The organism is Vibrio sp. Y58_MX_L22 (assembly GCF_024181865.1).
Taxonomy (GTDB): domain Bacteria; phylum Pseudomonadota; class Gammaproteobacteria; order Enterobacterales; family Vibrionaceae; genus Vibrio; species Vibrio alginolyticus.
The window spans coordinates 403,701-519,043 of the sequence record NZ_JAMZAN010000003.1 but is presented as its reverse complement, the minus strand read 5'-3'; the positions used below and the strand labels follow the sequence as shown (position 1 = coordinate 519,043).

Here is a 115,343-nt window from a genome sequence, read left to right as displayed (position 1 = left end):
TGTGAGCTATCGCCAAGTGTTGTACGCCGCATTCCAAGATGTCGAAAATGCCTTGTCGGCACGCGAGAAATTGAAGTATCAGGCGGCGCGTTTACAAGAACAATATGATGCCGCAAGTGCCGCTGAGTCCATTTATGCTGCGCGGTATCAGTATGGTTCGACGTCGATCATGGACTATTTGAATGCACAAGAAGGCACCAGAAACGCGCAAGCTTCTTTGTTGGAGAACCGTTACAACCAGTTTCTCACTCAGGTTACGCTTTACCAGTCTTTAGGAGGAACCGACGTTGCGCCGTTGTAATTAGGGGTCAGCTCACACTAGCGAAGCGCCATGCAACAAAGCCTTTTTTGAAGGTATTACTGGTCCCATCAATGGGACCAGTAATAAAAGCTTAAGTTACTTGGCGAACTTCTTGAAAGGTGCATCAACCGGGGTGTCAGCTAGGTGATTGGTGTAGTTACTCATCACTTTTTGCGCTAGACCAAGTACAATTTCAAGCAGTTGCTGCTGTCCGTAACCCGCCGCAAAGAATTTCTCTATCTGAGACTCTTCCACTACACCACGTTGACGCACCATTTGAAGCGTTGTTTCTCGTAGTGTTTCAAGTTTTTCGTCTGCCAATGGTGTTTGGTTGACGAGGGCATCAACAATCTCCTGATCCACTTTCATTGACGCCGCGATCGCACTATGAGCAGGAACGCAGTAGTGACAACCATGTTCAACGTTGATGGTTTGCCATACGACGGTCAATTCTTCTGCGTTAAATGATGTTTGTTGAAATAGCTCATGCACAACTTGATAACCCTCAAGCAAGGTTGGCGCTTCAGCCATAACAGCATGAAGATTTGGTAGCATGCCAAACGCTTTGACTGAATTTTCAATCAGGTGCTTTGATCCTTCGGGTGCGTTTTCTGCGGTATACAGTTTAAATTCTGCCATGTTTAAATCTCCTGTAATTGGATATGAGCGGATTAGACAAGAACAGGATAGTTGATTTTGAGCGGTCGCTCAATATAAAATTGAGCGTATGTTCAAAATTGATAATTGCTCATGGCGAATACAAAGAAATTCCAACGTGATGAAGTGGTGAAAGCCGCCTCGGATCTATTCTGGAAGAAAGGTTTTCATGCAACATCTACACGTGATTTACAAGATAGCGTGAATCTGCGTCCTGGAAGTATCTATGCGACGTTTGGGTCAAAAGAGGGGCTATATTGTGAAGCGCTAAAAATGTATGTTGCGAACTTACAAGCCCTGTTTGAGTTGCATTTAGCTCAGAACACAACGGTTCTAGATGCAATAGAAGCTTTCGCGATTGATGTGGTTATCAATCAGCGAGACTCCAATCCCAGTGAAGTGTGCATGTTAGTCAAATCAGCAAGTGAATTTGCTGAGGATTTTAATGCGCTGCGCAATCAAACAAACAGCTTAGCAAACCAATTTGAATCTTTTCTTGCAAAGCTGTTTGAGCGAGCAATCGAGAATGGCGAAATTGAAGCCCAGGATACATTGCTTCTTGCTCAGTTGTTCCAGGTTCAGTTTACGGGTATACGAGCCTACTCATACCGTAGTGATGATGTAACCTTAAAGACGTTGATCTCTATTATGGTGGACAGCTTCCGCGGTAACGTATCAAAAACAGAAAGCTGAATGAGGCTGCTCAAAGTCAACGTCTCTAAATCAACGGCTTGAAGTAAGCGAGCTCAAATAAACCCGTTATCGGGGTTCGATATCGATAAAAAATGACCACGAAGCATCGTGGTCATTTTTATGCAGATTAACTTGCAATGAACAACAACGGCTTATTAAAAGCGAAACTCTTCTAAGTTATTGCTGCTTTCTAACATTTTTTCAGCCACATAACGATGCGTTGCTGTGGTTGGGTGAGTCACATCCCAGAACACGAACTTATCTGCGCCAGATGCTGCACATTCAGAACGTAATGAGTGAGTGTACATGTAGTCAACAGAGGATGAACGGTTGATGTCTAAGCAAGGGTCGCTTGCATTTACGAAACCGTGTTCTTCTGGTGCCGAGGTTAACTTCTCAAACAGTGCGTGTGTATCAAACAATGCGATGTTGTAGCCTTGGGCTTTGTAGTACATCGCTTGTGCTTTGATGAACTCGTTCATTTTCAATACTTTCGCACGAATCGTTTCAATTTCTTCCTGTGTTGAGTATTTGAACTGTGGTGCTTTGGTTGCATCAGGCAGTGTCATCAACATGAAGTTCTTCGCGCCAGCGTCTGTTAAACGAATCAGAGCTTCAGCGTAATCCGCTTTTACTTCCGGCACGCTACGGTTGTAGTTCATGAAATCATTTAAACCAAACTCTAACGTAAACAATGTGTTAGCAGGGTTGTAGTTCTTCGCCAGCTTTGTGTAGGTTAAGTAAGAAGAAACTTGTTCGCCGACACCAGTTAGCGCGATGTATTGGTTTTCACCTGCTGCGCCACCAACTGCCCAGTTGTATAGCGGTAAGTTTTTGGCTTTAGCAACGTATTCCGTCCAAACAAAACCGTTTGAGAAGTGACCCAAGAACCAGCTATTCGGGTTAGGAAAGCGCCATTGGGACGCGTTAAAGATGTTGCCTGTATCAGACAAGCTATCGCCTAAAGCCACTACTTTGTTTATCTGATCTGGTTGCATTGCAGCATCATTGCTCCAGATCGTGTGGTTATAAGAATAACGATTGTCGGCAGCAAAAAATGTAATGTCTGCGTTCTCGTTCGCTAGATCTAGTGTTTCTTCACAACGCTGACGAATTACGTTTTGTGAGGTATTGGTGTAGAACATGTTTTTAAATGAAACAGAGCTCCACCAATAACCATCGATAGTGAAGTCACTACCATCTTGGTTTTTTGCCCATTTCCAATCGGTAGCCGCATCGTCCTTAGAGTGGCTCGTACGATACCAGCATCGAACGTACGTATAAGTTTGATTTTCTTGCGCGCTAACCACTTCAGCCGCAGAAACCATTGCCGGTGATAAAGTTGGCTCCTCTGCAATGGCGGAGGCAAGCGGAAGTAATGCAGTTAATAGTGTGATTGTTTTTTTCATCATTCACTCTTCTTGTAATGGTTATTGTTCCGAATGCGTGAATACGCTCGGCTATAACAGTATTTAGATGAGAATTTTTCTCACTAAACCTTCTAATTCTGAGTAAATGCTCAAGACAGTCAACAACTAAATATTCAATATTTCAGTTTTGGCACCACGGTCAAAAAATCCATTCAGCATAGCAATCGATTAAATGGGTGATATTTAGAATAATTACTCACTAACATTAATTTAACATTCACTTTTTGTTAATTAAGTAATTGCTTTATAAGGTTTTGTTGATGATTTTTAATGTTAACTTAAAGTGTTTATTGAATGATCTTTTGTACAAATTTGTATATTCATGAAACAAATTGTTTGGCATTTTTGCTCTGTAAACTATAGCTGAAGCTCTCATGCAAACATCATGATGATGACTTTTCATGAGAATATAGTGAATAAAAATTAGCTCAAATAAGGAATAGGGCAAATGCACTACACAACAAGTAAAAAACAAGGCTTATTTTCGTTGTCTGCCGTAGCAATAGCACTGACCACTTCGATGTCAGCGTTTGCGGCTCCACCAATGGGATTTGATGAATCTAAGTTACCGACGAAGTACATCGTCAAATTCAAAGAAGATGCAGTCAGCCGTTCTTCAATGGGGGGTAACTCATTCTGGGGGCCGCGAATCGCGCAGGAGTCTGTTCTAGAACAGGTGAAGGCACGTAAGGTGGAAAAACTGGGTAATCGCGCCATTTACAGCGTTGAATTGGATGGCGATGACTTAGAGCCGCTTCGCAACCGTAGTGATGTGGAATACGTGGAAGTCGATCCACCTCGCTATTTGCTCAGCGAAACGACCCCATGGGGATATGAAGCGGTTAATGCTCAACTGCTAGCTGACTTCAATGCGGGTAATCGCACTGTATGTATTATCGATTCAGGGTACGACATTTCGCACAACGACCTAAGCGGTAACCGCGTTGCTGGTACTAACGATAGTGGTACGGGATCATGGAGTGATCCGGGTAACAACAATGCCCACGGTACTCACGTCGCGGGTACGATTGCTGCGATTGCCAACACCGAAGGTGTAAAGGGTGTGATGCCAAACCAGAATGTTAATTTGCACATCGTGAAAGTATTTAACGAATCGGGTTGGGGTTACTCATCTGGGCTTGTTAAAGCAATCCAGACCTGTGCCGATAATGGTGCTAACGTTGTGAACATGAGCCTTGGTGGTAGTCAATCAAGCCGAACTGAGCAAAATGCACTGCAAAGTATTTACGATCAAGGCGTTCTATTGATCGCCGCTGCGGGTAATGATGGCAATACAGCGCACAGCTATCCAGCTTCTTATGACTCAGTGATGTCTGTTGCGGCTGTTGATAATCAAAATGATCATGCGGCGTTCTCACAATCTACTAATCAAGTTGAGATCTCAGGCCCGGGTGTGGCGATCTTATCAACGGTTACGGTAGGTGAAGGTAAACTTTCTGATATTACCTTGAATGGTGTAAGCCAGTTTGATCGTGGGATTGTTCCTCACAATCGTTTGATCAATAACGGTTCTTCGTATGTTCCGGATCCAATCGCGGGTTCAGTAACGGCAACGCTAGATAGCTGTGATGTATCTGGCGGTAACGTTAACTGTGGCGACATGTCAGGCAAAATCTGTCTTACTGAGCGTATTGGTAATCAATCTTCAGGTACGTACCCAGAGGTGGATGCAGTTCGAGCATGTTACAACGCGGGCGCAAGCGCGGCGATTGTATACAGCAACGCGGCATTGGCTGGGTTACAAAACCCATTCTTAGTTGACCAAAACAACGCTTATCGCATGGTGTCGGTGACAGTTGATCGTGCATTTGGTCAAGAGCTATTGGGTTACGTAGGCCAAGAGATCACGGTTGCAACTACATCAGGTGAAGACTACGAGTACTACAACGGCACTTCGATGGCGACTCCGCACGTAACGGGCGTAGCTGGCTTGGTGTGGAGTTACCACCCAACGTGTACCGCAGCGCAAGTACGTAACGCGTTGATCAAAACCGCGACAGACATTGATGTTGCAGGTCGAGATAACCGCACAGGTCACGGCCTAGTGAATGCGGAAGCGGCGAAGCTGTTCTTGGATGCGGGCTGTAATGGTCCTGACGGTGGCGGTAGCTCTGCAGATTCTAGCTACTCAAACACTAACCCTGTTGCGATTCCTGACAACAAAACCTCTGGTGCCATCAGCGCACTGAATGTCGATCGCACTGGCGACTCAGGTACTGTAAGCATTGACGTAGATATTAGCCATACTTACATCGGTGACCTACGAGTGACTCTGACTTCACCGACAGGTGGACAAGTCGTGCTTCACGATAATACTGGCGGCAGCGCTAACGATATCAAAACCACTTTCCAAGTTGATTTCTCTGGTTTTGAATCACAAGGTTCTTGGGAACTTAAAGCCGTCGACAGTGCCAGAAGAGACACAGGTACAATCAACAGTTGGTCTCTGACATTTCAATAAGGAGTGACTATGAAGAAGCTGACCTTACTTTCCGTAACGGCGGGGAGTTTGACCGCGCTATTGGCGATTGGCATGAGCGCCACCAGCCTTGCCAACAACCAAGGCTTTCCTCTTGTGGATGAGCGTCCAACAAGTGCAGAGCAACAACCGGCTCGCTATTTTGTGAAATATCACAAAGGGAAAGAAAGCGAAGTGAGAGCGCTTCTTCGTCACAACAACCTTGAAGTGGTCGATGCTTTGGTGAAACAGCAAGTGTTGGTGGTGACCGGCTCTCAAGAAGATGTCGATAAGCTTTCCACCAGCGATGCGGTTGAGTACACCGAGCAAGAACCAACGAGAAAGTTGCTGTCCCAATAAGATAGCCTCAATAAGAAAAACGCCCCTCACGTGAGGGGCGTTTTTTTTGAGTGTTTTCTACGGCTAAAGCCTCTCAGAGATGAATGCCGACGAGCCTAATTCCGTATTCATCAGAGAGAAAACTTAGCGAACAATCAAACCAAGTAGGATACCTACCGCGCCGAAGTCAGCATCACTGAATGTTGTGTTTGCAAAGCCAAGATCACCCAGTACTGGCATTAGGAATACAGGTAGGAAAGTAATCAGTAGACCTTGTGCAAACGCGCCTAGAATTGCGCCGCGACGACCACCTGTTGCGTTACCAAATACACCTGCCGCAGCACCCACAAAGAAGTGTGGAACGACACCTGGGATAATCACAGTAAGACCCATCACGTACAGCAGGAACATGCCCACTAGACCGGCTGCAAAGCTCGATAGGAAGCCCACCAATACCGCGTTTGGCGCGTATGGGAACACAACCGGACAATCCAGTGCAGGTTTTGCGTTTGGAACCAGTTTGTCTGAGATGCCTTTAAATGCAGGAACGATTTCAGCGATAACCATACGTACACCTTGCAGGATGACGTACACACCACCGGCGAAAGTGATGGATTGCATTAGCGCAAACATAGACCAATGTTTACCACCACTGACTTCACGGACAAAATCGCCGCCAGCGAACAAACACGTCACCATAAAGATGATGCCCATTGTGAACGAGATAGCCACTGGCGTATCGCGTAAGAACAACAAGCTCTTAGGGACATTCATCTCTTCTGTTGAGTGCTCTTTGTTACCAAACTTGCTGCCAATGAAACCAGCTAGGACGTAAGAAAGCGTTGAGAAGTGACCAATAGCAACATCGTCTGAGCCTGTTACTTGCTTCATGTATTTGTGCGCAATTGCAGGGAAGAACACCATTACAGAACCCACAACCACAGAGCCAAGAGCGATCAGTGGAACACCTTTCATGCCGCTAGATGCCAGAATCGCCGCCACCATCATCGACATAAATAGCGTGTGGTGACCTGTTAGGAAGATGAATTTCCACGGCGTGAAACGAGCGATCAGAATGTTCACCAACATACCGAAGAACATGATCATCGCCATCTCTTTACCAAACGCTTCTTGCGCGATAGAGACGATAGCTTCGTTGTTTGGAACCACGCCTGTAATGCCAAATGCGTGTTGGAAAATCGTCGCAAAGTCGCCTAGCGAGCTCACAACTAAGCCTGCACCTGCGCCAAGCACGATGAAACCAAGAATGGTTTTTACCGTGCCTTTAATGCACTCGGTGACTGGTTTTTTCTGGGCAATTAAGCCGATTAGAGCGATGAGACCGACCAGAACCGCTGGCTCTGATAGGACATCGTTCATTAAGAAACTGAAGAATTCCATAACGCCACCTTATAGAGCGCCAAGCTCTTGAAGTGCCACAGATAAACGCTCTTTCATTGCGACTTTGTCGACCATGTTATCAAGCGCTACGATACGTTGCTCAACGCCAAGTGCTTCCAACTGTTCTGCAATGTCTTTTGTGCCGATGAAAATGTCGCAACTTGTGCCTTTTGCTGAGCCAAGATCGATGTGATCCACAGCGGCATCGACATTCAATTCTTTTACGATGCTTTTGATGCTCATTTCCATCATTAGGCTAGTACCAAGACCGTGACCGCAAACAACCATAATTTTCATAATTCAGACCTTTTCTTTTTTATAGGGGGTATACCCATTTGTGAATGGGGTATGTCAGGAGTAAAACTTAGTATTTGTCGATGATCGCAAGAACATCTTCTTTGCTTTGAGCGTTGCAGATGGCCTCTACATGCTCTTCATTCATAAACAATTCCGCCAGTTTCGAAATCGCATCAACGTGGCTATTACTGTCCGTTGCCGCTAGCGTGACCAGCATTTTTACTGGGTCATTTTCTTCAGAGTTAAAATTGACGCCGTTTTGGATCACCGTGATCGCCAGTGACAAACGGTTAACGCCATCTTCAGGGCGAGCGTGTGGCATCGCCATGCCCGGACCTACCACGTAGTAAGGGCCAAGCTCTTCGTGCGAGCGGTAAATTGCTTCAGCGTAACTTGGTTCTATCGCGCCATTTTCAATCAAAGCTTCACAAGATTTGCTGATCGCATCTTTCCAGTCGGTTGCGTCAGAATGGATGCGAATGACATCAGAGGTAATCAGTTCACGTAGCATTGGAATGTTTCCGATTTGTTGTTTTGTTGCTGCGTACTTTATCGATCAATTTGCCAGAAAAACCTGAGAGTGATCACAAATGATAGCGCTATCTGATAGCGCTATCATTAATTGTGATAGCGCTATCATTTTTATCAGGCATCGAAGTTTCATGTGCTGGTGTTCGAGTTCTAATGCGCTAATATCAAAACCATTAAAGCGCTGTGATAAGATGTTGCAGCTGAAATTAGAGAACATTAAATAAAAACAATGAGCGAACCTCGCAAACGAAGAAGTACCGGCAACGTCACTTTGGCTGATGTCGCCAAACAAGCAGGCGTAGGCACGATGACGGTGTCGCGAGCATTACGAACGCCAGAGCTGGTATCCGATAAGCTGAGAGAAAAAATTCAACAAGTGGTTGATGAGCTCGGCTATATCCCGAACAAAGCCGCAGGGGCACTCGCATCTGCAGAAAGTTATTCCATCGCTCTAATCATTCCGTCACTGTTTGAAAAAGCATGCGCGCATTTCTTACCAAGCTTCCAACAGGCGTTAAACAAAGCGGGCTATCAATTATTACTGGGTTACAGCGACTACTCGATTGAGCAAGAAGAAAAGTTGCTTTCGACCTTTTTAGAGAGCCGTCCTGCGGGCGTTGTACTGTTTGGAAGTGAGCATAGTCAGCGAACGCATCAACTGTTAGAGGCATCAAATACGCCAGTGTTAGAGATTGCCGAACTGAGCTCAAAGGCCAGTTATCTCAACATTGGCGTGGATCACTTCGAAGTGGGTAAGGCCTGTACCAGACACCTGATTGAACAAGGTTTTAAGAACGTTGGTTTTATTGGGGCGCGCGGGAATCACTCAACGTTGCAACGCCAGTTACACGGTTGGCAAAGTGCGATGATTGAAAACTATCTCACCCCAGATCATTTTCTGACGACTCATGAAGCGCCATCTTCACAATTGGGTGCGGAAGGATTGGCGAAGTTATTGCTGCGCGATTCAAGCTTGAATGCTTTGGTGTGTAGCCATGAGGAGATAGCAATTGGTGCGCTCTTTGAGTGCCATCGCCGCGTTCTCAAAGTCCCGACCGACATTGCCATTATTTGCCTTGAAGGTTCTTCTATGGGGGAGCACGCTTACCCAAGTTTGACATCGGCAGAATTTGATTACGAGCGCATGGGCACCAAGGCGGCAGAAAAACTGTTACATGCCATCAAAGGTGAGCCAGAAGAACGGCCGACCAGTATGGGCTTTAAGCTAAAGCGTCGAGCAAGTACCGCGATTAATTGACCCCTCCGCTTTCCATAAATACAAAAAGCCTCTCAATATGGAGAGGCTTTTTACATTCTGAATTCACGAGCGAAAACTACGGACGTTCGCCCATGGCTAGGCGTTGTTCGATATCTACGATCACCTCTGGCAGATCGGAGATGGTGTCGATTAAGTAGTGAGGTGCACTCTTGATAAACTTCGCGCGTGCTTTTTCACGAGCTTTCTCTAAGGTTGCTTCGTCTGCGGCTTGGTATTCTTCAAATGTCAGACCCGCTTCGTTACCAGAAAGCAGCAGACCCACCGTCCACATGCCCGCATTGTGACCTTCAAAGATGCCTGGTGCTGAATCGTCCACTTTGACGCATGCTTTAACGTCGGTTACACCAAGCTCAATCACGTTTTTCAGTGCCATAAACGGCGCAGGGCGACCACCTTGGGGCAGATCGTCTGTCGCGACAACATAATCTGGTTGGTAGCCGTAATCCGCTGCAACTGGAATCAATACGTCCATCACCTCACGCGGGTAACCAGAACAAGAACCGATCTTAATGCCTTTGTCTTTCAGACCGTTCACAACTTCAATTGCATTGAGAATTGGTTCTGCGTGGTCAGCCACTTTTGCTTTTTGCAGAGGCATAAATGCTGCGTAAATTGCGTCGATGTCTTCGCTGGTCATTGAGCGCCCAAACTTCTCATTCCAACGTTTATCAACCGAAGGGATGCGACCCACAGCTTGGATGTGGTCCCATTTACCAAGCCCCATTGGTTCACGCGCTTCTTCAAGATCGATTTCGAAATCAAATCCTTGCTTGAACGCTTCCACAAAGATACTGGTTGGTGCAAAAGAGCCGAAATCGACGATAGTGCCAGCCCAGTCAAAGATCACTGCTTGAATTGGTGAGTTGCTCATGTTCAATCCTTTTTCTTGCTTGCCAGAGCGCTTGCCTACACGTTGAAACGGCGCTCTGGATAAATTGGTGTTTGTTGAGGTCAGTTGACCTTAAAAGTAGTTAAAGTCTTCACACACTTTGGCGATCGCTTCTTCGAAGATCGCCAACGCTTCTGTCAGCTGTTCTCGAGTGATGATCAGCGGTGGGCTGAGTTGAATCACGTTACCTTGCGATACCTTGAAGCTCACGCCATTGTTGAGGCATTGGTACAACACAGCTTCCGCTTCGTCATACGCAAGCGCTTTGCTTTCGTGGTCAGTAACCAGTTCAATGCCCCACAACATGCCGATGCCACGTACATCACCAATCACTGGGTATTTGGCTTTCATCTCCAGCAGCTTTTCACGCATGAACTGGCTGTCGGCTTTGGCTTTATCTAGCAAGCCGTCTTGCTCAATGGCTTCCATGGTTGCCAGTGCTGCAGCACAACCGATAGGGCTTTTCTCATGAGTGTAATGACCCATTGAGATTTGCTCGGCGGTGTTGTATTTGTCTTTGGTTACCATGGCTGCAATAGGCACTAAGCCACCACCCAAACCTTTACCGATGCAGAGCATATCTGGCTCGATGTCGTAGGCTTGGTAGGTAAACCATTCACCGCTGCGACCCATGCCGTTAGGGATGTCGTCGATGATCAGCATGACATTGTGTTTGTCACAGATTTCTCGAATGCGTTTCCAGTAGGCTTTGCTTGGCACTTGTACATCCGTGTTGCGAACCGCTTCTGCGATAAACGCGCCCACGCCACCTTCTTTCTCAATCACGTACTCAAGGTAGTCGGCGTAATGTACGTCGCTGCCGTCCGCTACTGGAAAAGCGCCTCGGTAAGACACCGCTGGTGGGATGCGTTCAACGCCTGCCATTAATGGTCCCATGCCTTGGCGGAAACACGCTTCGCCGCCCACAGAGATGGCATCCAACGATGCGCCGTGGAAAGAATCCCACAGAGACACCACCTTGTAGTTGCCCGTGATGTGGCGTGCTAGTTTAAGAGCCATACCAACCGCAGATGTGCCACCCGGAGCAAACAGCACGCGGTTCAATTCACCGCCACAGATTTGGGTGAGCTTTTCGGCACATTCAATCGCGGTCTCGTTGGTAAAACGACGTGGTGAAAACGGCAGTTGAGCAATTTGCTCTTGCACGCGTTTAATCACATGCGGATGACCGTAGCCCAGCTGATGGACGTTATTGCCATGGAAGTCCATGTACTTTTTGCCGGTAGCATCTTGGATGTAGATGCCTTCTGCTGCTTCCAAGGTATCTAAGCAAGGTGTCGACATGGCTTGATGAAGAAATACCTCTGAATCACGCTTTAACAAGGCTTGCGTGCGTTCGTCATCCATCGATGCATTCCAAGCTTGGCGCGCTGGTGTCGTGTTGACATCGCCTTCGCTACGGAAATGGGTCGGTTTGATATTCTGAGTCATAACGCTCTCTCAATCAGAAGGTTGCTTTACGCAACTTGCCAGTACATTGCTTTTTCAATCGCACCGATTAAGCGCTCGATATCTGCTGGGTAAACTTCGCCAATGTTGCCGATACGGAAGCAATCTGCGTTCGACACCTTACCCGGATAAATCACGAAGCCTTGCTCTTTCAAACGCGTGTAGAACGCTTTGAATTGATAATCACTGTGAGTTGGAGAGTAGAAAGAGGTGATGATTGGCGAATGAAGGTCATCACTCAGTAGTGGCTCAAACCCCAAAGAACGCATACCTGCAACCAGTGTTTTCTGGTTAGTTTGGTAACGGTTATGACGAGCTTCAATGCCGCCTTCTTGTTCCAGCTCTAACAATGCTTGATAGAAAGCGCGAACCGTGTGTGTAGGAGACGTAAAACGCCATTTACCGTGGTTCACTTCCATGCAGTGCCACTGGTCGTAAAGATCAAGGCTCAAAGAGCGAGCCTGACCTTGGCACTTTTCGAGCTCAGTTTGTTTCGCAATCACAAAGCCAAAACCCGGTACGCCTTGGATACATTTGTTCGCTGAGCTGATCATAAAATCGATGCCTAGCTCAGCGATATCGATAGGAATACCACCAAAGCTCGACATGGCATCGAGAATCACCACTTTACCGTGCGCTTTTGCAGCAGAGGCAAATGCCTCAATTGGATTCAGCATACCAGTAGTTGTTTCACAATGGACAATCGCGACGTGGGTGATAGTAGGATCCGATGCCAATGCAGTTTCCACCTCGTTCAAGTGTGGCTGTGATGTTTCGCCTGGGGAAACTACATGGCATGGAATATTTAGGTAATCAGCGATCTGAGCGATACGTGCACCGTAAGCGCCGTTGTCGACAACCAACAATTTTCCATTTTTGCCAATGGCGCTGCCAATCGTTGCTTCTACTGATGCGGTGCCGCTACCTTGCATTAGTACGCTGGTGTAGCCGTCTTGCTCCGTCGCCAGTTTTACAAGCTTAGTGCGGATCACTTCTACAATGTCTTTGTTGTATTCATCATCCCAAGTACACCAGTCTTTTAGCATGGCTTCACGTACTGTTTCAGAAGTAGATAGAGGACCTGGAGTCAGTAGTAGGTATTCGTTTTTCATCTCGATTTCCATCAGAATAATTTTATTGGTCTACACCAGAAATTAAGTTCACTCTAACAAGGATGAAAAAGGGTCGTAAATAGCCATTCAGTGAATTTCATAAAACTTTCATATCCAAAATTTCACCGATTAGTTGGTCGCCTATTTATCGATAATTTTCTCAAAACTGCCATTTAATGGTCATGATTTCGTCACAAAGGCTCAGTAGGGTGTATGCCGTCAACTGGTACAGACCAAATGAAAACTTAGCCAAATTAACTGGAGAAAATGATGAAAAACCGTTTGATGAAAGGATCGCTGGCTGCACTTGTCTCTCTGCTAGCTACGAATGCAATGGCAGCACAGGAAGTCACGGTTTACACCGCTTTCGAAACTGACATTCTTGCTAAATACAAGTCTGCGTTTGAGAAAGATAACCCAGATATCAAGATTAAGTGGGTTCGCGATTCAACCGGCATCATGACGGCGAAATTGCTGGCAGAAAAGAACAACCCTCAAGCGGAAGTGGTTTGGGGTCTTGCTGGCTCGTCAATGGCACTGCTTAAAGATGAAGGTCTTCTTAAGCCTTACACACCAAAAGGTTTGGAGGAGCTGCACGCGAACCTAAACGACCCTCAATCAAACCAAGCTTGGTTCGGTAACGATGCGTTCTTCAACGCAGTTTGTTTTAACGAAGCGGTAGCGAAACAACTTAACCTGCCTAAACCAACGTCTTGGGAAGACCTAACGAAGCCGGTTTACAAAGGTCACATTGCAATGCCGAACCCAGCGTCTTCAGGCACTGGCTACATGCAGGTTTCTGCTTGGCTACAAAACATGGGTGAAGATCAGGCATGGAACTACATGCGTGACTTAGACAAGAACATTGCACACTACACGCACTCGGGTTCTAAGCCATGTGTTCAAGCGGGTATGGGTGAAGTGGCTATCGGTATCTCGATGGCGAGCCGCGGCGCGAAGCTGAAAACACAAGGTGCACCACTAGCGGTTATCACACCAAAAGGTATCGGCTGGGAATCAGAAGCTGTTGGTCTAGTAAAAGAGTCGGATGCAGCGAAACGTGTTGTCGACTGGTCAATCTCTAAAGCGGCAAACGAGCTTTACGTAGAAATGTACCCAGTGGTTGCACATAAAGAAGTGAAAGCGACAGTATCTAACTTCCCGAATGTTCAAGAGAACATGGCGAAGATGGACTTCGCGCAAATGGGCAGTAAGCGTGCAGAGATTCTAGCGGCTTGGTCTGAAAAGTTTGACGCGAAATCAGAGCCAAAGTCTTAATTGAATTTGCTTTGAGTTGAATACTGAAATCCACCTCGGTTGAGGTGGATTTTTTGTTTTCTCTGTTATTTCAAAGTTTGCTGAAAGTAGATTCCTAGTCTCACCTAGGTTCGCTGGAATGACGAACTTAAGAAAGTCGGGAATCTCTAATTACCACTTAAACAAACCTTATCTCCCTTCATCTATTTGTCATCTTCTGGCTATAAATTTGTCATTGGAACGTAACACTCCAAAATTAAAGTTGGTATATACCATTTGGAGCGTGTGCTATGTCAACTAACCAACATTACCTAAATATTGAAAATGTAGTGAAGCAATTCGGACAGTTCACTGCATTAAAGAAAATCTCGCTAGCGATTGAAAAGGGCGAGTTCGTTTGTTTTCTTGGCCCTTCTGGCTGCGGTAAAACCACTCTATTACGTGCCATTGCAGGTTTAGACTTGCCAACGTCTGGTGCGATTTTTCAAAACGGTCAAGAGACCACATTCCTACCACCAGAGAAGCGCGATTTCGGCATCGTATTCCAATCTTACGCGCTGTTTCCGAACCTAACTGTGCAAGAGAACATTGCGGTGGGTTTGAAGAACCAAGGCATGTCGACCAAAGAAGCGTTAGAGAAGGTGGACTACTGGCTAGAAACCATTGGTCTTCCAACCTCTGGCGAGAAATTTCCTAACCAACTTTCTGGTGGTCAGCAGCAGCGTGTTGCTTTGGCTCGTGCATTGGCGTTGTCACCGGGTTTACTGTTACTTGATGAGCCGCTGTCAGCGCTAGATGCAAAAGTACGTGTTCACTTACGTGACGAGATTTGTAAGCTGCAACGTAAGCTGGGCATCACCACCATCATGGTTACGCACGATCAGGACGAAGCATTGTCGATGGCGGATCGCATTGTGGTGATGAACCATGGCGTGATTGAGCAAGTCGGCACACCTCAAGAGATCTACCAACAACCAGCTACGCGCTTTGTCGCTGAGTTTGTCGGCAGCATGAACTTTATAGAAACTTCAGTCGCAACAGACTCCCAAGTGCGCATTGCTGAAACCTTGATGCCAGCGCCAAGCTTGACTAATCGTAAGATCCAACGTGGTGACCGCTTCGACCTTGCGGTGCGTCCTGAAAGCATCAAGTTCGTTGAAAACTACAACAACTCTTTACCTGTGCGAGTTACGGCAACCGAGTTTCTGGGGGCGTTTTTCCGCATTGATTGCGTATTGCAAAACGACAGCTCAACGAAAACCATCGTAGTGGATGTGCCTGTGGAAACGGTTCAAAAACTCAATATCAAGGCGGGCGATGTACGTTACATCCAGTTTGCTGAAGAAGGGCTGCATGGTTACGCCGTGCCCTCGGTTGATAAAGCGCTAGCAGCGTAGGTGTAAACATGGATACGAAGACAATGACGATGAATAGCCTGACCACACAAGACAAAGCAAAATCCTTACTCGGACGTGTCAGCCGCGATAACCTTGTGTTGTTTGGTTTGCTCGCTGGTTTGTCGACCATGATGGTGCTGTTCATCTTAATGCCGCTTTGGGCAATGTTGACCAAGAGTGTGCAAAATGCCAATGGCGAATTTGTCGGATTGGCAAACTTTGCGACGTACTTTTCTTCTTCAAGCTTGTGGGTGTCGGTGGGAAACACCTTCACTTTGGGCGTGATTGTGACCTCGGTAGTGGGTGTGCTTGCGTTTGGTTATGCCTACGCGCTGACTCGCTCATGCATGCCGTTTAAAGGTTTGTTTCAAATCCTAGGTACTGCGCCAATTCTTGCGCCTTCGTTGTTGCCGGCGATCAGTTTGATCTTCCTTTTCGGTAATCAAGGCATTGCCAAAGAGATGCTGTTAGGAAACTCGATTTACGGCGTGATTGGTATCTCGATGGGTTTGATTTTCTGGACGTTCCCTCATGCATTGATGATCTTAACCACTTCGCTGCGCACTTCTGATGCCCGCTTGTATGAAGCAGCCCGCGCACTTAAAACTTCACCCATCAAAACCTTCTTTATGGTGACGTTACCTGCGGCGAAATACGGTTTGATCAGTACGCTTATCGTCGTCTTTACGCTGGTTATCACGGACTTTGGTGTGCCGAAAGTGATTGGTGGCAGCTATAACGTTCTGGCGACTGACATCTTCAAGCAAGTTGTGGGACAGCAAAACTTTGCCATGGGTGCGGTGACCAGCATTATGCTGCTATTTCCTGCGGTAATGGCATTCGGCGCAGACCGCTGGGTACAGAAAAAGCAAAAGAGCTTATTTGACACTCGCTCGGTGCCATATCAGCCAGAACCCAACAAAGCGCGCGACAGCATTTGTTTGGTTTACTGCAGCATCATTTCTATCGCAGTGTTGGCGGTTTTGGGTATGGCGGTGTATGGCTCGTTAGTTACGTTCTGGCCTTGGAACAAAGCGCTGACGCTAAACAACTACAACTTTGCTGAAATGAGCACCTACGGTTGGAGCCCATTCTTCAACTCGCTAACACTTGCAGGTTGGACGGCGGTTATTGGTACAGCCATTATCTTTGTCGGTGCTTACTGCATTGAGAAAGGGCGTGCGTTTGGTCCAATTCGTCAGGTGATGCAAATGCTTAGCGTGGTGCCAATGGCGGTTCCGGGTATGGTGCTTGGCTTGGGTTACATCTTTTACTTCAATGACGCGAACAATCCTCTGAATGTGCTTTATGGCACCATGGCGTTCTTGGTGATTAACACGGTAGTGCATTACTACACAGTGGGTCACATGACCGCCCTGACAGCGCTAAAGCAGTTGCCATCGGAGATTGAAGCCACAGCGGCATCGGTGAAGCTTCCTCAATACAAGTTGTTCTTTAAAGTGACATTACCTGTATGTTTACCTGCGATTTTGGACATTGCGACTTACTTGTTTGTTAATGCATTGACCACCACTTCTGCGGTAGTATTCCTTTACTCAACTGATACGATTCCGGCTTCGGTCTCGATTCTGAATATGGACGATGCAGGTCAAACTGGCGCTGCAGCAGCGATGGCTGTGATGATCATGATGGCTGCCGCGATTGCGAAGATTGTTCAGATGACTTTGGGTAAATTGTTAGAAAATCGCACACAAGCTTGGCGCAAAAGATAAGGACACTTCGTGCAATACGTAAAAATTAAAGATTCGATTGTTGAACAGATTGAAGCGGGCATGCTATCGCCGCGTCAAAAACTGCCAGCAGAGCGTAAGTTGGCGGAGTCGTTCGATACTACACGCGTCACTCTGCGTGAAGCTTTATCACTGCTAGAAGCGGAAGGTCGAATCTATCGCGAAGATCGCCGAGGTTGGTTTATCTCACCTGAGCCATTGCGTTACGACCCAACGCAAACGCTGAACTTCCCGAACATGGCGAAAGCGCAAAATCGTGTGCCAAAAACGGAGTTGGTTGCAGCAAAAGGAACGTTGGCAAACAAACAAGCCGCGCGTTTGCTAGACTTGCAGCCTTTCTCGGATGTGTATCGAGTCGACCGTGTGCGATACCTTGAAGACAGACCTGTGGTATTCGTAACAAACTACATTCGTCCAGAGCTGTTTCCGAATCTGTTGGACTACGATTTATCAAATTCACTGACGGACATTTACCGCGAGCATTATGGCGTGACGTATCAAAAGATTCGCTACCGCATTTCAACGAGCACTTTGTTGGGTGAAATGGCTCAGGCACTGCGCGCGACAGCTGGCACTCCCGCGATGGTGGTGGAGCGCATCAACTATAACCAGCACGGTGAGTTGATTGATTGCGATATCGAGTATTGGCGACACGATGCCATCAGCATTGAATCTCTGGCGGAACTCAATCGTTAAGTGGATTTTCTCATTATCTAAGGCTCCATCTCGGAGCCTTTACTTTATTCAGACAGGAACATTGAAATGGATTTGTTGGCGATTGGTCTCGTCGTTTTTTCTGCTGTTCTCCATGCGGGCTGGAATATCCTTGGTAAAAGCAACTCAGGCTCTGGACTCGCGTTTACTATGGCGGCCAGCTTCTCTGCCTGTGCCATTCTTACCCCTTATTTGATTTGGTATTTGGCGACCATTGGCTGGACATCATTACCGAGTGAATTTTGGGGATTGCTGTTCATTAGCGGCATTTCACAAATGGTTTATTTGGTCGGTTTGATTGTCGCTTATAAGCACGCTGATGTGGGGGTGGTTTATCCAATTGCTCGCGCACTGCCTGTGATGATGGTCGGCGCAATCAGTGTGGCATTAGGGCATGAATTATCCAGTCAGCAGTGGCTTGGATTCTTGCTGATAACCCTTGGTTGTATGCTGGTACCACTGACGAACTTTCGTCAGATGACGCTGAGCTCTTATTTGAATGTCGGTGTGTTCTGGGCATTAATTGCCGCAATAGGTACAACGGGTTACTCCGTGGTTGATAAAGAAGCGCTGAGTTTACTCACAGGACAAGCATCTGAGATCTTGAATGATCAGTACAGTGCAATCTTCTATTTGGGCGTGCAGTTTTGGGCAATTGGTATTCCTGCCCTTGTGTGGTGCTTGGTTACAGGCAAGCCAGATGAGATTAAGACTGCGTGGCAGATCCGCAAAACAGCCAGCATGGCGGGGGTAATGATGGCATCCACCTACGGTTTGGTTCTGTTTGCGATGACCATGACAGACAACGTGAGCTTGGTCGTAGCACTAAGGCAAATCAGCATTGTGTTTGGATTGTTTATGGGGATTTGGTTTCTGTCTGAGAAATGGTATCTCACCCGAGGGCTTGGCGTTACTTCTATCGTGGCGGGGATCATTCTCGCGCTTGCGTATTGACCTATATTCACGAAAAAAGGCAGCGAATGAGCCTCTCGCTGCCTTTTGTATTAACGTGTAAGCCTTGTTTAAAAACGCAGTTGCGCACCAAACATCACGCCGCTAGAGTCAAAATCGCTGTTTTTTGAGTACACATATTCTGCATTCAAACCAAAGTGTTTATAGCTCCAGCCGATACCGCCAACCGCTTCACCTCCGACACTTGAGTGTTCGATGTTCTTGCTCTGACCGTTCACTTTATAAGTGTATTCGAGAGTGTAGAGAGTGACACCTGCCTTGCCGTACAGTTCGAAACCTGAACCCAGAGGATAGCTAGCATAGCCACTCAAGCGAGGTCCGGAGAAGCTCGTATCGGTGACTTCTGAAATCGGACTCACGAGTATCGAGCCGATACCGTCAAACGCGCCTTTATAACCTGCTTCGATACCAAAGTTATGTGTTGGCATGTAGCGGTAATATATTTCACCTAAGAACATGTCGCCTGATTCTTTGCTTGTCGGAGCATCGTAGTTCACATCGCCATAGCCAATGTTTGTACCTATGATGTGCACACTGGTTTCTGCATTGGTTGACAAAGAAAAAGCCGACAGCACTAAAGCAGTAATGAATGAATAACGCATGAACGCTTCTCCTTAGCTTTTAGCTTGCTCGCCTTTTAATATTTGTTCGAAAGTGACCTTGGTGTTGTCTAGCCATTCATAACGGCGACGATACATCGAACGCTTAGAGCGCGACATGCCTTCGATATCTCGACGGGGTGCATTTACATCAATTGAGTAAAAATGACGATTGTATTCGGTGCCGCCCAATTCTTGCCAGAGTGCATCGTAATCCGTTTTTATTCGCCCTTTGCTGTAACGTTTAGCTGCGTAAGTATGGGACTGCGTTTTCACCGCTAGAATCGTATTTACTTCCCAAATTTGTGCGAGCAAAGTGAGCAAGCTCACCATCAAGCTTTTTGGTCTCTGTCCGTAAAGCTTACGAGTTAGCTTTTTAATTTTCGCGTTGTTTTCTTCACTGCTTCGCGGTCCTTGTAAGCCGCCAATCATAATGCTGCGTCCAGATTCGATGTGACCTAGCGTAAAAGAGAGCGTGTAGAAGTTGCCATCTTCAGCGCTGTGCAGCACTAGGCTCATGTCGCCTTCTTTTTGATAACGTGCTTCGTATACTAATCTCACCGAGTACAGTATTTCGTCAATTTCAAAAGAGGCTAATGTTAGGCCTTTCGAGTCTGTGTAGATTTCTTCGATTGTTTGTTTAGAAAACAGTTCTGAAATAGTTTTATAGTGATCAACTACCAAGTTAGAACGATCGAACGCTGAGTTGTTTTTGATGATATACGGACGAAACGGTTTCTCTAAAAACCGATGCGTACGTGTACAAAGCAACTCTAACAATGACGATTCAATATTGTCTGAAAGGTGCTTAAATGCACGTTTGTAATAAAGCGCACGTAAGATGAACTTAGCTCTGTAGGTCCAAATTGGCTTGTAGACATCAGCATAATCATCTGAGTAAATCGATTTGCTATGGTAAAAAATGGATTTGTTCGCGGTCATTTTCACTCCAGATTAACTTGTGCTCAATAGCGACAATTAAGAACCGACGGACGAGCAGCGAAGAACCCGAAAAGGAGGAATGCAAAGCACGACTGAAAAGAGGTGGTTTTTGCTGTGTCCGACGTTTGTGTAAGGTTTTGAACACTGTTCTTTTGCTGGAATTCTAAGAGAAAATTGACCTTAGGTATTGTATGGTTTGGTAAGGAAGTGTCAGGTTGAAACCCATTGTTCAAAAGAAAGAAAATGCGAATGTAGGCTGAATATGACGTTGAGTTGCTAAGTTAATGTGAAATAAGTTGAACGAAAATTGAACATTATTTGAAATTGTTTTGACGTGTTTTAGGTCTCTATACGTACCTTATAAGTATCGAGCCAATTTTGGCCCGATGTAAAGGTAAGTAAGGAGAGGTTTATGAAACGCTTAACAACTTTAGCAAGTACGATTGCTCTGATTGCTGCACCTTCTATGGCTCTTGCTGGTGGTTATCAGTGGACAAACGATACCGAAACTATCCATGGCGACGTAATGGATAGCAAACAAGCGGCTTATGAAATGGGCCGAGACATGATCCAAAGCTACCAAAATAAATCATCTGGACAACTCCGTGATGAGTTTACGAGCCTTACAACGTATGTTGATCGCCAATCGTTTTCTATCACTGACTCAAAAGTCATGGTAAATGAGTTCTTGCAAAGTGACGGGCAAGTTGTTTACCAGCCTATTCTCAATGTTCAATACGAGTACCGCATGCGTGATACCGGTAAATATTAACCAGTAAGACGGACTCGAATTGTTTACCACTAATATTTTTGCTGTTTGTTTTGGGGAGCCACGAGCTCCCCATTTTGTTTTTGTTGGAAGCGAAAATTCGCACACTCTCAGTGCAACATTTTCTATCGCTCAGCGTTAGATTTTCTTGCTCGTTGATTGTCATCATCGTTTGTAAAGTGTTTGCGGAAATGGATGTAACGCACTAACGAGGATACCCGATGACACATCATTCATATTGGTTCAAGCAGGCAATTGAAGCTGAGCAACCAGAAACGCCACAACCGTTACAGCAGAACATTAATACTGACGTTGCGATTGTTGGTGGCGGATACACCGGACTTTGGACCGCGATTATGATTAAGCAGCAATCTCCGGAAAAAAAGGTAGTCGTGATTGAAAAAGGCCTTTGTGGCAGTGGTGCATCGGGCGCAAACGGCGGTTGTATGCTGACTTGGTCTACCAAGTTTCCGACATTGAAACGGTTATTCGGTGAAGAACATGCTGCTTGGTTAGTAAAAGAGTCGGAGCAAGCAGTGCTAGAGATTGACGACTTTTGTCAGCAGCACAACATTGATGCGCACTTATCGTTGAAAGGGGTTTATTACACTGCAACCAATCAGGCTCAAACTGGGGGAATGCAGCCAGTTGTGGACGAGTTAAAGCGATTAGAAGTGAACAGTTGGCGTCGTTGCTCGGTGGAGGAACTGCGTGCCAATGCGGGTTCACCTCGACATATAGAAGGCTTTCACTCTCCAGTTGCAGCCAGCGCTCAACCTGCATTATTAGTGAGGGGGTTACGCCGTGTTGCTATTGATCTGGGTGTAGAAGTTTATGAGAACACGCCGATGACGCGTCTAGATTATGGAAAACCTGCCACTGTCTGTACACCTAAAGGAAATGTTCAAGCGCAGCAGGTGGTATTGGCATTAAATGCATGGATGGTGGAGCAGTTTAAACAGTTCAAAAACAGTATCGTGGTGGTCTCTTCCGACATGGTGATCACCAAGCCGCTTGGTGACGCACTACCTCTATCTGGTTGGCAGGCAGGTTCTAGCGTGTTGGATTCACGTATCTTCGTCCACTATTACCGAGATACGCCAGATGGCCGTTTGATGTTGGGGAAAGGCGGCAATCAGTTTTCTTTCAATAACCAAGTCGACGCAATGTTTAACAAGCCAACACGCTACCAAGGTCTACTGCGCAAGTCGTTCGATAAGTTGTTTCCTCATTTGAGAGGAGAGGAGTTTGCTTATTCATGGACGGGGGGCTCTGATCGTTCTGCTACTGGTTTCCCTTTTTTCGGCGAGCTAGATAAACAGAGCAATATCTTTTACGGATTTGGTTATTCAGGCAATGGTGTAGCGCAGACTCGAATGGGCGGAAAGATCTTATCTTCATTGATATTGGGAATCGATAACGAGTGGACGAACAGTGGTTTAGCCAAAGGACCGTTGGGGTATTTCCCACCAGAACCGCTTCGCTGGACCGGGGCTATGATAGTGCGCAACGCGGTACGTCGAAAAGAGGAAGCAGAAGATAACGAGAAAACGCCGTTTATCTGGGATAAGTGGCTAGCAAAACTCGCGGGACCAGCAGGCAAAGCGGATAAGCTTGACTAAACTGAAGACTTTAGCCACAAACGAGACAGTTTGCAGTGAAAGTCATTGGGGCGCGATGAAGCCTTGTGTTAGCCTCTGTCTTTCAAGCTCAGATTTAAAAGGTGAGTCATAAAATGAAAGTATTCAGCAACTTCGATAGCGGCAGCATTCACGTAGTGAAAGCGGACGACAAAAACGACATCCAACTCAAAATTCCTAACGACAATATGTCGGAATTCTACCAGTGGTTCCACTTCCGTCTTGAGACAGAAGCCGAGCAATCACACACCATCAAATTGCTTGATTTGGCTAAATCGGCTTATCCAGAAGGATGGCAAGGTTACGATGTGGTTGCGTCTTACGATCGTGAAGAATGGTTCCGAGTACCGGCAGAGTTCGATGGCGACACGCTGACTTTCACTGTAATCCCTGAGCGCAGCTCAATTTACTTCGCGTACTTTGCGCCATACACGTACGATCGTCATTTAGACTTGTTACACATGGCACAAAGCGCGCACCACTGCCAACTTGAAACACTAGGCCACACATTAGACGGCAACGACATGAGCTTGCTTACTTTCGGTGAGCCAGAAGAAGGTAAAAAGAAAATCTGGATGATTGCACGTCAGCACCCAGGTGAGACGATGGCAGAATGGTTCATGGAAGGTATGATCCAACGTCTGTTAGATGAAAACGACACGGTTGCGCGTGCATTGCTTGAAAAAGCGGTGCTTTACGTCGTACCAAACATGAACCCAGACGGTGGTATTCGCGGTCACTTGCGTACCAACGCAGTAGGTGTAAACCTAAATCGTGAATGGCAAACGCCATCAATGGAAAAGAGCCCAGAAGTCTACCTTGTGCGTCAGCGCATGCTGGAAACGGGTGTTGACATGTTTTTAGATATTCATGGCGATGAAGCGATTCCGTATAACTTCGTCGCTGGCTCAGAAGGTATTCCTTCTTACGATGAAAATCTTGCCGCTTTAGAGACATCATTTAAGCAAGCGTTACTGACTATTACGCCAGAGTTCCAAGATGAGATTGGTTACGATAAAGATGAGCCTGGTAAAGCGAATTTGACGGTCGGTTCAAATTGGGTTGCAGAGCAGTTCAAATGCTTGTCTTACACAATCGAAATGCCATTTAAAGATAACAACAATCACCCAGATCCACTTTATGGTTGGTCTCCTGAGCGTAGTGTCTTGTTTGGGCAAGATGTATTAGCTGCAACGTTAACCGTAGCGGATAAAATTTAGCTCGACGAGTTAACGCTTTTTCATTATTTCGAAAACAGCTCATTTAAATGAGCTGTTTTTTTGTGCTCTCCAGCTCCACGCTCCCCTGTAAAAATTTGTTGCCATTCACAAGCTTAAATGATGATTCTTAAATTTGAGAAAGTGGCTTTTTATGGTGATTTGTGTCACAGAAAGTTGGCTTCTTTGTGATATTCTCCGCAACGAATTGACTATGGCTAAACCAACGCAACGAACTTTATTTTTCGGTTGGGTATGCGGATGAAGCTCATGAATAGATGGTCTTGAGGTTACCTTTTTCCGTTTTACGTCATTGGCGTTTGAATATCATTTTTGATTCTTTCCTACGCTATTTAGCTATTTCTATTCGAAGAAAAGAGAAAGTTACGGCTTCATATTTTACGGCAGTATGCTGCCGCGATGTGTTGCTTTGTGTACAAGAAAAAGGAAAAGAATAATGAAAAAAATCGCTATAGCAGTGGCTACTGTACTTGCTGGTGGTGTGATCTCAAACGTTGCACTTGCTGACACTTACATGGGCGGTAAAATAGGTTACAACTCTCTAAACGATGCGTGTTACCTAAACGAACCTTGTGACGACGACAGTTTTGCAGCATCTATGCACTTAGGCTACAGCTTCAACAAGTACGTTGCAGCAGAGTATGGTGTTGATTACCTTGGTGACTTCACTGCAAACTTCAAAAAGCCAGGCCTAAACACCGTTGATGGTGATCTTTGGGCGTTGACGCTTGCTCCTAAATTTAACCTACCGCTAACGGATTCTTGGAATCTATTCGCGAAAGTTGGTGCTGCATACATGATGGCTGGTGACGAGAAAGATTTCGTACCAACTGGCTCTCTGGGTGCTGAATACCAAATCAACTACAACTGGAGCCTACGTGCTGAATACCAACGCTACCAAGATATGTCTGATGATGTAATTGAAGACATGGATTCAGATTTCTTCGGTATCGGTTTCAACTACAAGTTTGGTTCTGAGCCAGTCGTTCAAGAAAAAGCCGTTGAAGAGGTGGTAGAAGCACGTCCTGCAACACGCATTGTAGATCACGTTTACCCTGCTCAAACAACAGCGACAGTACAATTCGACTTAGAAAGTGCAGAAGTGAAAGACACGTCGAACCTTTCTGGTACCGTTGATTTGATGAATACTTACCCACAAGCTCAAGTTGAGATCACGGGTTACAGCGATACGACAGGTTCTGCTGCTTACAACAAACAACTCACAGAAAAACGTGCGAAAGCCGTTGCTGACGAGTTCCAAGCAAAAGGTATTGCGGCTGAGCGTATGACAGTGAAAGGCATGGGTGAAGCTAACCCAGTGGCAAGCAACGAGACACGTCAAGGTCGTCAAATGAACCGTCGTGTTGAAGTGGTTGTTCCTGCGTTTGAATACCAAACAACTGAAAAAGCAGAATAATTCCTGCTTAAGATAAAGTTCCAAAAGCCAGCGTGTATCACGCTGGCTTTTTTGATCCCGCTTAACAAACTAAGTAGTTGTGTAGAAACATAGTTATATCGGGACGCTTTGACATATGCTCAACATACGTAAACTCAGCACCTTCATCAATTTGTCATCACCAGTTCATAGCATGACAGCTAAATGTCTGGGAGAATGATATGCAAAGTTTACCGCCGCTCAATTTGCTCCGAGCTTTTGAAGCCACGGCGCGACTACAGAGTTTTACAAAAGCCGCAGAGGAGCTAAATGTGACTCGTGCGGCCGTAAGCCAACAGGTGAAATCGCTAGAGTCACAGCTCAATGCGACGTTATTCGAGCGCAAGGGCACGCACCTTACGCTGACCTGCTCAGCACAAGAATACTGGCCTGTGGTTAATCATGTGCTTCAAACATTATCGACCACGACGCAGCATTTATTTACTCGTCCCAAGAATACGCAAGTTAACTTACATGTCGCTCACAGCTTTTGCTCTCAGTGGTTAATGCCAAGGTTGGCTGATTTTCAGCGACAATTCCCAGACATTTCCTTTAAAATCTCGACCACTGCTAATACGGTTCCAAACGCCAGTGCGATTGCGGATATCGAAATTATTAACGGAGATGGAGATTGGCAAGAGCAAGAAGCCATACGATTAACACAAGAAAACTGGATCGTTGTCGCAAGCCCGGGCTTTATGCATTTAAACCCGATAAATGACCTCTTGCAGTTAACTAAAGCGCCTAAAATCTGTACTAGCGGTTATCATGAATCTTGGCAAGAGTGGCTTATGCACCAAGGTTATCAAGGGAAGGTGAGCAAAGTCGTCGCCGAGTTTGAACACTCATTGCTTGCTATTCATGCTGCGATGAATCAACTTGGCGTGTTGCTGGTAAGAGACTTTCTTGTTGAGGATGAGCTGCAACAGGGCGTATTAGTCCAGGCTGGAAATTGGAATATGCCAAGTTCTGGTGCACATTATATGATGGTTCGAGCATCCGAAAAATCACACGTAAACACCTTTGCTCAATGGTTAATACAGAGTCTTTAATGTTCGTTCAGCGAGTGAGTAGAGCGCATGTGTGGTTTGGCTATTATTAGCAGTAGCAAGTCTTCAGTCTAGGACTGAGCGACATGCTTAATGACATCTAATAACCACTGATTTACCGGAGCTTGCTGTTGAGAGCGACGACAGCTCATCACGTAGCGAACATCAAGCTCTAGCCCAGCAGGAAGCGCGATACTCCGGCAACCCTTAGGAACATGCCCACTCATCGTTATGCCAAAATGATTCGTTTGCAGAAGCACTTTTTGAATCATCGCTGGATGCTCAATTTCCACTTTAGGTGTGGTTCTAAAACCCATATGTTTGAGCCTTTCCAACACTGGGTATCGGTAGTCGTTCCATCCCGGCGTTTTAAAAAGTATAAAAGGGTATTCTTCTAGTTCTTGGGAGTTTTGAGCGGGATGATCTTGTCGAACAAAAAATACCGCTTTTCCTCGCCCTAGTTCGGTCTGAACAATTGACTGTGGCAGATCTTCATCAAAGTAATGAATCGCAATGGCGTTTTCACCGTCAATTAATCGTTTTTTTGCTTCGCTACCCCAGCGTAAACATGAGAATGTTGCGTTTGGGGCGTGCTTTAGTAACTCCAAGTAAAACTTGTCACCAAAGTACTCCCAAAACAATGTGTTGGCATAAATAGTGATTGAACCGTCAAAATGAGCTGGTGAAAAATGCTGTGGTTTGATGGAATCAATACTGTTGATTATTTGCTCAAAATGCGCAATGTTCGCTTCCACAAAAGCTGTTGGTTCAAAGCCATTTTTGGTCTGAACGAATAGCGGATCATTGAGCTGAGTTTTCATCTTTGTCAGATTTTTGCTGATTGCTCCTGACGTTTTACCGAGTGATTCTGCGACTAACCGGACGTTACGTAACTCATACATCCGTTTTAATACCAAAATATTTTGAATATCCAGATTAACGCTCATACATTGTCTCGCTTGGCTTTTGTCGACAAATCATATCGCTGAATTTCTTAAGAAAAGACAACGCTCGGTCAATTTAAGTTGCTGCCTTATCCCTGATTTATTGAAGGTAACGATAAGTTATTCTTGGTTACACCAGTTTATTAGCATGGATTTCCATTTGGTAAATAATGGCTTTCCTCGTATGAGCGCGTTTCTGTTGTTACAGTTTTTCCACCGAAAGAAAGTTAGAACGATAATAGAGGTGATGTATGAAAAAACTAATCGCACTTGTTTTGATGATTTGCTCAACAAACGTAGCATTTGCTGGCGATGGGTCATACACGGGCACGATTGATATGACGATGGCAACGAAAAATCAGGTTGACGTAGAGCGTGCAGATTCTCAATTGACGCTGAAGGGTCGCAATGAAATGGCCTATGGCGGTGTAACAATCCATTCGGATGCTGCAACTCAAAAAATTGAACTTCGTGGTCGACGTGATTAATCGAATAGTTTTTTGTTAAGAAAATGCCGCGAAGAACGCGGCACTTCTATATGTAATATCATCAGGTCACAATTACCGGATAAGCGTATGGTGAGAAGCTAAGCACAATGACCACTTGCCATTATTCGCATGGCGGTGCCATATGAATGACAGCTAAGCCCCCCAAAGAGGTTTCACGGTATTTTTTATTCATATCTTTACCAGTCTGATACATGGTTTCGATAACTTTATCTAACGAAATTAAGCATTTACTTGTGCGCTTTAATGCCATACGCGATGCATTAATCGCTTTCATTGCTCCCATGGCATTTCTTTCAATACAAGGTACTTGAACCAAGCCGCCAATCGGGTCACAAGTCATACCCAATGAATGCTCCATCGCAATTTCCGCAGCAATACAAATCTGCTCGTTACTGCCCCCTCTTAGCGCTGTTAAGCCAGCGGCAGCCATGGATGAAGAAACCCCAACTTCTCCCTGACACCCCACTTCTGCACCAGAAATTGACGCGTTAGTTTTATATAAGATGCCGATAGCGCCGGCGACTGCGAGAAAGTCTTTTAGCTGTTTAACATCGAGCTCTTTGATGAAGCGATGGTAGTACATCAATACCGCCGGAATCACCCCTGCTGCGCCATTCGTTGGAGAAGTAACGACTTGCCCTCCTGCTGCATTTTCTTCACTAACCGCAAAGGCGAAGAGATTGATCCAATCCATGATCTCCATCGGATCGTTTTCAACTGCAGCGTTGGCTTCGAGCTTTTTCAAAAGGTTTGGTGCTCGACGAGTGACATTTAGACCACCTTCCAAAATCCCTTCCGTATCGAAGCCACGTTGCATGCAGAGCGACATCACTTTCCAAATTTGCTCTGCTCTTTGGTTAATTTCTTCGTCTGAGCGAAAGGCGAGTTCGTTTTGGAGGATCATGCCTCCCAAGCTGAAACCGTTCGTCTCGGCTTTTTCCAGCATCTCATCTGCGGATGTAAACGGAAATGGTACTGCGACCTCATCTTGTTGCGTGCCGTTCTCTAGTTCGTCGGCGGTGGCGATGAATCCGCCCCCAATGGAGTAATAAATTTCAAACGCTACTTGATCTCCAGCTGCGTCTAATGCCGTAATCGTCATGCCATTTTCATGCAGGGGAAGGTTGTCGCTATGAAAGACGATGTCATGGTCGTAGCTAAACTCAATCTGGTGTGTACCGGCGAGCATGAGCGTATTATTGTCTATGGTATTTTGTAGCGCACTTTTGGCACTGCTCATTTTGATGGTATCAGGTTTATTTCCCATCAAACCAAGGACCGTTGCTCGGTCTGTATGGTGCCCTCTACCTGTCAGTGACAATGAGCCATAAAGGTCCACTTGCACCCGATGCACTTTCGCCATAGAGTCGCTAACTAGCTGAGTGAAATGGAATCCGGCAAGCATAGGACCATTAGTGTGGGAGCTGGATGGCCCGACACCAATTTTAAATATATCGAAAATCGACAGCATAATTGACTTCCTTTAGCAGTGAACCTTTATAAAGGTCTCTAGAACAGTGTTGTTAACTAGATGTTAAAGCTTGTGGGTCGGGAGTGAAAGAAGATTTTTGTAACACTGCCAACTAAGCGCGAGATTTTAAAATGAAGTTAGACAACATCGTCATCGTTTTAGGTAAACGTCTCGTCAATAACAGGTTGACCTCTGAGGGCATAACAAGAGTCGAAGCTTTGTCTTGTAGGACTGCATCACTACCGACAGAGCGAACGGCGATTATTTTTTGTGGCGGAGTAACGCAAGGACAAAGTGTTTCTGAAGCAGAGGCGATGTACGCGTATTTTAGAACCCTAAACGCAGACTCTGTGAATCCGTTCCCTGAACGTCATATACTCTTAGAAACGGAGTCGTTGAACACGTTTCAAAACATGCGTTATGTTTCCCAAGTTTTGTGCAAAAGTGGGTTGTTCGAGTTATGGTCGGGGCATCCGGTTGAGGTTATCTTGCTGTCTAATGACTACCACCTCGAACGAATCATTGATATCCAGAATTTGATGGATGAGCAAGGCTTATTACGAGTACTTAAATCCGATTGCGAATCCATGGGGGTGACCCTCAATATTCCACTGGATATCAGCAAACATATTAGCGTGCCATACCCACATAAAGGGCTTATGGCGGAGACATTCTTGCTACTCGATGAACTCACAACCTACCGAGTTTATTTAGAAGGGATCAAGCATGGCGCATTTTTCCGAGATTTATCAATTGTCCGAAAAAAGCCACTTATGATCGCAAGAGATACTATTCACAAATTGCTCTCTTTCCCGCTTGATAAAGAGGCTTTGCAACATATTGAAGAAATGAAAAAGGCCGTCGAAATGACGGCCTTGGATGAATCTGTAGGTGCTGCGGAAAAGGCATTAAGTATCTTCCATCCGATACTGACGGCATTGAACCGTCGCTTTGACCCAGAGTCTATTCATTAAGCTCGCGTTTTGTGCGGACGGCGCTTAATGCGATCAAACAGTAGCAAAGCAGTTCTATACCTTCTTCTGAGATATTTTTAACATCACGGATGTAATTTTCGTCCATCACTTGTTGCCAAAAACTACCCATACCATACAAACGAGAGAAGACTAATAATAGCATTACAGCACCAACTAATAGCTTCATATGTGGCACCGTTAAAATGGTCGCCATTTCGTTCATGGTACCTTTACCACCTTGGTAAGCTTTGGCGCAAGCCAGTGCGGTGACAGCAAGTGCTGGGAAAACCCAAGAGCCATGATGAATCATGTCTGTCCAATAGTCCGTTTCGCGAATAATCAGTACTGCAAAAAATCCTGCAATCAAAATAGCCGCATGCTTTAGCTGAGGCTGTTGTTTCGATAAGCTGAAAAACGACCATGATGCAATAGCAAGCATCACAAGCTGGAGCGTTTCTGTAACGGAAAGCTCGCCAAGGCTTGATCCCAACACGACATAATCAAGACGAAGACTAAGGTTAACGAGAATACTTATAGCGACAATCATCAAGGCGTTTAAACTCGATTTATAAATAATGCGCTTTGATTTTTCAGTAACAACGTTGCTTGGGGCTGACTCGGCTTCTTTTACTATTTGTGTTTTCATCTTGCTCACCTGTCCCAGAAAATGTGGAAGAAATGTGAATTAGTGTGATCTGTGTTTGGAATTTTATTGTCCAAGTGGAAAGTTATGTCAGGGGAATGTCAAGAATAGAACACTGTTCGATATAGGGTCGATGTGCGGTAAAGTCAGAGATATGTAAAAACAACGTAAGAACACTTTGATAAATCAAATAAAAAAGGAGCCCAAAGGCTCCTAAGTGATAGAGGGAAGGTGACGTATCGATAAAAATAATTAGTAGTTGTCACCCTCATTTTCTTTGTGATTCTCGCGATAGTATTCCCATTGCTCGACGCGTTCATTGTCCGACAGCACACAGTAAGTGACACGTTCGCCGTTTTCCGACACGGTATCCAGCTCACCACCTTGCTGAACACAGTATACGGCTGCGGGATTTGCAACGGAGGTATACTCAGTTGATCGGGTCGCTCCCTCGTAAGTTGAACAACCAGCCAGTACCAATGTTGCAGCCATAGCCATCATTAAATTTGTCTTTTTCATTCTTTATCTCCGCATGGGGTGGGCGAGTATTGTATTGATTATAGGCAACTTTAAGAGATTATTGTCTTATCGATGTTAAAAGTAAGAGGGACGTATAAGAATTTAGATATTCTCATTTATTGCTGATTAGCACGTCACACTTCTGTTCTTGGCGTATTGTTGTGAAGGTCATATCAATCACTTCCTGACAAGCGCTCGAACGTACTTGGCCTACAACAATGATTTAAAGTGTGAAATTCGGTAATATGCGCACAAAACATTGACCGTGGTATTTTCGATGAGACATTTAAAATCGACCGTTCATCCAGACATAGAGCATTTGGATGACAAAATTGTTTTTCAGCGCAATGCAGCGCGAGCCATTGTACTTGATGGTGAAGATGTGCTGTTGCTCTATACAGAACGTTACCATGACTACACGCTACCAGGCGGTGGTATTGATGATGGTGAAGATGTCATTGCTGGATTAGTCCGTGAATTAGAGGAAGAAACGGGCGCCCAAAATATACATGGTATTAAGCCTTTCGGAATCTTTGAGGAGTTTCGTCCGTGGTACAAGGATGACGCTGACGTGATGCACATGGTGTCGTATTGTTATACATGTAAAATCGAACGTGAGCTAGGCGAAACGGCGTATGAAGATTACGAAGTTAAAAATGGAATGCGCCCGGTATGGATGAACATTCACGAAGCAATTGCACACAATGAAAAAACGATGGCAGAAAGCCCGAAAAAAGGCATGAGCATTGAGCGCGAAACGTTTTTGCTTCAGTTGATTTCTAAAGAATTACTATAAACAGCTAGCTTGCATCATTACGACTTAGCTTCTGTTGGCGCTATTGTTGGTAAAGATTTTAGCGCAATAAAAAAGTCCGGACTCCCCCCCGGAACCCGGACTTATTCCAGACGCGCAAGCGAAGCGTCATCTTGATATGTTAGATTTGTTTCGAACTATGAAAACAATAGCTGTTTTACATTTAGTGTGTAAATAATTATTAGGTCTGACCATTGGTTTTCATGTTTTTTGCAAACGCAATGTGACGCATATCTACCCAATTGCCAAGCGCAATTGGGGCGCTTTTTAGTAAACCACTACTCTTTCTTATCTTTGAGATACCTTACCTCAACTTTTTTGCACACGTTTGCATAGAGATCACGAGTTTTCAAATTCGCCGAACAGGATCTTGTAATTTTACGTTTCTCTGACATTGAGCTCTGTCGTAGCTTTTATCACAAATTAACTAGCGGAGGCAGTCGGCTAAAGTCGACCAGCGGTTGTGAAATCATAGGAGTGTCTGGAGCAAACAAGAGTAAAGGTTGAAATGATGAGGATTGTAACTGACCGATATCTATCAACTTTTCCAATGCATAGAAGCGGCTGACGTATTGACGAGTCTCGTTAGGCAGCGTGAGTTGTTGGAAATCTCGACTTCCTGCTCGCTGAATAGCACGTGCAACACGTCCTTCTCCGGCATTGTATGCAGCTAAAGTGAGAGCCATATTTTGATCGAATTTGTTGTATAAAAACGCCAGGTACTTGAGCGCGGCCGTTGTGCTGGCTTCTGTGTCAAAGCGATCGTCTTGTTTTGTATTTATCGTTAATCCGAATCGTTTCGCTGTGGTTGGTATCAATTGCCAAAGTCCGGCGGCGTTAGCGTGAGAAACGGCTTTGGGGTTGTAAGAAGATTCTAACATTGGCACTAAGGCTAGGCTATTTGGTAATGAGTGGTTTTGAAGCTGTTTGAAAATGTGGTTAATTACCGGTTTGGATGAATCGAGACGCTTGGCAATTTGTGGCTTGTATGGTGCTAATACTTGATACTGCGTTTGAATATCGACAGCATTTGGTTTTGCCTGGCATGTGATTGGAAGGTAGGACAGAAAGGCAATAAAAATAAAAAGGCCTACAGTACTCAGCCGAGATGGCGACTGAATCTGTAGGCAAGACGAACATCGTTTAGAACGATTTATCTTCATAAGTGTGTTGCACAGGTTGTTTGAGTTGACTGACCAACTCATGGAACGCCGCAGAGCTGTGGCCATTACTCTGATTGTATTGTTGGCACTGACTTACCAACGTTTCCAATAGCGCCCATTGTTTTCTAGCTTGCATACCTATTTGGGCAGGCAAAGCATTGAAAATTCGTTTTACGCTGGCGTCATTACACGCTAACCCCAGCGCTCGCATACACTGGCTTCTGTCATTGGCGGAGCGGCTGAGTTTATTGAGTATCGGCATTTGTTTCTGAACATTGTCGTTCAGTGCCTCTCCATCAAACTTTAAGTACAATACCTTTTGCTGCTGAAGCAAAGGAAGCAGTTGTTGATAAAGCTTAATATCCTCAGATATAGAGCGAACAAATTGTTGAATTCGCTGCGATACTGCGCTTGCCATGATGTCTTCCTAGCGTTTTATTACTCGTGACCTGTATGGAACTGCATGATTGCCTTGGATAGCACTTTTGTATCTAGGCTAAGTTCACCACGCGCTAATGCGTTGCGTACTTGTTCTACTTTTTCCATATCAACATCAGGTAGTGATGCCATTTCAGCTTGAGCGCGATCTATCGCTACGGTATTCGCTTGAAATGCAGGCTCGTGTACTTTGCTCTGTTCGACGACGTCGACAGGCTGTTTGCTTGCTTGCTGTAATTTTGTTTGTGGGACATGACCGCCCGCGACTTTGTCGATTTTCATGCTGTGGTCCTCATCATCATGTTCTAAATTAAGTAGGCGGTTAGAATGTGATAAACATTAAATATTTTTTTTTGTACTCGAAGTTCAGTGTTACTGACGAGAGCCAAAATTAAAAAATGTTACCCCGAGTCAAAAAATCAAAATTGAGTATGAACCTGGTTTAATCCAGTTACGACTGCTCTTATGACCTTGCCCGAACTTGGGTTTTCCACGTCAATTTGTTGTCCTTTCGCTCCATCTTCTAAGGCGACTCCTTTTGTGCTGGCACTAAATCCATTTTTGCTCGCAATGACTATGACTTCATTGCCTTTCTCGATTAGAGGTGGGGCCGACAAATTGGATGGATTAACCACTTGTCCAGCCCTCAAACGACGAGAGGTTTCTAAGCCTACTGCTTGCTCGGGGCGAGTATAAAAATCGTCTTGGCGAGAGATGGTTCGGGTTTCAAGCTTTATGTGTTTAGCCGTTACGACTTCATTTCGGCCAACCGTGGTTGTCGCGACCAAAACAGGCAGAGTCAGCGAAGACTTTATCGTAACGTTAATTCGCCATGGTGATGCGATATTGTCGCAGCTGACTGAGCGCTTGAGGTTACCGACTGGCAACGTGTTGTTGTCACGACCTGTGATAACTAAAGGCGATTCACATTCTGGCAAGTGATTGGCTGAACCGGGCACCCACATGTCGAAGTCCAGTTTGTACTTCCCCCACTGATTGGAGAGCGCTACGCGATCCACCTCTTGTTCGAAATCCGTTGCTACAACGGACCTTATCTCTTCAACGCTTAGGGTTTTGTCATTGGTGTTGGCGAATGCTTGTTCTGATGTCAAAGCGAGTAACGTCAGCATTATTGTTGAGGAAGTGGACACTTTCCTCTTGTTTTTAATGCTTTCCGAGAACCGGAAGTTTGGCTTCCATCCTTGTTTGTAAGTCATTGATATATATAGCTATTTTTTATGGCACGTATCTTGTTTGTATGTTGGCGTATTCGAGCCAACTGTAAGGAAGATGCATGGCGATCACATTTGAAAATGCTTTAGGAGTACATCCAGAGGCACTTAATTTTCGCGTTCAGCGTACCAAAGTCCTCGCCAGTAACCTAGCAAATGTTGACACCCCTGGGTATTTGGCGAAAGACCTAAGTTTCACCACCGTAATGAACCAAGTAACGGCAGGTGGTGTGAACAAACCGGTGCCAAAGTTCCAGGTTCAGGCCCAATACTCGGTGCCTTACCAGAATAGCAAAAATGGCAACACCGTAGAGCTTGGTGTTGAACAAGCAAAATTCACGCAAAACAACATGGACTTTCAAACTAGCCTGACGTTTCTCAACATGAAATTTAATGGCTTAGCGAAAGCGATTGAGGGACGTTAATTATGTCATTCACTGATATTTACTCGATCACTGGTTCCGCGATGACAGCACAAACTGTGCGTCTTAATACGGTAGCCAGTAACCTAGCAAACGCAGATGCAGTATCTGCAAATCCAGAAGATGCTTATAAAGCGCTTAAGCCAGTATTTGCGACTGTGTACCAAAAAACGCAAATGACAACGGAAAATGGAGCTTATCCCAATGCAGAAGTTCGCATTGTTGACGTTGTTAAAAATGCTGGGGATGCAGAGAAGCGTTTTGAGCCGAACAACCCACTGGCTAATGATGAAGGTTATGTGTTTTACCCAGATATTGATGTAGTTGCTGAAATGGCAGACATGATGTCCGCAACACGCAGCTTCGAAACGAATGTTGAAGTATTAGCCAATGTAAAAAGTATGCAGCAAGGTCTGCTTAGATTAGGGCAGGGTAGCTAATGAGTATTGCACAATACACCCCTTTATCGTCTGACGCTCCAGTAAATACAAAAGCAAAAGACAGCAACGGTATCTCACCAAACCCTAAAGACATGAACAGTGCTTCTTCATTGGAGAATGAGTTTATTTCTTTGATGGTGGCTCAAATTCAAAACCAAGACCCACTTAACCCCCTTGATGGTACGGAATACGTTGGTCAATTGGCTCAGTTCTCGCAGGTACAAAGTACCGAGAATATGTCTAAGACAATGCAACAGAGCATGGTGTTACTGGACAACATGCAAGTGCTATCAACAGCGGGCCTTGTTGGGCAAACGGTTTACGTCAACGCGGATGAATTTCAGCTTGGTGAAGACGTACAAAACGGAAAAATCGAACTCGCTCATAGCTCAAACCAAGTCACGTTAGTTGTTAAAGATGAATTTGGTCAATCAACTAAAGTGCCACTAGGTGCTCACGGCAAAGGTGACGTCGACTTTTCAATTAATCCTGAAGAACTTGGTCTTAAACCAGGCAAATACTCAGTGGCCGTAGAAGTGCAAGAAGGGCAAGCAAGTCCAAATGTGCTGATGGCAGGCACTGTTGAGCAAGTGCGCATTCCTAATACCGGTGGCGCAGCATTAGTCAATGTCCATGGCGTTGGCAACGTTCCTTTCTATCAAATCACTCAGTTTGGTGCTTAACCAAATACGGAAATCAGAGGTCTATTTATGAGTTTTAACATCGCACTAAGTGGTCTGGACGCGACCAACACAGAGCTAAACACAATCAGTCACAACATTGCCAACGCATCAACGTATGGTTTTAAAGGTGGCCGCACAGAATTCTCCGCTGTATATAACGGCATGCAACTTGGTGGTGTGGAAGTCGCGTCAATTTCACAGAACTTCGACAAAGACGGCAGTATCACAGGAACTGGCCGTGCGATGGACCTAGCTATTAATGGCGGTGGCTTTTTTGTTACTAAAGATAATATGGGTCAAATGTTGTACACACGTTCAGGTGTGTTCTCAACGGATAAGAACAACTTTGTTACGGCTAACAGCGGTGCAAAGCTTCAAGGTTACAGTGTCGATAGCAACAACAACCTAATGACAGGTTCTGTGGGTAATATTCAGGTATCGACTTCCTCACTGAATGCTAAAGCAACAGACAGCTTAGATTTTGTTGCGAACTTCGACGCAAGCGCGTCTGTTATTGATAAAGCCGTAACGCCATTCAATCCAAAAGATCCAAGCTCATTTAACTCGTCTTACACAACAAAAGTCTACGACTCATTGGGTAACTCGCACACGGTAACTCAGTACTTTACTAAGACTGCTTCTAACTCGTGGGAAGTGAACGTTCAAGTAGATGGCGGTACGACGCCAGTAGCAACTGTGCCTGTAACGTTTGGTAAAGACGGCTCGCTTTCAACACCGACTGCGCCGTTTAATGTTTCATTCCCTGCAGCAGGCGCGAACGCGATGAGTGTAGACATTAACCTGAAAGGCAGCACGCAATTTGGTGCAGCTTTTGGCGTAAGTACTAATAGTCCTAACGGTTACACATCAGGTGAACTTGCAGGTGTACGCGTTGAAGGTAACGGCATGGTTTACGCGACTTACACTAACGGCCAATCACAGCTACAAGGTCAGGTTGTTCTTGCTGATTTTGCAAACACACAAGGCTTAGCGAAAGTGAGTGGAACATCATGGACTCAAAGCTTTAGCTCAGGTGCTCCAATTATGGGTGTTCCGGGTTCAGGTACGATGGGTGACCTAACTCCGGGTGCATTAGAAGGTTCTAACGTTGACTTAACCAGCGAGCTTGTTGCTCTAATGACTGCACAACGCAACTACCAAGCAAACGCAAAGACAATTTCTACCAGCGACAAGCTTACTCAAGCTTTGTTTAACGCGGTGTAATGGGAGTTTTGCATGGATAGTTTGTTATTTACGGCAACGTCAGGTGCCAGCCGAGTTCTTAAAGCGCAGCACGTTCGTTCAAACAACTTATCAAATGCTGATACTGCGGGTTTTCGAGCGGATATGGAGCGTGTGCGTAGTGTAGAGATGCAAGGCCCAGGTTTTGATGGTCGCACTATGGTTGTGACCAACTCTGCCTCAACACGTTTCGACGCTGGCGATATTGTGAAAACAGGACGTCCGTTGGACGTTGCGGTTATGGGTGATGGGTATCTCTCTGTAGAAACCCCAGCGGGTAACGAAGCTTACACCCGTGCAGGCAATATTCAGGTCGATACTTTTGGCGCTCTAACAATCAATGGGTTCCCTGTCCTCGGTGACAATGGTCCTTTGGTTGTGCCGGATTATCAAAAGATTGAAATCAGCGAACGTGGTCAAGTCTCAGTGATCCCACCAGGTGGCGGCGCAGAAATTGTGGCAGGCACTTTGAAGTTGGTTAAACCGGAAATTAATCAACTGCAAAAAGAGAGCGATAGCTTGCTGCACAGCGTAGATGGCGTGCCATTCGCGGCAGATGAAACCGTGCAACTCTCTCCTGAGCACATTGAAGGCAGTAACGTATCTGCTATTGATGAATTGGTTAGTGTGATGTCGCTGACGCGCAACTTTGAAATGCAAGTTCGCATGATGAAAACGGCGGAAACTCTAGCAAAAGCTGGTAACAAATTAATGGCGGCGAGCTAAGTCTCGCCCCGCAAGGAGTAAAAAATGCATTCAGCATTATGGGTAAGTAAAACAGGCATGGCAGCGCAAGACACGAAGATGACTGCCATTTCTAACAACCTAGCAAACGTAAACACGGTTGGCTTTAAGCGTGACCGAGTCGTATTTGAAGACCTTTTCTACAGCATTCAGCGTCAACCAGGCGCTCAAGTAGACCAAGTTAACGAACTACCAAGTGGTATTCAGCTAGGTAGCGGTGTTCGCGTTGTTGGCACACAAAAAGTATTCACTCAAGGTAATACCCAAAACACAACGCAAGAGTTGGATCTTGCTGTAATGGGTCAGGGTTTCTTCCAAATAGAAAACTCGGACGGACAGATCATGTATACACGTAATGGTCAGTTCCATAGAAACTCAGAAGGCTTAATGGTGAACAGTCAGGGCCTGCCTTTAGAGCCTCAAATCCAGATCCCAGACAATGCGGTCTCTTTCTCTGTGGGTGTTGATGGCACCGTGACTACAACAACAGCAGACGATCCAACACCTCAGCAGCTTGGTCAAATTACACTTGCAAAATTCATTAATCCAGCAGGCTTAGAGGCCATGGGTGGCAACTTATTCCGTGAAACGGAAGCCAGCGGTCCAGCTGATGAGCTGATTGCAGGAGCTGATGGTGCCGGCATTATCAAGCAAGGTGCACTGGAAGGGTCAAACGTACAAGTAGTAGAAGAGATGGTCGACATGATCACCACTCAACGTGCGTATGAGATGAATGCGAAAGTGGTCTCTGCTGCAGATGACATGCTGAAGTTTGTTTCGCAATCAATGTAAGTATGAAATTGGTGATGATGAAGGAAAAAGCAATGAAATGGCTTTCTAAGAGTTGGGCAGTAGCCGCCGTGTTGCTGGTGGGATGTGCTGGCCGTCAGGAATTTATTCCGCCTGAGCCGAATGCTGAGGAATATGCACCACCAACGCTCGATTACACGCTGCCGGAAACCCAATCTGGTAGCCTTTATCGTCACCAATACACGATGACCCTGTTTCAGGATCGTCGTGCTTACCGAGTTGGCGATGTATTAACGGTTCAACTATCAGAAGAAACCTCATCGAGTAAAAATGCGGGTACTAAGTTCGGTAAAAGTTCAGCAATTAACTTTGTGGCGCCGACCATAGGCACGAAAACTATCGATGAGTTAGGGGTTAGCGTGGATGGCAAACGTAACTTCGATGGCAGTGCATCAAGTTCACAAGGCAACAAGCTTCAAGGTGCCATTACGGTAACGGTACACGAAGTATTACCTAATGGCGTATTGCGTATCAGCGGTGAAAAATGGCTTCGTCTTAATCAAGGCGACGAGTTTATTCGCCTAACCGGTATCGTCCGTGTGGATGATATTAACCGCAGTAACCAAGTTTCTTCTCAACGAATTGCTGATGCAAGAATTACCTACGCAGGTCGCGGAGCCCTAGCTGACAGCAACGCAGCCGGGTGGCTAACTCAGTTCTTCAACAGCCCATGGGTACCTTTCTAATGAAGACAATGCAATCTTTCTTTATGTCTCTCCTATTGGTGTTGACCTTGGGACTACCAGGCACTTCACGTGCTGAAGCGGAAATTCCGATCATGGACTTGGTCGATGTTCGCGGCATTCGAGAAAACCAGCTGGTTGGTTATGGTTTGGTGGTTGGCTTAGCCGGCCAAGGTGACCGAAACCAAGTGAAATTTACCTCTCAATCTATTACCAACATGCTACGTCAGTTTGGGGTTCAAATTGATGACAGTATGAACCCTAAGCTACGAAATGTGGCTTCTGTGAGTGTGACAGCGTCCGTTGATCCAATGGCAGGCCCAGGACAAACGTTGGATGTGGTTGTGTCTTCAATCGGTGATGCAAAGAGCCTTCGTGGTGGTACGTTATTGCTAACGCCTTTACGTGGTATTGATGGCGAAGTGTACGCGATTGCGCAAGGCAACGTGGTTGTGGGGGGCTTATCTGCAGAGGGGCGAAGTGGCTCCAAAGTAGAAGTGAACACACCAACGGCGGGTCGCGTTCCGAATGGTGCGACTTTAGAGAGAGAAATCAAAACCGATTTCAACCAACGTGATGAAATCACCCTAAACCTGCGCAAGCCTAGCTTCACTACAGCAAAAAATATTGCGCGTGAAATTAACAACACTTTTGGACCTAACGTTGCAGTTGCGATCAATAAAGCGCGCATTGATATGCGTGCGCCAAAAGATACACAGCAGCGTGTCGTCATGATGTCGATGCTTGAAGAAATGAGCGTCGTTGAAGGCCGTAAACCTGCTCGTATTGTCTTTAACTCTCGCACTGGCACCGTGGTGATCGGTAAGAGTGTCAAAGTGAGTGAAGCAGCAGTAAGTCACGGTAACTTAACCGTGCGAATTTCTGAATCACAACAAGTTAGTCAGCCTAATGCGTTTGCAAATGGCGATACGAAAGTCGTTAACCAAACGGATCTTGATGTGAATGAAGATCTCGCTCAGATGGTGATTTGGCCTCCAGGCACGGAACTTAACACCATAGTTAATGCGGTAAATAGTTTAGGTGCCACGCCTACAGACTTGATGTCTATCCTGCAAGCTTTGAGTGAAGCGGGTGCATTGAACGCTGAATTGGTCGTGATATAAGGAGTTAAGGATGAAGCTAGACAGTACCAATGAACAAACTCAGTTAAATTCGATGCTTTATCACGACAATAGTGCATTGGCTAACATCAAGCATAGTCGTGATCAAGAAGGCGCACTTGAAGTCGTCGCAGGTCAATTTGAGGCAATGTTCCTACAAATGGTGTTACGCCAAATGCGCAGCAGTAGTGATGCTCTTGCTGATAAAGACAGCCCGTTTGCCAGTCAGCAACAAGGGGTATTCCGTGATATGTATGACGGTCAGCTGGCGATGGAACTAGCAAAGAAACAGAGCTCAGGCATTGCCAATATGCTCATCCAGCAGCTGAGCCCGTCTATGCGTGAGGTTGCTTTCGATGCTGCGCGCAACATCTCATCCGCTAACGATGGTAAAGCTTCGAATTCTGAATCTATCTCACAAGTAGATTCTAAAGAGGTGGAGAAGAATTCAAGCCTATTTAATACCGCTTCTCAAGCCGTCGCCTCTGTTAAACAGGTATTCGGTGAGGCCGGTATGACTACCGCGTTTTCTCAGCCGTTGATCAGAAAAATGGAGCTGTAAATGAACCTAGTTAATATTGCCCTTTCAGGTTTAGGCGCGAACCGTGTGGCCCTAGACGTAACCGCGCAAAACGTGGCAAACGTGAATACCGTGGGTTACAGTCGTCAACAAGCGTTGATGGCATCTGTCGATGATGGTAAAGCCAATCGCTTAAGTCCAGGTTTAGGGGTAGAAGTCACTAGCATTCGCCGCGTTACTGATCAATTTCTGATTAAGCAAACGTGGTCGACTAACAGTATGGCGGCATACGCATCTGGATACACCAGTAACATGAGTCAGCTGGAGAATACGCTTGGTGCCGATGGTTTCAGTATATCGGCTGGCTTGGACTCGCTAAACGCTGCGCTTAACGATGCGACCGTTAAGCCGGAATCCATACCTTACCGCCAGCAGATCATTAACGAATCTGAAGCTTTGGCCCGCCGTTTTAATACGCTTACCGAGTCTTTATACAATCAACATAAAGACATGAGCGACCAACGTAATGCAGCGCTTAACCACGCGAATAGCCTTATGGAAAATATCGCGAAGGTGAACAAGCAACTGGTAGAGATGCAAGGTACAGGTGGTAACCCATCACAGTTAATGGATGAACGAGATAGGTTAATCGGTGAGTTATCTCAAACCATTGAAATCAAAACAACACAGCAGCATGACGGCAGTGTTCAGGTCACACTAACCTCTGGTCAACCGCTTGTGATGGGTACGGACCATGGCAAACTGGAAGCCATTCCTGACCCGAGTGATCCTTACTTGGCGGACTTACACGTCACGTTCTCGAATCAAAGTTTTGCGATTGGTGACTCGCTTGGTGGCAAATTAGGTGCGATTAATGACTATCAAACCGAAGTGTTGAAACCAAACCAATTGGCTCTGAATGACATGGCGAAAGCTCTCGCGGATGAATACAACGCCGTGCTTGCGACTGGCAAAGACTTAAATGGCAACCCAGGTAAACCTTTGTTCAGCTATGACCCAGCAAACCCTGCAGCCAGTTTGGATATTACCAAGCTAACTCCAGATGAGCTTGCGTTCTCAAGTGATGGAACACCTGGTAACGCAGATGCGTTGCAATCATTGATCGAGTTAAGCAACAAGCCAGTGGCGGTATCAGGTTACGGCTCAGTAAGCTTGAACGATGCCTTTAGTTCAATGGTGGGTCAAACCGCAATTAAAGCACGCCAAGCTAACGCTGATTATCAAGCGAAGTTAGCCATGAACAAGCAAGCGCACGCAGCTCGCGATAATGTTAGTTCCGTAAACAGCGATGAAGAAGCGGCTAACCTAATGATGTTTGCTAATGCGCACAATGCCAACATGAAAGTGATCAGCACAGCAAATCAACTGCTCGATTCTATTCTGCAGTTATTCTAAGAGGAAAGTTTAGATGCGAATTAGTGACAATCAATTTAGTCAAATGATGTTGCACAGCTTGCAGAGCAATAGCGCGGGACTAGGCGAAGCTCTGCAACAGATGTCTACTGGCAAGCGCTTGACCAAGCTGTCTGACGATCCAATGGCTTCGATCAAGTTGCTTAACTTAGACCGAGAAACCAGTGCGATTGCTCAGTACAAAAACAATATTGAAAACGTAAAAACGACGCTATCGAGTCAAGAAACCCATTTAGATTCGATCAAAGAAAGCTTAAAAAGCATGCGAGACATCGCGCTTTGGGGTGCGAACGGCTCTCTTACTGACGAAAGTCGTGGCGGTATGATTACAGAGCTTAAGAGTTACCGTGACTCTATTGAGTCGTCTTTTAACGCGCAGGATGAAGAAGGGCACTACCTTTTCTCTGGTACTAAAACGGATACTGCGGCTGTAAGTAAAGCGAGCGGCAGCTACGTAATTGAAGGTAATAGTGACAAGCGCGTAGTAACAATTGCTAAAGGTGTCACGATGGATTCCAATATGACTGCAAAAGAAATATTGGACCTTGGGGGAGGCCATAACGTGCTTAACCAAATTGATGCGCTGATCAAAGAGTTTGAGAGCCCTACCGCCAACTTCAGAGCTGAAGTTGAGGCGAGTATCAGCGCTATCGACGATACTTTTTCAAACGTACTAGGGACCATGACTGAGATTGGTGGTCGACACAACAACTTAGATCTTGTTGGTGGCGCGCACAGTGAAAACAAGCTGTTCGTTGACAAAGTATCTGGAGACCTCTCTGCTCTGGACTATGGTGAAGCGTCGGTACGATTGAGTAATTACATGGCCGCTTTGCAAGCAACGCAAGCAAGCTATGTGAAGATCGATGGTTTGTCGCTGTTTGACCGTTTATAAGGTTAGGAAGTTCTTTTTATGGTAATGAGTACAGTAGAGGTTAGACCCCATAGCATACGCTTAGGTGGACAAGAACAAGCCTCTATCATGCCGACCCGTTCTGCAGACTCAAGTACGGCAATTAAACCGCGCCCGGCGCAAATTCAGGCTGACACTGCGTCAGCCTACTCTGTATCTGGTATTCAGCTTACGCAGGGTCAGCAGCAAGCCACGGCGGTTCAGATCGCGTCCAAATCGCTGCAGGTGATTGGCAAAGAGCTCACGCAAATTAAACGTGGTTTGACGCAAGCTATTAATCAAGGCGTACAAAATGTTCCTGGTTTGCAGGATACATTGGTTCGTTCTAAAGCCACCATCCAAAAAGTCGTTGAGCAAGCACGTTTCGATGGCCAGAAAGTCCTAAATAACGAACTGCATTTAAAACTGGATAAAGCGGATATTCGTCGCTTTTCTATTCCAGGTTTGAATGTTCATCGCTTAAGCGACAAGGCCGAGCAAATCCGTTTGGATTTTCCTCAAGGTCAAGCGGTGATGATTCAGTTTGATGGACAATCAGACGGTGAGCGAACGGTCAAAATGCTGGATCGCAGCTTGATTGCGTTAGGAATGCGAGCCTCATTAGCCGATGATGGCAGCATTTTATTTGAAGCCAGAGACAACGCTTATCAACAAATGCAGCAAAAGGTGATGGTAACGGGGGAAGGGCACCGATTCCCTGCGGGACAGCCTAACGTTTTGAACTTAAAGTCTGAGCCAGATGGTATTGCGGAGCTCGGGTTTGATCTAGGCTCACGCGACGGCATCAAGCAGACGATTGCCAAAGTAAATCAGCATCTGAAACAAGTTCAAACGAGCTTGCAGGAAGCGAAAGCTTTTCATGGTGAACTGAATACTCAAATGCGTTCTATCCAAACCAAAACCGCACAGCTTTCAGTCAATGAGGTGAATGCAAAACTGGATGGATTCATGCAAAAGTCTGGCGAGTTTACTTCGACTTTTCAGGCATTGAATGCGCAAGCAAACGTGCGTCGTCATACCGTGGTCGCTTTACTGAAGTAACGAACACTCCAATGATTCCCGGCTTTACACTGTTATCGTCCCCCAATAACGAAAACAGCGCACTGTCGGGAATCTCTCTTTGACTCGTCTAGGGCTCGAGTGCTTTTGCCACCGAACGATTCAATTTCTGGAATAGCCATCCAAGTGCTATCAAAGACGCACCTAAGCCTAAGAAGCTTATCGCTCGCCAGAACCCATCCAGAGAGCTCACATCCCATAAGAATACTTTCAGTGCGACACAGGCAAGGACCACTAGACCGACACGCTGCATCATCAGCCCCTGTTGGGTCACGCCGCGCCAAGTCAGCAATCCACCTACGAGCAAGCCAGCCACTGAATAACTGAACAACTCTGCCATGCTGGTTGGCTGATACAGCATCATCGATGTGGTTTGCCAGAATTGACGGATAGACATCCCCAACCAAATGGCTGCAAGTAAAAAGCCTAGACTAGCAATCGCAAATCGATGAACTTGCAACGTATTCCAGCGTTTAAATGTTGCGATAAGCAGGATGCAAGCTGGTAACAGCCAGCCGATACTCAGCATGTTAAAGATGGGAAGTGCTTGTGCCGAGACGTTATCAGTCACCAACGGCGATTCTGCCGTATTAAGCAAAATAATCAATATAGCGAACGTGCACCAAAGCAAGTAACTATAGATTTCGTAGATACGACTTAAGCGTTGCGCAAATTGGCTGCGGTAGCTGTATACCAAACCCATAACTAATGCTTGATTGGCAAAGACTGCCGCACTTGTGAAGTCGATGTGCCCCAAGTAACCATATTGCCCCGTTAACCAGTAGTTAGTTTGGGTGAACAATGCCATTAAGAATACATGTAAAAACGCCCCTTCAAACCAGTTGGTCAGTTCTCGGTCCACTGGTTTTAGTGTTGAACGAGCATAAGACAAGATGAAGAGAGAAGGCAGATAACTCACCAGAACCCAAGCCCAATGCCCAGCTTCTACCGGTTGCCATTCGGGGATGAAAGGTAGCAGCGTGAGTCGGATAACCAGTATTCCCATTGCCACTTTAATCGCCCAACTCGCAGGTCGAAATAACCCGAATTGAGCCTGTAAGGCCATTATCGCAACTTGTATTGAGATTGCTGTTGTTAACCAAGTATCACTCAACCAAACAAAAGCGATACCTACGATTAAAGCATGCATAACGGCAGAGCATTCTAATGCCAACGAACGTGCACGCTGACCAAGCACAACGTAGTAAGTGGCCATCAATGCGCAGAATGCAGTCCAATACCACAGGTAACCTTGCATAAATTCGTCAATATAAAACAACGTAATTAAGCTCATCGCGGGAGCCAGTACCAGCAGAAGCAGCCCACTGAGTTGCGAACGGTCACTAAGTGATTGGCAATATGTTCGATAGCCGATCAGTGCAATACTCACCGCCAATGCGAATAGGATGCTAGCTTCTCGCTCTAACATATACAGCGCATTAAAAGCGATGGTAAGAACAATCAGCGCGGTTGCTGAGACGAGAATGGATGGCAAAAATACACGTAATGACCAGCCTGTACGAAGTGCTGGTAGCCAGATGATCGCAACAAGCAGCGTATAACAGTACGCCATTTGTAGAGTGTTCAGAACCGGCATTCTGGTGACGGCAGAAAAGGTCAATAAAGCAGTTGCGAGAGCGGTAGCGGTCGGCGAGTTTGTCCACTTGCTTTGATAGTGACGAAAGCGAGGATTGAGCATCCAACCCATTCTCGGAACCGCGAAAATGAGATACAAAGTGATGGAGAGATAAATCGCGAGCCACGAGAACAACCGTTCTGTTGGTGTACTCTCAATCAACAGCAACATCCAAATGACATGTGGAATCGCGATACTTGGCGTAATCCATGACCTACGCACTTTTTGCATCAATAAGGTCGCCGCGAACGAAATTGCGCAGATGTATCCGGCTAACAAAAAGTAGTTGGGTTCATTACCCCCAATCCACAGTGGTGCTGTGTAGCCACCAATTAAGCCAAGCACGGCCATTAACGGCCCTTGTCGCAATGATAATGCTAAACTGAAAAATGCCGCTGAAGCCAAGATGATCAACGAGATACTCGGCGTTAGCATTTGATAAACCACAAAGGCAAAAATGACGGTGCAGTAAATGCCCGTTAATCCCGTACCGGTAACAGCAGCAGGAACATACGTAAAGCCTTGGGCTCGTGCTGCCCGTTGCGGATTCTGTTGTTCTTTACGGTGAAACCACTCGCCAACAAGCACCATAAGTAATGAGATCACAAAGGCAAAGGACACTCGCATAAATGGCGAAAACTGGATGTGACTACCAATCACCTGTACGAGATAACCTCCACCGATCAGCATGGCCAATGCGCCTACCCAAACCAACCAATTTTCTTGAATGTTGCTAAGCAGGCTCTGAACTTTACTCTGAAGGAATGACTCATTTTCTTGACTAAAAACATCCAGTTGCACTTCTCTTGTCTGGGCGTACCCTTGATTCGCAGCGCTCTGGTCCAAGTCTAGGTTGGCAGCGGGATCATGTTCCCCAGAGGATGAGACATTTTTCTGTGGTGATTCTATGTGAGGTGACGTCGCTACAGATGGTGTGTCTTTTTCGATGCTGGATTGTTGGTGCACTTGTGGGTTTGAGCCCCCATGGACACTGGCTCGTAGTGATGTGACTTCCTCACGAAGTTTGGTTAGTTCTTTTTCTAAAAGTGCAGCTCGGTTGGCGGCTTTCACTCCGATGAGGATGGCGAGACACGCCATGAACAGTGCTAGTATTACGTACAATCCATTTCTCCTTGCGTACGTCGCGTGACCCACGATTCTTAACTTTGAGCACTTACGCTAAAGCTTAGTTCATGCTCTATGCCTTAGCCTCATATAGTGCTAGGTTCCGCGCTTTCTTCAGAAATCATTCTACATAATGAAACTCAATGCGTAATGATGAATTCGACAAAGTCGCACACTTGTGTGCCACTTTAAAACCTGATGAACAAAAATGAGTCGTTAAGTCATTGGGGGTCAACTATATTCATAGTTCTGATGCGATCGCCAAATGACTTCAAACATGTGCGTTTCGTAGCGATGTCATCGAAGGTCAGTCGTTTGATTTGCACGTTCGGTTGTTTCTATTTGACCGTAAGGCTGAATGTATTCGGGTATAGCGCATTCACGCGAAAAAAGACAAAAACAGGTAATTATTGATGCAAGTGGGTAATGAAGCGCTGGTGCTGTCAGCGGTTGGGGTTATTGGTTTAGGTTGCCAATGGTTAGCTTGGCGATTGCGTTTGCCAGCGATTTTATTTTTGTTGTTGGCAGGGCTGATCGTCGGGCCATTTATGCAGTGGTTAAATCCTGATGAGATATTAGGTAATTTGCTCTTTCCGTTGGTCTCTTTAGCGGTGGCAGTGATTTTATTTGAAGGCAGTTTGACCTTAAATTTTAAAGAAATTCGTGGCGTGAGTGGTTCGGTATGGAGCATTGTTTCCATCGGGGCGATCATTTCGTGGGCAGCGACCAGTATCGCAACACACTATTTCCTCGGCTTTACTTGGGAGCTTGCCATGTTGTTCGGCAGCTTAACCGTAGTAACAGGGCCGACGGTCATCGTGCCACTTCTACGAACCGTAAGACCTAACAGTACGCTTGCTAACATTTTGCGATGGGAAGGGATTTTGATTGACCCGCTCGGTGCGCTTTTTGTTGTGATGGTTTACGAGTTTATCGTATCTCACAGCGCGATAAATAGCGTCGAAGTGTTTGGGACGATCATTGCTGTCGGTGTCATGCTAGGTGCGGCCTCAGGCTATGCAGTTGCGACGGTCATGCGTCGCTCTTGGCTACCGGAATATTTGCAGCCATTTGCGGTTTTGATGGTGGTTCTAGGTGTATTTTCGGTCTCTAACCACATTGAGTCTGAAGCTGGGTTACTAACCGTCACCGTAATGGGTATGTGGCTCGCAAACGCTAAAGACATCAATATTCAGAAAATTCTGCACTTTAAAGAGCATTTAACCATTTTACTGATCACCGGATTGTTCATCTTCCTTGCGGCTCGAATCAGTCTGGATGATTTTGCTGCTCTAGGTAGCGGTGCGTTATTGTTGTTTGTATTTATGCAGTTAGTGTCGCGTCCGTTATCGATTTTTCTTTCAACCTTCCGCAGCAACTTGCGTCTTAAAGATAAGCTGTTTTTGTCTTGGGTTGCACCGCGCGGTATTGTTGCTGCTTCGATTTCGTCTCTTTTCGCGATCAAATTGACCGAATACGGCATTGATGAAGCGATTTTACTGGTCCCTATGACCTTCATGGTGATTATAGGAACGGTCGTGTTACAAAGTGCGACGGCACGTCCTGTAGCGCTGACGTTGGGCGTTGCAGAGCCAGCACCACGCGGCTTCTTGTTGATTGGTGCTAACCGAGTAGCAAGAGAAATAGGGCAGGCGCTGGCACGTTATGACCGTCGCGTATTAATGACTGACTCAAACTGGGAGTACATCAGTCAGGTTCGTATGTTGGGATTGGATTACTATTACGGCAACCCTATTTCTAGTCACGCGGACGACAACTTGAACTTGATAGGAGTTGGACAAGTGGTTGCATTAACGCCCGATCAGCATTTCAACATTATGGCTTGCATGCAATTCGTCGACGAGTTTGGGGAAGATAAAGTTCACTGCTTACAAAAAGTGAAAACCAACGGCAATGGCAGCGAGAAGCACTCCGTGGCTCAGGAGTACCATGGTAAATTGCTGATGGGCGGCAATGTAAGCTATACCCAGCTAGCCAGTATGTTAAGTCGTGGTGCAGAGGTTAAACACACGAAATTGAGCGATAACTTCACGTATCAAGATTATTTAGCGCATCACAAAGGTAGTTCAGTTGTACCGCTGTTCCATGTAGAAGAAAAAGGAAAAATTCAATTCTGTGATGATCCCGAACAGTTTGAACCAACGACGACAAGCACTGTTGTGTCGCTAATTCTGTCGGACAGCGTAAAGTAAACTACAGAGCAATGTGATCCATTTGCATCATGGGTATCGTCCGCTGATTATCTCAATTTGAAGAGAAACTTGCCGGCTTGTTTAAAACGGAAAGCGAGTTTCTTTTCTTATAATGTCAGGGGCAGTCGAGATTCATTACTCGTTTCGGAAAAGTAATCCGGCAAATTCACAAAATTCGCATTGACGTTACTGATAAGGATCGCAATACTGCGCGACTGTTTTACTTTAGGGTGACATTATGGCTCCGCAAACTAACCGAAAAGATTTACACCTAGATGCTGTTTTACATCATGATATGAGCATGAAGCATAAAACGGCGGGTTTTGAGTCTGTCGAGTTTGAACACTGTGCGCTGCCAGAATGTGACTTTCACGCGATCGATTTATCGACAGAGTTTCTTGGTCATCAATTAGCGCTACCGTTTTTGATTAGCTCGATGACTGGCGGAGCAAAAGACGCAGAAACGATCAATTGTCGTCTAGCTGAAGCAGCAAGTGAATTAGGTATTGCCATGGGTGTGGGCTCGCAACGGATTAGCTTAGAAGAAAGTCAGCATTCGGGCTTGGGTAAAACCATTCGTGAGTTGGCGAAAGAAGTACCGTTGTATTCCAATCTTGGAGCCGCTCAATTGCTCGATAAAGGTAAACTCGATAATGCGCAACGTGCGGTTGAGGCGATTCAAGCCGATGCCTTGTTTGTGCACGTTAATCCAATGCAGGAAGCGTTTCAGAAAAATGGCGACCACAATTGGGTTGGTGTTTTCCAGGCAATTGAGATGCTTAAATCTCGCGTGAAGGTTCCTATCATTATCAAAGAAGTCGGTTTTGGTATTAGCGGACACGTTGCGCAGCGATTAATTGATGCTGGTGTGGATGCAATTGACGTTGCGGGCGCGGGTGGCACAAGCTGGAGTGCGGTTGAAGGGTATTGCCAAGATAATCCGAAAATGCAGCGTGCAGCCGAGCTTTTCCGCGATTGGGGTGTCCCTACAGCAACATGTTTGGCTCAAATCCGCGCACTGCATCCTACATTACCCTTGATCGCCTCGGGAGGTGTTCATAACGGACTTGAAGCGGCGAAAGCCATTCATTTGGGTGCTAATCTCATTGGGCAAGCTGGTGCGGTATTAAAAGCTGCGACGATCAGCACGCAGTCTGTCGTCGATCACTTTGAACAAATGGCATTAGAGCTGCGTTTAGCGTGCTTTGGTACTGGCTCTTTTAAGGTTGGTGAGCTAACAAAAGCGCGCTGCCTATAGCTTTTAGAATGGCGCGCTTTACACAGAGTCGCTCAATAATTTTTCGGTGTCTTAACACGTAGACTGATAATTTCGTTATAGTTGATACAAAAGTCACTTCAGCTAGTGACGCCTTTATTCAGACACTTGAATGGGCATGTGTTGAAGAGATTGAGTTTAATTTTACTATTGTTTGCAACTGGAACCTTAAATTTATGAAAAAACTAGTCATGCTGATGTTGGCGGCTTCTGCTTTGACCGCTTGTAGTGATGAAGTGGGCACTGAAGGCTGGTGTAACGACATGCGCGATAAGCCAAAAACAGAATGGACAGCAGACAACGCGGTAGACTTTGCAAAGCATTGTGTTCTGCAAGATGGTGTCGGCAGCGAGCAATGGTGTGAAAACCTGAAAGATAAGCCGAAAGGTGACTGGACTGCAAACGAAGCGACCAGCTTTACTAAACACTGCATTTTTTAAGCACAGCGGAAAGCGCCTTTTCTGAGGTGACATTCTGTGAGGTAAACACCAAGCGTTATTGCTTGGTGTTTTTGTATCTAAAATAGCTCGATTTTTCACGTGTCGAGCGCACTTCCCTCTGAATGGAATGTTTTACATTTTCGTTTCATTTTTGAAAACCTGTATTGCCTGTCTTTAATTTTTCGTATTGCAGTGGCATGGTGTCGAGATAGCCATCTAGTTCAATTAGATTCATAACAAAAAGGAATTCAAATGGAAGTACTAAAAGGCTCATGTCTGTGCGGCAAGGTAAAGTTGGAAGTGGCAGATGAATTCAAGTACATGGGAAATTGCCATTGCTCTGAATGCCGCAAGTTCACAGGTTCTGACTATTCATCTGCCGGTGGTATTGCGTTGGATAAACTACTTATTATCCAAGGGAAAGAAGATATTCAAAATTATCAGAAAAGCGAAAATACCATGCTATGCTTTTGTCGACACTGCGGATCAAGTCTGTATTCGAAAAAGAACAATGGGATCGTCAATATTCGCCTTGGTATCTTGGATGACACACCTTCTCACAAGCCTGATTTCCATATTTTTGTCGCATCTAAAGCGCCGTGGCTCGAGATATCGGATAACCTGACTCAATTTGATGCTGGGCCAAAATAGAATTGTTGTAGATAAGTATTTAGAAACAGAGCGCGTTACAATACGCTTGCGACACGCTCTGTGCTTTTACTTTGTATATTAGAACGGAGACGACTATTTGGCGTCTTGTAGTTCTTCTAAGCCACCTGCATTGTGCAGATTCGTAAAGCCTTGCGTTTGTAAGTATTGATACGCTTTGCCAGAGCGGTTACCACTGCGACAGTACAACACGATAGCTTGATCTTTATCGACGTCTTGAAAATGTTTATCAAGTTCAGATAAAGGGAAGTTGACGGCATTATCCAAATGCCCTTCAGAAAACTCTTGCGGCGTACGCACATCGACAATCATCGCGCCCTTGTCAATCAATTGCCACCCTTGTTCAGCGCGTTCAGAAGCCGACACGTTGGGGGAGAGGAAGCCAACGCACAACGTTGCAAGAAATAGAGATACGGCCTTTTTCATTGTTTGATTATCCTTTTTAAGAGTACGTAACCACTCTAGATTTGATTGAGCATATTTTCCATCATAAAGAGATGCTAAGTAGTTGTGAATGCGATAATTCGATAGAAAATTTTATTTAATTTAATAAAAAATTTTTATCAAATTCACCTCTTGAACTCTAATTTTTCGACCTTATTATTTTCATCGAAAGCGAGCTGTCGACTCGCAAATCCATCTTGATGTTTATTTTGTCTTTTATTTTTGGTTCCAAGTAGGAGGCACTTAAAAATGAAAATTCGTCCTTTAAATGACAAGCTAATTGTTGAAAGACAAGAGGTGGAAAATAAATCTGAAGGGGGAATCGTTTTAACTTCTCAGTCGGTGAAAAAATCAAACCGCGGGAAAGTCATTGCTGTTGGTTTAGGTAAACGTCTTGAAAATGGCGAACGCGCTGCGATGGAAGTCAAAGTGGGCGACCAAATCATTTTCAATGACGGTTACGGCGTGAAAACCGAGAAAATTGACGGCGCAGAATACTTAATTCTGTCCGAATCTGATGTGTTAGCAATCGTTGAGTAATTATTTTTGTAGTAGTTTTTGAGGAGATAACCATGGCTGCAAAAGACGTATTATTTGCTAATGACGCACGTCAAAAAATGCTGAAAGGTGTGAACTTACTGGCGGACGCAGTAAAAGTGACACTAGGCCCGAAAGGCCGCAACGTTGTGCTTGATAAATCTTACGGCGCGCCAACCATCACCAAAGATGGCGTGTCTGTAGCGAAAGAAATCGAACTGAAAGATAAGTTCGAAAACATGGGCGCACAAATGGTGAAACAAGTGGCGTCCAAAGCGAATGATGAAGCGGGGGACGGTACAACGACCGCTACCGTACTGGCGCAATCTTTCATCAATGAAGGTCTTAAAGCGGTAGCCTCTGGCATGAACCCAATGGACCTAAAACGTGGTATCGACAAAGCCACTGAAACGGCGGTTGAGAAACTACGTGAAATGTCTAAGCCATGCAGCGACAAAGAATCCATTACCCAAGTGGGTAGCATTTCTGCAAACAGCGATCGCGCGATCGGTGAAATCATTGCAGAAGCGATGGAGAAAGTGGGTCGCAATGGCGTGATTACGGTTGAAGAAGGCCAAGGTCTAAACAACGAATTGTCTGTGGTTGAAGGTATGCAATTTGACCGCGGTTACTTGTCGCCATACTTCATCACTAACCAAGAAAATGGCAGCGTAGAGCTAGACAACCCTTACATCCTATTGGTGGACAAAAAAGTCAGCAGCATCCGCGAGCTATTGCCTGTACTAGAAGAAGTGGCGAAATCTTCTCGCTCGCTATTGATCATTGCTGAAGACATCGAAGGTGAAGCGCTAGCGACATTGGTTGTGAACAACATGCGCGGCATCGTGCGTGCGACCGCGGTGAAAGCGCCTGGCTTTGGTGACAACCGTAAAGCGATGATGGAAGACATTGCGGTACTAACTGCTGGTACGGTCATCTCTGAAGAAATCGGCCTAGAGCTCGAAAAAGCAATGTTAGAGCAACTAGGTAGTGCGAAGAAAGTTACCATCACCAAAGACACAACAACCATTGTGGGTGGTGCAGCAGAAGCAAGCGCGATTGCTGATCGTGTGGCTTCGATTGAAAAACAAATCGAAACAACCACCTCTCAATACGATAAAGACAAGCTTCAACAACGTGTTGCGAAGCTTTCTGGCGGCGTAGCGGTGATCAAGATCGGCGCTGCAACCGAAGTTGAGATGAAAGAGAAGAAAGACCGCGTGGACGATGCGCTACACGCTACCCGCGCAGCGGTTGAAGAAGGTATTGTTGCTGGTGGTGGTGTTGCCCTAACTAAGATCGCGAAAGAATTGGCGGATCTAAAAGGCGACAATGATGACCAAAACGTGGGTATCCGAGTTGCGCTACGTGCAATGGAAGAGCCTCTTCGTCAAATCGCAACTAACGCAGGTGACGAAGCTTCTGTTGTGGCGAACGCTGTCAAAGCGGGTGATGCCGATTACGGTTACAACGCTGCAACAGGTGAATACGGCAACATGATCGAAATGGGTATCTTGGACCCTGCGAAAGTAACACGCTCAGCGCTTCAATTCGCTGCGTCTGTTGCTGGCTTGATGATCACCACTGAAGCGATGATCACCAACCACGTTGAAGACAAAGAACTTGATATCTAACGTCATCAATCGTTAGTGATTAAGTAAGCGTTAAAATAACAATAACATTGCAAAACCTAAGCGGGCTCGCTTGAGCCCGCTAATCAGTCATTTGAGGTAAGTGTTATGACCCGTTTACCTGCGTTTTCTTTCTCAATATCTGAGCCGGGCGGTAATGAAGCTTCGTCAACGTGGCCGACTGCTATTCACTTCCCCCTCGCTCCAGCTGGGCCAGAGTTTTCGATCGAAAATGCTCTGCCTAAACGTCCGACAGTGACGATATTCACTATCGATCTGTCTCAGTTATTTAAAGGGGACGCTCGGGTCATCCATTAACTGTATCGAAACAGCCAGCGCACGTTGGCTGTTTTTTTTCTAATTTAAAGTATTGATAATGTAGATTTTTATTTGATTACTGCCACTTGTTCAATGATCAATTTGAACTGGGGTAATCGGACCGCAAGCGCACTACACCTTTAAGCCCAGCATTGCGCCGAAAATGATCAATCCCGCCCCACATGCTTGATTGAGTCGATGCTTAATCTTCAACAAGAAAGCTTGTAGCTGGGATGACGTGAATAAAGCAGCAACGATAGAAAACCAAATACCATGCAGCGCAATCATATAAATCCCGTAAAAAAAGGCGATGTGTTGCTGATTAGAGTCGGGAGAAATCACTTGGCTAAAAATACTCAGAAAAAACAGCATCGTCTTGGGATTGAGTAAATTACACAGAAATCCCTGCATGAAAAATCGCCACATTGAATACTCGCTCTGTTGAACGGTTTCTGAGTTTGATGCAGGTTGCGAGGAGAATATTCCTTTAATCCCAAGGTAGACAAGATAAGCGGCCCCAAGATAGCGCACGAGATTAAACAACCATTCATTTTGTGAAATTAAGTAACTGATCCCCAGCATGGAGTAAGCGATGTGGATGCTGATCGCCATGCTGATACCAATCGCACTATACACGCCTGCTTTTCGTCCTTGATTTAAGCTATTTCTTAATACCAAAACAAAGTCTGCGCCAGGGCTAATGACAATAAGCACACCTAATAACGCAAGAGTTACAAATTCCATATCGATTTCCTGTTTGAATGATGAAGTCTGGGATGTAGCGAAATTGTAGGCGTCTTTATTACTGACTATAATCGAAAAACATTCCCATATTGGTGAGAAAAACTCACAGATGCGTCACCTGAAATCTTTTTATGTCTTCCACGTTGCGGCGAGTTCTTCAAGCTACACTGAAGCGGCTGACAAACTGAACATTACCCACGGAGCCGTGAGTAAGCAGATCAAGCAACTTGAGCAATATCTGTCTCAACCTTTGTTCTTCAAAGAGGGCAGGAAAGTCGTGTTGACGGCGGAAGGCGAATTACTCAAGACATACACAGAAACGGCATTCCAAACGCTAGAAACAGGCGTGAATACGCTTATTCAAGAGAAGCATCAGCATCTTGAAGTGTCTTGTGAACCGACATTAACCATGCGCTGGTTGATGCCAAGGTTGGCCGCGTTTAATGATGAACACCGTGCTGATGTTCGTTTGTCGACGGCTGGTGGCCCGGTAACATTAGGATCAACTGGGCTTTCGATGGCGATTCGTCGAGACGATTTTGCGCAGCATCACGATTACGACAAAACCATTCTTGTGGAAGAGTGGGTGGGGCCAGTATTTTCTCCTGAGTATTGGCAATTCATTAAAGACAATTTGAAAGCAGCTCGACTGTTGAATAGCCAAACCAGACCGAATGCTTGGGCGGATTGGCAGCAATCAACACGTTGTGAAACCTTCAACGGCAACACTCAGCAATCATTCGCGCATTTTTATTTTTGCATACAAGCCGCAGTGGATGGCTTAGGCGTCGCAATGGGATCGTATCCTTTTGTCATGGACGATATTAAGCGTGGTAATTTGGTCGCACCATTTGGGTTTTCTCCATCAAGTTGCAATTACGTTTTATTGAGTCAAGATAAAAAGCGTACAGAACTCGAACATAAATTTATCACGTGGTTACAAACGCAAATGGCAGAGTGTGTGCCACTGTCATCACAGCAGATTACGCAAGGCGAATAGAAGGCATAGAGCGAGATTACGTCAGTCAGTTTTATGGAAAAAGGCTTAGGAAATTGGAAATGGAAAACCTCAATATTGTTGAAATCAAATCATTTGTTCCGGCGAAAGATTACGCGCTATCAAAACGTTTTTATGAGGCGATTGGCTTTGAAATGGCATCGGACTTCGGTGATGTAGCATATTTCTCTCAAGGTAGCTGCGCGTTTCTTTTACAGAATTTTTATGAGCCAGAACACGGCAATAACTTCATGATGCACTTGCTCGTAGAAGACGCAGAAAGCTGGCATCAGCACTTATCCAAAGTGGGTCATGAAGAATTTGGTTCGCGTTTGACTGAGCTGGTCGAGCAACCTTGGGGCATGCGCGAATGTTGTTTGTTTGACCCTAGTGGCGTTTTATGGCGAATTGGCCAGAACATGAATACTGACTAACGCCAGTCTTATTTTCACCACATCTACGCGCAGGTATTGAGATCTCGATATCTGCGCGTTTTCTTTTTTACTTAGCCTTGCCAACGTTTGTAGCGCACTCACGCCTTTTTCGAGGTGGTGTGCGATGGGCTAACGCCAAAAAACTCCTCAAGCAGCATGGCTTTGAGTTCTGCTCTGACTTCTGCGCCACCGATTAACGCCAAAAGTGCGAGTCCTCCTGGAATAAGGATGACCATTAATATCGGTCTTAAAATATACGAAAAGCAGAAGATGGTCGGGAAGAAAATCAATCCTTGGCCTAGTTTGTTTAATACGTACATGAGCGATTCCTTTTGTTTTTATATAAAATGAGCACGCTCAACTTTATAAATGAGCGCGCTCAATTTGTCAATCTCAACCACGCAAGGTATGATCCTTTCAGGCTCATTAAGCAGACACATCAATGACGAAGCGACAACAAACCAGAGATAAAATTCTAAAAGCCGCATGGGCATCTTTTGCTCAAAATGGCTATGACATGACGACCACAAGGCAGATAGCGAGAGCAGCAGGAGTAGCCGATGGCACAGTGTTTAGCCATTTCCCGACTAAACTGTCGATTTTGCGCGAAGGGATGCTGGCGCAACTGCAACAGATCAGCCAAGAAACGCTAGTCAGTGTGGAAGGTAAAACCGATATCGACATTGGTTTGGCGCTGACGGAGAAATACTATCGCTACTATTTTGCGAACGTTGAGCTGAGCCGAGCTTTGTTGAAAGAGGTGATTTGGGATTTGGATTATTATCAGTCGTTTAACCAAGCTTTGTTTCAATCTGTAAACGGAAGCTCCGTCCTTGAGGGAAAAATACTGCTGATTTTTGACTGCTATTTTATGACGTTAATCTCGCACTTGAGCCATGCAGAACCGGATGTTGAAGCGGCACTTGAAGAGCTTCATGCTAAGTTTCAGCAAATCATTGCGACTGCATAACATGGCCCCAACGCAGGATCTGAAAGAATATACTGCCTGTCATTTTATTTGCTGGGCTCCCATTTTCTCGTTTCAGTTGGCGTCTCACCAAATAGCCGCTTGTAGCTTTGACTGAACTGCCCGAGATGGAAAAAACCAAAGTCAAAAGCGATTTCTGCAATTGTTCGATTATCTTCAGGGCTTTGTAGCACTCTACGTACTTGATTCAGGCGCATTCGATGTATGAACTGCTTTGGGGAAGTATTACAGCAATGTTCAAAGGTGTACTGTAGTGTGCGACGACTGACGTGTACTGCGTCACACAGTTCACTGACGGTTATCGGTGTACGGTAGTCTAGATCCTGTAGCTGTTGTTTTATACGGTGCATCACGTGTTGACGATGAGAGATTGATATCGGATGGCTCGTGTGCAGTGAACTGAGTGAGAACAACTCCAGCACAATATCTTTTAAGATTGCTTGATGTGTGGTTTCAGACCATCTTGGCTCGGCGGAACCAAGTAACATGCCTAAGTAGTATTTAAGTTGTTGAATGTGTTTTTCCGTCAACCCCGTTAAGTGCAATGTGTTGTTTTGGATGCTACCAAGCTCAAGTTGATTTTCTATGATGTGAACGAAGTTTTTGTCGAGCACTATTCCATAGATAGAAAACTGCTCCGGTGTCATTAACTCAAAATCAGCGCCACCTTGCCTAAGCAAAAGTTGGCTTGAATTAAACTGACTGTGATTTAGGTGTAGCGGCTTATTTTCCGCACTCAAACCCAACCAAATACCTCCCTCTTCAACCCTGCATTGCTGTCTTAGCGAGCGGTTACTGTCTTCACGAAATACATGGAAATTGGGAAATCGTCGTTCTCGAATTTGACCTAAAAATCGACCATCGCTGAGTTGGTCATATTCCTGTTGCCAGTTTATCAGACTCGCAGCTTGTTGGTTTGCATCCTTAGTGTGATGGATGCACAGCATTGGTGCAGTTTGGGGCATTTGGTTACTCATCCTTGTGATGCTCATTCCTTTTTTGTGAGTCATGTTGGAGCAGTATTTATATAACTCATTGTTTATTATTGGTTTATAAATGTTGCCAGTTTTTGATAACGCTAAGGAACACATTTGGCAATACTTTCTTAAAGCTTATTGATAGTTCAGCAAAAAGCGAACCAAATAGTGAAGAGGAAGAGCAATGACGGCAACTTATCGTCGGCAACAAGGAAGTAAAGTCTATACCTTTAGGTCATTAGCTGACTTGATGGCGAAAGCGACACCGGAGCGCTCAGGCGATGCGTTAGCCGGGGTTTGTGCTCAGTCAGCGGCAGAACGTGTAGTCGCACAAATGGCGCTGTCTGAGTTACCACTTAAAACGTTTCTTAACGAGGCGGTTATTCCATACGAAAGCGACGATATCACTCGCCTAATTATCGATACGCATGACCTTGAAGCCTTTAAGCCGATTGAGCACTTGACGGTCGGAGATTTTCGAAATTGGCTGCTGAGTGAAGAAGCCGATGGTGAAACGTTGGCTAAAATTCGTCAAGGTTTAACACCAGAAATGGTGGCCGCAGTCAGTAAGATTATGCGCAACCAGGATTTGATTCTCGTTGCTAAAAAATGCCAAGTTGTCACGGCTTTTCGGAATACGATTGGTTTGCCGAGTCGCCTGTCTACTCGCTTACAGCCGAATCATCCCACTGATTCTCTCAACGGTATCGCAGCGACCATTTTTGATGGTCTGATGTACGGAAATGGCGATGCGGTTATCGGTATCAATCCGGCAACAGATAATGTACCTCAAGCTATTAAGTTAATGAACTTAATGGATGAGGTGATTCAACACTATCAAATACCGACTCAGTCTTGTGTGTTAACTCATGTCACGAACACGATCGAAGCCATTGAAATGGGTGCACCAGTCGATCTCGTTTTTCAGTCGATAGGCGGCACGCAAGGGACGAATGATACCTTCGGAATCGACTTGTCGATTTTGAAAGAGGCCCATGAAGCCGCGTTGTCTTTGAATCGAGGTAGCGTAGGAAACAATGTGATGTATTTTGAAACCGGACAAGGTACAGCGCTGTCTGCGAATGCATTTCATGGGGTCGATCAGCAGACTTGTGAAGCCCGCGCTTATGCTGTCGCGAAACAGTTCGATCCTTTGTTGGTTAATACTGTCGTTGGGTTTATTGGCCCTGAGTATCTGTTTGATGGCAAACAGATCATTCGTGCTGGGCTTGAAGATCATTTCTGTGGGAAGTTGCTTGGTTTACCTATGGGTTGCGATATCTGTTACACCAATCATGCCTATGCCGATCAGAATGACATGGATAACTTGCTGACACTATTAGGTGTGGCCGAGTGCTCGTTCATCATGGGTATTCCAGGGTCTGATGACATCATGCTCAACTATCAAACTACCTCATTTCACGATGCCCTTTACGCAAGAAAAGTACTCGGTTTGAAGCCAGCACCAGAGTTTGAAAAATGGTTAATGGAGATGCAGATTTTCGAGAGCGTGCAAGACGTTCGGTTAAGTGAGCAAATCTCTCGCTCGTTTTCGGGAGCAATTAACCAACTGAATAAGGGGTATTCTCATGGGTAAAGTAATCACCATTGCTCAGTCCCCACAAGATGAGTCTGGAGTTGTCACACACAACCCTTGGGGCAAGTTACGCGACTTCACCTCTGCTCGGATCGCTCTGGGTCGCAGCGGAAACAGTGTACCAACCAACGAGTTACTCTCATTTCAGCTGGATCATGCCCAAGCTATGGATGCAGTGCATTGTAGTTTGAATATTGAGTCTCTCGTTGCTGGTTTGTCGGACTCTTACTCGATTCTTGAAAATACCTTAGAGCCTCCAGTGGTAGTGAGCAGCAAAGTGAGTGATCGGCTTATGTACCTGCAAAGGCCCGATTTAGGAAGGCAACTCGATGAATCTTCTTGGCAAACGCTCAACTTGATAGCAAATGAGCATAACACTGACATTGATCTTGCGATTGTTATTGCTGATGGACTTTCTTCCGTCGCAATTCAAAACCATGCCGTGCCTGTTGTTACTCGATTGATTTCTCTTTTAAGCGCTGATGATGAACATCAATGGAAATTCGCACCTATCACAGTCGTAAAGCAAGGAAGAGTAGCGGTAGGGGATGATGTTGGTGAATGTTTTAACGCCAAGGCCGTGCTGGTTTTAATTGGAGAGAGACCCGGTCTAACTTCTCCGGATAGCATGGGTATGTATCTCACTTGGGGGGCTAAACGAGGCTCTAAAGATTCCCAAAGAAACTGCATTTCCAATGTGCGTCCCCAGGGGCTCAACTATGACGATGCCTGTGAACGCGCATTTTACTTGCTCAAGGAGGCTCGAAAATTACAACTGTCAGGAGTGAACCTGAAAGATCGCTCCGATATCAATGAGCCAAGTGGCGCAAGCGTTGAAGATAAACACAGCGACAACTTTTTAATTTCATCAAAGTAGAAGGATTTACTATGTCTAAACATCAGGAGTACTTGGCCAAAAGGCAGCTAAAAAGAGGCACCGCAGGTTGGATTTTACTTGCTGGCTTAGGTGTCTCGTATGTTATATCTGGTGACTTCGCCGGTTGGAACTTTGGCATCGCTCAAGCAGGATGGGGAGGCTTTCTTATTGCTGCTATCGCGATGGCAGTAATGTATTTCACGCTAGTATTGTCTTTAGCTGAAATGTCTGCGGCTATTCCTGCTGCGGGTGGTGGTTACAGCTTCGCAAGACAGGCGATGGGGCCGACAGGTGGCTTTTTCACTGGCTTATCAGTTTTGATTGAATATACGCTCGCGCCTGCTGCGATAGTGATTTTTATTGGCTCAGCAGTTAATGAATTGGTTGGTATCGATGGTCCTGTTGTTTACGCACTTTTCTACGCCGTCTTTATCGCTATTCATATGGCAGGGGTTGGCGAAGCTCTCAAAGTAATGATGGTCATCAGCGGTTTGGCTGTGCTAGCTATTCTAATTACTGCTGCTGTGCTTATTGGTCACTTTGACGTTAATAACTTATTCGATATTGCTCCGGCGACGGCTCAGACAACAGAAATCTTGCCGTTTGGGTGGTATGGCGTATGGGCTGCGTTGCCATTTGCAATGTGGTTGTTTCTTGCGGTTGAAGGTGTGCCTTTAGCGGCAGAGGAGGCAAAAAATCCGGCAAAAGATGTTCCCAAAGGCATCATTGGTGCGATGCTGTTTTTATTGCTAACCGCAACTCTCGTAGTCGTCCTTTTGGCTGGTGCGGTTGGCTCAAAGGTCATAGGCGATAGCGCGGTGCCATTAGTTGACGCCCTAAAGCTTACGGGCAATTCAACGGTAGCAATGGCCGTGAACTTACTTGGATTGGCTGGCCTTATCGCTTCTTTCTTTTCAATCATTTATGGTTACAGTCGCTTGGTGTTTGCGCTTTCCCGCGCGGGTTATTTACCGCAAACTTTGTCATTAACCAGTGACAAAAAAGTGCCTTCTCGTGCGCTTTTGGTTCCGGGCGTTTTTGGGTTCTTGGTTTCACTTACGGGTGAGGGGGACTTAATCTTGGCGATGGCTGTTGTCGGTGCGACTGTATCGTACGCATTAATGTCCTTGAGCCATATTTTATTGCGAATTAAACAGCCGGAATTAACTCGTCCATATAAAACGCCTGGTGGGATAATTACGTCGAGTATTTCTCTGGTGCTTTCTTTGATCGCAATGACAGGTGTTTATGCTTTTGATCCCTCAGCCTTTTTCATGACAATGGGATTGTTTCTTATCGGTGGTGTTTATTATGGGTTATACAGCCGCAACAAACTGGTGGCAGCAACCGCCGAGGAAGAGTTTGCCATGCTGTCTGTAGCAGAGCTAGAGCTTGAATCAGATGTCGTACGATAGTCACTTTGATTATTGTTATTCAGCATATTAAGGGAGCCATAGGCTCCCTTTGTCATTTCTATCAAAAGTACATAGCGCACAAATGCATCACTTTAACTTTATAAGCGGTTAATCATGTGAAAGTCTAGTCTGGATAACGATGGCGCAGATCCATCACAGGTAAAGGTTAAGTTTTCAAGGAAAGAGCATGATAAACAAGGTATTTAATACACTTTTGGGAACAGAGTTACCGATTATTCAAGCGCCAATGGCCGGTGTGCAAGACAGCCAAATGACCATAGCCGTCAGTAATGTTGGCGGGCTTGGCTCGTTACCTTGTGGAATGCTGAACAAAGACGCCATCGTAAAAGAACTTCAACTTATCAAGCAGGCAACTAACCGACCGTTTAACCTCAATTTCTTTTGCCATGAAATGCCGGAGTATGACGCCAACAAGCACGAAAAGTGGCAAAAAACGCTGCAACCGTATTTTTCCGAGGTTGATGCAACCGTTCAGGTTCAGCCAAACGCTCCGACAAGGATGCCTTTCAATCATGATGTTACTGACGCGATTGAACCATTTGCACCGCCAGTGATCAGTTTCCACTTTGGTTTGCCAGACGATGATCTGTTAGCTCGAATTAGAGGGTGGGGAGGGAAGATCCTTTCGTCAGCGACCACGGTGGACGAAGCACTTTGGCTAGAAGCAAAAGGCGTTGACGGTATTATCGCCCAAGGCTTGGAGGCTGGTGGACACCGAGGTATGTTTTTATCGGATGATTTAACTACTCAATTAAGTTTGATGGCGTTATTACCACAAATCGCCAAACGGGTGAATTTGCCTGTTATTGCTGCAGGCGGAATCGCTGATAGAAGTGGGGTGGAAGCCGCGTTGAGATTAGGAGCGAGTGCCGTTCAAGTTGGCAGCGCCTATTTGTTGTGTGATGAGGCGAAAACATCGTCTTTACATCGATATGCCATTGCCAGTGAACGCGCGCAACATACCGCTGTGACCAATGTTTTCTCGGGCCGACCAGCGAGAGGCATTGTGAATCGCGCGATGTCGGAGCTAGGCTACATCAGTGAGTTTGCGCCGAAATTCCCATACGCCTCCATTGAAATGGCTCAACTAAGAGCGCTTATGGAAAAGCAAAACCGAGATGAATTCACACCGTTGTGGTGCGGACAAAACTCGTCGGGTTGTAAGGAAATATCGGCGGCAGAAATGACATTGTCATTAGTGGAAGGCATAGATTTAAACTGATATGCATCTTGCCTTTTAAAGCGATGCTGACTGAATGGTTACGAGTTATCCCTGTATTTATGTAGTAAATCTAATGGGATGTGGCAGTAATCATTCGGAAAGTTTGTGAGTCTGTCTTGGTGCTCATCATCACTTGGCACATAATTTGTGAGTGGCAGTACTTCTACGGCGATCTTGTCGGCGTCCGGTCGTGCTGCGATAAACGCTTTCGCGATGGTGAGATGCTGTTCGTTTTGGCTATAAACACCAGTACGGTACTTCTCACCTACGTCTTCACCTTGCTTGTTAACGCTGTAAGGGTCGATTATCTCAAACAAATACCCCATTAAAGTTTCAACCGAAACTTGCTCAGCATCGAACTGGGTTTTCACGCACTCTGCGTAGCCATCGTATTCGGATTGAGTGTTATCCGTTGTGCCATTTGCTCGCCCGGCTTCTGTGTTGATTACGCCCGGAAGGTGGCGCATAAATTCTTGCACGCCCCAAAGGCAGCCGCCAGCGAAGTAAATTTCTTCCATCACTTTTATCCTAGTCTTTACCGTTGTTGGGATGTAGGGAGCTAACCCCTCTTCTTCTATCCCATTTCCGTTGCCCTATTATCTGTTGATGGGAGCGATATTCGCAAGGTGCAGCTTGGCTAATCAGACCACGTGCTTTTTCCTTTTTACTTTCAAGTTCTTTTCATATGAAACATCAGGTGAGTATACTGTAAGCTCATCAATAAGGAGCGAACCTGTGAACCCAAGACAAAATGAAATTCTGCAATTAGTGAACGACCGTAAACGCGTTCAAGTCACGGAGCTTTCTGACATCATTGGCGTGTCGGGCGTGACCATCAGACAGGATTTGAACTTTCTGGAGCAACAGGGCTACCTAAAGCGCGTTCACGGCGCAGCTACCGCGTTGCAAAGTGATGACATTGATGCCCGCCTGGAAGTACGTTTCGATATTAAACAATCGCTCGCAAACCAAGCTGCGGATTTGGTCGCACCGAATGAGACAGTGCTGATTGAAGGAGGCAGTGCCAATGCGTTGTTGGCTCGGACATTGGCTGAGCGCGGCGATGTGACCATCATTACGCCATCGGCGTATATCGCCCATCTCATCCGTAACACTTCTGCCAACATTATCTTGCTTGGTGGCGTGTATCAGCACCAAGGCGAGAGCTTGGTCGGACCGCTGACTAAGTTGTGTATTGAGAACATTCATTTCAGCACGGCCTTCTTGGGTATTGACGGCTTCCATCAAGACACTGGCTTTACTAGCCGCGACATGATGCGCGCTGAGATCGCAGAAACCATCATTGCGAAAAAAAGGCGCAATATTGTTCTAACGGATTCTAGTAAATTTGGGCAAATTTATCCCTCATCAATTGGTAAGACTGACGAAATATCAGTGCTGCTGACTGACAAAGCCGCTCCGAAAAGCGACCTTGAACAAATCAAAAAGCGAGGTGTGGAAGTTATATTAGGCTGATTAAGCCACGCTTCGTTTTCGCTTCGCGAGCATTGCTGTTGGGGAGAAACCGGTGACTAGCATAGTGCCGCTAAGCACTAGAATTGTTCCTATGATGGTGTTAGAGCCGACGGGCTCATCTAGCACCAAGTAGCCCCATAAGATACCAAAAACAGGAACAAGAAAAGTGACAGTCAGTGCTGACGCTGGGCCGATATCAGAAACTAAGCGGAAATAGAGCAAATAAGCGAACCCTGTGCATACAACGCCGAGCGTGACAACAGAGCTCCATTCGAAATGACTTGGTTCTGCACGCATTGGTAAGAATGGTAGCAGCGGCAGTACCCAAATAACCGCCGCCCACATGCTGCCGTGAGCATTGTCAAAAGCAGGTACTTGTGGCGCATTTTTAGTGTAGTTGGTAGCAATGCCATAGCTGAAAGAAGCCATCAAACTGGCGGCAATAGGGAGCATGGCTTCTTCACCTATGGTTGAAGTATCTAAGCCGACCAAGACTGCAACGCCTCCAATGCCTATTAGCATACCGAGAACAGATTTCGCTGTGAGTGGGCTGCGGTACCAAACAAAGCCAACTAGTGCTCCCCATATTGGGGCGGTTGAGTTCAATATTGCTAAAGTTGATGCATTCAGTGTCTGGGCTGCGTACGCAAAGAGTAAAAATGGAACTGCGCTATTGAATAAGCCAATAATAAAGAAGTGTTTAGTATGCGCAGTTAACGTGAATTTCTTCTTCAAATATACGGCGATCAATAACAAAGCGACGGCGGCAAATGTAACTCGAAATTCGATTAAGTAAGCCGGCCCGAATGTGTTGGCGGCGACTCGCATAAACAGAAACGAGCCACCCCAAATAGCAGCGAGGCAGAGTAAGCGAAAAAAACTGACGGCAGTCATTTGACATCCTTGGTCGAGGTCTAGCGCCTCATCGATTAATTGTTGCGCTAACAGTGAATTAAACCAAGGATGAGGTCAACCAGAAATGTAATGCCAGTTCCGGATCTGGCTAGCTTGGGCTCACGTTGATAGTGTGTTGTTGATTTGGGATGACTTAATGGCTCTCTGACCATACTGCGAATTCATTTCCACTCGGTTCAGTGAAGTGGAATCGACAGCCGCCGGGGAATTCGAAAATAGGGCGGATAATTTTTCCACCATGCTGCTCTACTTTTGTCTGAGTGGCCTGAATGTCTGAGCTATAAAATACTAAAAGTGCGCCACCATTTGCGGTTTGGTTTATAAACTCAGATTTGAAGAATCCGCCATCCAACCCTTGTCCTGAAAATGCAGAATATTCTGGGCCATAATCGGTAAAGCTCCAGTCAAAAGCACGCTCAAAAAATTGTTTGGTCGCACTGACATTGGTGGAACCAAATTCAACGTAATTCAATTTTTCATGTTGATGCATGGTGAAATCCTTCTCGGTTACTATCGTTTCTAGGCGAACTTTTCTACGATGATGTCGTCCGCTTTTTCGACAAATAATGCGCCATTATCTCTGAGCTCTGTCAGCACATTCTCTATATTATCAGGCAGCACCGCACGAGTTGAAGCAAGATTAACTACCACATTGTAGCCAAGTTCCAGCGCTTGCATGACGGATTTTTTCACGCAAAAGTCTAAGGCAAGGCCACCTATAACTAAGGTATCAATCCCGTTGAACTTTAGAAATTCATGCGCGCCTGTCGTTTTGGTGTCGGCAATATCATGGAAAAAAATACCGTAAGGGTGTGCGTCAGGATCCATACCTTTATTAACTTGAAAATCATAGTCCAACACGGGTGGTAAGCCATCTAGCAGCTCAGAACCTGTTGTGCCAAGCACACAGTGACGGTTCCACTTTATATCTACATTCGGTAAACCAACGGGCTCAAGCATATTGGCTGGCGATTCTGCATCCCATTTTGCTTTCGGTGGGTGCAAGTCACGACTGACCAGCTTTAATCGGCCTTTGGCATGATTGTTCAAAAGCTCCGGTACGATTTCCAACGCACCTGCAACGGGCAGTTCATTTGGACATAACTCACTAAAGCCTTTCTCTGGATCAACGTCGATCACTGCTGTAGTTTGATAGTTTACTCGAACAGTCATGGCAGACTCCTTGTCTGTCTGATTGTCTGCGTTTATCCACGCAAACAGTTTTGAAAAAAGGTTACTTCGTCGCTAGTCAGCGTATATACCATTGCGGGTTTTCCACCTTTACCTTTGTTGGTAGAAGCGACTTTATTAGTGGGTTTTAGTACGCCTGAATCTATCAAGCGGCGCTTAATCGTCATTCGGCTGATATCAATACCAAACTCTTGATAAGCAGAAATGATGTCCGCAACCAAAAACTCTTTGTCTAATGCAAACAAAAGAACCGATGTGTATTCAATGGATGCACGAAGCTTTTGCCACGCTTTTTCAATGGTTTTTTGATGATCAAATGCGAGGGTTTCTTCTCCATTGAGAATAGCCTGTAGCGAAAACCATTTAAGTTGGCATTCCGGTACACCTGCATTATTTATTTGCTCTACATTGTTACGATCGACTAAGGCGTAGTGCGTAATGTTTAAGCTCCAGTCTTCTGGATCGCGCTTTGGATCACCGTCGATAAACGCTTCGCTAAAATGGCGAGGGTAGGTATGGATTTTCTCACGGCAAATTCGGCGACGCGCCGCTTCAAAGTTTTCATCGGCCGGGCGTCCGCCTTCACTGGTTAAGTCTTTATCAAAGACAAATCCGCCCGGTAGTGCCCAGACTCCATGGTATGGCCGATTTGGATTTGAACGTTTAATCAACAACACTTCCAATCCCTTATCGGCACAGCCAGATAGCCTGAATGGAATAATGTCGACAGATACGATCATGGTTGGGTCCTAATATTGATTTGTAAGTAATCTAGCGCATAACAAGTGGTCAATCAATGGGTAAGTAACGAGTTGTTAGAAACGTTTTCGGTAGTGTTCTTAATACGGTTTGAGCATAAATTTACGGATGACTCTGACTTATTCACAATGCTTGCTCGAATTCTAGACAAAAAAACCTTATAAAAATGAGTGGTTAGTAACAAAAGTTGACAAACTATAGATGGGTGTTTATTGTTTACGCAAATTAGTTAGTAACAAAAAGTTATATACCCAGGAAGGGCATGTAGAAGGGCACCTAATGACCACCAAACTATTTTCTTCCCGCATCATTCAAAGCGCTTTGGATTTCGATGTCTACAAAGTCAATATGATGAGCGCTGTAACAGCGCTTTACCCTGATGCGATGGTGTCATATAAGTTTATCGTGCGCAGTGAGGAAGACCTCTCTGAGCTTTTGCCCGAGGTAAAAGCCGAAGTCCTTAAACTGCAAGATATTCAATTTACGCAAGAAGAAATTGAATATATTAAGCGTGTCGCGCCTTACCTGAATCCTGACTTTGTTGATGCACTGCGCCATTTCCGTTTCAACCCACAAAGTGATGTCTCTTTCCATAATAAAGCCATGGCTGATGGCTCAAGCCAGTTAAGAATTACCATTAACGGCTTGTGGCGAGATACCATCTTGTACGAAACGATCATCATGAGCATCGTGTCTGAAGTTCGTAGCCGTCAGCGTTGGTCAGATATCCCTGTTGCGCAATTTACCACTGTTTTAGAAGAGAAAATTCGGCACCTAAAGTCGGAACTAAAACGTCGTAACATCACTAACTTTAAATTTTCTGACATGTCGACGCGTCGACGTTTTTCCTTCCAAGCTCAGCGCATTATGCTGGAATATTTGTGCCAGGAAGTGCCGGAATGTTTGACAGGAACAAGTAACTATCACTTAGCAAAAGAGCTAAACTTGACGCCTATCGGCACCGTTGCTCATGAATGGTTTATGGGACACCAAGCTCTGGTGAATGTGCGAGATTCGCAAAAAGTGGCGTTGCAACGTTGGCAAAAAATGTTTAATGGTGCACTAGGTATTGCGTTAACCGATACGATTGGTGTCGATGCTTTCCTTAAAGACTTTGATGAAGAACTAAGTAACGCGTACTTCGGTGTACGTCACGATAGTGGTTGCCCTTATAGCTGGGGTGAAAAAATGATTGCACACTACCAGTCGCTGAATATAGACCCATTAACAAAAACACTGGTGTTTACCGACGGACTTAACTTCGAACAAGCGTTAGATATTTGCGAGTATTTCCAAGGACGTATTCAGGTGAGTTTTGGTATCGGTACTTTTCTTGCCAATGATATGGGTGATTATGTCAATAAAGATGGTGAAGCCTACCAGCCACTTTCTATCGTGATAAAAATGGTCACGTGCAATGGTTCACCGGTCGCCAAAATCAGTGACGAACCTGAGAAAGCCATGTGTGAAGATATCTTCTTTTTGATGAATCTCAAGCGCCGCTTTGAACAACCTCTTGATTTAAATGAGTGTCGTAAAATGATTGATCGTTTAGAAACTGAAGGTCAAAATTATCTCATCGACGCGTAGGCGTTATCCTCTCATCCATGATAAGCACCCTCTATCGTCACGACAAATTTATATAGGTAAACGTGGAGGGTGATTTCGTTATAGTAATATACAGAAGTAACCAGATACAGCGCAGGAAAGCACTCAAAAGTTGATGTGTTATCTGCCTTTGATAGGTGTAAATCGATACGTTACAGCATCGTGGACGGTGTATCTCATCCGACACTAAACGCAGTCTAATCACGTAGTTTATTCCCACGTACCATGAGCTCACTCGGGTATAGACGTCTATCTGCTTTTATGACTTTGGGCTTCACGTAGTTGCTTGAATCAGGAGTCAAAATGAACCTAGTAGTACATTTGCAAAAGAAAGCGATCCGAAAATATGGCTATGAGATGGCCACTCGCCAAGCATGGAAGTGTGGTATCAAGGCAAATCTTGTAAAGCGCGTGATTGGCCTTTTTAAAGGACAAATTGTTTGTGTGGTTGAAGGTTGCCGAGCAGAGTTTTCTTCTCCTCTTAATAACCCCCTTCACGAAGATGGCAAGCAGGGGCGATATGTGTTTGTTGGCGGTGTATGCTGGGAACCAAATAACATTATAGCGCCTGGTTTCCCTGATTTTATGTTTATGCACGTGCGTAATCTAAGCCACCGTCATAAGTATTTAACGGATGACGAACTATTTTTGAGCTTGGCTTAAAAATAAATCTCATAGACTAGTCCAGTCCAATCATAATCAGTAGTGATACAGTTTTAGCTCTGTTGACATTCTGCTGAGTGTTTCTTGACGTACCCCTTATAAAACAGTGTTTCTTTACTTGTTAATAACAGAGGGTTTGTTTTCGTCTGATGTGATTTCCCTTTTGCGATTTACCATAACGCTCATCAAAGCAAACCATACTGGGATGTAAATCATGAATATGAAATCTATCGCAATTGCAACGGCAGTTGTTGCTGTACTAGCAGGCTGTAAAGACAAAACGCCACCAGCTCCAACTCAAGCAAACATTACTTTGGTTGAAGCGGTGACTGAAACGGTGAAAAAGCCGCACCAAGTATGTAAAGATGTGGTAGTAACCGAGCAAGTTGCCCCTGCGGATGATAATAAAATTATTGGTACGGTTGGTGGCGCAGCAGCTGGAGCTGCGCTGGGCAACCAAATCGGTGGTGGCTCAGGTAAAGTGATTGCAACTGCAGCTGGTACGATTGCTGGTGCACTGACAGGTCGTAAGATCCAGGAAAATGTGCAAAAAGGTGATGTAGTAACAACGACGAAAAAACAGTGTCATACAGAATATACGACATCTGATAAAGTAGTGGGTTACGACGTCACTTACGAAGTTTCAGGTGCACCAACGACGGTTCGTTTGGCGAGCAAGCCAGCGACAAAAACGTTCCCAATTCAAGATGGTAACGTTGTTCTACCACAATAGTTAGCGACTTAACCGAAGCGATTAACAAGCCCTTTTATCTTTGAGATGAAAGGGCTTTTTCACATAAGCGGCGTTTTCATCTGTTTTCCCATTGGAATGTGCGGCCAGAAATACCCGTTAATTTCCGCGTTCGATACAATCACTTTTCTTAAAGTACGAACGGAAAAAACATGGAAGATTTTTACCTGACCGAGCACGGTTTGGCTGGTTATTTCGAAGCGCAATGGTTCGACAAGTTCATTGAGGATCAACAGATTGAGATGATAACCAGTCGCTCAAAACAAGTCCCACTTTCTTTTTTGTCATCACCTCACTGCTCCCAAGTTGCTGATTTTATTGCGCAGGCGGTAATCGAAAGCAGCGTTCAGCCGTATTCCCTACTTGAGGTTGGGGCGGCGCTGGGAAGAAATTATTATGAGTTAGTGCAACGCTTACCTAACCTTAGAGAAGCGACGCTTGTGGAGCCTTCAAATAGGTTAATGGATGGCTTGAAGCAACTATTAATAGAAGAACAACGCGTCGAGCTTACTTACCTTCACGATGTGAACACCTTAAACACTTTAGAGGTAGAGAATAGAGATATCGTACAGAAATGTGCTCATGTTGATTTGACGCTAATTAACCAGCCTTTTGAGCTCGATACTCTCCAATCTCGCTTTGATTTAGTCGTATGTTTAAATGTGATTGATCAATGTGAGTCGCCACTTAGCGTGATCAATGCTCTAAAAAAAACCACCAAGGTGGGTGGGCTGATCGTTGTCTCTTGCACTTATCAGTGGAACGCGAAACACATCAAAAATAAAGAAGAGGCGGTTGATGATATCAAAGAATACTTTGCTGAAGGCTGGCGTCTAGTGTCGGAAGCCGATCATGAATATCGCATCCGGTTTAATGATCGCTTCGCAAGGCAGTTTTTATCTCACGTAGTCGCTTACGTAAAAACCGATTAGAGCCACATAAAAAAACCGAGCACTTACGGCTCGGTTTTTTAGTCTTTGGGTTAGAGCACAACTTTAAGTAACGTGCGCTTCTTGTTGCTCTTGCAACTTTTTCTTGCGACGCTCTCGTTTAGAAAGCCAAACCAGAGGCACAACAATCATAATGGTTCCTATTGCCATAAATATATCAGGCACTTCTCCAAACCAAATCAATCCCACAAACACGGCACCAATTAAGCCACTGTATTCAGCGCTGGCAATTTTGTTGCTATCGATCGAGCGGTAAGCGATGACACATGTTGCTGCATAAATCATGATGAACAAACTTGAGCCAGCAGCAACAGGGAAAGCACTCCAGTCCCAAGGTTCTGCTTCGATCAGAACAAGCAAGAAGGCTACTGGAATACCTGCCAAGTTTGTCATCAATAACGTTTGCATCACAGACTGATTTTTTGGCAGTTTTCGAATGAGCAAGTTATTGATTGCTAAAGTAATTGCAACAACTAAAGCTGAAATGGCTGCCCAATCGATTTGGTCTGGACGAATGATGACCAATACACCGGCAAAGCCCATTATCGCTGCGGCGACCGATTGCTTAGACAACTGTTCTCCAAAAAAGATTGCTGCAAGTGGCAACATGATCAATGGCGCGGCGTAAAAGATCGCGTTCGCAGTTGCGAGCGGTAAAGATGAGATCGCCAAAACCATGAATATTGCACCAAGTAACCATACGTGAGCGCGAACAGCATGCCACTTAAACCCTTCAAGAAAAGGCGCATTTTTTGTTAGCAAGTAGACTGGCAGCAGGAAAAGCACCGCTGAAATTTGTCGGAAAAAGACAAATTGAAAAATAGGCACTTCATTTCCGACACTTTTAATTAACGAGTCCGAAAGCACCGCAATGAGATTTCCAACAATTAATAGCAGCATCGCTGCTCCGACCGATGTAACTTTCACTTTTTCCTCTCCTCTTTCTTTGCCAAAGAGTAGGTGATGTCATAGGATGAAGTGAAGTGATATTTATTAGCTTAAGTATGAGATTTTTAGATAATGAAATTGCCACCACTCAGAGCGGTTCACTGTTTTGAATCTGTTGCCAGAAACTCTAGCTTTTCGCTTGCTGCTGAAGAACTCAATGTGACGCAAAGTGCCGTTAGTCACCAGATACGACTATTAGAAGATTATTTGGGTGAATCATTATTTATCCGTCAAGGCAGAAAGCTCTCTTTGTCCGATACGGGCACCCGCTATTTAGAGGATATTAGCCCAGCAATTAGCTCAATTGCGATGGCCAGCCAAAAGGTGCGAGAAGGGGACAAAGGCAGCATACGGTTGGCGATTTATAGCTCGCTCGCCGTAAAGTGGCTTATTCCGCGTTTGTCTGATTTTAAGCGCCTACATCCAGAAATCGATCTGACACTCAATATGGTCGTTGGTGATCCTGAACAGACAGACAGCGTTGGCGATTGTTTTATCACGGTAGAGAAGCCAAAGCGAAACTACATGTCGGTAAAGTTATACGCGGAGACGTTGTATCCGGTCTGCAGCCATAAAATTTGGAAAGAGTTGCAAGATCAACCGATTCCAGAAGCGCTTTGGCGATACCCTATTTTGTCGACAGACTCAATTTATCGAGAGAGAGGAAAAGATTGGGCTGAGTGGTGCAGAGCGGGCGGTTACACCTTGCCGAAAGATGTCGATGTTCAACATTTTAGTCATATGTTGTTGGCAATAGAGGCGGCGCGTTATGATCAAGGCATCGCATTTGCGAATGATTTTATGCTCAATGAAAGAGATAAAGCGCACGATTTGGTGTACATCCCTTCTCATGGATTGGAAACCGGAGACAGCTTTTATTTTATTCATAAAAAGAGTCGAGCCAAGCAAGCGGAAATCATCAAGCTCACTAACTGGTTGAAGCAGCAATGCTTGTGAAATGACTAAATTGTCAAAATTAAGAAAGAAAGTGGCAAAGTTGTGTCTAAATATTTCATGTTTTATTGAGTTTTTATTCATTAACATCCACTTGGTTTTGAAACCAAGTGAAATGGATAGCATGGCATGCTTAAGGATGGGCAAAACACAACCTCAATAATTAACAGGCAGTGAAATACAATGTTTAAAAAAACATGGCTAATGACAGCCCTTCTAGCAACATGTTCTGTTGCAAACGCAGCTCCTTACGTTGGTGCATCTGTAGGTCAAGCATCGTTTGGTGATGTTAATGGCTCTATCAATGGTGGTGGTACTAACGCTAGCACTAAACTTAAACTTGAAGATGACTCAAGCCTTTCAGGCAAAGTATTCGGTGGTTACAAATTCAACGAATACATTTCTCTAGAAGCAGCCATTGGTGGCTACGATGCTTTAGACGGCAAAGTTGTTACTGTTGGTGATATGAAGTATCTATCGATTCAGCCAAAAGCGACTCTACCGATTGGCGATCGTTTCAACCTTTTTGCTAAAGCTGGTCTTTCTTACTTCAATGCTGAATTCAAAATTAGCAACTCTGTGATTGACGGTAGCGCAGGCCATACCACCATTTCTGACAGCACTGTAACAGGCATGTACGGTTTAGGTGCAGAGTTCGCTATTACTGAAAACTTTGCTCTACAAGTTGAATGGGAATACATGATGCCTGAGCTAGACATTGCGAAATTTGGCAATGAAAAAGTAACGGTTGATGCAGACATCAATGTATTCTCTGTAGGTATGAGCTACCGTTTCTAAGAATACTTATTCAAGTTACCTCTTGGCTTAGTAAACGTTTTTGACTTCTGTTGGTCGAGCTGAGTCCAAGCTTTGAATTTGTTTAGATATAGCACAGGAAGTTTAGTTGCTAAGCGTCCTGTGCTATTTTTTTGCTTTGGAATAACTCTTAGGAATCTTTGTGAACGATGTCAATCTTAGGTATCTGGATCTACTGTTAAAGCACTTTGAACCTCACCAGTATCACCTTGTTACGCTTTCTGAGCTAGAAGCGGTGATTTGCACGTCGAGGCGCAATGTTTCTATTGTGATGAAAAAGCTTGCCACTTACGATTGGGTCGATTGGCAACCTGCGATTGGCCGAAGTAACGCTAGCCGTCTCAGTATTAATATTTCCCTCCAACAAGCGATGACCGAGTTTTTGGTTGAGGAGCTTGGCAGAGGAAGAATGAACTCAATAACGAAACTTATTGATTGGTTCGGTCAAACCGCGGTTAGAGCACTGACTATCGCTTCTGAAAAAGTGAATCGATTGAACGAATCAAATAACGCTATTTTGATTTCTTCTTACCCTTGGGTATCCAAAATCGACCCTGCGAATACTTACCGTCACACTGAATTACACGTCGCGAAAAGCGTTTATGACGTATTGCTGACCCAAAATTCCAATGGTGGTATCGAGCCATCGTTAGCACACGAATGGAAAATGGAAGGCAAGGTAATGACGTTATGGTTGCGGCCGGGCATATATCGCCATGATGGTGAACCCCTTAACATACAGGATGTGGTTTGGAGTATAGAAAGACTCAGGGAGATAAAAGGACCAGTTCACGAGCTCTGGCAATGCATTGATAGCGTGGTTGCAGAAACATCTAACTGCTTAAAAATCATATTGAAGCATCCGAACAAGTTGTTTCCATACATGCTAGCAACTCCTCATGCGTCTATTCTGTGTCGAGATGTCGTCTCTTTCGGTTCTAGTTATTCCTACCACATAGGGACTGGACCATTTAAAATCAGCGGCTGGAACCAGGAGAGTATGACTCTTGAAGCGCACAAAGAGTATTTTTCAGCACGCGCATTGTTAGATCAAATAACGCTGTCTCATGGTGATGTTAAAACCTTAAATATGTTGAGCTTTAACCAAAGCTCCGATCACGTTGAAGTGGAAAAAATTAGCGCATTTTCATATGTGACCTACCGCGAACGCGTGGAATCCCAACTCACAAAAGAGACTTGGTATCAACTCGCTGATTACATCCATGTGCAAAAGCGAATTTATGATGCGCCAAGTGCCGTTGACAACATTCAGTTAGAGACTCATGAGCAAGATTTATCAATAACAGATGGTGGTGTGATACCTAAACTGAAAGGTAAAGTGGTATTAGCTGAACCTGTCTGGACGATACCGAGTCTAATTCGCCATTCCGAATGGTTGCACAGTGTGATTCGTGCAACGGGATTAGAGTTAGAGATCATTGTTATTGATGACATTAGTTTTCCTGAGGTAGTGTCTCACCAAGCAGACTTGCTCTTCATTGAGGAAGTCATGGAAGCACCATTTGAATATGGCATCTTCGAATGGCTGTCGATAGCAACTGGACTGCGTTTTAGTTTTGATCAAAGCCAGATGTTAAGCCATAGAGAAAAGGTTCGCAGAGCGATGGCAGATGAGCACTCGCTACAGTCTTTATTAAACCTAGAGAAAGCGCTGCGCGATCAGTACCTATATTTGCCTTTGTTTGTTGGCTACGAAGAAGTGACAAAAACACAGCAAGTGCGAGGTGTGCAGGTGAAGAATACAGGCTATAGCGACTTACATAGGTTATGGATTGCTCATTCACACTAGAGTCTGTGTTCAAGATTATGCAAATGTCCAACGCATAAAGCCATCGAAATGATGGCTTTATAAGGGCGTATCGGATTAGAAGTTGTACGACACACTTGCGCCAACAACCCATTGGTTTGCACTATCAACGATAGAAGAGTCGCTGATACCGCTGCCTAGGCGCGTGTATTGTGTCATTTGGCTTACTTGCCAGTTGTCGTTGATTGGCATAACAAGTTTGTAGCCCACACCATAGCTTACCGTTGAATCACCTTTGTATGCTTTGCGGTTTGCGTTTGCTTCGCGTTGTTTTACACCAAAGTAGTAATCTACGTAGTCTTCACTTTGATAAGTTAGGTTAGCAAAAGGAACAAAATCAACACTACCGAATTTCATGATGTGGAAGTAAGTCGCGCCCGCTAAGTAACCTTTGTAAGCACCACTGATATCGTGCTGAAGGTACGTAGAAATGACGTTGTTTTGATCCAGTGTAAAGTCTGCGTTTAAACCTAGATCGACGGCGAAGCGGCGTTTATCTGTGCCTTTCAGGCTTTTCGCTGTATCACCGTCGCGCATTACACCGCTACCTACAAGGTAGGCACTCATGTTGATTAACTCATTGGTGTTACCGAAGAAGCGGTAGTTAATGCCACTTAGGTCGGCATTAAAGTCGTCACCATGGTAACCACCGTTGAGAATTGGTGCTGTATTATGCTTTTGATCTTTGAAAAGATCGCTGCCTTGAGCCACACCAGCTTCTACGTTCCAACCGCCTTCGTTGTTGTAGATGTTACCGTTACGAATGTAAGTATCGCCAGCGAAAGCTGAGCCAGCAGCTGTCAGAGTAAGTAGTGCAATTAATGTTTTTTTCATCATTTTTCCGAGTTGTTCTGTTTTTGTTTTGAACACTGTACAAAATAACGTTGTAAGCATCTATCTGCAAAGCGTATGGAAATGTAATGAACAATCAGGGTAAGAAGCAGAATGTTGCTTTAGAATAGAAAGGTTGCTGGAATAGCTTTCGTTAAAATAACGAAAAATCCGAGCTGGGGTGGCTCGGATTTGAGGTATTTATCAGGTATTGATACTAACTTCTTACTGTTTCGTTAAGTTGTATAGTGGTGCTAGGTCACCCGTTACTTTTTCGCCATTCATGTCTAGCTTCATAAGTACGTTTTCACCAACAAAGTATTGGTTTGGTGCATCTTCATTTGTCAACGTTACGATGCTGCCATTTGCATCCCAAGTGAATTGACCTTCAGATTTTGATTGACCGCCTTCTTTGTCTTGGTAGCTTTCTTCAAGTACGTAAGTGCCATCTTGATTTAGTGTGATGGTCATATCGATACCAGCACAATCCGCGCAAGGTAGTGTTCCTTTGTAGGTGCCGTTCCAGTCCAGAGCACTTTGTGCGTTGTGTTCAGAGTCTACAAATGTCTCTTCAGTAATTACTTGTTCTTCTTCTACTGGTAACGTGTCAATTGTCTCAGTCGTAACGTCTGCACTGGTGGTGACTTCAGTTTCCGTTGCCTGAGGTACTTCAACTGCGCTTGTTTCGGCAGGTTTCTCATCTTGACAGCCTGCAAGAATGATTACCGCGCCTGTTAGTGCCAACATTGTCTTTTTCATTTTATCCCTCTTTAAATCAAGATTTTGTATGAGAGTAATAGTAGACATTTATCGAGGATTTGCGTCATCAAAAAGCAATAGAATGATCTAACTATGTCAATAAAACCGGATATGAGCATGAAATTGTCAGGAAAATCAGAACAATGTAAATGTTGCTTTGGGTATCAAGCTTGAGCCCACAGATAAATATCTAAAAAGGGGAGTGGGAGTGAGTTAATTGATAACAGCCCACATTGTTGTGAGCTGTATTATCAACATCATCTAAGAAACGTTATTGAAGCTTGAGCGTGAAGTGCCTCGTTTTGTGCTTCGTTGATCAGAAAACAGCTCCGCAATAACCTGACGATTTAATTCGCCTTTCAAATGGCCGTGCTCATCGATGACGGGCAGTGAATGTTCACACGACATGACTTCAGTCAGCACTTGCTCAATGGCTAAATGTGGAGAGATGATAGGCACCTCTTCATAGATATCATCACGCCAATCTGATATATGAGTTAACTTCGCTGCGTTTAGCAACCCTTGCTGTGTTATCACGCCTTGATAGCCTGCATTGGTCTCATGGTAGGCATAATCACGTTTAACACGTTTCATTTCACTCAGCGCATCTTCAATGGTTTCAGCGCTAACACAGTACGAAGGTGGCTGCATCAGCGTTTCGACCGTCAGTGCTCGCGCTCTATTGACGTCTTTTACAAAGGCTTCAACGTACTCATCGGCAGGATGCAGTAAGATTTCGTCTGGTGAACCTTGTTGGACCAGTTCACCGTCTTTAAGAATTGCGATGCGATCGCCAAGTCGAAGCGCTTCATCTAAATCATGAGTAATGAAAATAATGGTTTTGTGCAGCTTCTGTTGCAGCTCTACCAACTGATCTTGCATTTCGCTCCGAATCAGAGGGTCCAATGCTGAGAAAGCCTCGTCCATCAACAGTATTTCGGCGTCGGTAGCCAGTGCCCGTGCAAGGCCCACACGCTGTTGCTGTCCACCCGATAGTTGAGCAGGATACTGGTGCTCATAACCCGTCAGTCCAACGGTTTCTAACCATTCATTTGCTTTTTCTAAGCGCGCCTCTTTATTTATTCCCTGAACTTCTAAACCATATGCGATGTTGTCGATAACAGTGCGATGAGGCAGCAAGCCAAAGCGTTGGAACACCATAGACATCTTGTGACGGCGAAACTGTTCAAGCTCTTTGTTAGAAAGTTGCATGACATCCACCCCTTCTACCAAAATCTGCCCCATGGTTGGATCGATTAATCGGTTGAAGTGGCGAATCATGGTGGATTTTCCAGAACCGGATAATCCCATAATGACAAAAATTTCACCCTTTTGAATTTGCAGGTTGATGTCTTTTAGTCCGACCGTGTGGCCCGTTTCCGCTAAAACCTGCTCTTTACTATGTCCCAACTTAACGCGCTCAATCACGCTATTGGGTTTGGGGCCGAAGATTTTATACAGACCGCTGATTTCGATAAGTGGACTAGTCATGTTTTGAGTCTCCTAAATGAGCTTGAGTGCGTTTCGCATACGCTTGTGAAGCACGGTCAAAAAGGATTGCTAGGGCGACAATGGCTAAACCATTGAGAAGACCAAGAGTGAAATATTGATTGGTAATAGACTTTAGAACAGGCTGACCTAAACCTTTTACCCCAATCATTGATGCGATGACCACCATTGACAGTGCCATCATGATCGTTTGGTTAATTCCCGCCATGATGGTTGGCATTGCAAGCGGAAGCTGAACCCCAAAAAGCCGTTGCCGAGTGCTGGCACCAAATGCGGTTGCGGCTTCCAATACTTCTTTATCAACTAGACGAATGCCCAAATTGGTTAAACGAATAACCGGTGGAATCGCGTAGATCACTACTGCGATAAGGCCAGGAATTTTCCCGATGCCCAATAACATCACAACTGGAATGAGATACACAAATGCCGGCATGGTCTGCATGACGTCGAGTAATGGTGTTACCACCGACTGAATGCGATTAGAGCGCGCCATAGCGATGCCGATAGGGATACCAAGTGCGATGGCAAGCATAGTACATACAGTGATGATACTGAGCGTACGCATAGTGTCTTCCCACATTCCAAAATAGCCAATCAGAATCAGCGAACCAAAACATGCAGCGGCCAGTTTCCAAGAGCGGCTGGCGGCATAAACGAGAGTGGTGCAGACACCTAAAATAATGAACCAAGGTGTAGAAATCAGAAGTTTTTCAAACCAGACAAGAAACGAAAGGAGCGGATCAAACAGAGACTCAATGAGTTCACCATACTCGCGAGAGAAATCTCTGTAGGCGCCGTCGAGTGTTTTGCGAATCGCCCTGAGATCAGAGGCATCCATTTCCGGGAATTCGCTGAGCCAATTTGAGTCAGACATATGTACTTCCTTTTTCTGATATACCTAAGCGCTTTCAAGAAACTTAATTTGGCAAGAAGAGTAGGGCACCTAGGCCAAGTAATGGTCGTTCGACAGGTTCTGTATCGAACGTATTACCCTTTAAGCTCAGACCAATGTTGTCAAACTTCTCTTTTTCGTTCCTTAGGTATACATCCTTTTAAATAAAACAATCATTAGTGTTCAAACTAATGATTTGCTTGGATTATAGTTTTTCTTCTTCAATAAAATGAACACATTAGCGTGTATTTGTATGAAAAATCTGCGCAAACTAACGTTTTTATTATCCGGTTAATTAGAATTGATCTTTTTGTTCGTTTGTCATCAAAATTCCTAAATTATTAGATGTCTAATTAATGCTGATGTATTACGTATTTGTCGTGTTGATTTTTGCAAACTTAGTTTATTGGCATATGCTAAAAATGTTATTGGCATATGCCAGTTTAAGGCGTAATTTGACTCTGTGTTTTTGAGGGACAATGATGGCAAGACCAAAGATAGAAAGACGAATATGCGGACGTGCGGCTCACCATTGCTTTAAGCCCAATGGCATTCCATTTAATCAGTTGGAGCAAGTCGCCATATTACCAGAAGAGTTAGAAGCGCTACGTTTAGCCGACTTAGAGGGGCTTAGCCAGCAGCAAGCTGCGGAGCAGATGGGCGTTTCTAGACAAACTTTTGGTAACACAGTAAAAAGTGCAAGATTGAAAGTCGCAAAAAGTTTAGTTGAAGGTCATGCATTAGTTTTTCCGAATGAGGAGTCAAACTTATGATTTATGCTATTCCTAATGATGGTGAGCGGGTGGCAAACCACTTTGTAAAAGCACCATACATCGCTATTTATTCTGATACTGACGGTATGCTAAAAAACTTAGCGAACATTGCTTCTATGCCACAAGCGGGTTGCAATGCGAAGTCTCAGTTGATTCAGTCTCTACAAGGGTACAATGTGGATGCTGTTCTTGTGCGAAATATTGGTGAACGTGTATTGGCAAAGCTACTTAGCAGTGGCACGCCAGTATTTAGGCTGTCTACTCGTAGTTCCTTGGAAGATGTGCTTGCGGTTCCAAGAGAGCCTTTGATTGAGCCCTCTCAAGGACGTCCATCAAACAATCATAAGAAAAGTGTTCACCAACAAAAAGGCGGCTGCGGCTCCTGTGGTTGTGGTGGCCAAAAATCAAAACCCTCCTTGTTGGCAAGACCTAAGGCGCTACTCAAAGCAACATCTAGCCCTGCTATACTTAAGCTAGAGTCGATGGCTAATAAGGCAGGTTAATATGGTTTGGTTATTTACCTTTCTTGGTTTTCTCGCAATCATTTTGTTGATGTCACTTGGCGTCATTTTTCACAACAAGCGCATTCAAGGAAGTTGCGGCGGTTTAAACAACGTCGGTGTTGATAAAGTATGCAACTGCGAAACCTCATGCGCAGAACCTGAAAGGCGTTTATATCAAATCTCAGAGCCTAACTCATCACCTGAGCGCTAAGGCTTTTGGCCCATTGCGGCAAGGTTTGCCGAAACCAGTCCAAATACTTGCTGGTCTGCGGATTCTCTCTGGAGACCAGTATGTTGACTACCTCGACAACGATCCACGCTTTTGCTAGTCCGATATCGCGCGCCAATTCTGTTGTTTCACCTTTCTCTGCGCACTTTATATATTTGTCTGCTACGTTCAAGTAATCATCAAATGTGCCCATGCCCTCGATGAGCGGCGCTAAATCTATCGCGACATGCCCTGTAGAAAAGCGCTCCCAGTCGAACAGCACCAGCTCGCCATTTTGGCGCTGTCCCCAGTTTCCTGCATTGGTGTCTCCGGAGATCAAGTTCTTCCCATCGAAAAGGTGCGCCGATCGTTGTTGTAGCTGGTGGAAGAACTGTTCTGTCTCTGAGCCCAGTTTAAGTGTTGCGAGTGCTTGTTGAGTCGCTTGTGGTGTCCACTGGTGGCGGTGATAAACACCATCTGATGTTGGTGGAAGTCGGTGCAGTTTGACGAGTTGTTCAATGACTCGATCATCTTCAAGTAAGAATGCTTGCTCGACTGCGTGGGGAACGTATTCAATGTGCAGAACGTTTTTCTGGTCGTCGAATTGAATCAAGCGCGGTACGTGTATTCCAAGCGCGTTAAACTGTTCGGCATAGCGTTGATAAAACGCGACTTCTATTTGAGTAGGGTTACGTTTTTCTATTACTTGGACGCCATCTTTTTCGATGAGAAAAACTTTGGCACTGCCCATTTGGTTGAGTTCTTGCTGCGACACCGGACTTCCTGTCTTCATGTAGAGAGAGCTCACCTTAATCGCTGCACTCACGTTTGCCAATAGCCACGACAAAGTGCCTCAAAAATATTAAATGCAACTGTTTAAATATGATTTTGTCGTTGGTGTCTAAATTTTACACAGTTACGCCTGTACTCCGATAAATTCGTTCTACGCTTACTATTCGTCTTAATAAAGGAGAACCAAAATGGCTGTAATGAAGCAGGATATTCCAAATCGTGTAACGGTTTACCATGACAATATCGATCAAGAACAAGAGCTGAAAAATGCGATGCTGCCAGAGAAACCGCGCTACTTTAACGGTGCTCCGACTTACAAAGCGAACAGCATCGAAGAGTTTGAAAGCAAAATCAGTCAGATAGGTTTGTCTCTCGATAAATAATTTTTCTTTTACCTAAAAGCGCCCTCAAAATGAGGGCGCTTTTTTATTTGTATGATTGATTTGAATCGTAGGGAATTAACCTTGTTGTGCACTGCCTTGGCAGACTTGCTTCTGCACTGCTGGTGGCGCGGGCTCGTAATGGCTTAAGGTCATACTAAAGCTGCCTTCGCCACCGGTGATGGAGCGTAATCGACGAGCGTAATCTTGCAGCTCGTTTACTGGTGACTTGGCTCTGAGTAAGGTGAAGCTGCTGTCGATTGGCTCGGTGCCTTCGATCAAGCCTCGGTTTCCAGATAAATCACCAGAAACATCGCCAACGTTCGCGGTTGGGATGTGCAGTTCCATCTGGACAATGGGTTCTAGCACAATAGGATCGGCGTTGTTAATCGCATCTAAAAAGGCTTTCTTACCTGCGATGACAAATGCAATTTCTTTCGAATCGACGGAGTGATATTTACCGTCATAAACGGTGACTTCCACATCCTTAATTGGGTTGCCAGAAATCGCGCCTTCCTCTAACGCTTGCAAAATACCTTTTTCAACAGCAGGAATGAGCGCGGTTGGAATGGCGCCACCCACCACTTTGTTGATGAACTTAAATCCGGCGCCACGCTCGAGTGGACGAACCTTCAATTGCACTTCACCAAACTGGCCTGCACCGCCACTTTGTTTTTTGTGTCGATAATGCCCTTCGGCAGGTTTGGTGATGGTTTCAAAGTACTCGACGCTTGGTTGGCAGGTTTCGACGTCCAGTTTGTACACGTTCGCCATCTTTTCTAATGCGACTTTGAGGTGAAACTCCCCTTGTCCGCTGATGATGGTTTCGTTGGTGCGAGCGCGATGTTCGATGCGCAGCGAAGGATCTTCACTGGCGATTTTATTCAGCACATCTCCTAATTTTTGCTCATCTCCACGCTTAAGAGGCTTCAAGCACAAAGAATACATGGAGTCAGGAAGGTCCAACGTTTTGAGTTGAACTCCATCTTCTTCGTGAGAGTCATGAACGATTGAATCGAATTCGAGATCATCCACTTTGGCTAAAACGCAGAAGTCGCCTGCAAGCGCGCGAGGGATCTCGGTTCTATCTTTGCCCTGCAGTTGATATAAGTGCCCAACTTTAAATGCCTTGTTGCTTTCGCCAATATAAAGCTGGCTGCCCGCATTGATTTCACCCTGATACACACGTAAGTAGGCAAGTTTTCCCATATATGGGTCGACGCTGACTTTGTACACGTGTGCGACGGTGTGCTCTAAGGTTTCGCAATTTACTTTGATTTTTTTGCCGTTCTTTTCCAGTAGAGGAGGGTTACCCTCGTTTGGCATGGGCATGATCTCCGCCAAGGTGCGCAGCAGCAACTCGACGCCCGCGCCGGTTTGTGCTGAGACAAAACAGACCGGAATCACATGTCCAGTTCTCAGTGCTTCTTCAAACGGATCATGCAGTTGCTCTGCGGTGAGTTCGGAGCCTTGTTCCAGATACAGTTCCATCAGTTCTTCATCGACTTCGATGACTTGGTCAATTAAGGTCTCATGAGCTTCATCTACCGTTGCGAGTAAGGTTTCTCGTCCCAATTCTGGTTCGAAATAGCAGTCAACTACAGATTCCCCGTCAGCCGAAGGTAAGTTGATCGGCAAGCAGTGGTCACCAAAATGCTCAACGATGTTCTCCATCAATCTTTCTAACTGATTACCGTGGTTATCGAGCTTATTGATAATGATCATCTGACATTTTTGCTGCTCTTTAGCAAAGGTGAATAAGCGATCGGAAGTTTGGTTAAGTGGGGTTTGAGGGTCGATGACAAGGGCAGATGTTTCAACGGCAGGAAAAACGCTGATAGTACGGCCAAGTAACTCGTTTTGTCCCGGAGTGTCGATGATATTGAGCCGGTGTTTATTCCAGCGCAGTGCGACTGGCGTTGCTTCAATACTGTGTTGATATTGGATGGATTGAGGGTCGAAGTCGGTAACGGTATCGCCTTTTTCTACGCTGCCTAAATGGTGCGTGGCATCGCAGGTGAAGAGCAGTTTTTCTATCAGCGTGGTTTTACCGGTCCCGGTTTGGCCGACAAAAGCGATATTGCGTATTTTGTTGATAGGCATAGAGCCTCCTTGCAAGATGGCGTGAAAAACCTACGAATTGCTAGGAAGTGGGTTGTTATAGAAACCCACGCACTGCATTGGAGTAGGGCGGGATTACCGCCTATTCGTTTTCCACGTCATTTTCCGGATGACTCGATGCATAAGACCACCTTCTTGGACTACTGGAATCTTAGCATGCCTCAATAACCATATAATTTATGTGACTTATTTCATGATGGAGCTGATTGTTTTTTAATCGAGATCATAAACTCAGAGGTTCTGACTTTTGGAGCAAAACCTCTGGATTGTTTAGGCTATTTGGAAAGAACGATTTCGCCGTCGCGATAAACCAAGCTTGGCGTTACATCTTGTCCGAGCAGCACCGGGCCATCAAGATCGACAACGCTCGCCTGAGCTGCAATAGGTAACGCGGCTCGCATCGCCAGCGACGTCCCCAACATACAACCGGACATGAGGCTAAAACCGAGTTTTTGGGCGTCGTCGGCTAATAATAGTGCTTCAGTGAGCCCGCCAGTTTTATCTAGCTTAATATTCACCATCTCGTATTTTCCAAGCAGTTGATGCAATTGCTCTCTGGTGTGACAACTTTCATCGGCGCAAAGTGGAATGGGGTGCGGAATGCTGGCGAGTACGTCATCACGGTCTTGTAGCAACGGTTGCTCGATCATGGTGATATTAAATGGTTCGAGTTGAGCAAATACTGTCGCGAGGTCGAGGCTTTGCCATGCTTCATTCGCATCTAAAACAATTTGCGCGTGCGGTGCGGCATCGCGTACTGCTGCAACGCGCTCAATCACGTTTTCACCATCCAGTTTTACCTTAAGCAGTTTTGCGCCTTGGCTAAGGTAAGCTTGCGCCTGTTTTGCCATCGCTTGCGGCGTGTCGATAGAAACCGTCATCGCCGTCACAATCGCCTCTGGTAACGTAAAGAGGTCGTGAACCTGTTGCTTGTGGCTCAAAAGCGCGTGAAGATGCCAAAGGGCGCAATCCAATGCATTTCTTGCCGCCCCTGCGGGCAATAACGATTGAAGCTGGCTTTTGAGAACCATGACATCAGCTTCGCCTTTGGCATACAAACTTTGCAGTTCATGTGCGGCGTGAGAAATCGCCTTAATCACCGATTCAACCGATTCACCATAACGAGGGTATGGCGTGCATTCACCTTGGGCGGTCATGCCTCGATGTTCAATTGTCACTCGGACTACGTGGCACTCTGTCCGACTGCCGCGAGAGATGCGAAATGGTGTCGCCATGGCAATCGTGACAGGTTCTACATGAATTTTCATCTCACTAGTTTTCCCTAAACCGCAGTTATTTTCTAAACAGTAAATGTTTCTTAAATCGTAAGGAGCCTATCTGCAACCGCATCAACGCCAAAACGTACAGGGTCGGTGACGGGCACTTGGTATTTGTCGCTCCAACCCTGGCATAACTGGGCTGCATCTTCTTCGCTGAGCGCCGAAGTGTTTAAGCAAATACCCACTAATTGAGCGTTTGGATTTGTTAGGCGAGCAGCGGCCAGATTCGCTTCTATCGTTTGTTCAATAGTTGGCAAGCTCGCATGTGGTAAGTTGCGGATGTGCGGGCGACCAATCTCATGGCACAGTATCAGAGCGTCAGCTTGTGCGCCGTGAAGTAAGCCCAAACTTACGCCAGCAAATGAAGGGTTAAACAATGAACCTTGCCCTTCGATGATGTCCCAATCGTGATCGGTGAACTCAGGGCTGATCGCTTCTACTGCGCCGGAGATAAAATCGGCAACTACAGCATCAATCGAAATGCCACTGCCTGCGATGAGAATTCCGGTTTGACCCGTTGCTTTGAACTCTGCACGACAGTTTTTACGCTTCAATGCATGCTCAATGGCAAGGGCAGAGTACATTTTGCCAACGGAGCAATCTGTCCCTACAGTAAGTACTCGCTTGCCTGCGCGAGCTTTGCCATTGCCGACCTTGAGCGGGGCATCATAATGGCGAACATCATACAGTTTGGTTAATCCGCGTTGTTCTAGATCGGCAAGGGGAGCAAATTCCGCCAAACGTTGGTGCATGCCCGATGCAATTTCAAATCCCATCTCTGCCGCTTCAAGTAAGGTTGCTTGCCAAGCTTCGGGAATGACGCCTCCTGGATTTGCAGTGCCAAGCACCAGCGTTTTTGCTCCTTGCTGCTGCGCTTGTTGTAGTGTCATGTCGGTTAAACCAAGCGATACGGTTTCTGGCGTCAGGCGGATTTGGCCAAGACAAATCTCAGGTCGCCATTGATATATGCCACGCGCGGTTTTTGCTGCGAGTGGATCGGTTACATCGCCAAGAAAAAGTAGGTAAGGTTGAGCAATTTGCATGATGGTTCCCTTCGTCATCGTTATTGCTCATTAATGTAGCCAGACTGATTTAGGAAACCGAATGCTTATTTGTTAGGCAGGTATAACTTCAGGTTATACCTTTAAACCATCTGTTGTTTTAGGGCGGTGATAAATTGCTTTGTCGCAATGGATTGAGGTGTGTGCTCTGCGAATAAAATAGAGACAGAGAAGGACATATTTGGCTCCAAAGCATGCACGGAAACGGCATTATCTTGGCGATATTGTTTTGCAGTCCAAGGGTCTACAATCGCGAATCCTGCTTCGTTTTTCACCAGTTCAGCCGCCGCGGAGTAGCTGCGGACGGTAATGGCATGTTGATAATGCTCGTCACGCGCTGATAAGGTTTGATGTAACAGCAAGCCCAGAGGGTCTCGGCTATCTAAACCGATAATGGGTAAATCGTGACTGATGAGTTCTTCTAAAATGACGGTTTTTTCTGCGGGTATCGCTGCGCTTTTAGGAGCGATCAGTGCTAAGTTTTCTTTCAATAACACGTGCCCCATGATCGCTGGTGGTGTTTCTTCACCGAACGCAATGGCGACATCCAGTTCATGTTTCAGTAATCCTGAGCACAGCTCATCGCGATTGGCCGTTAAGAGCTCAAAGGAGATGCTGTGCTCTTTCGACAACAACGCGACAGTCGGCGCTAACAAGTGTGCGGCCAAAACAGGCGGAGCACCAACTCGTAAATGTTGAGTTCCCTGTTTGACTTTGTTGGTCAGAGAGCGAAATTGTCCGAGTTGTTGATAGACTTTTTCAGCCTCTGGCAATAAGGCTTTGGCTTCTTGAGTGGGAACGAGGCGACCTTTTACACGCTCAAATAAAGCGAAGCTCAGTTGTTGTTCTGTATGGGCGAGAACTCGAGTGACATTAGGTTGGGAAACGTGCAGTAAGCGAGCCGCGCCTGACACCGTTCCTGCTTGCATAATGGCGTAAAAGACTTCTAATTGCCTTAAGTTCACTGAGATTTCCCTCTGCTCATGTTGGTCACCTCAGAATACCCAACCTTGCTGATAAGCGATAGAGGTAAAAGTGCTGGCGTAAAAAATAGGAAGACGATGTTGGTTGCCTTCCTATCTCGCTTTTTCAATTTTTCAACTTCTCAATTTCTATGCTTCACTTTGCTGCTGCATGAAGGGGCAGGTCGTTAAACGGCTCGACGTCTCGGCTGAGTAATCCCATTAAAATCACTGCTAACACCATGACAGCAGCTGCGATTGCAAAACCGTATTGTGTTAGTTCGTAATGACTCAATATTGCAATCAGGACGTAACTGAGAGATTGAATGGTGGTGGCAAACATGCTGATGCCGCCATCGACGCGACCTCGTTGATGAACCGCTACGGTGTGATGCATCCAGTTGACTCTCGCAATGCGATTTAGCGCGTTAAATACGCCAAACAGCGCCGTAAACAACAAGATGATCTGCGGGCTCATCGTAAAACTCATCCCGATAAGCGCAAAAGAGACCATAACCATCGAAGCGAACATAATGTGGCTATGGGAGGCACGGTTTAGCACTTTGGTGACAATAAAGCCGGTTAGCAACGAGCCGAGGCCAAAACTGATGTTGAACCCTGCAAACCAATCGCCAGAGATGCCTTGTTCAGAAAACCAAATCGGCACCAGTTTGCTCAAATACGTCAATGCAGGATAAGAGAGGCAAGAGAGCAGAATAAAGCCATAAAATCGGGGTTCGAGACGGAATATTTGTTTGCTCTCTTTGAGTTGCGCGATGAAAGCAACGGATTTTGATGCCCTTAATTGTTGAGTATAAGGCGTCAGAATATAGAACATCGCTGCTAACGCAGAGGCGCTGGCCGCAAACAAAGCAAACTCTTTCATGCCCCACATTTCAATCAAAACAATACCCAACGCGCCAGCTCCGAGGGTTGTGGATTGCATTACAATTTCTTGCTGACCCGAAATTTTCGCATACTCATGGTGCTGATAATTTTCTTGGGTGAAGGCGTTGTTGGTCGTCCATGCAAAATTACTCGAAACCCAATACACCAATTGCGCAAAAGCCAGCAACCAGTGTGACTCAAACCCTAACCAATAAGCAATGAACACCACCAAAGCCATACCCGATTGAATCCATTGATTGAGCACGAGTAGTACTTTGCGTGAATGTCGGTCAATTAAAGTGGAAAAGAAAGGCGTTGCTAGAAAAGAAATCGCGGTGCAGCTCAGAGAAACTAAAGCGACGAAAGTGCCCATGTTAGGTTCGGAAAGCATGACCCATGGCAGCGCCATCATGAATAAGCCAGAGGAAATGCTGTCGAAGAAGCGGCCAGCTAAGTACGGCTGAGTTTTATTTTTCATTATGTTTGCCTCTAACTCCCGATGGATTTCAAAAGGTTGATGTCCAACTGTCTTGTGTTTAACAACCAAGTCGTTCGCGCTGAACACATTATCTTGAGATCGCCGGGGTTTAGCGTTAATTAAGATGGTGCAACTTTAAAACCTCAAGTAAACTTGAGGTAAAGCATTTTTTTAACAAAATTGATACACAGGGAGTCAAGGATGGAAATCAGCGTAGGAGAAGTGGCAAAACGTTCTGGAGTGAAAGTATCTGCCCTACATTTTTACGAGCAAAAAGGACTGATTTCGAGCTGGAGAAATCAAGGTAATCAGCGTCGCTACCATCGCAGTGTGTTGCGCCGTGTTGCGGTGATCAAAGCAGCGCAGCAAGTTGGGTTGTCGTTAGAAGAAATTAAACATGCGTTAGATGAACTGCCGAAACACCAAGCCCCTAACAAAGCGCAATGGGAAGAAATGGCAAGCCATTGGCATGAACAGTTAGAACAAAAGATTCAAAAACTTAAAGCGTTGCAAAACGATTTAGGCGGATGCATTGGCTGCGGGTGCTTGTCGTTAGAAACCTGCGCACTGCGAAACCCAGAAGATGTATTAGGGAAAGACCACTCGGGGTCGAACTTAACGTTAGAAGAAGAGTAGCGATTATCTCTATTCTTTGTCGAAACTGTCGACTACGATCGCGCCCATCGAAGCAGGCATTGTGATGACGATAACGCGTTTTATCGCAACCAAAGGCTCATTCATGAGTGGCAGTTTATCAAGACAGAAAAGAACTAACGCTACCACAACGGCCGCAATGAGGTACGCAATAACCACACGAAAAATAAAGATGGATACGCGATTCTTGATGTGGCTTTGAAACACGCTTTGATACGCGAAAAAACTGAGGAAAATGACAGAAAGACTTAACAGCATGAGCAAGTTTGCCATTGGTAGGCTCTCACCCAATCGCCACGCTTCCTCCGAAAATGAGATCGGGACTGCTAGGGCAAAAGCGCCAACCAATACTTGGCTAGCGTCTTCTAGATTAAAGTGGCTGCTCATGCTGTTTATTCCATTATTCGCTTGCTAGATGTAAGAGCTTTTCAAAACGCTCATTACCGTGCAGCAATTCGAGGTCTCGTTCTTCGGCAAGTAAATCACGAATGGATGGGCTGTATTCAATTGCGCGTTCCAAGTCTTCAATAGCTTGCTCTTCGATACCAAGGCGAGAGTATGCACACGCGCGTTGATACAGTGCAGGGCCGTTGGTGTAATCGACTTCAAGTACGCGGTTACAAATGCTAAGTGCCCAATGGTATTCGTTGATTTCCATCGCTGCGTCGGCTTTGTAAGTCAACGCTTCTAAATCACCTGGACGAATTAATAAGATTTCATCATAGATTTCAATACGTTGTTCTGGAGTTTGAGAGCTTTGTGCACGTAGCCATAAGTTATGGATCTCGTTGATTTTCTCAATCTCTTTGTTGTTTTCGCTGATAATGCGAGTTTTGCGTTTTAAATCTCGCTCAAGGGCGACAAACTTTTTCTCGTATTCTTGGGCGATCTTCTCCAATCGTTTATCAGCCATCTCTTTGGTGTTGTGTTTAAACTCGCGCAGAGATTGCCATCCGACAAAGGCAATCAGCGATGCGACACCAGCAATGATGTAGAAGAAGTATGTAACGGTCACGTTGGCATAGTTCAACGATTTATCTGCGACCGTTAGCTCGCGATCGGTGATCTCTGTGATCATTCGCTTTTCTAGGCTTTGATAGTCCTGACGCAGCGCTTTTAGTTCATCTAAAATGTAGCGTTCCATTAATGGTCTATCTAACAGATCCGATTCTGAATACTTTTCCTCCGATGCCATTGTTGGCAAGGCAAGTATCAGCGAGAAAAAAATACCAATAAATAAGCGCATATAACGTCCTTTCACGAGAAGAGTACAGATAGACCATGCAACAATAGCAAATAGCACAAACGTTTAGCAAAGTTATTACAAAAGAAATAACAGTCGTCTTCGTAGAAGTCATATTCTTGTTGTTTTTCAGTTTGTTCCTGGTGGTTATTTGTTGTGATATCTTTTATCCTCCTTGCGAATTTATGATTAATGGAGTGAGCATGGACGCGCGAGCTAAGGATTACTTAGAACAATTCCTAGAATTATTATCACCAGAACAAAGGGAAGCTGTACCATCAGTCAGTGCTGACTATTATTGTGCCGATGAATACAACGCGAATGTATGCGCAGATTTGGTTCGTATTGGACAGAAAACTGCATCGTGCAGTTTGGAGCTTTGGTATCGAGAGCATGGTGAAATCATGCCCCAAGTCGGTCATTTACAAGTAGTGACGAATTGGGATGGGGACCCGGTTTGCGTGATACGAATTACTGACGTAAGTACATGCAAATATGAGGATGTAACCGCAGAGTTTGCCTTCGCAGAAGGCGAAGGTGATAGAACCTTAAACTGGTGGCGTGATGCTCATACTGCATTTTTTAAAGCTGAATGCGATGAGTTGAATATCGATTGGCATGAGAAACGTACGCTGGTTTTAGAGCGTTTTGAAGTGGTGTATCCCGTCAATTAATCTCTGATAGCAGCACTGATTTGAAGTGCTGCTTTCTTTACTGAGAGACCATTTTTAGCGCTTTCGAGCGGTCACACTAAACATGTGCCAATGTTTTTGGCTTCCTACTACAGTGGTCCCGTCTTCATCTCTTTCATGCAATGAAATGAGGTCGTAACCTTCGAATAAGCTTTCCACTTCCTTTTTTGTTAATGCGGTAATGTTTGGGTGCATTTCGGAGGTAACCCAGGAGTCTTTCACTCCCAAGAAATCGCCGCAGAAGATACCGCCCGGTTGTAATGCGCTGTCTATTTTTGTCCAGACTTGTTTGAAGCCTGTATCAGGGCAAAAGAACAAACTGGCATTTGCGATAACCAAGCTGCACTGAGGGTAATGAAATTCAGTAAAACAGCACTGCGAAACCGAAAATCGTTTATTACCTTCAAAGCGTGTTAAACAAGTTTTTACTGCATCTTCATTGCTATCACATGCGTGAACCTTAAATCCCTGTTCGAGTAGAAAGTGGCTGTCTCGACCTATTCCGCAGCCAATATCAAGAGCGACTTTGCCTTCTATCTTAAGTCGGTTTACGGCATTTTCCACGTTTGGGCGGTGAGGTTGGCTTAAAATTTTCTGATAGTATTCATTCCATTGCGCTGGCATTGAACTTCCTTATGTTGGTTGTGTCCCCTGCCCAAAACTAGCGTCCATTTTGTTTTGCTTGACTGGGGAGGTTTGCAGTATTGGCAGCTGTTATAGCTGATCTTCAATCGGTAATATTCCGGAGAACCAAGCGCCCATTTTTCGCCATACTCCTGCTTCTGGTTCGGACTCGTATTCTTCGCCTGTTTTTACGTCGGTCCAGACAATGTCCCCGTCGCGCAGAGTTAAGGCATAGGCGTTACTCGACAGTTGACTCGGCAGTTGTTCTAGAAACATTTGCACATATTCTGGCTGTTCGATAACAACGGCCATTTCGGTATTCAAAGCGGCCGAACGTGGGTCCCAGTTCATTGAACCAACGAAAAGTGTTTTGTTATCAATCGTCATTGCTTTAGCGTGTAAACTTGCTCTGCTACTCCCCGTGAGGCTCCACTTACTTTTGAGTTTCGCGCTCGCTTTTACTTCCCAAAGCTTGATTCCAGCTTCGAGTAGATCTTTTCGATATTTTGCGTACCAACCATGCACGGCAAACACATCGTTAGACGCGAGGCTATTGGTCACAATCGTGATATCAACGCCTCGCTTGGCCGCGTTACTTAATGCTTGAGTACCTGCTTCAGTTGGAACGAAATAGGGAGAAATGAGCACAAATGAATCCTCAACACTTTTAACCAGCTCCGTTAAATTATCAATAAGTTGGCTCTCTCGGGTCGCGACTTTATCGGGCAGATCAAACCATACTTTCGCTTCTCCCCAGTAGAGCTTGAGTTTGCCTTGTTTTAGATCTTGGTACATATCCAGTTGAGTGAAGTCATAGCGGCCGGTTGAAAACTTTTCCTCTAACCGGAGTTTATTGACCTGCTTTTGAATCGCTTGGTCGGTAATTTGCTGTGAATTCGGTGTAATCCATTCCATTGGTATCGAATAGGCGCTATTCCAGTAGAGGTCGAACTGATCGGCAGTTTGTTGTACCGCCTCACCATAGAGCAGAAGATCAAAATCACCAAACTCAACTTGCGATTCAAAAGAGAAGTATTCATTGCCGATATTTCTACCTCCGACAATGGCGGAAACACTGTCTGCAATCAGAGACTTATTGTGCATACGACGATTAAGACGTTCAAAATCGCTAGCAAGAGCGAACCAACGGGAGTCGCGATACTGATGCGGGTTAAATAAGCGGATTTCTATATTAGGATGTGCATTGAGGGCAGCCATCACATCGTCGTTTCGCTTTTGCATATCGTCAAGCAACAGCCTTACTCGAACACCACGCTTTGCCGCTTCATACAAGCGCCACGTTATTAGCTGACTCGTTTCGTCACCGCGGTAAATATAGTATTGAAGATCAAGGCTTTTCTGGGCGGACTCGATCAAAGAGGTTCGAGCAAGAAGGGCATCGTGTCCCTGATTTAACGGTGCAAAGCCAGTTATGGACTTGGGGTCTCTCCCGTAAGCTTCAAAGTACTGCGCAAGAACAGAATCCTTTTGATAACCGAGCTGAAAGCTGGTGGACTTTTCACTGGCGTCATTCAACGATACGGATGAGCATGCCGATAAAATAGTGAGCAGCGAGGGGAAGAGCAACTTGGCGAGCGTTTGTAACAAAGCACATTTCCTTGTCTTACAGAGTGTTACCTACTCCAAATTATAGACTTAAGCTGACGCCACATGCACCCAGAACTGTTTGATAACAAGCGATTAATCAATGAATTGCCATAGAACCTGCACTAAGTTCAACTTTTAGAGCGCAGATAATCATTTATTTTAATTATCATTATGGCCGTATTGGTCATAATCACTAATATCTGGTGATTATGACCAATAGCACACTGGACAAAATAATGATTTTTATATAACCATATGATTTTTAATAAATAAATGCTTGGCATGTCATTTGCTGTTTAGAATAAAAGTTAAGTCAGAGCAACTTGCGCAGTTGGTTAATTTTTTGTTAATTTCATTAACTTTGAATTGGCAATAACTATCTAGTTTGCTGCTTAAAAGACTAGGCAAGCGCCGCTTTGATGTTTATTCAAATTCAATTCTCTCACCACCATGCTTACCGGGAGCAATGGACTGAATAAAAGTGTGGTGTTGAAAACAACAATAAAAAAGGATTTTCGATGTTAGCAAAACCCATATTACGTTGGCTTTTACCCTTCGTCGTCGTTGGAGGCTCTTATGCAGGATATGCTGCAATTGCCGCAACTGCGCCGGAAAAAGAGTCAACCAAAGATGCAATTACAGAACCAACTGTTCAGGCTTCTTCTCTTTTTCCTACCGATCACAAAGTGGTGATTACCAGTCACGGTGAATTAGTCCCTTTTGAAAAAACACACCTTTCCGCGCAAGTTAGTGGTGAAGTGATAAGTTGGCACCCGAATTTTGTGACGGGTGGCATCGTGAAACGAGGAGAGGTTCTTTTCACAATTGAAAGTGACAACTATGAAGCGTCGGTTTTACAAGCTGAAGCCGATTTAGCTAGTGCACGCGCAAACTTGATTGAGGAACAAGCGAAAGCCGAAGTGGCAAAACGTCAGGCAAAGAGACTGAGCGATAAGCAAGTGACGGATCTGTATTTACGCAAGCCTCACGTTTTGAGCGCACAAGCGCAAGTGAAGTCGGCTCAAGCGGCACTCAAACGAGCAAAAAGAGAGTTAGAAAATTGCAAAGTCGTTGCACCTTACGATGCGCTGGTTGTTGAGCGTGATATTGGTGTTGGTCAATTTGTTACATCTGGTTCTCGAGTTGCCACGTTAAACAACATCGAAGTGGCAGAGGTGCACGTACCCATTGCCGGTTTTGATAGTGCATTTTTACCCGAATCCATTGGTGAACTCACTGCGACAGTGACGCAGCAAGGTGTGTTTTCTACCACTAGAGAAGGTCGAGTAGTTCGTGATTTAGGCATGATTGATAGCGCTACCCGAATGATTAACATGGTCATTCAAATCGCGGACCCATACGGTGTCGATAACCAGCAGCCTCCAATTAAATTCGGCTCCTACGTTGAAGTGAGCTTCACTGGTAAGGAACTTAAGCACATCTACCGCTTGCCACAGGAATTAGTTAAAAACCGTACCGTGTGGGTGGTGAATGGCGATAATCAACTTCAACCCAGAACTGTCACGGTTTTGAGAGCAGAAGGTGAGTTTTTGCTGGTGGGCGAAGGCTTAGAGCAAAGTGATAAGTTGGTACTGACCTTACCAGAGTACCCTCAAAAAGGCATGGCGGTACAAATCGCAAAAAAGAGTGACGACTCCGAAACCGTCGTACAGTAAGTAGGAGTATGTCATGGAAGATACTAAACAAAAGGGCTTAATTGCCTATTTTGCGAATAACCCCGTCGCTGCCAACCTTTTGATGGTGTTCATCATTATCATGGGTGTGGTGAGTTTTCTCTTTATTCAAAGGCAGATGTTTCCGAATATTGAGGTGAACTACATTGATGTTCGTGCGACTTATCCTGGCGCTTCTCCTCAAGAGATAGAAGAGAGTATTCTCGTTAAGGTCGAGGAATCGATTAAAGACGTCACCGGGATTAAAAAAGCAGTCTCAACGGCCTCTAGAGGTAGCGCGTATGTTTCCATCGAGGTAGACGTTAATGCCGATATCAAGCGTGTCTTAGATGATGTAAACCAACGTATTGATACCTTGTCTAATTTACCAGCGGGTATGGAACCAATCAATGTTTACCAAGTTGAATGGCGCCAAGATGTAATTGAAATGGGGTTAGTTGGGGACCGACCGCTCGAGGAGCTTAAACCGCTTGCTAAGCAAATCGAAGATGAATTACTTCAGTTAGAAAACGTCATGCTGGTGTATCTGAGTGCGCCAGAAGAAGAAATAGCGATTGAAGTTGACCCACTTGTTCTTCGTAAATACGACCTGACGTTGAGCGATATCAGCAGCGCGATCAGCCGTTATTCAGCCAACTTTTCTGCGGGCGAAGTAAAAACAAATTCAGGGATGATTGCAGTAAGGATTGAAAACCAATACTACCGTGGTGATGAGTTTAGAAATATTCCTGTAAAGCTTGGCGCAAATGGAGCAAAGGTTCTGTTGCAAGATATTGCCACAATAAAAGATGGCTTTACGGAAGAAGAGCGCTATTTTGAATACTCAGGGCAAAATGCGATCTACATGTCTGTTGAAGCAACTCGTGATCAGAACATTATCCCTGTTGCACAGTCCGTTCGTAATTATATTGAAGCAAAAAACAAGACCTTGCCGCAGGATGTTAAGCTCAAAGTCTTAGTTGATACGACTTATTATTTAAATGGGCGTCTCGACATGATGTTGAAAAACTTGCTACAAGGCGCTGCATTAGTCGCGATTATGCTGACCATTTTCCTACGTTTCCGCTTGGCTATGTGGGTAATGATCGGCTTACCAGTGTGTTTCCTTGGTGCGGTGATGATGATGCCAGCTTTGGGTATTACAGTGAACATCGTCTCGCTGTTCGCTTTCATTATGGTGCTCGGTATTGTAGTTGATGACGCCATCGTGATGGGAGAGAGCGCTTACAGCGAAATTGAAGAAAAGGGCGGCGGTGTCGAGAACGTGGTTCGTGGTGTGAAACGTGTTGCCACACCAGCCACTTTCGGTGTGTTAACCACAATTGCTGTGTTTGCCCCTTTCTTGTTGTCTAGCGGTATTGATAGCGCTTTCTTTTACGGCATTGCTGGTGTCGTGATTCTGTGTTTGATCTTCAGTTTGATTGAATCAAAGTTGATCCTACCAGCGCACTTGGCGCATACCCATTTTAAACCAGTCAAACCAGGTGGCTGGCGTGACCGATTTAACCAACGTTTTTTTGGTTTTGTAAATGGTCCATATCGTAACTTTGTAACAACATGCACCCATTGGCGCTGGACAGTGTTTGCGGTGTTCTGTGGTTTACTGCTGATCAGCGCGGCTTTGATCAACGCGAATTATGTTCGGGTGATCCCTAACCCTAAAGTGCCGACTGACTATCCTGCGATCACTATTGAAATGAATGATACCGTTTCAAGTGAGCAGACAATCAGTGCACTCAAGACTATTGAACGTGTCATGCAAAAGATCGAATCTGAGACCATTGCAGAACATGGTCAAGGAATGATTCGTGATGTGCTGTCGTACAACAGAAGCCGCACCGAAGGTCGTGTATTAGTACCTCTGGTTGATGAAGAGTTACGCCCGTTCAATACATTTGAACTGGCTCGACGTTGGCGTGAAGCTATGCCTGTTATTCCCGGTATGAAGAGCATCAAAATCCGTGAGCAGAGTGCGGGTGGTGGTGACAGAGATGAGTTTGGCTACTTGTTGTTTGGCTCTAACATCAATGAGCTCAACGAGGCTGGGCGTTACTTGATAGAGCGTTTACAGCAGGAAGAAGGGTTATATGATATTTCATCTTCTATTGATTCTGGAAGCAAAGAAGTACTCCTGTCTCTTGCGCCTGTAGCGTACGATCTCGGCCTGGATCTCACCATGATCGCAGAGCAAGTTGGTGGCAGCTTTTATGGTGGCGAAGCACAGCGCATTATTCGTGATGGTGAAGAAATTAAAGTTATGGTGCGTTACCCGCAACTGACGCGTGAAGCATTCTCATCATTGCGTTACGCTGTGATTACCACACCAGCAGGTAAGAAGGTCATGTTGGGTGATGTGGTGAAGATCAATGAGCAGCCGGGCGTGAGTAGCATTCGACGTGAAGGCGGGTATCAAACCGTTTATGTTTATGGTTCCATAGACGAAGAATTGGTTGAGCCTCAAGAAATCGTTAAGGTCATTGACGACAATATCTTACCGGACATGAAGCAAGCCTTCCCAACTGTGAAAACAGAATTGGGCGGTGATATTGAAGAGCAGGCTGCGCAGCGTAATGAACAGATTTTGTTCTTTATTGCAGGCATGATCATCGTCTACATCTTGTTAGCTGTACCGTTAAAAAGTTATACCCAACCTTTGATTGTAATGTCCGTCATTCCGTTTAGTCTGACGGGGGCGATTTGGGGCCATTTCTGGCTAGGTTTAGACATAAGTATGATGTCGACATTTGGTTTGATCGCCGCTGCTGGCGTGGTTATCAACGACTCTCTGGTTATGACAGATTACGTAAACCAAGTGAGAGAAAAGGGTATGAACATCAAACAAGCGGTTGTTGAGGCGGGTTGTGCTCGTTTTCGAGCTATCACGCTCACCTCAATAACGACGTTTGCGGGTGTATTGCCGATAATGTTTGAAACGAGTTTGCAGGCGCGTTTTGTCATACCGATGGCTGTCGCTTTGGGCTTTGCGGTGTTGTACGCAACGGTTCTGACTTTAGTGTTGGTGCCTTGTTTGTATTTAATGCTTGAAGATATTAAAAATATTTTCAGATCGATTAAGAGGTTTATCCATCGTTTGATTAATCGTTTCAGAAAGTCGCCAGTGACGTCGAGCGTTGAAGCAAGCGTATCGAGTTAACAAGCTTGATGTTAACGATTAGGAGCAGCCTTCGGGCTGCTTTTTTGTTTCCGCATTTTGATTCAAAGCGATTTTTTAGTGGGCAGTTACGTAATTATCTGATGAGAAAACTGCCTGACAAAGCATTTTCAATGTGTATGTTTCTAATGTTTTAAATTCGTATGGTTAATTTGACACTTGGTTAGCGAAATTTACCAGACGAAGATAACGTTGAATATGAGGGTTTATTTAAGTAGTTGAAAAATAACAAAATAAAAGTTGGCATCGTATGTGCAATATATAAATTGTAATTAAAATTAACTGCTAATCCTCAAGGAGCTTATTATGAAAAGCGTATTTCTATCTACTCTAAGTCTTATTGCTGTAATGTCATCACCAATCGCTGCTGCTAACACTTTAGACAAAGAGGAGTGGAGCTCAGATTTACGTCAGGACTTTTCTGAGATGAAACATGAAGCTATAGCAGATATTCAGCAAATGAACATGGATGCCATTCACGCACGTGATGAGCGTATCGTGAAAAACATTAAAGATGAGCAAGAACAGTTAGTAAAGGTAACGTGCCACAAAGAGAAAGCAAGCAAGTCATAAACGCCGCTAAAAGAGACTAACAGACGAAAATGAATCCAATACGAGTTCGGTGTTAGTTAGCAGTAAGCACTGACCTTGTTGCTCAACTTGCCAGCCTTTTAAGGCTGGCTTTTTTGTTTCTCATTTCATGGGTGGAGATCAGATCCTCAAGCTTATTATCAATAGTTGGCGTGTTTGATGAGCTATTGCTGGATGGAGCGGATGTAACTTTTAAAAGTGTAGATTTCAGTAAAGTGGAGGTGATGTTAGATATTTAAAATTTAGAAAAGATCCGATCTCCTTTTTGACCTTCATAATACCTTAGTATGTGGCTTACCTTTACTTGAATTAGAACTCATATTGCAGGCGTTCGTTTAAAGGTATTGATGCATATTTGAAGAGTAAGAGATAGACATATGAGTTTTATTAAAATGTGTAAAGATGGTTTTAGAGGAAAGCCGGATTTCTCTGACTTATTACATAATGCGTTCCAGATAGATGACTTAGTGCTGTCATTTGAGTGTCCGAACAACATATATGAAGGACATGTATACCAGGACCTTTTTAATTTAGAACAGTTCGATGTTGAATCAAAAGTAGAGAGGCATGAAAGGTTTATAAAATTAGCTACGGTATATTTTTTGTTTCAGAAGAAAATATTAAACCCTTTATTTCCTATTAACAAACAAGGTGGATTATATATTAGTCTACGGGTTAAATCTACTGGAGAAGATATTGATAATATTAGTCAATTGTCCTCATTTTTAGAGAGAGAATATTATGATTTTTATCATGCCCCGGAGCAAAGTGAAGACTCTATGAGGGGGTATCATACAGACTTGATGAAAGAATTGACTAAGCGTGCTAATAAACAATGGGGAGAAATTCCAGAAAGTGAAGACCGAAAAAGAGAAAAAGAAGAATATTTAATTAGAGGTTTCTTAAGTGGTTATCCACCAATAAACCAATAAAGTGTGAGCTAGTTGAAGTTGGAAAAAACAAATACTCAAAATACTCAGAAGGTAATATTAAGTATAAGAGTGAATTACGAAGAGTATACAATTTACCCATAAAAAATGAATTCTACCTGAGCATCGAGTTTTGGTATAAGTACGAATCGATGTTTGCTAAGCAAAAGTTTTTAGATTGGGTGAGAAGTGCTGATGAAACCTTTGAAAAAAAAGTATTGGAATTACTGGACTTGTCTCCGCTCATCGACTCGTATATAGCCAAAGCGGTAAAGGGATTGAACGAAAAAACTAAGGCAGAGTAACACAGCGTCAAGAAAAGCTAGCAAAGTATGTAGCCATGAGAGAAAAATCAATCAAATTGGATGTCTATTTACCTTTGTACGCCATGGCGCATATAAAGCCAATGGATTTAGTAGAGAGCTTATCACAAATATCAATACATATTTAAATAACAAGAGATATAAATATGAATTTTATCAAAATCTTTAAAGATGGGTTTAGAGGGAAACCAGATTTTGCACACTTGTTACATAATGTATTCCAGATAGATGACTTAGTACTATCATTTGAATGTCCGAACAATATATATGAAGGTCATGTATACCAAGATTTTATTGAATTACAACGATTCAATATTGATTCAAAAGTAGAGCGGCATGAAAAGTTTATAAACTTGGCCACGATTTATTTCTCTTTTCAAAATAAAATAATAAATCCACTATTACCAATCAATAAACAAGGTAGCTTATATATTCGGTTAAGGATTAAATCTTCAGATAAATATATTACTAGTGTTAATCAACTATCTTCATTTATAGAGAAAGAGTACGTGGATTTTTATCATGCTGTAGAGTCACCTGACGGTTCTCAAAAAGGTGATCATACAGAGTTGATGAATGATGCCATTGCGTATGCAAATCATCGTTGGGGAATGGAGCCGATAAACGAAGAAAAAAAGAGAGCGAAAGAAGAGTTCCTTGTAGGAGAGTTTCTTCGTGGTTATCCTCCAATCAAATGCCAAGATATCAAGATTGGTGAAAATACATTTTCAAAATATGTAGAAGGAAATTTGGAGTATAAAAAAGACTATCGAAGAGTGTACAATTTGCCTATCAAAAATGAGTTTTACTTTAGTATTGAATTTTTATATGAAATCGAGCCTATGTTTGCTCAAAAAAAGTTTTTAGATTGGGTAAGACACGCGGATGAAATCTTTGAAAAAAATGTTTTAGAGTTGCTAGCACTGTCTCCGCTTATTGATTCGCATACTACCTCCAAATCCGAAAGGTTGGCAAAAAAAGTTGATCCAGAGCGTTCATACTTAACTTAAAGAAAAAAGCCCGCGAAGAATACCTTCACGGGCGAAAAAAGGGCACCAAATTGGGTGTCTATTCATTTTGGAGGTGGTCGAACGTCCATATAAAACTGACAATAGGCTTGGTGAGAGGCTTACCACCAGCGCGACCAACGAGGCTAAAGTTAACATTGTTGTAATGATTGTTAAAATGTTAATTCTTCAATCAATGTTTTCATTATTGTGAGTTTGGATGTGTAAACATGTTGTCCTATTGTTCTTTGTAATACTTAGTTGGTCAATTTGAATGAATATTGAGACATTACTATGCCTTTTTATCTATATAGATCTTATTATGTCACGCCCCTACATGTTGATTGCCTTTAGCAATGTAGCGTGAGTTGTGTTTTTGTTGCGAGTTTGTAAATTTCATTGATGTTCTTTAGTTTGAATTTTACACGATATTTGTGGTATTGAGAAAGTCGCTCATATGGAGATGTAGGTTATAAGGCTGTTTTTTCGTTTTTTGTGTAACTGTGGCAATGGTAAGTTACATGACTTTTAGTGCTTCCCTCTAAAATAATAAAATTGCTCTTTAGATTAGAGAATATATTGAGTATTGTTTGTCTTATTTTAATTTTGGAGTTTAATATGACTTGGGAAATACTTAACCAGAAGCCAACAAACAGTAATGCTAGAGATGTTGTTGTATTGAATAGATTTAGTAACTTTTTACGTCAGTTAGATATTGATCCTAAAATATTAGATAAGAGAGAAGTTAAAATCACAAGACAAGCGATTTTAGTTATCCAGGCGATGACAGATTTTGATCGAAAGAATGTGATAAAAGATATTTATAAAATTATAGATAACCCTAAAAGAGCAAGTCTAACTAAGCATAGTAGAAACCCTTTTTGGCGCTTGGCAAGGAATGTTGATCCTTTTAGATCTTATCATTTTTTAATTCTTTATCGTATTTCTGATGGTGATTCTGTAGTTATCGAAGAGATTATGTTAGATAGCAATCTGCATGGTTCAAAGTTAGAGTCTAAAAAGCAAAGAACTATGTTATATGATATAAAGAAAGAAACAAATGCTCGTTACTCAGAAGATAAAAGTACTAACGAAGATATTCAGTCTGCATTGAATAGTTGGGATGGGAAAGGCGCCAATATCATTCCGAAAATTAATTGTGATCACGTTACTATAAATGGTATGAATAACGATTATAATACAGCTTCAAAGTTAATGGGTGTTCATACGGATATCGCATACAGAAAAGATAATATACTTAGGTATAATTTGTTTCATAATCCTACAGATGGAGGGATTTTTGACTTGGCTGAGTGTGTTTTTGATCAAACCCGTATATTCAAAAGTAGAAATGCGAAGCAACTTGCTTCTTTAATCATTAAAACACAAAGTGAACGTCGTCGAGTGAAATGGACTGTTCATAGTCAAGGAGCTATCATATTTCGTTCTGCGATTGAGGAAGTAAAAAGACTAAGGCCTGAGCTAAGATTAGACGGACATGAATTGGCAGTGCATAGCCCCGGTGGTAATTATGGTATTTTATCCATTAAAGCAAAGCGCTTAGGCATGAAAGTTCAGCCACTGAGAGCTAACCCAGCAGACTTTGTACCTAATGTCATTGGGTTAAATGGTGTAACAAGTATCACCAAGATGAACTTGAGCTTGAGTCCTGTTTTCATTTGGGCTTGTTTTCTATCCAAAACCATAGGCGGTAGTCCTCATTCATTACCATATCTTGGGTTAAATACTTACGAAAAACAGTTGAGAGAGTCAGGTGCTCGGCAAAAGGCTAGGGTGATAGGTAAATATGCAAAAATTGGTAAGCATTAATGGGTATCAGGTCTATTTTAAAATTAAAATTTCGGTCAGGAGCGAAATTGTCTAAACCTAACCAAAGACTTTATCGGTTTGGGAGTCTCGTTTGTGATTTGACTGTACCTGGGGGATTTTACGAATCAAATAGGGCGGAAGAAAGCCCAGAGATTACGCGTGATTTCTTAGAAAGTAATGTTAAGAATGATTATCATAATCAATTTTTTTTGGTAGAGCGCTTAGAGTGGCCTTACCATACGATAATTCCATACCCAGGAACATACGACTATTATGGGCATTTGATAATGAAACTTAGCTTGGTTCCATATGCAAAGAGCTCAAATGTTAAAAAATCTCTATATGATATAAGAGATGATATCTTATTTCGATATGATGATTTTTATAATGCCGAAGAACATGATCCTAATACGGGGAGAGGGTACAATAAACATAAAATAAAATCTATATATAGGCATTACAACGAAGAGGTGGTTTTGGGGAATGAAGAGCTAAGAAATGAACTTATAAATAATAAAGTTTTAGATACATTGATAGTTCCTCCAACTATAACGCTACATCATGACTATATTAAATATGAATCTGAAAAGAGCTTTTCTAATTTTAAGAGTAATTATTGCTTTTTATTTAATGAATATTGTTACTTGAGCATAGAGTTTTATCACAATGGATGGACTGATCGTTATATGAAAGTTTGTCTTGAAAATTCTCAGGAAGCTGAAAATATGATTGTATCCTCGATAAAAATATCAGAGTTATTGGATTGACATATTTTTGATAATTAGGTTTATAATATAAAACCCAAGAGCAGAAATTTGCTACTATTTGTAAAAGTTGAAGGCTAATTCCAACCGAATAGCATCCGGCATCAAACCAATTTGATTTTCAATATCCAGTACTAACTTACGTTGAGAGAGTGCGCTTTGCTCTTGCTGATCTACATCCGATTGAGACGTTAGGCCTTTTTTACGTAGGTTTTGTTTACGGTCTAACTCTTTGTTGGCGATAACCAGGCGGTTGGCTTCTATCTTGAGGGTGCTTTTGAGATTCGCTTCTTCTTGGTTCAGCTTAGCCAGAGAGGTTTGGGCAGATTTGAGATCGGCTTGAGCTTGAACCAGTTTCAACTCGTAATCGAGTGGGTCGATTCGCAAGATTTCTGTCCCTGCTTGCAACACTTGTCCTTTTTCCAGCTGCGGATGGCGGTAGACCACTTTCCCCGTCACTTCGGCTATCGCTTTCCATTCCACTTTTGGGGCGATCTTGCCAAACCCTATGGCTACTGGAGCAATGGCTTTGAGCTCAAGTGGAATCGTCTCGACCAACCGTGCACGATCTCCTGCGGGTTTTACGGGCAAATCTGGTTTGAGGCTAATCGCCAAAAACAGAATGACGACCCCCACCGCAAGAGCAGGAAAGAACAGCAGCTTTTTATTTATCTTCATATTGTTCGCCCGAGTCTAAAAATCCATGTTTCATCAGTTGTATGTTGTGTTCGAATAATCGGTTCAAGAAGGCTTCAGAAAGTTCAATGCCATGAATGGCGAGCAGTGCTGGTGGTGCCATAAAAGGAAATACCATCAAGCTGATGTAAGAGACGCGACAAAGTTGAGGGTCGGCGTCTTTTCGTAAAACGCCACTGTCGATCAACTTATCAAAGATCACGCCTTGCATTGGCTTACTGATATCTGCGAAGACTTTTTCGAGCAGTTTGCGTTGGGTTTCCGATGGGGGCATATTCATAACTTGGGCAACTAAGCGTGGGAACTGTGGTACCTTGATCATTTCGCGGTAGTAGGTGCGCATTAGATCGAGAAAGTTTTGCTCGTTACTGTTGGATACCAACGTCTGCATCTGCTTTTGCATCGGTGACAGTGTTTCGCGCAACATGGTCTCGAACAAGCCTTCTTTGTTGCCAAAGTAGTAACGAATCATCGCCACGTTCACGCCTGCTTTCTGCGCGACTAGGCGAGTAGAGACCTTGTCATAAGCCATAATGGTGAAGAGTTCGCGCGCGTGGAAAATCAGTTTTTCCCGTGCGTCGATATTATCTGTGGGTCTTCCCGCCCTTCGATGCGCTTCCGTCACAATCTTCTCTCAAAATATTAAACATTTGATTAATTATAAGACGCTGATTTCTCATGCGACATGTGAAAAATTAATCAGTATTTAATCAAGTGATTAATTTGTGATGAAGAGAAGTAAAAAAGAGCAGAAAGAACTGCTCTTTGAACAAATAGAAAAGTATTTACTTAGGAAAAACGGTCTTTTGAGGCTAGATCACCCCCAACTTAACACACTCCAATTCGGTCTGTTGGCGTGTTCTTTTAGTTGTGGGCATGGATTTACCAGATAAGCGTAGTTCGCGTATTCACAAAGCGGTAAATCGTTGATTGAATCGGTATAGAAATGGATTTCGGAATAAGGCTCAGGCTGATTTTCTAGCCACTGTTTTAATCGCGTGACTTTGCCTTCACGATAACTCGGGATACCGTCGATTTCAGCAGTATAACGGTTGTTTTCCTCGATTAAATCAATTCCGAGTGCGGTTGGAATATTAAGACGGCGACCAACGGCTTCCACCAAAAAAGTGACGCTGGCAGAGATGATAACCATATCTATATCATCACGAGACAGTTGCTCAATCAGGGTTTTGGCTTGAGGGAACTGTTTAGGCAAAATATGGCTTTCAACACATTCTTCAACCAAGGCGTTTACTTCTTCAATCGGCATGTTTTCTAGTGGCTTCATGGAGAACGCTAGGTAATCTTCCATGTCCATTTTGCCTTCAGAGTACAAGGCCATTAGACGCTGATCTTCCATAATAAATAAAGGATCAGTCGCGATGCCTCTCTCAACCATAAACTCGTTCCAAATCATTGCGCAGTCAGCGTTTATTAGGGTTTCATCCATATCAAAAACATACAAAGGTTTGGACATGTTTAGGCTCTCACTGGTTGAATTTCGTTTAGGTTAAAGAGTAGCTCTAGTTGGCTGCCATTCGCTAGTAAGCGTTCTGAAGAGCGGTTAAGCAAGTCAACAGTGAGCTCACACTCTTCAACGTTCACTTGATAGCGAATAACATTACCTAGAAGCTGGTGGTTGGTGATCGTACCTACTTGTGGCGCTGAGATGTGGCTATCATATTGACGACCTTGCTCTTTTACATATATAGACTCTGGGCGAATCGCTACTTTCCATTCGGTATCAATGTTGAAGAGTTGCTTGGCTTTATTGGCCTCTACAAGGTTGTAGTGCCCCATGAAACCGGCCACAAACTCGTTAGCAGGATGAGTATAAATTTCTTCAGGTGTTCCTGCTTGAACAATTTCCCCTTTACTCATTAGGAAGATACGATCAGACATAATCATCGCCTCTTCTTGGTCATGAGTTACGAAGATAGTGGTGAGATTCATCTCTTTCTGAATGTCTCGGATTTGCTGACGAAGGTGTTTGCGGATTTTGGCATCAAGCGCAGAAAGTGGTTCATCAAGCAATAATATGCGAGGTTTCACCACCAACGCTCGAGCGAGTGCGACACGCTGGCGCTGACCGCCAGAAAGTTGATGCGGATAGTGTTTTTCTTTACCTGCCAGATCCACCAGTTTGATGACTTTAGCCACTTCACGTCGAATATCATCATTCGCAAGCTTTTTCATTTTTAAGCCAAATGCAATGTTGCCTTCGACGGTCATATTGGGAAACAGCGCATACGATTGAAAGACCATCCCAATACCACGCTCTTGCGGGACTTGATGCGTGATATCTTCTCCGTTTACCCAAATCTCGCCTCCATCGACAGGGTTAAGCCCAGCAAGGCTGCGAAGTAGTGTCGATTTACCACAACCGCTAGGGCCCAAAAGCGTAATGAATTCACCTTGCTCGATGTTAAAGTGAATGTCCTCAAATACGGTGTTATCACCAAAACGTTTAGTCAGATTTTTCGCTGTTACGTAGCTCATTGTTTGACTCCTCGGCTGAAACGACTTGCCAACCAAGTCAGTAAAAAAATAAATAGGAAGTAGGTCATCACTAAGGCAGACGTAAAGTGGCCGCTCGTCTGACGCATGTTATACAAGTAGATTTGCAGGGTTTCATAACGTGTGCCGACTAAAATATTGGCGAACACAAACTCTCCCAATAGAAATGAAAATGAAAGGAAAAGCGATGCCATCAGTCCTTTTTTGAGGTTAGGTAAAATGACCATCAAAAACGCTTTGGTTGTGCTTGCTCCTAGCAAGTGTGCAGCGTCCATTAAATCGTTAAGGTTAATTGCTTCGAAGCTATTAGAAATCGCACGATACATGAACGGTAACGCTATGGTGAAGTAAGTACCTACTAGAATCCAAGGAGTACCGATAAGGGAGATTTCACTGTCAGCATAAAGTTGAAGCAAGCCGACGGAGGACACCACTGGTGGTACAGCGAATGGTAGCAAAATCAATACGTTCATGAGCTTATCGAGCCTTGGAAAGTAGTAAAACACCACGAATATCGCTGGCAGAACTAGAATCACACTGAGGGTTAGCGAAGCAATACAAATAAACAGCGAACGCCCAAACGCTTGCAAAAAGCGTGGGTCGGTCAGCAATTTAACGTACCAATCAAAAGTGAAACCATCTGGAAGCACCGTGGCGCCCCAGCGTGATGAAAGCGAATAGACAAAGGTCGCTAAAATCGGGATGAGCATGATCCCAACAATGGAATAAACCACCGTTTTATGGAATCGAGTATTAACGTTGTTCATGACTACTTCCTACCTGCATAGCTTTTCGAAATGAGCCATTGGTTAATCACTGTGATAAAGGCAAGTAACGCCATTAGAATCACCGAAATTGAAGCGGCGAGATTAGGTTCAAGGAACAGGTCTCCCGATACCAGACTCGCAATTCGAATTGTGATGACGTTATAGTTACCGGAGGTCAGCGCATAAACACTCGCATAAGCGCCAATTGCGTTGGCTATTAAGATAATAAAGGTACCGAATAAGGCTGGTGAGAGCACTGGCAGAGCGATTTTCGCCCAATACTGTGATGTTTTGGCTCCCAGTAGCGCAGCAGCTGCTTGCCAATCATCACTCAACGCGTCGAACGCAGGGTAGAGCAACAACACCGCCAGCGGGATTTGGAAGTAGATGTAAATGGCCAGCAGACCCCATTTACCATAAAGGTCGAAATCACCGAGTAAGCCATACTGCTTGAGCAAAAGGGTAATCGCCCCATTGGTGCCCAAAATAATGATAAAAGCGAATGACAGAGGTACGCCTGCAAAGTTGCTGCTCATGTTCGTAAACGCAATCACACCGTCGCGGACTTTAGAATCGACTCTGCGTAGAGAAGAGACCAACAGAGTCGCAATGGCTAAGCCAAAAATGCTCGACCATACAGCTAACCACAAACTGTTGCCAAACGCCTGCATCATAAAGGCGGAGTCGAGCACTTCAATGTAGTTATCGAAGGCAAACTCGCCATCGTAGATAAAGCTGTTTAACAGTACCCAAATCATCGGTGCGAGTTGAAATAGGTAGAAAAACAGTGCGAAAGGCGCCAACCAAACGGCTGGCTTAAAGCGCTTTAACCAAGTACTTGCCAAATTTGAACGTGATTCGCTAGAGCTTGGGGAGAGGACTGAACTGCTCATAGTGCTAACAATTCCTGAGTGTATGGCTTCGTGTGGTCAAGGTTTAGCAATTGACAAACGGTGCCACAAATATCAGTTTGCTTAATATGACAATCTTGATGGGTAAACTTATCACCAATGACAAACAGGGGAACTTCTCGCTCTTCAGGTAAAATCCCACCGTGAGAAAGATCGTTGTTCATGCCATGATCGCTGGTCACAATGATTTGATACCCATCAGCAAGCCATTGATCGATGTAGTTGGAAAGAATAATGTCTGCACCTCGCGCACAATTGCGGTATTGGCGAGAGTCTAGGCCAAACTTATGTCCTGTATCGTCGATATTCATCGGATGGATCAGTAAGAAATCAGGTTGATAGTTGCGGCGTAAATACTCTGCGTCCAGGAACAAGGCTTCATCAGGATAATGATCCCAATGGTAAAAGCAGCCGTGCTGGATATTCAGGGTTTCATCATGCGTGAAACGATCGCGAACAGGTTCAAATGGCGCGCGATTATAAAGCTCACTTACCCAGTGGTAGGCAGCCGCAGCGGTCACTTTTCCTTGGGCTTTTGCCAAACTGAAAATGGAATCGTGTTTGGATAGACGAACGATATTGTTGTTTACGATGCCGCTTTCTACAGGGCGAACGCCCGTTAAAATGCACTCATAAAGTGGGCGAGACATAGAGGGCAGCTCACACTGCACAGGATAAAGCGTTGCGCGAGTTTCTTGTTGGGAACGACTTTGTTCTAGAAGACCATTGAGGTAGCCCATGCAATCACGGGCTACCTGATAGTTCAGTCCATCTAGAACAACAAGGATGACCTTATTGCTCATAACGACTTACTCTTATTGCTGGTGGATTAAGACACTTTCTTGCCATTGACGTGGCAGCTTACGTGCGGACTTTTCCCAAGCTGAGAAGTCAGTCACTGGGTGAACATTGCTGTATTGGTCATTAGCAATTAGCTTGTCTTGCACTGCTTGAGGCAGTGTGATGTTGGTGCGGATTGGACGCGCATAACCTTCTGCTAAGTTGATTTGCCCTTGATCGCTGAAGATGTATTCACGAGCAAGCTTTGCTGCATTAGGGTTCTTCGCGTATTTATTGATTATGGTTGTATAACCAGAAATCACAGAGCCATCTTGAGGAATGCTCACTGTAAAGCGGTCGCGGTCAATTTTGTCGCGGTAGTTCAATGCATTGAAGTCCCACATGATCGCCACTTCAACTTCGCCTTTTTCTAGGTTGGCGATGTTCGGATCGGTAAATGAAAGACGACCTTGCTTCGCGAGTTCAGAAAAGAATTTTAGCGCAGGCTTGAGGTTGGATTCGTCCCCACCGTTGGCGAACGCTGCGGCGAGAACCGCGTTGTTTGCCTGTGCTGCTACGCCTACGTCACCTACGGTCACTTTGTAGTCGCCGTTTAATAGGTCATCCCACGTTTTTGGCGCGTCTTTTACGAGGTTATTGTTGGAGATAAAAGAAATAGTGCCAGTGTAAGCAAGTGCCCAATGACCATCTTCGTCTTTTGCCCAATCTGGGATGTCATTCCAAGTTGTTGGTTTATATGGCTGAGTGACGCCTTTTTTAACCGCTACACGTGCGAAGGCAAAGCCTACGTCACCAATGTCTGCGGTCGCGTTTTTCTTCTCAGCTTCGAATTTTGCGATTTCTTGAGCTGAGCTCATATCCGTGTCTTGGTGCTTAAGGTTGTAATTTGACTTTAAATCAGCCCAAGTGTCTTTCCAGTTTGCCCAACTGTCAGGCATACCCACACTGTAAACCGCCCCTTCTTTTTGTGCTGCTGCTACCAAAGATTCAATATCGGCTTCTTTCGCTACTGTTGGCGTAGCGAGCGTTACCGCAATGATTGCCGCTGGTGCGGTAATTGAACGACTTAGCAAAGTTTTCATTGTCTCCATCCTTCTGGACTAGGTCAGTAAGTTCGCTTTGTATGCTATGGATGGAATGTGACGATTTAGCGCAAGTAATTTGACAGTTCTGCTGATTTTATATGGCACTTATATTTCATACGTTCAGTATGTGTTCTGTTGATTAATGTCATATTTTTGTTACGTAAACGCCTTATGTTATTCGTCAAATTATCCTTGGACTAGATCAGAATGAGAGCGACAGGCACCGGACAATTTGGTACCCAATTAGGAAAAATTAGAAGCAGCTTAAAACAGCAGATTCTTTCCGGCATCATGTCGGAAGGACAAAAACTGCCGTCAGAGAGAGAGCTCAGTGAGCTGTTTTCTACGACTCGAATCACTATCAAAGATGCGTTGGTGTCTTTGGAAACGGAAGGTCTTATTTATCGAGAAGAGCGCCGGGGTTGGTATGTATCTCCTGAGCGTATCTGTTACAACCCGTTGTCTCGTTCTCACTTCCATCAGATGATTCGAGAGCAGCATCGTATTGCAGAAACCAAGTTACTCAACGTACGAAGTGAAATGGCTGCAGGTGAATACGCAAAATCGTTAGAGGTTGAGCGAATTACCCCAATTTATGTAATTGAACGGTTACGTTTTATTGATGGGCGAGCGGTATTGTTTGTTGAGAACGTGCTCAAAGCGGCACTGTTTGAGGGGATATTGTCTGAGAACCTCACCATGTCCCTGACGGGCATTTATCGTGAGAAGTATGGTTACGAGACAAAGCGCTCTCGTTTTGATGTGATTCCAACGTCAGCTCCTGCTCATGTCGCTAAGGCGTTGAACCTAGCTGAAGGACAACCCGTTCTGAAAATTCGGCGGGTAAACTACAAACAAGATGGGCATTTAATGGACTGCGAATTCGAGTATTGGCGTCCAGACGCCGTGATGATTCGCATTGATAGCGTAGGATAAAGCGCAGAATTAAAAAGAGCCCAATGAAGGGCTCTTTTTCGCATATTGGTTAGAGAGGCGGTTTAAACGAGGCCTTGCTCTTTCGCCATTCTGCTTGCAATGCCGGGTGCTTTCCAAATGCTTGGCAGCAAAATGAAAGACACAGGCACGGCAGTAATTACAATGAAAGACTGCAATGCAGAAATACCACCAGAGCCCATTGAGATAAGCGCAATAGCGACAATACCCATAATCAGCCCCCAGAACGAGCGAATCACTGCGTTTGGTTCTGTTGAGCCCGTCATCACTACACTGATTGTGTAAGTCATCGAGTCACCCGTCGTCACGATAAATGTTGTCGTTAAGATCAGGAACAGAACCGAAATGATCATTGGGTAAGGTAATTCACCAGTAATCGCTAGCAGTGCTGCAGGCAAGTTAAAGCCTTCAAACGCAGATGAAATCAAACCAGGGTTATCAAGTTCAAACGCAAGGCCACTGCCACCAACGATACTAAACCAGAAGCAAGTAATCAGCGGTGCCGCGATGCTAATAGACATGATTAATTGGCGAATTGTACGACCACGAGAGATACGAGCAATAAAGATCGCCATCATTGGGCCATAACCGATAAACCAACCCCAGAAGAATACTGTCCACCAGCTTAGCCAGCCTGTATCACCACGGTAAAGTGCCATAGGGAAGAAGTTATCCACCATACGACCAACGCCTTGCACGTAACCATCAACGATAAAGCTTGTCGGCCCGAAGAACAGGATGTAACCAATTAATAGTACAGACAAAATGATGTTGTAACGACTGACGATTTGAATACCCTTGCTCAAACCGCTCAGTGCGGAAAGGGTATACATCAGGATCGCCGCCATAATAACCATACTTTGCGTTACGAACGTATCTGGCAGGCCAAACAATGAGTTTAGCGCGTAGCTAATTTGTAAACCTAAGAAGCCGATAGGACCGATGGTTCCTGCTGCTACTGCAATGATGCTACATGCGTCAGCAACATCACCAATCCAGCCTTTAATGGCTTTATCACCAAAAACAGGGTAAAGCAGAGTACGCGGCTTAAGAGGCAGGCCTTTATCGTAATGCAAGTGCATTAAGACAATGGAAGATAGACCACCAAGGATCGCCCAAGCTAAGAAGCCCCAGTGCATAAAAGACTGAGATAGGGCATTGATTGCGGCAGTTTTCGGTGAAGCTTCCCCGTATAGAGGCGGAGC

At 44.7% G+C, this 115,343-nt stretch carries 118 protein-coding genes and 1 pseudogene (2 of these 119 cut by a window edge); 67 read left to right on the top strand and 52 right to left on the bottom strand.

Annotated elements, in window-relative coordinates:
• Positions 1–301: the final stretch of an efflux transporter outer membrane subunit gene (locus NL626_RS10105; RefSeq protein WP_171344276.1), read on the top strand. The gene continues 1,076 nt to the left of window position 1, outside the view; the window shows 301 of its 1,377 coding nt (coding positions 1,077–1,377); its start codon lies beyond the left edge, outside the window; it ends in the stop codon at positions 299–301.
• A 96-nt stretch (positions 302–397) separates the two neighbouring features.
• Here the strand turns inward: NL626_RS10105 and NL626_RS10100 are convergent, their stop codons facing one another.
• On the bottom strand, positions 398–940 hold the full coding sequence (locus tag NL626_RS10100) for a carboxymuconolactone decarboxylase family protein (protein ID WP_005374097.1): 543 nt from the start codon (positions 938–940) through the stop codon (positions 398–400).
• Positions 941–1,051: 111 nt separating this feature from the next.
• On the opposite strand from NL626_RS10100, the gene NL626_RS10095 reads away from it, so the two are divergent.
• The gene (locus tag NL626_RS10095) at positions 1,052–1,651 is read left to right on the top strand and encodes a TetR/AcrR family transcriptional regulator (RefSeq protein WP_054728629.1); all 600 of its coding nucleotides are present in this window, start codon (positions 1,052–1,054) and stop codon (positions 1,649–1,651) included.
• A 155-nt stretch (positions 1,652–1,806) separates the two neighbouring features.
• Here the strand turns inward: NL626_RS10095 and NL626_RS10090 are convergent, their stop codons facing one another.
• A complete protein-coding gene (locus NL626_RS10090; RefSeq protein WP_017819748.1) occupies positions 1,807–3,063 on the bottom strand; it encodes a type 2 secretion system lipase in 1,257 nt (418 codons plus the stop codon).
• 466 nt (positions 3,064–3,529) lie between these two features.
• On the opposite strand from NL626_RS10090, the gene NL626_RS10085 reads away from it, so the two are divergent.
• Together NL626_RS10085 and NL626_RS10080 are read left to right on the top strand one after the other, a co-directional pair.
• A complete protein-coding gene (locus NL626_RS10085) occupies positions 3,530–5,563 on the top strand; it encodes a S8 family serine peptidase (RefSeq protein ID WP_253657299.1) in 2,034 nt (677 codons plus the stop codon).
• Positions 5,564–5,572: 9 nt separating this feature from the next.
• Positions 5,573–5,920, top strand: coding sequence for a hypothetical protein (locus tag NL626_RS10080; protein WP_005464009.1), 348 nt, complete (start codon positions 5,573–5,575; stop codon positions 5,918–5,920).
• Between the two features lie 123 nt (positions 5,921–6,043).
• Here the strand turns inward: NL626_RS10080 and NL626_RS10075 are convergent, their stop codons facing one another.
• The 3 genes from NL626_RS10075 to NL626_RS10065 form a co-directional block, all read right to left on the bottom strand.
• A complete protein-coding gene (locus NL626_RS10075) occupies positions 6,044–7,300 on the bottom strand; it encodes a PTS ascorbate transporter subunit IIC (RefSeq protein WP_005463995.1) in 1,257 nt (418 codons plus the stop codon).
• Between the two features lie 9 nt (positions 7,301–7,309).
• Positions 7,310–7,597: a PTS sugar transporter subunit IIB gene (locus NL626_RS10070; protein WP_005463968.1), complete on the bottom strand. Its 288-nt coding sequence runs from the start codon at positions 7,595–7,597 to the stop codon at positions 7,310–7,312.
• Between the two features lie 67 nt (positions 7,598–7,664).
• The gene (locus NL626_RS10065) at positions 7,665–8,108 is read right to left on the bottom strand and encodes a PTS sugar transporter subunit IIA (RefSeq protein WP_006741283.1); all 444 of its coding nucleotides are present in this window, start codon (positions 8,106–8,108) and stop codon (positions 7,665–7,667) included.
• Between the two features lie 249 nt (positions 8,109–8,357).
• Here NL626_RS10065 and NL626_RS10060 point away from each other — a divergent pair, with 249 nt between their 5' ends.
• On the top strand, positions 8,358–9,386 hold the full coding sequence (locus NL626_RS10060) for a LacI family DNA-binding transcriptional regulator (RefSeq protein WP_005463961.1): 1,029 nt from the start codon (positions 8,358–8,360) through the stop codon (positions 9,384–9,386).
• A 76-nt stretch (positions 9,387–9,462) separates the two neighbouring features.
• Here NL626_RS10060 and phnX read toward each other — a convergent pair whose 3' ends face one another.
• The 3 genes from phnX to phnW all read right to left on the bottom strand — a co-directional run bounded on the left by phnX (position 9,463) and on the right by phnW (position 12,878).
• Positions 9,463–10,278 (bottom strand): phosphonoacetaldehyde hydrolase, encoded by an 816-nt coding sequence (phnX, locus tag NL626_RS10055; protein ID WP_253657298.1) that lies wholly within the window; start codon positions 10,276–10,278, stop codon positions 9,463–9,465.
• A 90-nt stretch (positions 10,279–10,368) separates the two neighbouring features.
• Complete coding sequence (locus tag NL626_RS10050; RefSeq protein WP_253657297.1) at positions 10,369–11,748, bottom strand: aspartate aminotransferase family protein; 1,380 nt, start codon at positions 11,746–11,748, stop codon at positions 10,369–10,371.
• Positions 11,749–11,774: 26 nt separating this feature from the next.
• A complete protein-coding gene (gene phnW, locus NL626_RS10045; protein WP_253657296.1) occupies positions 11,775–12,878 on the bottom strand; it encodes a 2-aminoethylphosphonate--pyruvate transaminase in 1,104 nt (367 codons plus the stop codon).
• 267 nt (positions 12,879–13,145) lie between these two features.
• On the opposite strand from phnW, the gene NL626_RS10040 reads away from it, so the two are divergent.
• From NL626_RS10040 to NL626_RS10020, 5 genes are all read left to right on the top strand, one after another.
• Positions 13,146–14,156: a putative 2-aminoethylphosphonate ABC transporter substrate-binding protein gene (locus NL626_RS10040; protein ID WP_005384363.1), complete on the top strand. Its 1,011-nt coding sequence runs from the start codon at positions 13,146–13,148 to the stop codon at positions 14,154–14,156.
• A gap of 269 nt (positions 14,157–14,425) precedes the next feature.
• Complete coding sequence (locus tag NL626_RS10035) at positions 14,426–15,532, top strand: putative 2-aminoethylphosphonate ABC transporter ATP-binding protein (RefSeq protein WP_005395343.1); 1,107 nt, start codon at positions 14,426–14,428, stop codon at positions 15,530–15,532.
• An 8-nt stretch (positions 15,533–15,540) separates the two neighbouring features.
• Complete coding sequence (locus NL626_RS10030; protein WP_253657295.1) at positions 15,541–17,265, top strand: putative 2-aminoethylphosphonate ABC transporter permease subunit; 1,725 nt, start codon at positions 15,541–15,543, stop codon at positions 17,263–17,265.
• A 9-nt stretch (positions 17,266–17,274) separates the two neighbouring features.
• On the top strand, positions 17,275–17,979 hold the full coding sequence (phnR, locus tag NL626_RS10025; protein ID WP_005374048.1) for a phosphonate utilization transcriptional regulator PhnR: 705 nt from the start codon (positions 17,275–17,277) through the stop codon (positions 17,977–17,979).
• 66 nt (positions 17,980–18,045) lie between these two features.
• A complete protein-coding gene (locus NL626_RS10020) occupies positions 18,046–18,951 on the top strand; it encodes an EamA family transporter (RefSeq protein WP_253657294.1) in 906 nt (301 codons plus the stop codon).
• A 68-nt stretch (positions 18,952–19,019) separates the two neighbouring features.
• Here the strand turns inward: NL626_RS10020 and NL626_RS10015 are convergent, their stop codons facing one another.
• Positions 19,020–19,571, bottom strand: coding sequence for an outer membrane beta-barrel protein (locus NL626_RS10015; protein WP_213891560.1), 552 nt, complete (start codon positions 19,569–19,571; stop codon positions 19,020–19,022).
• 12 nt (positions 19,572–19,583) lie between these two features.
• Complete coding sequence (locus NL626_RS10010) at positions 19,584–20,510, bottom strand: VirK/YbjX family protein (protein WP_005374042.1); 927 nt, start codon at positions 20,508–20,510, stop codon at positions 19,584–19,586.
• Positions 20,511–20,922: 412 nt separating this feature from the next.
• On the opposite strand from NL626_RS10010, the gene NL626_RS10005 reads away from it, so the two are divergent.
• From NL626_RS10005 to NL626_RS09985, 5 genes are all read left to right on the top strand, one after another.
• Positions 20,923–21,282: a DUF3316 domain-containing protein gene (locus NL626_RS10005; protein ID WP_017819758.1), complete on the top strand. Its 360-nt coding sequence runs from the start codon at positions 20,923–20,925 to the stop codon at positions 21,280–21,282.
• Between the two features lie 218 nt (positions 21,283–21,500).
• Complete coding sequence (locus NL626_RS10000; protein WP_253657293.1) at positions 21,501–22,901, top strand: FAD-dependent oxidoreductase; 1,401 nt, start codon at positions 21,501–21,503, stop codon at positions 22,899–22,901.
• A 113-nt stretch (positions 22,902–23,014) separates the two neighbouring features.
• A complete protein-coding gene (locus NL626_RS09995) occupies positions 23,015–24,139 on the top strand; it encodes a M14-type cytosolic carboxypeptidase (RefSeq protein WP_017819760.1) in 1,125 nt (374 codons plus the stop codon).
• Positions 24,140–24,593: 454 nt separating this feature from the next.
• Complete coding sequence (locus tag NL626_RS09990; RefSeq protein ID WP_054579230.1) at positions 24,594–25,574, top strand: outer membrane beta-barrel protein; 981 nt, start codon at positions 24,594–24,596, stop codon at positions 25,572–25,574.
• A 200-nt stretch (positions 25,575–25,774) separates the two neighbouring features.
• Positions 25,775–26,644, top strand: a complete 870-nt coding sequence (locus NL626_RS09985) for a LysR substrate-binding domain-containing protein (RefSeq protein ID WP_253657292.1) — start codon at positions 25,775–25,777, stop codon at positions 26,642–26,644.
• A gap of 68 nt (positions 26,645–26,712) precedes the next feature.
• On the opposite strand, the gene NL626_RS09980 is transcribed toward NL626_RS09985, so the two are convergent.
• Positions 26,713–27,588, bottom strand: a complete 876-nt coding sequence (locus NL626_RS09980; RefSeq protein WP_253657291.1) for a LysR family transcriptional regulator — start codon at positions 27,586–27,588, stop codon at positions 26,713–26,715.
• 248 nt (positions 27,589–27,836) lie between these two features.
• Between NL626_RS09980 and NL626_RS09975 the strand changes: the two genes are divergently transcribed.
• Positions 27,837–28,073, top strand: coding sequence for a hypothetical protein (locus NL626_RS09975; protein ID WP_017819763.1), 237 nt, complete (start codon positions 27,837–27,839; stop codon positions 28,071–28,073).
• A 121-nt stretch (positions 28,074–28,194) separates the two neighbouring features.
• On the opposite strand, the gene NL626_RS09970 is transcribed toward NL626_RS09975, so the two are convergent.
• Entirely contained in the window at positions 28,195–29,565 is a 1,371-nt protein-coding gene (locus NL626_RS09970) for an L-serine ammonia-lyase (RefSeq protein ID WP_017819764.1), read from the bottom strand.
• 131 nt (positions 29,566–29,696) lie between these two features.
• Here NL626_RS09970 and NL626_RS09965 point away from each other — a divergent pair, with 131 nt between their 5' ends.
• Positions 29,697–30,539 (top strand): YdcF family protein, encoded by an 843-nt coding sequence (locus NL626_RS09965; protein WP_169628645.1) that lies wholly within the window; start codon positions 29,697–29,699, stop codon positions 30,537–30,539.
• Here NL626_RS09965 and NL626_RS09960 read toward each other — a convergent pair.
• Together NL626_RS09960 and NL626_RS09955 are read right to left on the bottom strand one after the other, a co-directional pair.
• Entirely contained in the window at positions 30,529–31,185 is a 657-nt protein-coding gene (locus tag NL626_RS09960) for a hypothetical protein (RefSeq protein WP_005374025.1), read from the bottom strand. The two genes, NL626_RS09965 and NL626_RS09960, sit on opposite strands and share 11 nt — an antisense overlap.
• A 249-nt stretch (positions 31,186–31,434) precedes the next feature.
• Positions 31,435–31,701: a DUF333 domain-containing protein gene (locus tag NL626_RS09955; protein WP_005374023.1), complete on the bottom strand. Its 267-nt coding sequence runs from the start codon at positions 31,699–31,701 to the stop codon at positions 31,435–31,437.
• 277 nt (positions 31,702–31,978) lie between these two features.
• Between NL626_RS09955 and NL626_RS09950 the strand changes: the two genes are divergently transcribed.
• A complete protein-coding gene (locus NL626_RS09950; RefSeq protein ID WP_005374021.1) occupies positions 31,979–32,497 on the top strand; it encodes an NUDIX hydrolase in 519 nt (172 codons plus the stop codon).
• A 434-nt stretch (positions 32,498–32,931) separates the two neighbouring features.
• Here NL626_RS09950 and NL626_RS09945 read toward each other — a convergent pair whose 3' ends face one another.
• The 4 genes from NL626_RS09945 to flgA all read right to left on the bottom strand — a co-directional run bounded on the left by NL626_RS09945 (position 32,932) and on the right by flgA (position 35,333).
• Positions 32,932–33,678 carry a lytic transglycosylase domain-containing protein gene (locus NL626_RS09945; RefSeq protein WP_136976309.1) on the bottom strand — a complete coding sequence of 249 codons (747 nt, stop codon included), beginning with the start codon at positions 33,676–33,678 and terminating at the stop codon, positions 32,932–32,934.
• Positions 33,659–34,096, bottom strand: coding sequence for a flagellar export chaperone FlgN (gene flgN, locus NL626_RS09940; protein ID WP_005374018.1), 438 nt, complete (start codon positions 34,094–34,096; stop codon positions 33,659–33,661). The genes NL626_RS09945 and flgN overlap by 20 nt, the downstream gene beginning before the upstream one ends.
• A 20-nt stretch (positions 34,097–34,116) precedes the next feature.
• Entirely contained in the window at positions 34,117–34,398 is a 282-nt protein-coding gene (gene flgM, locus NL626_RS09935; protein WP_005374016.1) for a flagellar biosynthesis anti-sigma factor FlgM, read from the bottom strand.
• A gap of 137 nt (positions 34,399–34,535) precedes the next feature.
• Positions 34,536–35,333, bottom strand: coding sequence for a flagellar basal body P-ring formation chaperone FlgA (gene flgA / locus NL626_RS09930; protein WP_053304631.1), 798 nt, complete (start codon positions 35,331–35,333; stop codon positions 34,536–34,538).
• Between the two features lie 77 nt (positions 35,334–35,410).
• Between flgA and flgB the strand changes: the two genes are divergently transcribed.
• From flgB to NL626_RS09870, 12 genes are read left to right on the top strand one after another with little or no spacing between them, the layout of a single operon-like run.
• Positions 35,411–35,773, top strand: a complete 363-nt coding sequence (gene flgB, locus NL626_RS09925) for a flagellar basal body rod protein FlgB (protein ID WP_005374013.1) — start codon at positions 35,411–35,413, stop codon at positions 35,771–35,773.
• A gap of 2 nt (positions 35,774–35,775) precedes the next feature.
• Positions 35,776–36,210 carry a flagellar basal body rod protein FlgC gene (gene flgC, locus NL626_RS09920; protein ID WP_005374012.1) on the top strand — a complete coding sequence of 145 codons (435 nt, stop codon included), beginning with the start codon at positions 35,776–35,778 and terminating at the stop codon, positions 36,208–36,210.
• Positions 36,210–36,893, top strand: a complete 684-nt coding sequence (flgD, locus tag NL626_RS09915) for a flagellar hook assembly protein FlgD (protein ID WP_005384410.1) — start codon at positions 36,210–36,212, stop codon at positions 36,891–36,893. Before flgC ends, flgD begins: the two co-directional genes overlap by 1 nt.
• A 27-nt stretch (positions 36,894–36,920) precedes the next feature.
• On the top strand, positions 36,921–38,117 hold the full coding sequence (flgE, locus tag NL626_RS09910; RefSeq protein ID WP_137282833.1) for a flagellar hook protein FlgE: 1,197 nt from the start codon (positions 36,921–36,923) through the stop codon (positions 38,115–38,117).
• A 12-nt stretch (positions 38,118–38,129) separates the two neighbouring features.
• Positions 38,130–38,861 (top strand): flagellar basal-body rod protein FlgF, encoded by a 732-nt coding sequence (gene flgF, locus NL626_RS09905; RefSeq protein ID WP_213866874.1) that lies wholly within the window; start codon positions 38,130–38,132, stop codon positions 38,859–38,861.
• 24 nt (positions 38,862–38,885) lie between these two features.
• A complete protein-coding gene (gene flgG / locus NL626_RS09900; protein WP_005374008.1) occupies positions 38,886–39,671 on the top strand; it encodes a flagellar basal-body rod protein FlgG in 786 nt (261 codons plus the stop codon).
• 32 nt (positions 39,672–39,703) lie between these two features.
• On the top strand, positions 39,704–40,375 hold the full coding sequence (flgH, locus tag NL626_RS09895) for a flagellar basal body L-ring protein FlgH (RefSeq protein ID WP_017635111.1): 672 nt from the start codon (positions 39,704–39,706) through the stop codon (positions 40,373–40,375).
• Positions 40,375–41,496, top strand: a complete 1,122-nt coding sequence (locus NL626_RS09890) for a flagellar basal body P-ring protein FlgI (RefSeq protein ID WP_017819770.1) — start codon at positions 40,375–40,377, stop codon at positions 41,494–41,496. Before flgH ends, NL626_RS09890 begins: the two co-directional genes overlap by 1 nt.
• A 10-nt stretch (positions 41,497–41,506) precedes the next feature.
• Positions 41,507–42,055, top strand: coding sequence for a rod-binding protein (locus NL626_RS09885; RefSeq protein ID WP_005374002.1), 549 nt, complete (start codon positions 41,507–41,509; stop codon positions 42,053–42,055).
• The gene (flgK, locus tag NL626_RS09880) at positions 42,056–43,429 is read left to right on the top strand and encodes a flagellar hook-associated protein FlgK (RefSeq protein WP_005374000.1); all 1,374 of its coding nucleotides are present in this window, start codon (positions 42,056–42,058) and stop codon (positions 43,427–43,429) included.
• Between the two features lie 13 nt (positions 43,430–43,442).
• Positions 43,443–44,342: a flagellar hook-associated protein FlgL gene (gene flgL, locus NL626_RS09875; RefSeq protein WP_005373998.1), complete on the top strand. Its 900-nt coding sequence runs from the start codon at positions 43,443–43,445 to the stop codon at positions 44,340–44,342.
• Positions 44,343–44,360: 18 nt separating this feature from the next.
• Positions 44,361–45,401: a flagellin gene (locus NL626_RS09870; RefSeq protein WP_005373996.1), complete on the top strand. Its 1,041-nt coding sequence runs from the start codon at positions 44,361–44,363 to the stop codon at positions 45,399–45,401.
• A gap of 88 nt (positions 45,402–45,489) precedes the next feature.
• Here NL626_RS09870 and NL626_RS09865 read toward each other — a convergent pair whose 3' ends face one another.
• Positions 45,490–48,177, bottom strand: coding sequence for a DUF2339 domain-containing protein (locus NL626_RS09865; RefSeq protein ID WP_253657290.1), 2,688 nt, complete (start codon positions 48,175–48,177; stop codon positions 45,490–45,492).
• 416 nt (positions 48,178–48,593) lie between these two features.
• Between NL626_RS09865 and NL626_RS09860 the strand changes: the two genes are divergently transcribed.
• The 4 genes from NL626_RS09860 to NL626_RS09845 all read left to right on the top strand — a co-directional run bounded on the left by NL626_RS09860 (position 48,594) and on the right by NL626_RS09845 (position 52,760).
• Positions 48,594–50,393, top strand: coding sequence for a sodium:proton antiporter (locus NL626_RS09860; protein WP_253657289.1), 1,800 nt, complete (start codon positions 48,594–48,596; stop codon positions 50,391–50,393).
• Between the two features lie 238 nt (positions 50,394–50,631).
• Positions 50,632–51,651 (top strand): type 2 isopentenyl-diphosphate Delta-isomerase, encoded by a 1,020-nt coding sequence (gene fni, locus NL626_RS09855; protein ID WP_005388695.1) that lies wholly within the window; start codon positions 50,632–50,634, stop codon positions 51,649–51,651.
• A 194-nt stretch (positions 51,652–51,845) separates the two neighbouring features.
• Positions 51,846–52,109, top strand: coding sequence for a DUF3012 domain-containing protein (locus tag NL626_RS09850; protein WP_005373992.1), 264 nt, complete (start codon positions 51,846–51,848; stop codon positions 52,107–52,109).
• A 252-nt stretch (positions 52,110–52,361) separates the two neighbouring features.
• Positions 52,362–52,760 (top strand): GFA family protein, encoded by a 399-nt coding sequence (locus tag NL626_RS09845; RefSeq protein WP_225473828.1) that lies wholly within the window; start codon positions 52,362–52,364, stop codon positions 52,758–52,760.
• 93 nt (positions 52,761–52,853) lie between these two features.
• Here the strand turns inward: NL626_RS09845 and NL626_RS09840 are convergent, their stop codons facing one another.
• A complete protein-coding gene (locus NL626_RS09840) occupies positions 52,854–53,204 on the bottom strand; it encodes a rhodanese-like domain-containing protein (protein ID WP_054579240.1) in 351 nt (116 codons plus the stop codon).
• A 267-nt stretch (positions 53,205–53,471) separates the two neighbouring features.
• On the opposite strand from NL626_RS09840, the gene NL626_RS09835 reads away from it, so the two are divergent.
• The 3 genes from NL626_RS09835 (at position 53,472) to NL626_RS09825 (ending at position 55,708) form a co-directional block, all read left to right on the top strand.
• Complete coding sequence (locus tag NL626_RS09835; protein ID WP_005373989.1) at positions 53,472–53,762, top strand: co-chaperone GroES; 291 nt, start codon at positions 53,472–53,474, stop codon at positions 53,760–53,762.
• 32 nt (positions 53,763–53,794) lie between these two features.
• A complete protein-coding gene (gene groL, locus NL626_RS09830) occupies positions 53,795–55,393 on the top strand; it encodes a chaperonin GroEL (RefSeq protein WP_253657288.1) in 1,599 nt (532 codons plus the stop codon).
• Between the two features lie 105 nt (positions 55,394–55,498).
• On the top strand, positions 55,499–55,708 hold the full coding sequence (locus NL626_RS09825) for a hypothetical protein (RefSeq protein WP_253657287.1): 210 nt from the start codon (positions 55,499–55,501) through the stop codon (positions 55,706–55,708).
• Between the two features lie 132 nt (positions 55,709–55,840).
• Here the strand turns inward: NL626_RS09825 and NL626_RS09820 are convergent, their stop codons facing one another.
• Entirely contained in the window at positions 55,841–56,452 is a 612-nt protein-coding gene (locus NL626_RS09820; protein ID WP_253657286.1) for a LysE family translocator, read from the bottom strand.
• A gap of 109 nt (positions 56,453–56,561) precedes the next feature.
• Here NL626_RS09820 and NL626_RS09815 point away from each other — a divergent pair, with 109 nt between their 5' ends.
• A complete protein-coding gene (locus NL626_RS09815) occupies positions 56,562–57,452 on the top strand; it encodes a LysR family transcriptional regulator (protein ID WP_104976287.1) in 891 nt (296 codons plus the stop codon).
• 59 nt (positions 57,453–57,511) lie between these two features.
• Positions 57,512–57,883, top strand: coding sequence for a VOC family protein (locus tag NL626_RS09810; RefSeq protein ID WP_005373979.1), 372 nt, complete (start codon positions 57,512–57,514; stop codon positions 57,881–57,883).
• Positions 57,884–57,981: 98 nt separating this feature from the next.
• Here the strand turns inward: NL626_RS09810 and NL626_RS09805 are convergent, their stop codons facing one another.
• The gene (locus tag NL626_RS09805) at positions 57,982–58,203 is read right to left on the bottom strand and encodes a hypothetical protein (protein WP_017635120.1); all 222 of its coding nucleotides are present in this window, start codon (positions 58,201–58,203) and stop codon (positions 57,982–57,984) included.
• A gap of 122 nt (positions 58,204–58,325) precedes the next feature.
• Between NL626_RS09805 and NL626_RS09800 the strand changes: the two genes are divergently transcribed.
• Positions 58,326–58,853: a TetR/AcrR family transcriptional regulator gene (locus NL626_RS09800; protein WP_149192168.1), complete on the top strand. Its 528-nt coding sequence runs from the start codon at positions 58,326–58,328 to the stop codon at positions 58,851–58,853.
• 44 nt (positions 58,854–58,897) lie between these two features.
• Here the strand turns inward: NL626_RS09800 and NL626_RS09795 are convergent, their stop codons facing one another.
• Positions 58,898–59,848, bottom strand: a complete 951-nt coding sequence (locus tag NL626_RS09795) for a helix-turn-helix domain-containing protein (protein ID WP_172563711.1) — start codon at positions 59,846–59,848, stop codon at positions 58,898–58,900.
• 184 nt (positions 59,849–60,032) lie between these two features.
• Between NL626_RS09795 and NL626_RS09790 the strand changes: the two genes are divergently transcribed.
• The 4 genes from NL626_RS09790 to NL626_RS09775 all read left to right on the top strand — a co-directional run bounded on the left by NL626_RS09790 (position 60,033) and on the right by NL626_RS09775 (position 64,980).
• Positions 60,033–61,445: an ethanolamine ammonia-lyase subunit EutB gene (locus NL626_RS09790; protein ID WP_253657285.1), complete on the top strand. Its 1,413-nt coding sequence runs from the start codon at positions 60,033–60,035 to the stop codon at positions 61,443–61,445.
• Positions 61,438–62,322: an ethanolamine ammonia-lyase subunit EutC gene (gene eutC, locus NL626_RS09785; RefSeq protein WP_253657284.1), complete on the top strand. Its 885-nt coding sequence runs from the start codon at positions 61,438–61,440 to the stop codon at positions 62,320–62,322. Before NL626_RS09790 ends, eutC begins: the two co-directional genes overlap by 8 nt.
• Positions 62,323–62,333: 11 nt before the next feature.
• Complete coding sequence (gene eat, locus NL626_RS09780; protein WP_253657283.1) at positions 62,334–63,737, top strand: ethanolamine permease; 1,404 nt, start codon at positions 62,334–62,336, stop codon at positions 63,735–63,737.
• A gap of 187 nt (positions 63,738–63,924) precedes the next feature.
• The gene (locus tag NL626_RS09775) at positions 63,925–64,980 is read left to right on the top strand and encodes a nitronate monooxygenase family protein (protein ID WP_253657282.1); all 1,056 of its coding nucleotides are present in this window, start codon (positions 63,925–63,927) and stop codon (positions 64,978–64,980) included.
• A gap of 38 nt (positions 64,981–65,018) precedes the next feature.
• Here the strand turns inward: NL626_RS09775 and NL626_RS09770 are convergent, their stop codons facing one another.
• A complete protein-coding gene (locus NL626_RS09770) occupies positions 65,019–65,498 on the bottom strand; it encodes a peptide-methionine (S)-S-oxide reductase (RefSeq protein ID WP_005388723.1) in 480 nt (159 codons plus the stop codon).
• 217 nt (positions 65,499–65,715) lie between these two features.
• On the opposite strand from NL626_RS09770, the gene NL626_RS09765 reads away from it, so the two are divergent.
• The gene (locus NL626_RS09765) at positions 65,716–66,456 is read left to right on the top strand and encodes a DNA-binding transcriptional regulator YciT (RefSeq protein WP_017635127.1); all 741 of its coding nucleotides are present in this window, start codon (positions 65,716–65,718) and stop codon (positions 66,454–66,456) included.
• Here the strand turns inward: NL626_RS09765 and NL626_RS09760 are convergent, their stop codons facing one another.
• The 4 genes from NL626_RS09760 to NL626_RS09745 form a co-directional block, all read right to left on the bottom strand.
• The gene (locus tag NL626_RS09760; protein WP_253657281.1) at positions 66,457–67,350 is read right to left on the bottom strand and encodes a DMT family transporter; all 894 of its coding nucleotides are present in this window, start codon (positions 67,348–67,350) and stop codon (positions 66,457–66,459) included.
• Between the two features lie 154 nt (positions 67,351–67,504).
• Complete coding sequence (locus NL626_RS09755) at positions 67,505–67,861, bottom strand: VOC family protein (RefSeq protein ID WP_042523322.1); 357 nt, start codon at positions 67,859–67,861, stop codon at positions 67,505–67,507.
• A gap of 29 nt (positions 67,862–67,890) precedes the next feature.
• The gene (locus NL626_RS09750; protein ID WP_132936987.1) at positions 67,891–68,544 is read right to left on the bottom strand and encodes an isochorismatase family protein; all 654 of its coding nucleotides are present in this window, start codon (positions 68,542–68,544) and stop codon (positions 67,891–67,893) included.
• Between the two features lie 32 nt (positions 68,545–68,576).
• Complete coding sequence (locus NL626_RS09745; RefSeq protein WP_005373953.1) at positions 68,577–69,302, bottom strand: NUDIX domain-containing protein; 726 nt, start codon at positions 69,300–69,302, stop codon at positions 68,577–68,579.
• A 298-nt stretch (positions 69,303–69,600) separates the two neighbouring features.
• On the opposite strand from NL626_RS09745, the gene pncB reads away from it, so the two are divergent.
• The 4 genes from pncB to NL626_RS09725 all read left to right on the top strand — a co-directional run bounded on the left by pncB (position 69,601) and on the right by NL626_RS09725 (position 73,275).
• Positions 69,601–70,911: a nicotinate phosphoribosyltransferase gene (pncB, locus tag NL626_RS09740; RefSeq protein WP_253657280.1), complete on the top strand. Its 1,311-nt coding sequence runs from the start codon at positions 69,601–69,603 to the stop codon at positions 70,909–70,911.
• A 321-nt stretch (positions 70,912–71,232) separates the two neighbouring features.
• On the top strand, positions 71,233–71,592 hold the full coding sequence (locus NL626_RS09735; protein ID WP_033906302.1) for a hypothetical protein: 360 nt from the start codon (positions 71,233–71,235) through the stop codon (positions 71,590–71,592).
• A 214-nt stretch (positions 71,593–71,806) separates the two neighbouring features.
• Positions 71,807–72,325 carry a glycine zipper 2TM domain-containing protein gene (locus NL626_RS09730; protein ID WP_005373945.1) on the top strand — a complete coding sequence of 173 codons (519 nt, stop codon included), beginning with the start codon at positions 71,807–71,809 and terminating at the stop codon, positions 72,323–72,325.
• Between the two features lie 170 nt (positions 72,326–72,495).
• On the top strand, positions 72,496–73,275 hold the full coding sequence (locus tag NL626_RS09725; RefSeq protein WP_025768005.1) for a methyltransferase domain-containing protein: 780 nt from the start codon (positions 72,496–72,498) through the stop codon (positions 73,273–73,275).
• Between the two features lie 63 nt (positions 73,276–73,338).
• On the opposite strand, the gene NL626_RS09720 is transcribed toward NL626_RS09725, so the two are convergent.
• Entirely contained in the window at positions 73,339–74,220 is an 882-nt protein-coding gene (locus NL626_RS09720) for a DMT family transporter (RefSeq protein ID WP_005373940.1), read from the bottom strand.
• A 93-nt stretch (positions 74,221–74,313) separates the two neighbouring features.
• On the opposite strand from NL626_RS09720, the gene NL626_RS09715 reads away from it, so the two are divergent.
• From NL626_RS09715 to NL626_RS09705, 3 genes are all read left to right on the top strand, one after another.
• Complete coding sequence (locus NL626_RS09715) at positions 74,314–75,198, top strand: LysR family transcriptional regulator (protein ID WP_005387224.1); 885 nt, start codon at positions 74,314–74,316, stop codon at positions 75,196–75,198.
• 180 nt (positions 75,199–75,378) lie between these two features.
• Complete coding sequence (locus NL626_RS09710; protein WP_005373936.1) at positions 75,379–75,993, top strand: outer membrane beta-barrel protein; 615 nt, start codon at positions 75,379–75,381, stop codon at positions 75,991–75,993.
• A gap of 160 nt (positions 75,994–76,153) precedes the next feature.
• Complete coding sequence (locus NL626_RS09705; RefSeq protein ID WP_253657279.1) at positions 76,154–77,821, top strand: ABC transporter substrate-binding protein; 1,668 nt, start codon at positions 76,154–76,156, stop codon at positions 77,819–77,821.
• A gap of 75 nt (positions 77,822–77,896) precedes the next feature.
• On the opposite strand, the gene ompV is transcribed toward NL626_RS09705, so the two are convergent.
• The 4 genes from ompV to NL626_RS09685 all read right to left on the bottom strand — a co-directional run bounded on the left by ompV (position 77,897) and on the right by NL626_RS09685 (position 81,812).
• Complete coding sequence (gene ompV / locus NL626_RS09700) at positions 77,897–78,673, bottom strand: outer membrane protein OmpV (RefSeq protein ID WP_017635134.1); 777 nt, start codon at positions 78,671–78,673, stop codon at positions 77,897–77,899.
• A 222-nt stretch (positions 78,674–78,895) separates the two neighbouring features.
• Complete coding sequence (locus NL626_RS09695) at positions 78,896–79,429, bottom strand: copper resistance protein NlpE (RefSeq protein WP_137282823.1); 534 nt, start codon at positions 79,427–79,429, stop codon at positions 78,896–78,898.
• 261 nt (positions 79,430–79,690) lie between these two features.
• Positions 79,691–80,920 carry a glycine betaine/L-proline ABC transporter ATP-binding protein gene (locus NL626_RS09690; RefSeq protein ID WP_253657278.1) on the bottom strand — a complete coding sequence of 410 codons (1,230 nt, stop codon included), beginning with the start codon at positions 80,918–80,920 and terminating at the stop codon, positions 79,691–79,693.
• Positions 80,913–81,812, bottom strand: a complete 900-nt coding sequence (locus NL626_RS09685; protein ID WP_064354518.1) for a proline/glycine betaine ABC transporter permease — start codon at positions 81,810–81,812, stop codon at positions 80,913–80,915. The genes NL626_RS09690 and NL626_RS09685 overlap by 8 nt, the downstream gene beginning before the upstream one ends.
• A gap of 500 nt (positions 81,813–82,312) precedes the next feature.
• On the opposite strand from NL626_RS09685, the gene NL626_RS09680 reads away from it, so the two are divergent.
• The 3 genes from NL626_RS09680 to nqrM are packed head-to-tail and all read left to right on the top strand — an operon-like array spanning position 82,313 to position 83,317.
• Positions 82,313–82,603, top strand: coding sequence for a DUF134 domain-containing protein (locus tag NL626_RS09680; protein WP_005373924.1), 291 nt, complete (start codon positions 82,313–82,315; stop codon positions 82,601–82,603).
• A complete protein-coding gene (locus NL626_RS09675) occupies positions 82,600–83,106 on the top strand; it encodes a NifB/NifX family molybdenum-iron cluster-binding protein (protein WP_137282820.1) in 507 nt (168 codons plus the stop codon). The genes NL626_RS09680 and NL626_RS09675 overlap by 4 nt, the downstream gene beginning before the upstream one ends.
• Before the next feature lies 1 nt (position 83,107).
• Positions 83,108–83,317: a (Na+)-NQR maturation NqrM gene (gene nqrM / locus NL626_RS09670; RefSeq protein ID WP_017635136.1), complete on the top strand. Its 210-nt coding sequence runs from the start codon at positions 83,108–83,110 to the stop codon at positions 83,315–83,317.
• Here the strand turns inward: nqrM and NL626_RS09665 are convergent.
• Positions 83,295–84,107: an aminoglycoside phosphotransferase family protein gene (locus tag NL626_RS09665; RefSeq protein WP_253657277.1), complete on the bottom strand. Its 813-nt coding sequence runs from the start codon at positions 84,105–84,107 to the stop codon at positions 83,295–83,297. The genes nqrM and NL626_RS09665 overlap by 23 nt on opposite strands.
• Positions 84,108–84,294: 187 nt before the next feature.
• On the opposite strand from NL626_RS09665, the gene NL626_RS09660 reads away from it, so the two are divergent.
• Complete coding sequence (locus NL626_RS09660; RefSeq protein ID WP_005373920.1) at positions 84,295–84,489, top strand: hypothetical protein; 195 nt, start codon at positions 84,295–84,297, stop codon at positions 84,487–84,489.
• Positions 84,490–84,564: 75 nt separating this feature from the next.
• Here NL626_RS09660 and fusA read toward each other — a convergent pair whose 3' ends face one another.
• The 5 genes from fusA to NL626_RS09635 all read right to left on the bottom strand — a co-directional run bounded on the left by fusA (position 84,565) and on the right by NL626_RS09635 (position 91,276).
• Complete coding sequence (gene fusA / locus NL626_RS09655; protein WP_015312903.1) at positions 84,565–86,589, bottom strand: elongation factor G; 2,025 nt, start codon at positions 86,587–86,589, stop codon at positions 84,565–84,567.
• Positions 86,590–86,882: 293 nt separating this feature from the next.
• Positions 86,883–87,875 carry an N-acetyl-D-Glu racemase DgcA gene (gene dgcA / locus NL626_RS09650; RefSeq protein ID WP_238844266.1) on the bottom strand — a complete coding sequence of 331 codons (993 nt, stop codon included), beginning with the start codon at positions 87,873–87,875 and terminating at the stop codon, positions 86,883–86,885.
• 50 nt (positions 87,876–87,925) lie between these two features.
• Positions 87,926–88,930 carry an N-acetyltransferase DgcN gene (dgcN, locus tag NL626_RS09645; RefSeq protein WP_238844276.1) on the bottom strand — a complete coding sequence of 335 codons (1,005 nt, stop codon included), beginning with the start codon at positions 88,928–88,930 and terminating at the stop codon, positions 87,926–87,928.
• A 101-nt stretch (positions 88,931–89,031) separates the two neighbouring features.
• Complete coding sequence (locus tag NL626_RS09640; protein WP_005387199.1) at positions 89,032–89,913, bottom strand: LysR family transcriptional regulator; 882 nt, start codon at positions 89,911–89,913, stop codon at positions 89,032–89,034.
• A gap of 154 nt (positions 89,914–90,067) precedes the next feature.
• Entirely contained in the window at positions 90,068–91,276 is a 1,209-nt protein-coding gene (locus NL626_RS09635) for an MFS transporter (protein ID WP_253657276.1), read from the bottom strand.
• Positions 91,277–91,477: 201 nt separating this feature from the next.
• On the opposite strand from NL626_RS09635, the gene soxR reads away from it, so the two are divergent.
• A complete protein-coding gene (gene soxR / locus NL626_RS09630; protein WP_005373898.1) occupies positions 91,478–91,912 on the top strand; it encodes a redox-sensitive transcriptional activator SoxR in 435 nt (144 codons plus the stop codon).
• Positions 91,913–91,921: 9 nt separating this feature from the next.
• Here soxR and NL626_RS09625 read toward each other — a convergent pair whose 3' ends face one another.
• Together NL626_RS09625 and NL626_RS09620 are read right to left on the bottom strand one after the other, a co-directional pair.
• Positions 91,922–92,317, bottom strand: coding sequence for a DUF2391 family protein (locus NL626_RS09625; protein WP_005373896.1), 396 nt, complete (start codon positions 92,315–92,317; stop codon positions 91,922–91,924).
• Between the two features lie 13 nt (positions 92,318–92,330).
• A complete protein-coding gene (locus NL626_RS09620) occupies positions 92,331–93,176 on the bottom strand; it encodes a tetratricopeptide repeat protein (RefSeq protein ID WP_005373890.1) in 846 nt (281 codons plus the stop codon).
• 200 nt (positions 93,177–93,376) lie between these two features.
• Between NL626_RS09620 and NL626_RS09615 the strand changes: the two genes are divergently transcribed.
• A complete protein-coding gene (locus NL626_RS09615) occupies positions 93,377–93,847 on the top strand; it encodes an ASCH domain-containing protein (protein ID WP_017635141.1) in 471 nt (156 codons plus the stop codon).
• A gap of 54 nt (positions 93,848–93,901) precedes the next feature.
• Here NL626_RS09615 and NL626_RS09610 read toward each other — a convergent pair whose 3' ends face one another.
• Positions 93,902–94,489, bottom strand: a complete 588-nt coding sequence (locus NL626_RS09610) for a bifunctional 2-polyprenyl-6-hydroxyphenol methylase/3-demethylubiquinol 3-O-methyltransferase UbiG (RefSeq protein WP_132936993.1) — start codon at positions 94,487–94,489, stop codon at positions 93,902–93,904.
• A gap of 90 nt (positions 94,490–94,579) precedes the next feature.
• Positions 94,580–96,097 carry a phospholipase D family protein gene (locus NL626_RS09605; protein ID WP_253657275.1) on the bottom strand — a complete coding sequence of 506 codons (1,518 nt, stop codon included), beginning with the start codon at positions 96,095–96,097 and terminating at the stop codon, positions 94,580–94,582.
• Positions 96,098–96,615: 518 nt separating this feature from the next.
• Here NL626_RS09605 and NL626_RS09600 point away from each other — a divergent pair.
• The 8 genes from NL626_RS09600 (at position 96,616) to NL626_RS09570 (ending at position 106,410) form a co-directional block, all read left to right on the top strand.
• Complete coding sequence (locus NL626_RS09600; protein WP_025767993.1) at positions 96,616–97,773, top strand: efflux RND transporter periplasmic adaptor subunit; 1,158 nt, start codon at positions 96,616–96,618, stop codon at positions 97,771–97,773.
• A 13-nt stretch (positions 97,774–97,786) separates the two neighbouring features.
• A complete protein-coding gene (locus NL626_RS09595) occupies positions 97,787–100,945 on the top strand; it encodes an efflux RND transporter permease subunit (RefSeq protein WP_053304607.1) in 3,159 nt (1,052 codons plus the stop codon).
• A gap of 324 nt (positions 100,946–101,269) precedes the next feature.
• Complete coding sequence (locus NL626_RS09590; protein WP_005373876.1) at positions 101,270–101,536, top strand: hypothetical protein; 267 nt, start codon at positions 101,270–101,272, stop codon at positions 101,534–101,536.
• Between the two features lie 395 nt (positions 101,537–101,931).
• Positions 101,932–102,486, top strand: coding sequence for a DNAase (locus NL626_RS23000; RefSeq protein ID WP_367618281.1), 555 nt, complete (start codon positions 101,932–101,934; stop codon positions 102,484–102,486).
• Positions 102,487–102,635: 149 nt separating this feature from the next.
• Positions 102,636–102,788: a hypothetical protein gene (locus NL626_RS22995; protein WP_367618280.1), complete on the top strand. Its 153-nt coding sequence runs from the start codon at positions 102,636–102,638 to the stop codon at positions 102,786–102,788.
• A gap of 164 nt (positions 102,789–102,952) precedes the next feature.
• A complete protein-coding gene (locus NL626_RS09580; RefSeq protein ID WP_253657274.1) occupies positions 102,953–103,816 on the top strand; it encodes a DNAase in 864 nt (287 codons plus the stop codon).
• 615 nt (positions 103,817–104,431) lie between these two features.
• Positions 104,432–105,643 carry a hypothetical protein gene (locus NL626_RS09575; protein WP_250156853.1) on the top strand — a complete coding sequence of 404 codons (1,212 nt, stop codon included), beginning with the start codon at positions 104,432–104,434 and terminating at the stop codon, positions 105,641–105,643.
• A 47-nt stretch (positions 105,644–105,690) separates the two neighbouring features.
• The gene (locus NL626_RS09570) at positions 105,691–106,410 is read left to right on the top strand and encodes a hypothetical protein (RefSeq protein ID WP_253657273.1); all 720 of its coding nucleotides are present in this window, start codon (positions 105,691–105,693) and stop codon (positions 106,408–106,410) included.
• 93 nt (positions 106,411–106,503) lie between these two features.
• Here the strand turns inward: NL626_RS09570 and NL626_RS09565 are convergent.
• The 8 genes and pseudogenes from NL626_RS09565 to NL626_RS09530 all read right to left on the bottom strand — a co-directional run.
• A pseudogene (locus NL626_RS09565) lies at positions 106,504–107,085 on the bottom strand (HlyD family secretion protein); the annotation flags it as partial.
• Positions 107,072–107,728 carry a TetR/AcrR family transcriptional regulator gene (locus NL626_RS09560; protein WP_158173376.1) on the bottom strand — a complete coding sequence of 219 codons (657 nt, stop codon included), beginning with the start codon at positions 107,726–107,728 and terminating at the stop codon, positions 107,072–107,074. The gene NL626_RS09560 and the pseudogene NL626_RS09565, both read right to left, overlap by 14 nt.
• 192 nt (positions 107,729–107,920) lie before the next feature.
• Positions 107,921–108,580 (bottom strand): HAD family phosphatase, encoded by a 660-nt coding sequence (locus NL626_RS09555; RefSeq protein ID WP_158173377.1) that lies wholly within the window; start codon positions 108,578–108,580, stop codon positions 107,921–107,923.
• A gap of 2 nt (positions 108,581–108,582) precedes the next feature.
• Positions 108,583–109,602 (bottom strand): ABC transporter ATP-binding protein, encoded by a 1,020-nt coding sequence (locus NL626_RS09550; protein ID WP_005373862.1) that lies wholly within the window; start codon positions 109,600–109,602, stop codon positions 108,583–108,585.
• Positions 109,599–110,387, bottom strand: coding sequence for an ABC transporter permease (locus NL626_RS09545; protein ID WP_005373859.1), 789 nt, complete (start codon positions 110,385–110,387; stop codon positions 109,599–109,601). Before NL626_RS09545 ends, NL626_RS09550 begins: the two co-directional genes overlap by 4 nt.
• A gap of 2 nt (positions 110,388–110,389) precedes the next feature.
• The gene (locus tag NL626_RS09540; protein WP_238844273.1) at positions 110,390–111,280 is read right to left on the bottom strand and encodes an ABC transporter permease subunit; all 891 of its coding nucleotides are present in this window, start codon (positions 111,278–111,280) and stop codon (positions 110,390–110,392) included.
• Entirely contained in the window at positions 111,277–112,101 is an 825-nt protein-coding gene (locus tag NL626_RS09535; protein ID WP_005373854.1) for an alkaline phosphatase family protein, read from the bottom strand. Before NL626_RS09535 ends, NL626_RS09540 begins: the two co-directional genes overlap by 4 nt.
• Positions 112,102–112,113: 12 nt before the next feature.
• The gene (locus NL626_RS09530) at positions 112,114–113,181 is read right to left on the bottom strand and encodes an ABC transporter substrate-binding protein (RefSeq protein ID WP_253657272.1); all 1,068 of its coding nucleotides are present in this window, start codon (positions 113,179–113,181) and stop codon (positions 112,114–112,116) included.
• A gap of 210 nt (positions 113,182–113,391) precedes the next feature.
• Here NL626_RS09530 and NL626_RS09525 point away from each other — a divergent pair, with 210 nt between their 5' ends.
• Positions 113,392–114,120 carry a UTRA domain-containing protein gene (locus NL626_RS09525; RefSeq protein WP_005387087.1) on the top strand — a complete coding sequence of 243 codons (729 nt, stop codon included), beginning with the start codon at positions 113,392–113,394 and terminating at the stop codon, positions 114,118–114,120.
• A gap of 62 nt (positions 114,121–114,182) precedes the next feature.
• On the opposite strand, the gene NL626_RS09520 is transcribed toward NL626_RS09525, so the two are convergent.
• Positions 114,183–115,343: the 3' portion of a BCCT family transporter gene (locus NL626_RS09520; RefSeq protein ID WP_005373846.1), read on the bottom strand. It continues 426 nt past the right edge of the window; the window shows 1,161 of its 1,587 coding nt (coding positions 427–1,587); its start codon lies beyond the right edge, outside the window; it ends in the stop codon at positions 114,183–114,185.

Coding starts and splice junctions, on each gene's coding strand:
- NL626_RS10100 (WP_005374097.1), bottom strand. CDS start 940: ATGGCAGAATTTAAACTGTATACCGCAGAAAACGCACCCGAAGGATCA.
- NL626_RS10095 (WP_054728629.1), top strand. CDS start 1,052: ATGGCGAATACAAAGAAATTCCAACGTGATGAAGTGGTGAAAGCCGCC.
- NL626_RS10090 (WP_017819748.1), bottom strand. CDS start 3,063: ATGATGAAAAAAACAATCACACTATTAACTGCATTACTTCCGCTTGCC.
- NL626_RS10085 (WP_253657299.1), top strand. CDS start 3,530: ATGCACTACACAACAAGTAAAAAACAAGGCTTATTTTCGTTGTCTGCC.
- NL626_RS10080 (WP_005464009.1), top strand. CDS start 5,573: ATGAAGAAGCTGACCTTACTTTCCGTAACGGCGGGGAGTTTGACCGCG.
- NL626_RS10075 (WP_005463995.1), bottom strand. CDS start 7,300: ATGGAATTCTTCAGTTTCTTAATGAACGATGTCCTATCAGAGCCAGCG.
- NL626_RS10070 (WP_005463968.1), bottom strand. CDS start 7,597: ATGAAAATTATGGTTGTTTGCGGTCACGGTCTTGGTACTAGCCTAATG.
- NL626_RS10065 (WP_006741283.1), bottom strand. CDS start 8,108: ATGCTACGTGAACTGATTACCTCTGATGTCATTCGCATCCATTCTGAC.
- NL626_RS10060 (WP_005463961.1), top strand. CDS start 8,358: ATGAGCGAACCTCGCAAACGAAGAAGTACCGGCAACGTCACTTTGGCT.
- phnX (WP_253657298.1), bottom strand. CDS start 10,278: ATGAGCAACTCACCAATTCAAGCAGTGATCTTTGACTGGGCTGGCACT.
- NL626_RS10050 (WP_253657297.1), bottom strand. CDS start 11,748: ATGACTCAGAATATCAAACCGACCCATTTCCGTAGCGAAGGCGATGTC.
- phnW (WP_253657296.1), bottom strand. CDS start 12,878: ATGAAAAACGAATACCTACTACTGACTCCAGGTCCTCTATCTACTTCT.
- NL626_RS10040 (WP_005384363.1), top strand. CDS start 13,146: ATGATGAAAAACCGTTTGATGAAAGGATCGCTGGCTGCACTTGTCTCT.
- NL626_RS10035 (WP_005395343.1), top strand. CDS start 14,426: ATGTCAACTAACCAACATTACCTAAATATTGAAAATGTAGTGAAGCAA.
- NL626_RS10030 (WP_253657295.1), top strand. CDS start 15,541: ATGGATACGAAGACAATGACGATGAATAGCCTGACCACACAAGACAAA.
- NL626_RS10020 (WP_253657294.1), top strand. CDS start 18,046: ATGGATTTGTTGGCGATTGGTCTCGTCGTTTTTTCTGCTGTTCTCCAT.
- NL626_RS10015 (WP_213891560.1), bottom strand. CDS start 19,571: ATGCGTTATTCATTCATTACTGCTTTAGTGCTGTCGGCTTTTTCTTTG.
- NL626_RS10010 (WP_005374042.1), bottom strand. CDS start 20,510: ATGACCGCGAACAAATCCATTTTTTACCATAGCAAATCGATTTACTCA.
- NL626_RS10005 (WP_017819758.1), top strand. CDS start 20,923: ATGAAACGCTTAACAACTTTAGCAAGTACGATTGCTCTGATTGCTGCA.
- NL626_RS10000 (WP_253657293.1), top strand. CDS start 21,501: ATGACACATCATTCATATTGGTTCAAGCAGGCAATTGAAGCTGAGCAA.
- NL626_RS09995 (WP_017819760.1), top strand. CDS start 23,015: ATGAAAGTATTCAGCAACTTCGATAGCGGCAGCATTCACGTAGTGAAA.
- NL626_RS09990 (WP_054579230.1), top strand. CDS start 24,594: ATGAAAAAAATCGCTATAGCAGTGGCTACTGTACTTGCTGGTGGTGTG.
- NL626_RS09985 (WP_253657292.1), top strand. CDS start 25,775: ATGCAAAGTTTACCGCCGCTCAATTTGCTCCGAGCTTTTGAAGCCACG.
- NL626_RS09980 (WP_253657291.1), bottom strand. CDS start 27,588: ATGAGCGTTAATCTGGATATTCAAAATATTTTGGTATTAAAACGGATG.
- NL626_RS09975 (WP_017819763.1), top strand. CDS start 27,837: ATGAAAAAACTAATCGCACTTGTTTTGATGATTTGCTCAACAAACGTA.
- NL626_RS09970 (WP_017819764.1), bottom strand. CDS start 29,565: ATGCTGTCGATTTTCGATATATTTAAAATTGGTGTCGGGCCATCCAGC.
- NL626_RS09965 (WP_169628645.1), top strand. CDS start 29,697: ATGAAGTTAGACAACATCGTCATCGTTTTAGGTAAACGTCTCGTCAAT.
- NL626_RS09960 (WP_005374025.1), bottom strand. CDS start 31,185: ATGAAAACACAAATAGTAAAAGAAGCCGAGTCAGCCCCAAGCAACGTT.
- NL626_RS09955 (WP_005374023.1), bottom strand. CDS start 31,701: ATGAAAAAGACAAATTTAATGATGGCTATGGCTGCAACATTGGTACTG.
- NL626_RS09950 (WP_005374021.1), top strand. CDS start 31,979: ATGAGACATTTAAAATCGACCGTTCATCCAGACATAGAGCATTTGGAT.
- NL626_RS09945 (WP_136976309.1), bottom strand. CDS start 33,678: ATGAAGATAAATCGTTCTAAACGATGTTCGTCTTGCCTACAGATTCAG.
- flgN (WP_005374018.1), bottom strand. CDS start 34,096: ATGGCAAGCGCAGTATCGCAGCGAATTCAACAATTTGTTCGCTCTATA.
- flgM (WP_005374016.1), bottom strand. CDS start 34,398: ATGAAAATCGACAAAGTCGCGGGCGGTCATGTCCCACAAACAAAATTA.
- flgA (WP_053304631.1), bottom strand. CDS start 35,333: ATGACTTACAAACAAGGATGGAAGCCAAACTTCCGGTTCTCGGAAAGC.
- flgB (WP_005374013.1), top strand. CDS start 35,411: ATGGCGATCACATTTGAAAATGCTTTAGGAGTACATCCAGAGGCACTT.
- flgC (WP_005374012.1), top strand. CDS start 35,776: ATGTCATTCACTGATATTTACTCGATCACTGGTTCCGCGATGACAGCA.
- flgD (WP_005384410.1), top strand. CDS start 36,210: ATGAGTATTGCACAATACACCCCTTTATCGTCTGACGCTCCAGTAAAT.
- flgE (WP_137282833.1), top strand. CDS start 36,921: ATGAGTTTTAACATCGCACTAAGTGGTCTGGACGCGACCAACACAGAG.
- flgF (WP_213866874.1), top strand. CDS start 38,130: ATGGATAGTTTGTTATTTACGGCAACGTCAGGTGCCAGCCGAGTTCTT.
- flgG (WP_005374008.1), top strand. CDS start 38,886: ATGCATTCAGCATTATGGGTAAGTAAAACAGGCATGGCAGCGCAAGAC.
- flgH (WP_017635111.1), top strand. CDS start 39,704: ATGAAATGGCTTTCTAAGAGTTGGGCAGTAGCCGCCGTGTTGCTGGTG.
- NL626_RS09890 (WP_017819770.1), top strand. CDS start 40,375: ATGAAGACAATGCAATCTTTCTTTATGTCTCTCCTATTGGTGTTGACC.
- NL626_RS09885 (WP_005374002.1), top strand. CDS start 41,507: ATGAAGCTAGACAGTACCAATGAACAAACTCAGTTAAATTCGATGCTT.
- flgK (WP_005374000.1), top strand. CDS start 42,056: ATGAACCTAGTTAATATTGCCCTTTCAGGTTTAGGCGCGAACCGTGTG.
- flgL (WP_005373998.1), top strand. CDS start 43,443: ATGCGAATTAGTGACAATCAATTTAGTCAAATGATGTTGCACAGCTTG.
- NL626_RS09870 (WP_005373996.1), top strand. CDS start 44,361: ATGGTAATGAGTACAGTAGAGGTTAGACCCCATAGCATACGCTTAGGT.
- NL626_RS09860 (WP_253657289.1), top strand. CDS start 48,594: ATGCAAGTGGGTAATGAAGCGCTGGTGCTGTCAGCGGTTGGGGTTATT.
- fni (WP_005388695.1), top strand. CDS start 50,632: ATGGCTCCGCAAACTAACCGAAAAGATTTACACCTAGATGCTGTTTTA.
- NL626_RS09850 (WP_005373992.1), top strand. CDS start 51,846: ATGAAAAAACTAGTCATGCTGATGTTGGCGGCTTCTGCTTTGACCGCT.
- NL626_RS09845 (WP_225473828.1), top strand. CDS start 52,362: ATGGAAGTACTAAAAGGCTCATGTCTGTGCGGCAAGGTAAAGTTGGAA.
- NL626_RS09840 (WP_054579240.1), bottom strand. CDS start 53,204: ATGAAAAAGGCCGTATCTCTATTTCTTGCAACGTTGTGCGTTGGCTTC.
- NL626_RS09835 (WP_005373989.1), top strand. CDS start 53,472: ATGAAAATTCGTCCTTTAAATGACAAGCTAATTGTTGAAAGACAAGAG.
- groL (WP_253657288.1), top strand. CDS start 53,795: ATGGCTGCAAAAGACGTATTATTTGCTAATGACGCACGTCAAAAAATG.
- NL626_RS09825 (WP_253657287.1), top strand. CDS start 55,499: ATGACCCGTTTACCTGCGTTTTCTTTCTCAATATCTGAGCCGGGCGGT.
- NL626_RS09820 (WP_253657286.1), bottom strand. CDS start 56,452: ATGGAATTTGTAACTCTTGCGTTATTAGGTGTGCTTATTGTCATTAGC.
- NL626_RS09815 (WP_104976287.1), top strand. CDS start 56,562: ATGCGTCACCTGAAATCTTTTTATGTCTTCCACGTTGCGGCGAGTTCT.
- NL626_RS09810 (WP_005373979.1), top strand. CDS start 57,512: ATGGAAAACCTCAATATTGTTGAAATCAAATCATTTGTTCCGGCGAAA.
- NL626_RS09805 (WP_017635120.1), bottom strand. CDS start 58,203: ATGTACGTATTAAACAAACTAGGCCAAGGATTGATTTTCTTCCCGACC.
- NL626_RS09800 (WP_149192168.1), top strand. CDS start 58,326: ATGACGAAGCGACAACAAACCAGAGATAAAATTCTAAAAGCCGCATGG.
- NL626_RS09795 (WP_172563711.1), bottom strand. CDS start 59,848: ATGAGTAACCAAATGCCCCAAACTGCACCAATGCTGTGCATCCATCAC.
- NL626_RS09790 (WP_253657285.1), top strand. CDS start 60,033: ATGACGGCAACTTATCGTCGGCAACAAGGAAGTAAAGTCTATACCTTT.
- eutC (WP_253657284.1), top strand. CDS start 61,438: ATGGGTAAAGTAATCACCATTGCTCAGTCCCCACAAGATGAGTCTGGA.
- eat (WP_253657283.1), top strand. CDS start 62,334: ATGTCTAAACATCAGGAGTACTTGGCCAAAAGGCAGCTAAAAAGAGGC.
- NL626_RS09775 (WP_253657282.1), top strand. CDS start 63,925: ATGATAAACAAGGTATTTAATACACTTTTGGGAACAGAGTTACCGATT.
- NL626_RS09770 (WP_005388723.1), bottom strand. CDS start 65,498: ATGGAAGAAATTTACTTCGCTGGCGGCTGCCTTTGGGGCGTGCAAGAA.
- NL626_RS09760 (WP_253657281.1), bottom strand. CDS start 67,350: ATGACTGCCGTCAGTTTTTTTCGCTTACTCTGCCTCGCTGCTATTTGG.
- NL626_RS09755 (WP_042523322.1), bottom strand. CDS start 67,861: ATGCATCAACATGAAAAATTGAATTACGTTGAATTTGGTTCCACCAAT.
- NL626_RS09750 (WP_132936987.1), bottom strand. CDS start 68,544: ATGACTGTTCGAGTAAACTATCAAACTACAGCAGTGATCGACGTTGAT.
- NL626_RS09745 (WP_005373953.1), bottom strand. CDS start 69,302: ATGATCGTATCTGTCGACATTATTCCATTCAGGCTATCTGGCTGTGCC.
- pncB (WP_253657280.1), top strand. CDS start 69,601: ATGACCACCAAACTATTTTCTTCCCGCATCATTCAAAGCGCTTTGGAT.
- NL626_RS09735 (WP_033906302.1), top strand. CDS start 71,233: ATGAACCTAGTAGTACATTTGCAAAAGAAAGCGATCCGAAAATATGGC.
- NL626_RS09730 (WP_005373945.1), top strand. CDS start 71,807: ATGAATATGAAATCTATCGCAATTGCAACGGCAGTTGTTGCTGTACTA.
- NL626_RS09725 (WP_025768005.1), top strand. CDS start 72,496: ATGGAAGATTTTTACCTGACCGAGCACGGTTTGGCTGGTTATTTCGAA.
- NL626_RS09715 (WP_005387224.1), top strand. CDS start 74,314: ATGAAATTGCCACCACTCAGAGCGGTTCACTGTTTTGAATCTGTTGCC.
- NL626_RS09710 (WP_005373936.1), top strand. CDS start 75,379: ATGTTTAAAAAAACATGGCTAATGACAGCCCTTCTAGCAACATGTTCT.
- ompV (WP_017635134.1), bottom strand. CDS start 78,673: ATGAAAAAAACATTAATTGCACTACTTACTCTGACAGCTGCTGGCTCA.
- NL626_RS09695 (WP_137282823.1), bottom strand. CDS start 79,429: ATGAAAAAGACAATGTTGGCACTAACAGGCGCGGTAATCATTCTTGCA.
- NL626_RS09690 (WP_253657278.1), bottom strand. CDS start 80,920: ATGACTAGTCCACTTATCGAAATCAGCGGTCTGTATAAAATCTTCGGC.
- NL626_RS09685 (WP_064354518.1), bottom strand. CDS start 81,812: ATGTCTGACTCAAATTGGCTCAGCGAATTCCCGGAAATGGATGCCTCT.
- NL626_RS09680 (WP_005373924.1), top strand. CDS start 82,313: ATGGCAAGACCAAAGATAGAAAGACGAATATGCGGACGTGCGGCTCAC.
- NL626_RS09675 (WP_137282820.1), top strand. CDS start 82,600: ATGATTTATGCTATTCCTAATGATGGTGAGCGGGTGGCAAACCACTTT.
- nqrM (WP_017635136.1), top strand. CDS start 83,108: ATGGTTTGGTTATTTACCTTTCTTGGTTTTCTCGCAATCATTTTGTTG.
- NL626_RS09665 (WP_253657277.1), bottom strand. CDS start 84,107: ATGAAGACAGGAAGTCCGGTGTCGCAGCAAGAACTCAACCAAATGGGC.
- NL626_RS09660 (WP_005373920.1), top strand. CDS start 84,295: ATGGCTGTAATGAAGCAGGATATTCCAAATCGTGTAACGGTTTACCAT.
- fusA (WP_015312903.1), bottom strand. CDS start 86,589: ATGCCTATCAACAAAATACGCAATATCGCTTTTGTCGGCCAAACCGGG.
- dgcA (WP_238844266.1), bottom strand. CDS start 87,875: ATGAAAATTCATGTAGAACCTGTCACGATTGCCATGGCGACACCATTT.
- dgcN (WP_238844276.1), bottom strand. CDS start 88,930: ATGCAAATTGCTCAACCTTACCTACTTTTTCTTGGCGATGTAACCGAT.
- NL626_RS09635 (WP_253657276.1), bottom strand. CDS start 91,276: ATGAAAAATAAAACTCAGCCGTACTTAGCTGGCCGCTTCTTCGACAGC.
- soxR (WP_005373898.1), top strand. CDS start 91,478: ATGGAAATCAGCGTAGGAGAAGTGGCAAAACGTTCTGGAGTGAAAGTA.
- NL626_RS09625 (WP_005373896.1), bottom strand. CDS start 92,317: ATGAGCAGCCACTTTAATCTAGAAGACGCTAGCCAAGTATTGGTTGGC.
- NL626_RS09620 (WP_005373890.1), bottom strand. CDS start 93,176: ATGCGCTTATTTATTGGTATTTTTTTCTCGCTGATACTTGCCTTGCCA.
- NL626_RS09615 (WP_017635141.1), top strand. CDS start 93,377: ATGGACGCGCGAGCTAAGGATTACTTAGAACAATTCCTAGAATTATTA.
- NL626_RS09610 (WP_132936993.1), bottom strand. CDS start 94,489: ATGCCAGCGCAATGGAATGAATACTATCAGAAAATTTTAAGCCAACCT.
- NL626_RS09600 (WP_025767993.1), top strand. CDS start 96,616: ATGTTAGCAAAACCCATATTACGTTGGCTTTTACCCTTCGTCGTCGTT.
- NL626_RS09595 (WP_053304607.1), top strand. CDS start 97,787: ATGGAAGATACTAAACAAAAGGGCTTAATTGCCTATTTTGCGAATAAC.
- NL626_RS09590 (WP_005373876.1), top strand. CDS start 101,270: ATGAAAAGCGTATTTCTATCTACTCTAAGTCTTATTGCTGTAATGTCA.
- NL626_RS23000 (WP_367618281.1), top strand. CDS start 101,932: ATGAGTTTTATTAAAATGTGTAAAGATGGTTTTAGAGGAAAGCCGGAT.
- NL626_RS22995 (WP_367618280.1), top strand. CDS start 102,636: ATGTTTGCTAAGCAAAAGTTTTTAGATTGGGTGAGAAGTGCTGATGAA.
- NL626_RS09580 (WP_253657274.1), top strand. CDS start 102,953: ATGAATTTTATCAAAATCTTTAAAGATGGGTTTAGAGGGAAACCAGAT.
- NL626_RS09575 (WP_250156853.1), top strand. CDS start 104,432: ATGACTTGGGAAATACTTAACCAGAAGCCAACAAACAGTAATGCTAGA.
- NL626_RS09555 (WP_158173377.1), bottom strand. CDS start 108,580: ATGTCCAAACCTTTGTATGTTTTTGATATGGATGAAACCCTAATAAAC.
- NL626_RS09550 (WP_005373862.1), bottom strand. CDS start 109,602: ATGAGCTACGTAACAGCGAAAAATCTGACTAAACGTTTTGGTGATAAC.
- NL626_RS09545 (WP_005373859.1), bottom strand. CDS start 110,387: ATGAACAACGTTAATACTCGATTCCATAAAACGGTGGTTTATTCCATT.
- NL626_RS09540 (WP_238844273.1), bottom strand. CDS start 111,280: ATGAGCAGTTCAGTCCTCTCCCCAAGCTCTAGCGAATCACGTTCAAAT.
- NL626_RS09535 (WP_005373854.1), bottom strand. CDS start 112,101: ATGAGCAATAAGGTCATCCTTGTTGTTCTAGATGGACTGAACTATCAG.
- NL626_RS09530 (WP_253657272.1), bottom strand. CDS start 113,181: ATGAAAACTTTGCTAAGTCGTTCAATTACCGCACCAGCGGCAATCATT.
- NL626_RS09525 (WP_005387087.1), top strand. CDS start 113,392: ATGAGAGCGACAGGCACCGGACAATTTGGTACCCAATTAGGAAAAATT.